We start from the raw sequence: 115343 nt of genomic DNA on the forward strand, positions 1-115343 counted from the left end.
CACTGTGTAATGATATAAAATTGCAGAAGAAAGGATATCATAGATTCCTTTTTTATAAAAACTATCTAGCTTTGTATTCGATTGATGATAAAGAAAAGATTGTACATATATTGCATATATTTTATGCAAAAAGAGATTATGCAAAATCGGTATAAAACAAAGCCTTGAAAAAATATAGAGCGCGATAACAGCCATCTCTAAACACTGCCGGATTTTCAGGAATAACAGATGCATTTTGTACAAGCGAAAGGAATTTTATCAGCGAAAAATGGGATGAACTTATATCGCGGCTGCACGCATGGGTGTATCTATTGCGACTCGCGCAGTGAATGTTATCATATAAATCACGGCTTTGAAGATATCGAAATAAAGGAAAATGCAATAGAGCTTCTCGAAGATGCCTTGAGGCGGAAGCGTAATAAGTGCATGATCGGTACCGGTTCTATGACTGATCCGTATATGCCGCTGGAAGAAAAACTCGGTATGACGCGGAAAGCGATAGAGGCCGTCCACCGCTACGGTTTCGGTTTTACTGTGATAACAAAATCGCCGCTCATATTACGCGATCTCGAACTTTTACAGGCGATAAACACCAAAGCAAAATGCGTTGTACAAATGACGCTGACCACCTATGATGATAGCTTGTGTAAAATACTTGAGCCGAATGTTGCCGTTACCAGTGAACGGTTTACCGTGCTTAAAACACTGCGCGACGCAGGTATTCCCACCGTTGTGTGGCTTACACCTATTCTTCCGTTCATCAATGATACGGAGGAAAATCTCGAAGGTATTTTGCACTATTGTATCGAGGCAAAAGTACGCGGCATCATCTGTTTCGGCATGGGCTTAACGCTAAGAGACGGTAACCGCGAATATTTTTATAAAAAACTTGATGCAGCTTTTCCGGGCTTAAAAGAAAAATATATCCAGCGCTACGGTACCCGCTATTCCGTTATGAGTCCGCACAATACACGCCTAATGAATATCTTCCATGCGCGGTGCAAAGAAAACGGCATAGAAACCAATCCCGATGTCATATTTGCGTATTTAAGCGCTTTTGATAAAATCCTCGAAAAGACGAATCAGTTGGAATTCTTTTGATAAGTAGGGTAAATACTATGCCAGATGAAGAAAAGGTACAATATGTTCTGTACCTACCTGTCGATAGACAGTCCAATCTAACATTCGCTTAACCTGTAAACAGACTTGACCGTTTGTCGGATTTGAAAACGGTGTTAGGCGGTTTTTAACGGAATATAGCCATTATTATCGATAATCCTTTGACCTTCAGGAGAAAGAATCCAATCTATCAGTTTTTTTACATTTGTATTTTGTGTTATCCCTTCTACATAATAACGAAATGAGTAACCAATAGGACTGCCAAAGAAAGTACCTAAAAGATTTGAGTTTTTGTCAAATGGTGCCGCAATGTCAGGTTGAAGCGGATGTTAGAACGCTTCTACTTTATCAACCCGCCATGAAAATAACATTCATAAACTTCTTTTCCGCAGAACCTTATTATTTCTTTCCCTTGAAACCAATCAAAATTCCCATTTATAGAACATTTATACTCATAACTACCGTCTGCATATTTTTCCGGACCTCTAAACGGTTTTTCAAAAGGAACATTCAATAATGCTTCCTTCAAAAAATCTACATTAAAATTTTCTCCGGTCACACGTCCAATATAATTCATGCTCCAATACGGATTGTCTGCAATCCAAAGAGCTTCTTCTCCAGCAAATTTTTCCACGCCAAGATAGGTGTCATAATACATAAAATTATTTTCACGATATACTAAGTCATGTGATTTTTCTCTTGAAGAAGCCGTTTCAGATCCTTTTCCTGCATACGTTTTCCGTTTAGCTTTTATCAAAAACTCAATTAGTTTCTTGTCCATTTTATTCCTCAATCGGTGTAAAGTCGCTATTTTTAAATCAAAGTCTCTTTTTGAAAGAGTATTTTCTGCCGCAATCGGATTTTCCAAATTATTCTGAATACAATTCATAATTTCGCTCAAATCCTGTTCGGCTAGAGGAAGGTAGCGTAAAGTATATTCGCCCATCAATCAGCTTATCTTTATTTGGGAACGGATATGAGCAAAAACTTCTTCATGCGAAAGACGAGCATTTGTTGATGCCGCTTGAGTATCCGCTTCATTAAGTTGGCTTTCAATAGTATGTGTAAGGCTTTCGTACAAATCAAGACTCATCACAACCATAGAGCCATAACCATTTTTTGTAAGGAATACAGGACTTCTGTTTGCTAAAACTATATTTTCTATTTCTGAAAATTTATTACGCAGATCTGAAACAGGTCTAATTTGCATCATACGAACCTCCATTATCAGGATAATATCATAATTTTATCATAATATCTAAGGATTTGTAGAAAAACGTCAGCAATATGTCGTTCTAACATCCGCTTAACTTGCATTTGTGGCTTGTCCGCAATGTCAGGTTGAAGCGGGTGTTAGATGATTTTACATAGCACCTGCATATTTTTCTACTATCGTATTTTGTAATAATTGCGAAAAATTCACATTATTTTTTTCTGCAAGTGTATTCACCCATTTAGGAAGTGTTATATTTTTTCTTATACATTTACTTGAATATTTTTCACTATACGAATCCATATCTAAAATAAGCATATTTATAAAACTTTTATTATCAGACAGTTTTATTTTTGTAAGCTCACTTGCTTTTGGAACAGCATTTCCTTCCTCGATTTCTGTTAATATCCACCCTGATGCTGCATCTATTCCCATCTCTATCGCTTCTATGAGAGAAAAGCCACCCGAAACACAACCTTTTAAGTCGGGAAATTCTACGCTATAACTATTATCTTCTTCGCAATATGTTATAATTGCCGGATATGCTAATTTCATTTTATACCCCCTCCATTCCCTTTATTTCAATCCTGCCTGTTTTAAAATCGCTTTCACCGTCCCTATTGGTATATCGCCTTTATGATTTGGTACCGTAACTTTTCCGGATTTTACAGTATGTTTATATTGATTATGAGAACCTTTTGCTGTTACAAAATACCAACCATCCGCCTTTAGTATTTTTTCTATCTCTTTTACTGTCATTTTATATCCAATCATATTATACGCATTATGCGTATAATATCAAGTACTTGATACTTTTTGTTTTTCCAATTCTTTAATCAAATCCGCAATATATTTTTTCTGCATAGTCTTTAAATTCATACATATATATGAAAGTATTTCCATAATAGGATTTTTTATATTCAAGATTTCTGTGAACAATATTTTTGTTTCTTTTTCTGAAAGTTCATGAAAATGACCAATCCAATGTCCTCTAAAATATTTATTTTCCATATTAAATTCGTATAAACTGTATGGTTTTATCGCTGTTATTGTAAAAACTGTTTGTATGCCATTTTTTGATACTTCTATAAATTTATGATGAGGCTCAATAATTTTTATTTCTAAAATATCACTCCGCCACGAATAATGTTCATTATCAGTTATTATTTTCCAAATATTTTTTATGTTGCTACGAATTATAGTTTCAAATATTGATTTTCTCATACCTCAGCACCAATGTTGACGGCATTGCCGTCAATCCATCTAACTGCCGCTTAACCTGCATTTGCGGCTTTGCCGACGCAAAGCGTAAGGCAAAGTTAGCGCGAAAATTGCATAAAAAAGGTAATTGCGCTAGCAATTACCGCCCAAGCAACTTTCGTGACAAAACAAATGTCAGGTTGAAGCGGGTGTTATGTGATATTCATTTTATGGATGAATGATATCCAGATTTCCAAATCCAAAAATTAGTTCATTTTCTTTTATAACACAACATAACTCAAACTTTGTTATAAGACGAAATGATATTTCACCATTATTGAATATTTTCCAATTAGAACTTTTCTTATAATCTTTTTTATATTGATTATATTCTTCATTTGAAATTTTTATTGTATAGTAATAAGGTAATTGTTCAATCTTAATTGGAATTCCCTTTGGATATTGTTTTTCAATAATCTCAATAGATTTATCTTTAATTTGAATATCCGTTTCATGAGTAAAAAGCCATTTTATAAAATTTATATTTTTACAATCAGCAATATTCAATGTGTCCTGTGAATAATATTTACTATAAAAATTTGAATAATTATAACAATCATATATAATTCGCAATTCATTTAAAACATCACATCTATAGAATTTTCCAGACTTAGATTCATACATCCAATAGTTATTTTGAATTTCATATTTTTTCCCTGTCAGTAAATACTCAACTTTATATTCACCATCTATAACACAAGCTTTTTCAACATTATTTATAAAAATATATCTCGCCTTTTTAATTTTTCTATCCATCGATATTAAAGCATTATACAGGTCTTTATTTAAAATTGCTGAATCATCATGCGATTTCGGAATCAATCCTTTATACAGTTGTAGAGTGCTATTAGAATTATTTTCCAGCAAAATTAAAATCTCCATCTCTTGTTTATCATGAGCAAAGATATTTTGCAATAAAAGTAGTAATATACATAAAACACATATTCTTTTGTTTATCATGTCCCTTTCCGAATTGCTGCCCAGGGGGCAGTCCACATAACATTGTTTTAAACCGCAAACGGGCTCAGTCCCGTTTGTCGGCTTTGAAAACTGTGTTATACGTTCTTTTTTCTTATTGCTTTTAACATAATCAGACCACTTCTTCCTTTATCTGTTAAATCCCAAGAATAACCAGAAGAATCTATAAGTCCATTTGCCATAAATTGAATTTTTATTGTTTGAAGTATATCGTTTCCAATCGAAATATTGTCAATTGTTTCCTCATTACTAATTTTACTTCTGCATAATCTTAATAATGCATTCTTTGCAATTCCTTCCTCTGGATTATCTAAAACATATGGAGCAATTGATGAAAATAAATCATTCCAAGTAAAACTCATTTCTATATTTTTAGGATTACGATCTCCAACAACATAATATAAACAAGAAAAATGATAAAACTCTGTCATTGCTGCTAAATCTGGAACTTTAAAACATAAATCATTATAATTACTTGACTGCTCTAATTGTATTATTTTTTCCTTTAATCTTAAATTTTCCTCGAAAAGTTTTGATGTTTTCGTTTCATTATCACCAGGAATCCAACCTGTAAATTCATATCTCTCCTTAAAATCTGCAAGTGTTTCATGTATAGTAAGTTTTATATCATTAGTAGAATTATAAAATGAAGAAATATTATTCAAAACTTTACCTTTGAAAGCTTTTAATTTATCATTATTATCTTTTTCTATAAAAGAACTTCCATTTTCTTTCACTTTTTGCTCAAGATGTTCGGGTGTAATTACAACCGCAAAAGTCGGTTTATTAATTGATTTAGCATAATCATATTCAAGTTCTGTATAACTTTTTTGACTTTTTGATTCTATAGAACCGTAACGCCCTCCTAAAATTAAAAAGTAAATGTCAGAATCATCTATCCATCGTTTTATTGTAGTAAGTTGCGAATCATTTCCCGCAGTAAATAATTCCATTCCTGCAGGAATATTTCCAGATTTTAAAATTGCTTCGACTGCAGCTTGTCTTTCATCTTTTAAATCAATATAAGTCGATGATACAAATATTTGTAATTTCTTTTTCATTTATATATCCTTCCAGCCCAGAGGGCTGTGCGTATAACATCTTTTCGCCCCTTCCTCATAATATCATACGAACGCCCTATTTGCAATCTAAACTATCGCGGACTAAACCAATAACATCTTTCTACCATAACACCCGCCATAACACATCATCAACAGGTAGATTAGGCCTATCTTCACTAAACAAGCTAAAACGAATCACATTCGGTCGATAGGGCTTTGAACGCCGAGACCGCCGCGGTTGAGGACGTGGGTGTAAACCATAGTGGTTGAAACATCGCTGTGACCGAGAAGTTCTTGGATGGTGCGGATATCGTAACCGGATTCCAGTAGATGCGTTGCAAATGAGTGGCGGAACGTGTGACAGCCGATTGGTTTTGGAATACCCGACCGTAAAACAGCTTCGTGCAAAGTGCGTTGAATAACCGAAGGATCAATATGGTGCCGCCCTTGCTCGCCCGAAACAGGCAAAACGCGTTTTAAGATTTTTATCCTTATGTTCACGGATAAAACGGCTTATCCAATAGCTGTATGCTTCCCGCGTACGTTTGCTGTAGTGTTTTGCAGTACGACTTCATTTACCAGTGATTCTAAAGATGCAATTACTCCTTAGAAGCGGCTTTTTGTAATAGGACAATAGTAATAGAAGCCGCTTTACCCCTTCGTTATCTTCGGTAAAAGAATCATGCCACCGGTAAATACCACTAAAACAGCGATCCATGCGGAAAGGATATTCATAAAAATTCCACCGGTGATAAAACCTACTAACGAACAAGCTGCAACAAAAAGTGCATAAGGCATTTGTGTTGCAACATGCTCCAAATGCGGGCAGGCTGCTCCGGTAGAAGATAAAATCGTTGTGTCTGAAATCGGGGATGCATGGTCGCCGAATACGGCTCCGCCGAGAACGGCCGAAATACAGATAAATATGGCATTAAACGCAGCGTTTTGCGCTAATCCGGCGTTTTCCGTTAGCCCGACGGCAATCGGCATAATAATCGGAATCATAATACCGAACGTACCCCAGCTCGTACCGGTTGCAAATGCAATAACTGCTGATAGCGCAAAAACGATAGCAGGGAGTATCCATAACGGGAAGGAACTGCTCACGACCAGCTCAGAAAGATAACGCCCCAGTCCCAAACCGCCGTCTGCAGGAGATGAGCGTATAACCGTTCCGATTGACCACGCCATCGTTAAGATAATAAGGGCGGGAACCATAGATTTTATACCGTCGCGGACAGCTTCGCTTGCTTCTTTCAGATTCATAAGGCGACGCGCAAGATAGTAAATATACGTAACGACTAAAGTAAAGATAATGGCGTAAAAAAGCGCATAGGATGAATCGGTATTGATGAAAGCCTCACGGATACTCATCGATGCGGCCGCTTGCGATATGGTAGTAATTGTAGTGCCGTTTACGGCATTAATCCACGAAACGGCAGGGAAAAAGGCAATGGCGAAAACGATAAGAAGCAAAATGGGCAGTAGCATATCGATTGGTTTTGCACGGGTTGTCTGCTCCTCGGGGATATCGCCGGAAATAACACCGTAGACTTCTTCGTTCCAGAGGCGTCCGGTTGTTTTTGCTAAGTTTTCGGATCTTTTCATTGGACCGAAATCGGATTTAAAAAAGATGATGACAAGAATCATCAAGATTGTTGTCAACGCATAGAGGTTGTACGGAATAGCGCGGATAAAAAATTCAAAATCACTGATACCCAGTTTGCTGAACCCTTCGGAATTTCTCACGATGGACATAACGGTAACGACCCAGCTGGAAACAGGCGCTAAAATACATACGGGGGCCGCGGTGGAATCCAAAATATAGGCAAGTTTTGCACGCGGCACCTTATGCTGATCATTTATCGGCCTCATAACGGTTCCAACGGTTAAAGAGTTGAAATAGTCATCTATAAAAACGATTAAACCGAATATAAACGTTGCAAACTGAGAAGCCGTTCCGCTCTTTAGTTTTTTAGACATCCACAAACCAAACGCCTGCGCCGCTCCTGTTTTTGATAACATACCGACCAATGCGCCGAGCAATCCGCAGAAGAGAAAAATGCGGATATTCCAACTATCCGCTAAAGAACCGGCGAGTAAATCCGTTAGTTTCATAAGCGCCGCTGCAGGATTCCCGCCGGCAACGATCATACAACCGGATAAAATCCCCAAAAAGAGCGAAACGATAACATCTTTTGTAATGAAAGCAAGTGCGATGGTTAAAACCGGAGGTATGATCCCCCATAGTCCAAAATGATCCATAAATATTAGAAACTCCTTTTTATCAGGGTGTCGTATAAATGAAAGAAGAACATATTGTAGCATATATTCTACATCTGTGCAGTAGTGTGTGATACGGATTTTTGAAGGCTGTGGAGCGGCGAGTCTTTGGTAATATAAAAACGCTTATCATGTATTCCAAATGAGATATATGAAAATGCATTTAGCCCAAAAAAGTGTTCCCCTTTTAATGACTACCAGTTCATTTTGTGATATAGTACAGGGTATGCAAGAAATACCATTATCAGCGGATTTTGCTGTTCAAGCAAAAAAGTTTTTGCAAAAAACATCTTTCTTTTCCGGCTGGACAGACAGCGAACTGGATGAAATTATGATGCACTGTCAGGCAAACGAGTTTGAGGACGGCAGTATAATCTTTACGCCCGAAGAAAACGGCTCCAAGGTGTATCTGCTATTGAACGGCAGTGCCGAAGTCCTCTCCCCCGACAAAAAGACTGCATTGGCTGAATTTGTTGCAGGGGAATTATTCGGCGAAATTGCCTTGCTGACCGGTAAACCGCACGATGCATATGCCATAGCACGTAAACAAGCCCGTATCTTAGAATTTCCCAAAGATGGGGTTCCGCTTGAAACCCTCTTCCACGATAAACCGCGAATACTTGCACATCTTTTTCAATCATTGTTGATTTTCACATCCCAACGTACCAGAGCCGCAAATCTGCTCATCAAAGAGAATTCACCGGTTGTACGCGAGCTGCGAAATCAGGTATATAGCGACAAGCTTTCAGGTCTATTCAACCGTACCTATTTAGAGGAATCTTTTGCAGAATTTTGCAAGGAACCTTTTGCACTCATTATGATGAAACCGGATAACTTTAAGCAGATCAACGACAGCTTCGGTCATGAAGCAGGTGATACCGCACTTATCTTTATTGCCGGTCATCTAAAAAAAGCCTTTTCGGAAAACACTATTTTGGCGCGCTACGAAGGAAACGAATTCGCAGTTCTCACTCATCTGTATGCCGATAAGGAATCTGCGCGAACATTCGCAGAAAAAATCAAACATGAGTTGGAAACATTAGATCTTTCTCATCTTTTTAACGGAGAAAAAATCTTTTTAAGTATGAGTCTCGGCATTGTCCTCTTCCCCCAGCACGGGAAAATTTATACCGATGTTGTAACACGATGTTCCGGCATACCATTGGTAGGTAGACAACGCGGCGGTTCGATGATTTTATTTCCGGAGGATATATAATGCTCGAAGTAAAACAGCGGTGGCTTGAAGTTTTGCGAAAAACTTCTCTTTTTTCACGATTGACACCCAATCAAATGGCAGTGGTTCTTTCCTCCCTTTTTTATTGTGAGGTTGAAGCGGGGCAGACCCTCGTGTATGAAGGTGAAATAGGGTCGGAGCTTTTTATTATTGTTCAAGGATGTATATCGATTTCGGTAAAATCGGGAGAAGAAAATATCGAACTAGGCAGACTGCATTCCGGCGATTTTTTCGGTGAAATGTCCCTGCTTGAACAAACTGCCCGTTCAGCTTCGTGTACGGCGGTGGAAAACACCTCCTGCTTTATGCTTAAAGCGCGGGATTTTTCGCAGATTATCATCAACGATCCTGTTATTGCCGTTTCCATCCTACAACAAATGCTGTCGAGTACGGTTTCTCGCCTCTTGCGGACAAACAGCTTTTTAACGCAAGTTATTCAGTGGGGCGACGAAGCTAAAAAGCGCGCCATCACCGATCCCTTTACCGGCCTCTTTAACCGCCGTTATTTGGATGACAATATCGGAAACCTTATCCGCCGGAACACTGAAACCACCGGCGCCAGTTTTGCAATGGTGGATGTTGACCGTTTCGGCACCTTGAATAAGACCTACGGAAGTGTGTTCTGCGACAACATTTTACTTGCAATTACCGATGTGTTTAAGAAAACCTTTGACCATCAGGATACGCTGATCCGGTACGGCGGCGACGAGTTCTGTTTTATTGTCGGAGGAAATTTTGAACGAGCCGAAACGCTCTGCCGAAATGTTTGTGAGGGAGTAAACGCTATCAGATTTAACGAACATCCTGAGCTGGCTGTTTCCTGTTCAATCGGCTTAGTTCCTTGTACCCATAACGATAATGTTCCGGATATACTCAAGCACTCCGATGAAGCCTTGTACCGCGCCAAAGAGCAGGGACGGAACCGTGTGTGCACGGCCGGATAAATACAGTACTGCTTTCGTATCAATATGAAAAAACATAAGGTTTATACGGTATGATTTCACTACTAAAACTTTTCTGCATCGGAGTATTCATCGGCATTGCCAATGTTGTACCCGGAGTTTCCGGCGGTACGATTGCGGTGATTTGCAATGTCTACGATAAACTAATCATATTGAGTTCGCTTAATTTTAAACGGATAAAGGAGGCCTGGCAGGATATTCTTTGCCTCGCCTTGGGAATCGGTGCGGGAATTGTGCTGTTTGCAAAGGTAATTACGCTGCTATACCGCGCGTATCCGGCGCAGACCAGTGCCTTTTTTATCGGGATTGTGGCGGGGAGCATCCCGTTTTTGTTCCGAAAAACCCGTGCCGGTATTCCTGCTGCGGCAGTTGCAGAGAATGGCTCTCTGACATCCGGATGGTTGTATGGAACGCTATGCTGCGGGGCTGCCGGTTTTGCGTTGATGCTGGGAATGTTTTTCTTACAGCGCCGCGGTATACAGGCTGCTGCCGTTGTTACCGCCTTTTCACCGATGTTTGCAGCAAAATTAGCGGTAATGGGAGCTTTGGCTGCGGTTGCGATGTTGATTCCGGGTATTTCCGGCTCGTTTGTGTTGTTGATTCTCGGCGTGTATCCGACAGTACTGCAAGCAGTCGCAGACTTTAATATGCTATTGCTTATACCTATTGCGCTTGGCGTTGGAGCAGGGCTGGTATTCGGAGCGCGGCTGATTGCCGTATTGTTAGAACGCTTTCCTGCGCCGATGTATGCTTTTATTCTCGGTTTGGTTGCGGGTTCGATACTCTATCTCTATTCGAGTACCAGCTGCCAGCCTTTTACGATGCGGGTTATTTCCGGAACAGTATTTCTTATCGGTTATGTAACCGTCTCATTCTTTTCTAAAAGAGGGGAAGCAACGGAACGGAAGGAAGATGTCACCGATGAACAATAATCGTATATCTTTTTGAGTGGGAGGAATGTATGTTTGAATCTTTACAAGTAACACCTGAATTAGTAAACAAGGTAATCAAGCCTTTTTCTGCATTAGCGGAGCACGGTGTGTTGGTTAGTGCCGGACACGGAACGGAGCGCGGCGAATGGAATACTATGACCGCATCGTGGGCATTGATGGGACATTTATGGAACCGTCCGATGGCTGCTTTGTTTATTAGACCGCAGCGGCATACCGCGGTATTTGCCGAAGAAGAAGATTACTTGAGCGTGTCCTTTTTGGATACTGCCGATGAAAAAATGTGCGAAGCCCTTAAAATTTGCGGTACCGTGTCGGGCAGGGATGAAGATAAAGCTGCCAGTGCAGGGCTTACACCGGTATTCCACGATAATACCGTTATCGGATTTGAGGAAGCCATACTCACCGTATCATGCCGGAAACTCTATCGAAGTCAGTTCGATATGGACTTGTTTTTAGACCCGCAGGTCATTATCGACTGTTATCCCAAGAAAGATTTTCACTACGTCTATTTCTGCGAAATCCGTGATGCCTACCTTCGCCGTAAATAGAACACTGCCGAAAGCTGTTTTCTTGTATGTAACGGAACCGCCGCTTTGCGGTTCTAATTGATAACAGGGCATCTTTAAAAACTACCAAGTTTTTAGAGATGCCCGTTGATTTTAAGAAGTGTATAAGAGGTATATATGAAAAAAATAATTGCGTTGTTTTTTATGATGATGCTTGTGAGTGCCGTATTCGCACAGGAAGCGGCTGGAACTGAAACAGGCAGTCTTGAAGATGAGCTGTTCGGTGGTGATACTGAAGCGCTCGTAACACCGGAGCAGGCAAACGCCGAAACTCAAAAAGACGGTGTTTCCCTAACGGGCGATCTTAAAACCGCAACACTCGCACTTGAAAGCAATAAATTGCGTATCGGCGGCTCGTTAAACGCTGAATTAGGTCTTAAATATGTATGGGCTGATCCGTACACAAAAAAGAACGATGCAAAAAAAGCATTTTTAAATCCTGAGGTGGCACAGCTGCGGCCGACAATCGGTGCAAATCTCTTTTTTGATGCGCGACCGGTACAGGACTTAAAACTGTACGGCAAGTTCCTTTTTGAATTTCCGTTTGAAAAAAACTTGAATGGAGCCGCGTCAATCGGAAAAGAGCAGCTACCGCCTGCATTACAAGGATTGTTCCCCAACGGATTAGCAGCGCCTGTGAGCGTAAACGGTTCTCCGAATTTTAAAATTTGGGAGATGTATACCGATTTTTCGACAAAGGATATTGCGTTTTTCCGGTTCGGAAAACATACGGTTAAGTGGGGAACCGGCTATTTTTACAGCCCTGCTGATGTTATCAATATTTCGCGGATAGACCCTCAAAAACCGACCGAAGACCGGGAAGGTCCCGTTTCGCTGCGAACGCATATTGTTATTCCTAAGACGCAGTACAATATATGGTTGTATTTGCTGCCCGACACGGAAACGTTTAAGCCGCAGTATACGGCGGGAGCTGCAAAGGCAGAGTTTGTGTTCGGCGACTGGGAGTTGGGTGTCGGCGGTTGGTATCGCTATGAAAAGGCGCCGCGGTTTATTACAACCCTCTCCGGCAGTATCGCGGGAAAGGTTGCCGTTTTTGCGGAAGGAGTGTTTGCATGGGGCAGCGATTATACCTATTATAAAAATGATACCACGCTGACGCCGTATACGGTAAAAAACAAGCCGTTTTTCCAAGCGACGCTCGGCGGCTCGTATTCAAATGCAGACTCGCATACCATGCTTGCATTCCAATATTACTATAACGGCTTCGGTTATGCAAACACAAAGGCCGCCGACAATATTACGGACACTGCGGTAGCTGCACTGAAAAGCCAAAATTTTACCGATCCTTCGCTCAAAAAATACGAGAATATCGCCGCAATGGGAAATCGAGGTCAGCACTACATCGCGTTTACCGTATCTCAGAACAAGATCGGTACGGAAGATTTGACGGCAAATTTGTTCCAGCAATTCGCAATCAGCGAGCTTGAAGGGCTTACAACACTCAGCCTAAACTGGAAGATATTTAAGTTTGTGCAGATGAGTACCGGCCCGATATTCTCTTATCCGCTGAGCCCTGCATCGCACAGTAAAGGTTCCATCGGCTATAACCTCAGCTTTAAGCTTGGCGGTGGCAAGTTCTAATGGCGTCGGAGGTGTCTCAAAAGTATGGTTCATAGCGTTCTACAGCCGGACATAGGAATAATTATAGGGATAAAAATGGAGAAAAACAAGGGGAGAAAATTATGGGGAATGGATAGGTATTCAGCCAATAATACCCATGAGAGAGAGTATTACAAATTATTTTAGCGCTGCCACCTCTGCTTGAGATAATCCTGCAATTTTGCAAATGTCGGCCAGTGGATAGCCCATGGTAAGCATTGTTTTTGCCATTTCAAGGGCTTTTTGCTGAGAACCTTCTGCAAGCCCTAACGATTTACCTTGCGCAATACCTGCTTTCCATCCGTCATTCCGTGCATCTCGCTCAATAGTATTTACCAACATATACTCCCTCCTTAACTCTTCATTTGCTTTTACATCTTTTATTCGCTGCTCCAACCTTTGGATAAAGTCGTCATCGCTGACTTTTCCATTCATGTACTCTAAAAATACTTTCAGCTTTTCATTCTTCTCATGCTTCGCCGCTTTACTGTTTATAATGATCTTCGTTATTCCATCGCACAGCTCTATCCGGCTATCCTCACTACACATCGTCTTAAAGGTATAAACAGGCAAGGCTTTCTCAAGATAGTCAAACGTACAGAAGAAGAGTATAAACGTATCAGGCAGACTTTCATACGGTTTACTTTTTCCCAATAGACTGACATCAATTGCTGCTTGATAGTACCTTATACGTTTTGCAAGGTCTTTCTTATCGATAGCCTGCATCTCGATATCGTAAATATTCCCTTTATAATCCTTTGCCCATACGTCAAATCGTACACCTTTTGCCCGTCCGGCATCATCAATCGTTTTTTGCAATTCTATTTCGGTTATTGTCTCTACCTTACCCTGTAAAACTCGGTTTAAAAGCATTTTACAGATTTCAGTATCTTCCATTACACGGTAGAACATATAATCATCAGCTATGGTTAACTCGTCAAATTCTTTTTCCATAGTACATTTGCTCCTGTCATCTCACTTTTATTATAACAAAAAGACAGATGGCTGCAAGCTGTTCTATCCTGAAATAAAATGAGTGAAAAGAGATCGTTTGCACTGTGGTAATGCTATGTGGTGACTCAGCATAGCATTATTATAAGGGGTGTATACAAAAAAATGCAAGGGAAAAATAATGTAGTTACAAAGAACACGAACACCGATCGCTCCTTACACCACCTCAACGGCAGTTTTGCTGCGGAGATAGAAAATGTAGGCTTTAACCGATTTGGGTGACTGTTGTCCGCCGGGGTCTTGACCGAACCCTTCCATTTTATAAAAATTTTCTACGGCAGCTTTGTAGATTAAAAGCTGCCTTCGATGTTGTTCAGGATAGATTTTTTGGTCGGTTTTATAATCGATAATATACGCGGTATCTTCGTATTCAAAAAGCAAATCGATTTGCCCTATGACGAGCTTTCCTTCGTAGAGGGTTAAAAAGCCGTATTCGGTCTTTCTGAATGAGGCTTCTGACGCTTTTTGCCCCAGCGGAGAAGAAAGAAAAGCGGTGCACAATTTTTCCACTTCCCGGGCGTACTTTGCAGGCAGTGTACACGGGCGGTCTAAAAAGCGGGCTTCCATCGCCTTGTGCACCAAGGTTCCGAACTCGGTGGAGGAAAGCTCATCGTCGTCCTTTTCACTGGTATTGTCGCCCTGCTCGATATGTTCATTTAATTCGGTATGTTTCATAGTTTTAGATTGAGCCATCGTTTGTGAATGTTCCATATCTTGTAATTCCTGGTTTGGAAACATTGCAAGCGGTGCTTCGCTTAAATGAAGCCACTGCCGGTCTTTTTCAAATTGAGTTGCCGGTATGACGCGCGGTTCCGCAAGCGGGAAGTTTTTTTCCGCAGCCTGCCAGTATAGGGCACGGGTTTCATCAAGATTAAAGCGCTGCCGGTCTTCCGTGGTGTGCTGTACTGCCGAGGCGGGGAGCGGTAACACTTCCGTAAAATGCACGCAGCCGATATCGCCGGATAGCGCCGGTAGTAAGAGCTGAAAAAAACTTCGGTTATTTTCTTCCTTCTGAGGTTGTACAAGCTGTTGGCGGATTTCCTCCAAAGCGCGGGGCGATTCCGGTAGTTCCTCAATATCGCGGTCAGTTTCCTGCACACCGCTCATCAGCAGCCGAACCTTAGCCCGCGTAACGGCGACGTAGAGAAGCCTCTTTGTTTCGGCGAGGTGTTTGGCATTCGCTTCCTTCCGCAGTTCCTCAAAAAAGATATTGGCAGAAGGATCGTTTTTTGTTTCCAGCGGTAAATGGATAACCGGCCCTAAATCCTTGTGCAAAAAGACCATGCCTTCCTTTTTTTCAGACTTTCCCGCATTGCCGCAGTCGGGAATACAGACAATCGGGAACTCCAAGCCCTTGCTCTTATGTACCGTCATAATTTTAACCGCGTCGCCGCCGTGTTCGAGCGGAATTTCCATATCTTCAACCCGCTCTTCCGCGTGAATATACGAAATCAGCGTGTCGATAAAAGCCGAAAGACTCTGCCCCGCGGCATCCGCTTTTACCGCAAGCGCAAACAGGTAATCATATAGTTCCAGATAGCGGTGGTAGCGCGGCTCCGTAAGCAATATGTACCGGTACCCTTCGTCATACCATAGTGCGGTAATCAATTCGGCATTACTCTTTTTTTTGATAGAGCCTTGGAGCCGCTCAAAAAGAGTGCAGGCATTTAAGAAATACTGCCGGTCTTCCGCATCCAGTTCTTCGGCAGCGGAGGGAGTAAAAGGTTGGGTGGTATGCTCAAGGCTATGCAGCATCAATCGGGTAAAAGAGCGGTCGCTGAGGCGGACAAACGGCGAGCGGAGTACTTGCGCATACACGGCTCTGTCATGCGGATACACCGCTAAGCGGAGCAAGGCGCAGATATCGTTGAGCGGCGCGTCGTGGAACAATCCTTTTTGCTGTACGGAAATGTACGGGATTTTAAATGCACGGAAAAACCGCTCGTAGACTGCTTGATGCGTCGACGCGCGCAGCAGCACGGCAAAATCCGACCATGTACAGGGACGGGTAGACTGTGAAGCGTCATCGTATACAAGGTAGTGTTCGTCATGGAGCGCGGCTATTTTTTGCGCAAGCGTATACGCCTCGCATTCAATCGGTTTGAGGAAGGCGCTATCGGTGTCGGCTCCTTTCGGAAAGCGTTTTTTGTCGATAAATAAAATATCCGTCTGAGGCGCTAAATGGGGAACCGCCTCCCTGCTGAGGATGGGGATAAATTCCGCTTCAAATGCAGGCACGGTGCCGATAAGGGGCTGATTGGTTTCCGAATAAAAGACCCGCATAAATACGCTGTTAAAAAAGTTGAGCAATTCCGGTTCAGTGCGGTAATTTGTTTGCAGGTTAATCGAAGCGGAGCTGCCGCCTTGCCGTAAGTCCTGCGACAGTGTGCGGAACACCGAAACATCGGCGCCTCGAAACGCATAGATCGATTGTTTTTCGTCCCCGACAAAGAAGAGTTTATCCGGCACCAGCTCATCCGGCTTCGGTATCGATTGGTCGGTACGTGCTTCTTTTTCCGCAAGCAGGAACAAAAGGTCGCGCTGAAGGCTGTTATTATCCTGAAACTCATCGATCATAATCCGATGGGTTTGTTTTTTATAAAAGAGCCGCAAGTCGGGATCGGTGATGAGCGCGTCAACGGCAAGCTGCGCAATGTCGCCGAAATGCAGTATGCTTCTCCGCTTTTTTTCGGCAATGAACCGTTCCTGCAAAATACTGCAAAGCGCGTATATCTTTTGCATCTGTTCTTTGTGTGCATAAAAATGATACAGACTTTGCAAGCGGCCGGAGCTTTCGCTCAGTTCACCGCAGAGCGCCTTGCACGCTTTTACGTCCTCATCCTTTTTTGAACCCATCGTTTTTTTAACGCTGCAAATCGCTTTCAGCCGTTCAAGAAAAAACGGTAGCTGCGGATCGGTCAGTATAAACGGGAATTCGGGGAGTTGCACGTATGCTTCTTTTACTGCGCTGATGTAGTTATCGGTTCCTTCAAGATGAGCGGCAATATCTTCGAGAATGCGTTCGGCTTGTTTGCGATAGCCGGTAAATAATGGTTCGGCAGCGGCAAGCTGATTCTGCAAGGCCTCAGAAAAATCAATCGGGCGGGAGACCGTAACGTAATCGTTTAATATTTTGACAAAGAAGTCGTTGATAAAATCGGTAATCGGTTTATCACCGAGTAGATATTGCAGGTTTGTGTCCGCGCGGTGCTCAAGGAAAAAATCCAGCGAAAGGTTATAGGCGAGCTGTTTCGATTCGGTAAGATCGATAGTGAAATCGGGACTGATACCGAAGCGTCGGCATGCAGTTACGGCAATCTTATGACAGAATGCATCGATAGTCATAATTTGCGCCTTAAAAAAAGAATTCAAGGCAGCGCCGGCGCGGTTCCGCTGTACTGCATCATCGGTTCCCGCATACATCTTTTGCAGCTCCCGATAAATACGCCGGTGCATTTCCGCCGCCGCCTTGTCCGTAAAGGTGAGGGCAAGGATATGTTCAACCTGATAATTTTTTTCGGTAATCAGGTATACATAGCGGCTTGCCAGCACCTTCGTCTTGCCCGAACCGGCTCCCGCCGCCACAACGGCATTTTCATCCGTTTTTACCGCCAGTTTTTGATGTTCGTTTAAATCTTTACAAATATCTATCATATTTTCTGCTCACGTACTTAGGTGTCCTTTTGCTGAATTTTTTTTGTTTTTATATCATTAAAAATGTACCTCATTGTATACTGTTAATGGCAAAATGTTATGTTTTTGAGGCTAATATTCTACATAATTAGATAGCAGTTTTTTCTGTCTTGTATTCAATATTTTTACGCATTGTTTGTTTTTGTTGACTTTGATAATAACGATTTAAAAAATCTACAACAGAGTAGCCAAGTTCTTTTGCTAAATTTACAGGAACAGCATTTCCAATTTGTTTGTATTGGTTTGTCATTGAACCTGTAAATTCCCAATGGTCAGGAAATGTTTGAATACGAGCATATTCTCTTACAGTAAAGGGACGCGTTTCATTGGGGTGGCAGCGTTCTGTCTGTTTTTGAGCTGGTGCACATGTTAATGTTAAACAGGGTTCATTCCAAGAAATCCTTCGCGCCATACCTGTTTTTCCACCGCCTAAGTAGTAACTACCTTTCATGTATTCTTTTTGAATTCCTATAGGCAAATCTCTCCAGTAACCTCCGGGAGGAACTAATTCTAAAACTTTTCTTTTCTTTTCAGGATATTTTTCTCCTTCCGATTCCGGAACATCACAATCAAATAAGGATCCTTTTTTTAAGGCATCTTTTAGTGTATAGATGTGTCTACTTGGTTTTGGATAAAAAAATTCGGTTGAAATATCATTTCTTATGCCAACTAAAATCATTCGTTCTCTTTTTTGAGGAACTTTATAATAAATCGCTTTTAAAATTTGGGGGGGTAAAACTGTGTAACCCAGTTCAGTAAGAACATCCGTCATTCCTTTAATTGTTTTTCCATTGTCATGAGAAAGTAGCCCCCGAACATTTTCTCCAATACAAATTTTAGGTTGAATTTCTTTTACCGCTCGCGCCCATTCAAAAAATAGAGTTCCCCGAGTATCTTCAAAACCTAATTTTTTACCCGCATAGCTAAAGGCTTGACAAGGGAACCCTCCTGTTACCACATCTGCTTTTCCATGGTATATCGAAAAATCTATATCATGAATATCGCCTTCAATAACATTCCAATGAGGGCGGTTTTTTCGCAAAGTTTCACAAGCGGCATGATCAACTTCATTTAGCATGATATGATGCAACCCTGCTTCCTCTAGTCCAAGTGCGAGTCCTCCCGCTCCTGCAAAAAGTTCTATAGATGTATAATGCTTATTCGGAATTACTGTATTATCAGCATCTCTTACATCCGGTAAATACAATTCTAATTGTTCACAAATTTTCAGTTCTTTTTCCGTATAAAATCTATATCCGGAAATTCCATTTCTCCTAGCTTTTAGTTTTCCTGAGTTATCCCAACGCCTCAGTGTGTCTTTGGAAACAGATAGTAAATCTGCAAATTGTTTAAGGGAATATACCTCTGATTCTCTTTTCATAGTAACCATCTTATGAAACATTATGTATGGTTATTTTATCTTGTCAAGAGATAAATGCTATAAGAAACTTATGATTCGGAAAGAGCTATAATTTCTTGTGTCTGTGCTAATTGTTGTATAACTTCATCTAGTTCGTCTTTGAAGTTGCTTGCAGAAACAACAGAATCAATAGTCTTTATTAATTCAAAATAAAAATTTTCTTCGCCAGTCAAATGATACCAGAAATCTTTACCGATAAGAACCGAAATGTCATGGTCTTTTGTGAGGCTTTTATAGTGCGTACTCAATTCTTCAGGGGATCCATAAATAACTCCTACAATTAAATCATCAAATCCGATTTTTAAAGAATTTGTTCTCGCTAAATGTTTTACTTTTTTAAAATGATTTGCAATCGTTTCCACATCGTCCTTATTTATTGTATTTGGACCTGCTTTTAATTGACAATATTTATGAGAACCGTCTATTGCATCGTCAAATTCAATATCCATTCCGCTTGCCGTACTTGCAAAAGAGGAAAGTACCTCCGTTGTAAATTTTTGAATACCTGTGCCAAACGTTGTATTTATTGAAGTTCCAAGCACACGGGGATAAATTAAAGCTTTTGCAAGGCTTTCCGGTTTTCCATTACCGGTAAGAAAATGAGCCAAATAGGATGCAAGAAACGGATTCACATTAAATTTTTTAATTGAAGTTAGTTTTTGTGTGTTTACTTGGTGTTGCTCCATTATACTGGTTTTAAACCACTCTTTTGATTTTTCTAGGATCTCCGCTTTCTTATTGATATCCATAAAAGTCTCCTTCTCTGAAAAATTGAATTTATTGTATCAAAAAATCTATTTATTGTCTGTTCTAGTATGCCGTGCGGTTACTTTAAAAAACTTAAAGTCAATGGTATAATAATTCGGTTCGATCACTTCGTTGTCGAATAGGTTTAATCAATTCACTTATACCGAGCAGAAAATATGGAGGTACAACTGCTATGAAATTTATTATGGACGAAAGTATGTCAGCACTGGGAATTAAAAGCATTGTGGTTGGCATTGCAAAAAATGTAGATCCACAGGCGACGTTATCCGATGCATTTTTAAAAAAGCAAAAAGAAATGGAAGAATGGGCATTAAAGTGCGATATTGATGAAATATTTAATCATCCTGTCATTCAGGGATACACCAATATGCTGCAAAGTGTCGGGCGCAGCATCAAAAAATATATGCCGACCGTGCCGGCTCTTATCCGAAACATTCAACACCGTGGTTCTATCCCGCATATCAACAGTGTTATCGACATTTATAATGTCGAATCATTGCGTTCGCTTTTGGCAATAGGCGGGCATGATCTTGGAAAGGTAGACGGACAGATAGAATTTGCCGTCAGTAAAAAGGAAGATGTGTTCTTGCCTATCCTATCGACGGAAAAGCATGTTGCAAAGACCGATTATATGTACCGTGACCTTAAAGGAATTATGGCGTGGTTGGATGTCCGCGATGGGGAAAACTATAAATTTGATGACAAAACAAAAAACGCAATCTTTATTATTCAGGGAAATGCCAATACTTCCGTAGAAATGCGTGTAGAAGCGCTCAAACGGATTCAAAGCGATTTAGCGGAGTGTATGCCTCAGCTGGAATTTGATATACAGGTTATCGAAGGCTAATACGGCACTACTGCTACACTTTCAACGTCCGTAAGTAGTCCTTTGTTTCCGGAGAAATCCGGCGGCTCTCTATCGCTTTTTGGATGGTTTTGTTGTGGGTAAAGGGGGCAAGCGTTTGCTTTTTGATATAGGGGAGCGCGGCGTCGTACTGTTTAATTAGCGCAAAACTGAAATACCACGCAATCATCATATTGATGTAATACTCTTCCGATTTTACAGAGGCAACAAGGTCGAGCATTTCCGGTTTAAACAGCTCATCAAGATAATTGGACAACAAGAGATTGATAGCGTACCGGACGGTATAAGTACGGGGCGACCGTATCCAGAGCAAAATTTTTTGATATACCTCATTGGGATATTTTTTAAAGAGGCGCGGTGCAAAACTGTCACAGGTTGCCCAGTTGTCGATAAACGGTAAAAACCGTTCCGTTTCGGTTATGGCGGTATCAAAGTCTTTGATATTTTCGATGAGGAATGCGTGAAGATTGTTTTCTTCAAAATACCGATGCGGAAGGGTTTGCATAAAAGCGGCAGCCTGCTTAGGTTCCGTCTTAAACAGGTCTTTCGCAAATTTCCGTAAAAGAGGCGTCCGTATCCCAATCATGAGTTTCGGATCAACGGTGGGAATAAGTTTTGCATTAAAATCCCTATATGCCGTATCTTGCATCGACAAGAGCTTACTTTGAATGGTCTCGATCTGTACTCGCATCATTCTCTCCACGGCAATTGTACCGGACACTTTGCTAGATACCCCGCAGAAAACTAAAGACTATTCAAGCAGAGTTGAACCTCTTCGCGGTTCAAATGCTTGCCTAATCTTTAGTTTTCTGCGATGCCTGTTTATTTGTCCGGTACAATTACCCTCTTTTTAAAATAAACTGTGCGAAATTTTAGATAAAATTTCGCACGACAAGGAAGGCAACCGCTTAAAATGTCCCGTGCGGTTGCTCTGATTATTCTCTCCACGGCAATTGTACCGGACGCTTCCTTATAATAAGCCGCTTACCAGTGCGGGGACTGCGATAAAGTTACCGATTGCTCCACCGAGGCTGGATAAAAAGAAGATCAGCAGGATGTGCGCTATTTTGTTTTTATACCATCCCTTGATGCTCGTTACATCGGTGGTCAGGTTTTCCATGTCGGCGACCTGCGGTTTCCGCACCCATGCTTGAACAATGCCGGTAAATAAGCCGACTCCGATAAACGGGTTAAGGGTTGCGAGCGGGGCGCCTAAGAAGCCGGTGATGATGCTTAACGGATGACCAAGCGCGAGCAGTGTTCCGAGTGCGGCAAGGCTTCCGTTCCAGAGCAGCCAGCGTACCAGCAACGCGCTTGACGCTGCGACGCCGCCTTTCATAAATCCCGCTGCAATAAGCAGCACAATCAGCGCCGGGAGTATCCAGCCGGAAATTTTTGCAAAACCGCTCTTCGGTGGTACGTCTGCGATATCGCTTACATCATTCGGCGCTGTTCCGTTTTGCAGTTTTTCAAGATAGGCGGCGGTGCCTTCAAGGTGTCCTGCTCCCAGTACCGCAACGGTTTTATTTCCTGCCGCATTCCATATTTTTGTCGCCAAATAACGATCGCGCTCGTCGATGAGGGCTTCTTTTACTTGCGGCAAATATTCCGCCATTTCCGCCATCATGCTGTCCATTTCGCTTTTGTCTTTCAGCGCTTCAATTTCATCCGCGCTGAGTTTTTCGGTAGAAAAAGCGCTGCTAAGCAGCGTTGCCAAAAGCTTCGACTTACCCCACAAGTTGTTCTTTGCCCATGCTCGTTTGAGCGTGATGTGAATCGGCCGGTCGACAAGTTCCGTTTTAATCGAAAGTTCTTTTGCGGCGGTAATAGCCGCCTTCATTTCATCCCCCGGCTTAACCCCGACATCGGCGCCGATCCGTTTCTGAAAAGCAGCAAGCACGAGATTAGCAAGCAGCAAAAAACCTTTTCCGGTTTTCAGCACTTCGACAATATCGAGTTCCTGCCACCGCTTTTCATCGGTAAGCGCTTTGTATCGCTGTTCATCCAATTCTACACAAACGCAGTCGGGGTGTTCATCGTGAATACATCGCTCAACATCATCGATGCTTTCTTTTGAAATATGCGCCGTTCCAAGTAGGATGATTTCTTTATCATTTAAAGTAATGCGTTTCAATGTTTGATTCATAGACTTATCCTATTTTTTTGTAGAGGTATCAGGATTTGTAGTGAGTTCACTTATTGCAAGTCGATATTCAAAAAAGGTCGGAGTTGGGGTAGTCTTAATTTCGAGCAGGAACTTTTCGGCAAGATGACCTTTTCCTGCAAGCCGATAAAATTCGGCTAAATAGAAGAACTTGCGTAAGCGCTCCGTTTCGTCCTTTTCTTTTGTAATACGATTATTGACATCGCTATCGCCTGCAAAGTCGACAAAAAGGCGGCAAAGATAGTAATCGGTTTCGCGCTTTGTACGGTCTATCGTTTTAAGATATTTTGACATAAAGTCTTTTGCTTCCGCTTTTTTATTCAGTTTATAGCTGCATACCGTTGCGGATAACGCATAATAGGTATTCGTAGGAGCATAGCGCAGGGCATTCACAAAGGCCGCGCGAGCGCCTTCCCAATCGTTTTTTTCAAACAATAAAATCCCGAGTCCTTCATACGCATAATAATATTGCGGGTAGAGTTCGGTTACTTTTTTGTAGTGCTTTATCGCGTCTTCTTTGTTGCCGAGGTCGTCATTTAATCCTGCAAGGTAAATATGAACAAAATAGGAATCGGGGACAAGTTCGATTGCACGCTTAAAAGCCGCACGGGCTTCTTCTTTTCTCCCTATTTGTAGATTATAAGAACCGAGATCCGTCCAATGCGGAGCGGCATCGGGTTCCAATTCGGTTGCTTTTTGTATATCCGCAATAGCTTCCGCCATACGATTTGTCTCCGATTTTATCCGCGCCAATTCGGCAATTGCAAGGCTGTTCTTCGGCTGATACTTCAAGACTGTTGTGTAGCATTGCTCCGCCTCCGGCATCTTGTTATCTAAATAATAAACCTTTCCACACCAAATAAGCGCTTGAATATCATTCGGATGTTTTTGCAAAATTTTGTTGAATATCTTTCCTGCTTCTTTATAGCTTCTCTGATCGTATAAATCGACACCCTCTTCTTGTAATGCCTGTATGTTATCGGGATCGAGTTTTAATATCTTTTTTAAATATGTTCTTCGCATTTTTTTGTCGTTTTTTGCTTGAGCAACCATTGTCATGGTATACAGTACATTGAGGTCGTTGGGATATTGCTTTTCCAATGCTTTTGCCGTTGCTTCCGCATCCTTTATCCGTCCGGTTGAAATGAGTACGGCTACCTTTAAATTCCGTATGGAAAGAGAAGCTCTGTCTTCTTCGGGTAAAGTGTCAAAAAGTGCGATAGCTTCATCCCATTTTTGCTCGCTTAACAATGCACTTAATTGTTGTCCGAATATGACTCGCGGTGGAATTTCCTCCTTGGCTTCCGCCTTATTGTCGGAGCGTGCGGATTTTTCGGTCCCTTGCCGATTGGATTGTGTATGAGGCTTTGCTCCCTGTGCGCTTAAACAGAAAAGCATACCGATTATAAGGTAGATACATACGGTTTTTTTTGAAATACTTCTATACAAATGTTTCATGAAGACTCCTACGGAACGGTGATTAACTAAAACTAAAGAAACTGCTCAAAGCCTTTCGCTTTTGCATAACCCCGCTAGTCTACCCAAGTTTTCCAATCTGGTCTAGCGGTTATGTTAAACGGTTTCAACAGCAGTATATCATAAGAAAACTTTCCGTCAGCCGTGGCGGTTTTACTGTTGCAATTATTATCCCCTTTTATTAGACTAACAGCGTATGAAGCATATTGCAGGTAGAATAGTTGCATATACCGTCCTTTATTGTAGTGTTATTTTCGGTATTTTTGTTCTTCAGTTTACCAAAGGGCAAACTTTTTCTTTAACGTTAGGGTCTATGACCGTTACGGGCAGGCAGGAACGTGCCGAGTCGGGCAAAATGATTCCTCTTTTACCCCTTCATGTCGTCTCGAATGGGCTGAATTTATATATCAGTGAGCAAAATCCCGTGTATGCCGTGGACGAAGGGGATATCACTTCTGCGTTGCGCGTTTTGGCATATCAATTTTATGAGGCGGAAGCGCGATTTTCGGTACATTGTTCGGATGATGTTGTTATTTCATTTTTTTCAGAAAGACGCGGCGATGTTGACAGTCTCATGGTCGAAGCTGTACTTCCCGAAGGAATAAAAAGAATATTGCTCCCATGGAAGATTACTCAAAATGCCGGTATTGAACGTGCAGACGGTAAGATTTTTGTGCGTTCCGGTAAAAAACAGTATACGTTTACCGGCAGTTTCGGTTTTGACACGGATGGAGAGGATACGGCGGCACAGTTCGAAGAACCTCATTTGGTGCTTGCCAAGGGGCAACCGTTTGCCTCTTACAAAACCTATTTGCCGCTTGAAGAATTGGATATCACAACCATCCCATCGATGGTACAGGCTTCTGCGGAATCTTATACGGCAGCGCTTAATAGTTTTTCCTCGGCGGTTGTTCATGCAGGGACGCAGGCACTTTCGTCTAAACGGATAACGGAGAAAACGTTGATAGCATATATTGCCGAGATGGGGCAGCGCGGTAAATTTGCCGGAACGATGGAAACAGCCCCTGCTCAAACGCTTGCACGAAACGTACGGACATACCTTTCAAATCCTTTTTATGATAATGTGCAGGAAACTCATGTAGGATTGATTGCCGACGATGCAAAAAAAAGGGAACGGTACGCCGCGCTTATCACGGATAATTCGCTTGAAATTTTTGAACAAGACGGCTTAATACCGTTTTTAACCGACCGCGGCTCTAAGCGCAGCATAGAAGGTTTATTCCGGTTGATAGAGAAGATGGATGTTGCACAGCTTAATGCACGGCAGGCTGCGGGCGTGTTGGAAGTATGGCTCGATTGTACGCATTACTACCCCGAACGGAAAACGTTGTTTGAAGATTTGCTGCCAGTGTGCGAGAAAAAAATTACCGATGCTCTGTTGTTGATCGATGAAGGGTTGTACTTGAGTAATGACGGTACGTATATCGACAGCGTTGCCGCTTTAGCTTCTGCACGGATATTGATGCGATACGGAACGGAGCAGTCTTCGGTATGGCAATCCGTTGCACGAATGCTGGTAACTTCTTTATTAAGATACTCAGGTGAATCGGCCGGGTTGCCCGTAGGACTTACCGTAACCGGCAGTAAATCGACACAGTTGGTAATTACGGCCGATGACAGTGATGTGCTGGATGTCGGCACGCTCTATCCTCTGCTGAAGCCGGATAACAGTTGGTATCCCCATGCCCAGTCACTTGCTTTACAGGCGGAGGCCGGTATTTGGGCATGGACATGCGCACAGAACATCGAGGTTTTAGAAAACACTTCAAAAACCTTAGTATTACGAATCCGATTCCCGGAAGGGCAATCTCACTATCTTACCTTGCACGGTATTAGGCCTTTCTACCGGATAGAAATGTACGGCATCCCCTTTAGAAGCGATGCTCGCTTCGAGATGTATAATTCTTCGGGCTATGCGTACAATGCCGGCAGCAAAACGTTATACTTAAAGATGAGACATAAAAGCGAATACGAAACCATACGCCTTTTGCTCGGTTCGGCTCCGCAGGAGTCTGCTTCCGTGCGGCCGGCACCGCCTGCTACCGTTTCAAATACAAGCACCGGTGCCGCTCCTTCTACGGAGGCAGCATCCTCTAACCAAGCGGCGGGCACAACCGGGGTTGTTTCGGTTCCGCAACCGGAAAATCCCGCTCAACCGGAGGATGCAGAGTAAACCTGTTCCGAGACTTCCGTTTCGGAACAGGCTATCTTATGCCTTATTCCGTCCATGTATATGAAGCAACAGAGCTAAAGGCGCTTGTATTATCATCTGTTTTATTGCCGTCGGCGCTTTTTACCCAGAAATAATACGTTGTACCGGAAACAAGCTTGTGGATATCTGCATACACTTTTTTTGAATTGCTGTCCACAGAGTCAAGTTTTTTTGCCGCCGCCTTATCGTTTGTGGTTCCCCAGTATACATGATACCAAGCGCTTCCGGTGGAATTCCACGTAAGTTTTATTCCTGAATATTCTCCGGCGCCCTCTTTTGAAGCGGTAAGATTTGCCGGTACCGGTAAATCTTGGTGCGTTAACGTACAACTGACACCATTGCTGAAGTCGCTTGTCTGGTCGGTATTGTTATAACCGTCGGCGCTTTTCACCCAGAAATAATATGTACCGGAAGCCGAAAAACTCTTAGAATAACTTGTTGATGAAACCGTATCGCTTAATAATATGGCAGATGCCGTGTTATTGGTTGTCCCATAATAAACCCAGTAGTATTTTGCTCCGGTTGTAGTCCAGCTCACCGTAATCGTATTGAGCTTTTCCGGGGAAAGCTCCGCTTGTACGTTCGCCGGTACTTGAAGTGTCGTGTAGGTAAACGATAATGACGCAACATTACTAAAACTGCTCAAACTGCTTGAGGATGTCAAATCGTCGGCGGCCCTTAGCCAAAAATAGTACGTCCCTGTTGCCGATAGCGTGGTGGAATACTTTGATGAATATGCCGAACGAGTTAAAACAGTAGCTGTAGATGAATCGTTGCGTGTGTTGTAATACAGCCAGTAGGTTTCTGCGCCGGTATCTGTCCACGAAATAGTTATGCCATTAACCGTGTTACTGTCAAGTTCAGCCTTTACATCTGTCGGCGCATACACCCCTTTTGCAGTTGGTGTTCGTGTTGGATTATTAACGGGTCCGTTACATCCAATAACGACACAGAGTAATAAAATAGCGCTTATAATGGAGATGTATTTTTTTACTCTGTTATTGGCAGTTTGGATATCCGCAGGATGATTTTTTCCTGCCGGACGTTTTGTCGTATTCGGCATTTTTGCCCTCCTCTTTTGTTAAGGTGTCCCAAACGATGGAGTTGGTTCATGTTTAGAACTTTCCTTCCATAATACCCAAAGAGTCAAGAGGAAAACAAAAATGGGCTGGGGAAAACGCATCAGACATTTTTTAACAACCCCGCAGCAGAAGAGAGGCTGCTCAACCAGAGTTGAACCGTTGGTTCAAATGGTCACTGCATAAAAAAAGCCCTGCCGATATAATCGACAGGGCTTTTTCGATAGCCTTTATGGCCTCGGTGCGCTTAGCTGGAGCTATAAGAAAAATTATTTTTCCGCTAACAACATCGTTTTGGTATCAAGCTTGCAGCCGGTATCAAAGTCTGCTTTGCCACGGGCTTTTAGCGCATAGATTTTAACTGCTTCCGGTGCGGGTTCCAAATACAGGATAACATCAAGATCATTGGCATACGGTTTCAGATCAGGGTGGATAACCTTTTCGCGTACGTCTGCGGAAGCTGTATACCAAACAAACATGCCGGTCTCTTTTGCAAAAGCTTTTATTTGCTGGATTGCTTCGGGTACCGCTTTTGAAAAATCAAAATCGTCGATCATCAGTGCGGAAGGTTTGGAACCGATTTCAAATAGTGCTTTTACGGTTTTGATAATCTGGGTTGTACGTACGATATCTTGATTAAAATTAAGAACAATACGCCGTGCGATAACCTCAGATTTTAATTCGGCAGCTTTTTCAAGGTGTTTTTTCTCAGCTGTTTCGTCAAACATATTGTTATACCATGTAATGGCATAATCGGTTTGCTGACTGAACGAGATATGTACAATCGGTTTACCTTGCAGCAACTGATCCAATCCGAGCTGAACCAGCATGGAAGTTTTTCCAACGCCTCTTTTAGCCGTTACAATGCCGATTTCTCCCGGCTGTAACGCCCCTCCGAGCGCTTTTTCAAAATTACGAACAGCGCTGCGTTCGATTAAATCCTCTTTAACCATTTCCCGCCTCCTATTTTTGTTGTTCCGCTTTGCGTTTTTCTTCATACGCTTTAATTAATGCTTCCGTAACACTCTGGGGAGCTTTGCCGTACTTCGCAAATTCCATTGAGTATTCAGCTTTACCCTGCGTTGAAGAGCGCAAAATGGTTGAAAAACCGAACATTTCGCTTAACGGGACTTCCGCATCGACACGGGTAAACTGTTCATCCTCAGTGGATGCTAATATTATACCACGACGTTGGTTAATAAGTCCAAAGATATTTCCTTGGAATTCCTGCGGGCCTTCAATAGAAACCTTCATAATCGGTTCAAGCACAATCGGATTGGCTTTTTTATACGCTTCGCGGAAAGCGCCGATAGCTGCAGCTTGGAATGCCATATCGGAAGAGTCTACCGGGTGTGTTTGACCGTCGTTGATGGTAACCCGTACGCCGACAATCGGGAAGCCGATCAGCGTGCCCTTCTTAACGGCCGCTCTAAAGCCCTTATCGCAAGACGGAATAAATTCCGAAGGAATGGCGCCGCCCTTAATCTGATCGACAAACTCGTAGTCTTGCTCGGAGGTAGGTTCGATAAAGCCTGCAACACGGCCGAACTGACCGGAACCGCCCGTCTGCTTTTTATGGGTGTAGTTAAAGTCCGCACGCTGGCTGATCGCTTCGCGGTAGGCAACCTGCGGCATACCGGTTTCTACTTCGCACTTGTATTCGCGGCGCATTCGTTCAATGTATACATCCAAGTGAAGTTCGCCCATACCCTGAATAATCGTTTCGTTCGATTCGGGGTCTACATACGTGCGGAACGTGGGGTCTTCTTTGGTAAAGCGGTTCAACGCCTTGCCCATTTGGTCGGCGGATTTCTTATCTTTGGGGGTAACCGACAGCGAAATAACCGGATCCGGCACGAACATCGAGCTCATCGCGTAGTTAAGGTCTCCGCCGCAGAACGTATCGCCTGATGCGCATTCGATACCGAAGAGCGCGACGATGTCTCCCGGGCCGCCTTCGGTAATATCTTCCATTTCGGCGGAGTTCATACGGACAAGACGTCCGACCTTAAACTTTTTACGTGAACGGGTATTGTACAGTTCGCCGCCCTTTTTTAGCGTTCCCTGATAGATACGCACATACGTCAACTGACCGTATTTTCCGTCTTCCAGCTTAAAGCCGAGTGAAACAACCGGATCGTCAGGGTTGGAAGTCAATACAACCGGCTCTTCGTTTTTATCCAAATTGAGTGCCTTGTTGGTAATCTCCGTCGGATTGGGCAAGTAGTAGGTAACGGCATCGAGCAAGGGCTGGATACCTTTGTTTTTATAGGCTGAACCGAGGAACACCGGTACAAAAGCTTCTTTTAACGTACCGGCGCGTACCGCTGCACGGATCATCTCTTCCGTTTCGGCTCCTTCGAGGTATGCTTCCGCAAGCTCATCGGAGAACATGGAAGCTGCATCAATCATTTCTTCGCGGTACTTTTTTGCTTCATCCAAAAGATGAGCAGGAATTTCGGCAACACGGAGTTCGGTACCGCTGTCTCCTTCAAAATACAGCGCTTTCATCGTTACGAGGTCGATAACGCCTTCAAGTTTATCTTCAAGTCCGATCGGGAGCTGCATCATATAGGCGTTCAGGCCGAGCTTTTCGCGCAGCTGCATCCGTACCTTTAACGGGTTGGCGCCGGTTCTATCGCACTTGTTGACAAAGGCGATACGCGGGACATGGTAGCGTTTCAACTGGCGGTCAACGGTGATAGATTGAGACTGTACGCCGGCAACGGAACACAGTACCAAAATAGCGCCATCCAAAACGCGCAGGGAACGTTCAACCTCGATAGTAAAGTCGACGTGTCCGGGAGTGTCGATAACGTTAATGGTGTGATCTTTCCATTTTACCTGTGTCGATGCGGACTGAATGGTGATACCGCGCTCCCGTTCCAATTCCATATTGTCCATAACGGCGCCGACACCGTCTTTTCCGCGTACCTCATGAATGGTATGAATACGGTCGCAATAAAACAAGATACGCTCTGAAAGGGTTGTTTTTCCCGAATCGATATGCGCACTTATACCGATATTTCTCATTTTTGAAATATCACTACTCATAATTCTTCTACCTCATTTCTATAGATTTCTACGTCAAAAAACCGGCAGTTAAAAAATATCAATTTTCGTAAACTGCCTATAAGCAAGATTATAAATTATACAGGAAACGGTTTTTGATTGCAAGAGTAAAGTTTTTTAAATTCATTTTTTATTGACATATATAGAGATTGTATATACTCTTAAAAAAATTGAAGGCCTAATATGACATCTTGTGTACACGCAACCGAATGGCACGGAACACGCGCCGCTATTGTATCGAATACCAATTTGATAACGGAATATGCTATCAACTGCGATACACCGAACGGGCGCATGAAAACCTTTCATTTATTTTCAGGAGTTGATTATGCACTTACAACTTTTGAAGCGTCCTCATGTGATTACCGAAAAGAGCCGGTACCGAATATTCTGGAAATAGCCTATTGCAAATCAGGCAGGTTTGAATGCGAATATAAAAGCGGTTACTTTACCTACCTTGGAGACGATGATTGCGCGATCGGTGTTTTGGAAGCTCAAACGGAAAAGCCTTTTTTCCCGTTAGGATATTACACCGGCTGCACAATCATTATCGATGTCAAAAAGACAGGTACGGTTTTTCAGAATACTATCGAAGGCATATCCATTGATCTACCGGCATTACTGCAAAACTATTGTCCCGACAATAAATGCGCAGTTATTAAAACACCGCCAATGCTGCTCCGTATATTCAATGAATTATATGAAGCATCTCAAGATTGCCGCTTTCCCTCTGATACAACAAACGGCTACTTGCGGCTGAAAGTTTTAGAGCTGTTGTTTTTATTGCAGCACTATAAACCGCAAAAGCAGTCTGCGGCACATACCTGTTTTTCAGGAGTATATATAAAAAAGATAAAAGCGATTAAAGCTGATATTACGGAACACTGGAGCGAAAATCCGCGGTTAAAAGATTTGTCGCAAAAATACGGCATCGGTTTAACGGTAATGAAAGACTGTTTTAAAGCGGTGTACGGAAAACCGATTTATGCTTTTCAAAAAGAATACAAAATGCAAAAAGCGGCGCAGTTATTACACACGACGGAAAAATCGATTACGGAAATTGCCTCCCTAATTGGATACGAAAACCCGAATAAGTTTTCCTCCGCTTTTAAGAATACATTCGGATATTCTCCGCGGGAATACCGCCGGAATAATTTATAATTGATACTTTGTAATGGATAATTATTTTGGGCGTTCCGGTTCCCGTCGGGCTTTACGCTTATAGCTTTTTGCTGCGTTTGTATCATTTCAGCAGTGTTTCTCCTCACGTCGAAAACTGCATGTGACTTCTTCTGGCAGCAAAAAGGCTATCGCTGCAATCCCTAACGCAACGTCAAAAATGTACATCCTTGTACATTTTTGACTGCGAGTTTTGCCTTACGTCAAAACATCGCGTCTGTCTAATACCACGGACATCCTTGTCCGTTCTGAATTGACTTCCGTGTCAAAATTTGCACGCGAGTTTTTTTGCAAAGCAAAAAAATATCGCTGTTGCTTAGAACCAACGGCATCCGTGCCGCTTTTGAAAATCCTCGGCGTATCAAAACTGCCAAGGATGGCAGTGGTTTCAAACGGAATCGAGTTCGCACTGCGAACTCGCAGACAAAGAATGTACACGGATGTTCATTCTTTGTCGTGCCTGCGGGTGTTTTTTGTGCGCTCCTAGCATCTGTACCTTCTATTCCAAAAGACTAACGGAAGGTCTATCCTCAAGCCTCTCTTCTGTGCGAAATTTTGCATAAAATTTCGCACATTTTTCCATCAAAGGGGTAAACGCATCAGGCAGAATAGATAAAAATCGCGGAAAAATTGAGACTGTGAGACCATTTGAACCATCTTCAACTGTTGTACGTCCATGTACATCAGTTGAAGGCGAGTTTTGTGCGTGCACAAAACATCGCTACTGTATGGAACTACTGCCATCCATGGCAGTTCTGGTTGAATAGTCTCAATTTTTCTGCGGGGATATTAAAAAAACAGCCTGATGCGTTTGCCCTGGCCAATTTTCACGGCTTTTTGGATAGGTTTTGACTGAATGGAGTGGAAAACAGCTGTTCATTGCCGCTATAGTATTCTCTTGAGTTAGCAGATGTTAACTCAAGAGGAGGAATTAATATGGAAGTAAAAACGGATGGTTCGGCGCGGTTACGGTTAAAGGATATTATCACGCTTTCGATTTTTAATATCGCGATGCTGGTGATTATGGTTATCGTTAAGATGGTGATGACAATAGCGGCAACGCCCGCACTCGATTACCTTTTTTACGTCGGTGTGATGGCTTTTTTCTGCGCACCGCTCTACATTGTTATGTCAAACAAAACGGCGAAACACGGAACATTCCTTGTAACGGCAATTTTTTGCGGATTGATGATGGCTGCGTTCGGCTCGGCATGGTTTTCTGCAGTGATGCTTGTAGTAGGTCTCATCTGCGAGCTTTTGATGCTGGGTAATACTACCTACAAAAACCCGGTGCGGAACGGTATCGGCTATGTGGTATATTGGACGCTATACGCATGGGGTAGTTCAATTCCATTGTTCTTTTTTAAGGACTCGTACTTAAAGAGCTTAGGTGATTCATATACCGAAGAAGGTAAACAGGTATTGATTCGTTTTTACGGTTCGCTTGATATGCTGCTGCTTATCGGTTTGATTTCGGCGGCACTTGCGGCTGCAGGTTTTTGGGTCGGTATGCTGTTTTTCAAAAAACATATTCAAAAAGCAAAGTTAGCGTAAAGCCAGTGCAAAATCTCGACCCTCGAACACACCTTGCTGTTATGCTGTGTGCCACGGCTGTTTGGTTTTTCTACGAGCAGATCGGGCAAATGCATTGTCTGTGCCTGCTGGCAGGCTGTTATCTGCTGCAGGTGAAGGAAGTGCGAACGGCAGGACGTTTGTGTCTTTTCTATACTATTCTCCAAGTACTTGCCCGGATCTGTGCGCCGCATACAGCGCTGCTCTATGTGATCCTGCATACCCTTGCCCGCTCAATTCCGCTCGTGATGTTTGCTGCCGCCATTGTAAAAAGCAATCCGAGCAGGCTGATGGCAAGCTGGCAAAGCCTGCACATTCCTAAGTCCGTAACGATTATGCTCTGTATGATGATGCGCTTTTTTCCGGTACTGCGGAAAGAGATGGCATCGATTCGGGAGGGAATCAAAGCACGGGGATTGTTTCCGCATTGGCATGATTATATCCGTCATCCGGTTATTGTGTATGAAAGTTTTTTTGTTCCGTTTACCGTTCGCTGTTTAAAGCTGTCGGCAGAATTGGGTGCAACAGCGGAACTGCGCGGTTTGGATGCTCCTCAAAAACGAAGCAGCATATATGCCACTCCGCTGTCTGTCTACGACTACCTTACGGTTGGACTATACGGTACCGCAATGGTTCTCATTGCCATTGTGTAAAATACGGTTGCTATGTCTATGATTGCGTTTTGTGATGTATCGTTTTGTTATGGGAAAGCGGAGCTTGCGGTAGGGAATCGGCAGGATGCTTGCATTGAGGGAATGTCCTTCGATATACGGGACGGGGAATGCGTTGTTTTGTGCGGAAGATCAGGGGCGGGAAAAAGTACCGTGTTGAGGCTGATCAACGGTTTAGCTCCGGCATTTTACGAGGGAACGCTGCATGGTTCGGTGCTTGTTGGCGGGAGAGAACCTGCGTCTATGCCGCCTGAGCAGCGGGTGCAAACATTCGGGGTTGTGTTTCAAGACCCGCGCAGTCAGTTTTTTATGAACAGTGTGCAGGATGAAATTGCGTTTTCCGCAGAGAATATCGGACTGGAGCCGATGTACGTGAAAGAAAAGGTACGAGAAGCGGCTGCACTTCTTAACATAGAGCCGCTGTTATGCCGAACCGTTGATACCCTATCGGCAGGGCAAAAACAACGGGTAGCGATTGCTGCAGCGCTTATTTTATCGCCTCAAATCTTGATCTTGGACGAACCTGTTTCCAATTTGGATGCGGATGGTATTGAAATTCTTACCGGTCTTTTGGCGGAGATTAAAAAGCGGGGAACGACGATTATCATCAGTGAGCACCGGCTGCACACATTTTTAGGAATTGCAGATTCATTTTTGCATATCGAAAACGGCAGGGCTGCACACCGGTGGACAACAGATGAGTTTTACCGTTTGCAGGAAGGTGAGTTACGGCAGTTCGGCTTCCGGTATCCCGGTATGGCGAACTTATCTTTGCGAACAAATAACATTCATACAACGGAAGTGATAGGACAACCTGAAAGCGCCGCACTAAACGAAACACCGAAAAGAGCAGCAGTAGAAACGTCAACACCGGATCCGGTTGTAAAATTACCGGAAGCGGCAAAAATAGAGCCGGATACATCGCAAACTGCTTTATGTGTGTCGGATGTAACGTATTTATACCGAAATGTCCGATATGCGGAAGATAGCAGCGAAAAAGGCAGCAGTAAGGAAAGGGAATGCGGCATACGGAATATCAGCCTTGTTTTTCCGCAGGGGAGCGTTACTGCACTGACCGGAAAAAACGGCGCCGGTAAAACTACCCTATGCAAGGTACTGTGCGGACTCCTGCGTCAACAAAACGGTAGTATTACCCTGAACGGACAGAAGCTCTCGTGTGCACAGCGGCGGCGTATGAGTTATTTTGTGATGCAGGATGCCGATTATCAGCTGTACTCAGACAGCGTCATCAATGAGCTGTTGCTGGGGCGGAAACCGTCTCAAAGCGTAAAAGAGCGTGCGGAAGAAGCGCTTGAGCTATTCCGCTTGCAGGCGGTACGGAACCGGCATCCTGCATCGCTCTCCGGCGGAGAAAAGCAGCGGGTAGTAATTGCCGCGGCGTATTGCTCGGAAGCACAGCTCTTTGTGTTCGATGAGCCGACCAGCGGCATGGACGGCGAAGGGCTTTTGAGTATGGCACAGTGGGCTGGTATGCTTGCACAGGCGGGAAAAACCGTTGTCATTATTACACATGATGAGCTGCTGAGTGAAATGGCTTGTGATTATAGGATAAGGATGAAGGCTGCCGTAGCTATTTCTTAACGCTCGCCCGCGCAGCTTTTACGATAGATTGCTTCTCATATTAACTATTAACCGCACTTATAGTATAAAAGCTGCTTAATCTGTAACTATTGCCGCTAGATACGGTTATAGCGTATTAGGACTCTTTTAACAATCGGATGTTTTAGAGATGTTTACTCTATAAAGATTTCTATTATATAATATGCTATAATTATAATAATATGCTATAATTATAATGATAAGCGCATTCTGCGTGCGTAAAAAAGGAGGAAGTATGGTTACAGTCGATCAAATTCAAAAGGCTCTGGACGGTATTCGTCCTCATTTGCAGGCTGACGGGGGCGATGTGGAATTTGTCTCAATGTCTGATGATGGTGTCGTTTCCGTCCGATTAAAAGGGGCTTGCGGTTCTTGCCCAATGGCTTTGATGACGTTAAAGTCCGGCATCGAAGCTCAATTAAAAGAATCCTATCCCGATGTAAAAAAAGTTGTCTCCGTTTGATGTTCATGCCTCAACCGATTTGATATATTCAAGTTTTTGGGGTGTTGTGCCGATATAATAAAAGGGTGTTTATGCAATAATGCCCTTAATCAAAATTAGTATAAAAGTTGTAGCCTACCGGTACTTTCTGTAGGTTTCCGGGGAAAGCTTCCGTATTAAGCGAGAGCTTATTTGTTTTATCTTAAGGAACTTTTATGAAAAAGCTACTGCTCTGTGTTTGTCTATTTCTCTCTCTGGTCTCATTTCTATCTGCGGGTGGTAAAGTTGAAACTCGTACTGTAGATAACCCTGAAAGCTGGGATGAAGCCTTTGATCTTACTGAGAAAAAACCGGGTAAATATAATGTACTTGTTACGGCTGAAGATTCGGCTGGTAATATCGGAGAGGCCGGTCCCTTTAATATATATATTGATCCCCGCTCCGATCAGCCTGTTGTGTCTATTACCAACCCCGTCAAGAATATGAATATTACGGGAACTTTTAGTGCCTCCGGTACCTGTTTTGATGATGATGGTATTGATTATATTGAAGTAGCGTTGGATGGCAATGAACCTGTTCGTGCAAAAGGCAAACAGTTTTGGACGCAGACTTTCAATACAGCTGATTTGCAAGAAGGCGTACACCGTATTACTGCATGGGGCACCGACATTAACGGATTAAAGAGTGATGGGGTTTCGGTTGAGTTTAATTTGAACTTGCATACGCCCGAAACCTTTGTAACAAGTATGGATGACGGCGCCTTGATTTCAGGCAAGAAGGTGTTAGAAGGAATTGTGCGAGATGGAAACGGTGTAAGCAAGTTATTTTATTCGCTTGACGCCGGGCATACTTATACACCGCTTGCTCTTAAATATGATAAAAAAGCAGGCGTTTCTTCCTTTAAGCTTGACCTTGATACACGTAAAATGCCAGAGGGGCCGACCGTATGTTGGTTTAAGGCTGTGGATAAATTAGGGGCAGAGGGTATTTCCACGTTTTTATTCTTTATTGATAATACTCCCCCCGTGGTTGATTTCTTTTATCCTGCCCCCGCGGAAAGGGTTAGCAGTGTTTTTGGAATAGCAGGCTTTGCAAGCGATTCGGTAAACCTCAAGTCTTTATCGTGGCGAATGGGAAATCAGGCAGGAGATTTTGAACTGATTAAAGGAAATTCTTATTGGGTTAAAGAATTCGATGTGAGCAATTTTTCAAATAAAACCGAGACGGTCGAAATTACTGCCGAAGATGCAGCCGGCAACATTACGAAGGTAATGCGGACAATTACGATCGATAAATCGGTGGATATTCCACGCCTTACAATAGCGCAGCCTGCTGCTAATGCCGTTACCGGTAACAGTGTGTATCTTGCCGGTTCAATTGAAAGTGCCTCAGGGGTCTCTGAGATACGCTACAGGCTCGATCGAGAGGAAGAAGTAACTGTGCCTGTCAGTATGGGGGCCTTTGGTGTTCCTGTTACCAATATTGCAGGAGGGGCGCATACGATTTCGGTTTATGCCGTTACCCCCCAAGGTGTAAGAGGTAATACCGAAACGGTATCTTTCTCGGTGATAGGTACGAAGCCTGTTATCGGACTTGAGGGAACCTCTAGTGTCGTACAGCCGGTAGCACCTGACAGCCGCACTCCTGTTACAATAAATGTTAGCGCTGGGGCAGGACTTGATTCAGTTTCATATACTGTTGCAGATAATGCTGAAATTCCGGTTTCCATAAGGAAAGGGGCTGCAAATACGCTTATCCGGATTCCGATTGATGCTTCATTTACCGGCAGGGTGGTGCCCGTTGCGGTACAGGCTTCTGATATATATGGTCGGGCGGTTGCTCAAACGATTTTAATAGATTCGCAGTCGACTTCGGAAGGAGAAGCTTTTGTATGGGCGGAAGGAAATAAATCTTCTGATGGAACTTTTATTTTATCCGATAACAATACGTTAACAGCAGTGTATCGCCCTGTAGGAGGGGCGGAGATTGCTTCTGCCGAATTAGCTGGTTCTACAATACCCTGCGAACTATCGTTTTCAGGTCACATCATTGCTCTCGCAATTACTGAAGAAGGCTTGTATAAAAATGTACGGATTACTGTTACCGATACGGAAGGTCGTACCTTCACATCTTCAGGTATTAATATCCTCATGGATAAAACTGCTCCGGTAATTAAGCTGGCGCTTACCGAAGAACCGCGCTTTATAAAAGAATCGCTGGAATTAGCCGGCACAGTTTCCGATATTTCTGCATTACAGTCAATAACATACACGGTCGGCGATTCCGAGGCTCAACCGCTTTCTTCCGCTAAGTTTTCTCAGAAAATCGCTTTGGGAAATTATCCTGACGGAGTTATTGTCGTGGGTGTACATGCAGTCGATGTGCTTGGACAGAAAAGCTCTGCGTATCGGACATTCTATAAAAACTCACAGGGGCCGCAGGTGTCACTTATTCTCCCTCGTGAAGGAGATAAAGTTAACGGCTCTATTTTGATGGTTTTTAAACCGGATAACTATTCTGCGCTCGAAAAGGTCGAATATAAACCGGAAGGTTCTAATCGTCCATGGGAGCTGATAGAAATTTCCCCTCTTCCCCACAAGATTATCGGTACGGCGTCCGCACCGATTGGTAAGGGAATGGTGTTCCGATTTACAGATAAGGCAGGGAATGTCTCAACATATAACGAGTATCCTTTTGAAATAGATACTGAATCGGATAAGCCGGTTATTGAAGTACACTTACCGGAAGAAGATGCTATTGTGGTAAAAGATTTTGTTCTTTCCGGTATTATACATGATGATGACGGCGTTTCGAAAGTCTTTTATCAGATTGACAATGGCACAATAAAATCCCTTGAAGTAAAAAATACCTTTACGATTCCGTTTGCTTTAACCGATTTTACGGATAACGAACATACTATTTCGCTTTATGCCGAAGATATTTACGGTGTTAAGAGCAATGTGTTTAAGCGGAAGGTACGGGTTTCTCTTGCACCTCCCTCGGTAGCGGTTCAAACACCTGTAAGTACGTCCATAGTAAAAGATATTATTACTATCACAGGAACTGCAGCCGATAAAAACGGCGTTAAGTCAATTGAGGTGTCGCTTGATAACGGGAATACGTATTCTAAGGCGGAGGGGAGCGAAAACTGGCATTACGATTTTAATACTGCTGTGATTGCCGATGGGACTCATGTAGTATTTATAAAAGCTATAGATCAGTACGGCGAAGAATCTCGAACCTCTACCTTGGTAAACATTGATAATACAGCGCCGGTTCTCAAGTTTGAATATCCAATTCCCGGTGGAAAATACGGTAATGACCTTTTTATTTCAGGGCAGGTATATGACGAAACCGCCTTAAAAGAAGTTGCTGTCCATATAAAAGGGTTACAAGGTCAGTCGGTACCGGCAAAGTTTTCAAATACGGTGCTAGAGCCGAAGCTTATCGTCTCCAAGACTATCAATGTTGCAGATCTTCCTGAAGGATCTTATAACCTCGAAATTGTCGGTTCAGATGAGGCCGGAAATGTCACCAATATTGCCCGAAATTTTGTCATTGATCGTAGTAATGATAAAGGAAAGATCGAGCTCCTTGCTCCACTTATGGGAGAAACATTGGTAGGCGAGTTTAATATATATGGAAAGATATCCAGTACGATTTTCCCTGATTCCGCGACCTTATATATCGATGGTGCGGAACGTGGTACAGCCACTATTTCTCCGACCGGTTATTTCAATTTTAAAATAACGCCTGAAGGTATGACTGAAGGTCCACATAAAGTATCGGTTAAAGCGGAAATTGTGAAAAACAAGCCGGAAACTTCTGCCGTACATTCGATAGTTTATAAGGCTACAGGTCCATGGATTACGATTGATAATTTTGCGATGGGTGATTTTGCCGTCGAGCGGCCGTATTTGAAAGGCAGGGCGGGATACACTCTTTCCGAGGAAGAGGAGCTATTGCTCAAAGATAAATCTACGGCAGTCGGTATTCGCGAGGCAATTGCCGCAAAGAAATTAGTTGCTGTAGAGCTTAGCTTTAATAATGGTAGAACATTTATCTCTCTTGGTTCAAAAGCTAACTGGAGGTACCGGCTTGAAACCGGAGATATGGCAGAAGGTGAGCATTTCCTGCTCGTGCGTGCCCGGATGGCAAATAATGAAACTGCTGTTTGTCGTATGGTGGTAAGTATTGATAAGACTGCTCCTGTTGTTACGTTGCTTACTCCGGATGAAGGCGGGACCTATAACCAATCTTTGAGGTATGCAGGATTAGCAACCGATGATGTTTCCGTTACCAATGTTGCTTTGTCCTTACGGAAGGGCGATAAATACCTTTACGGCATACCCAAGGTCATACAAGGGTTGCATTTTGATGTTGGTTTCTGGGGTGCTACGTTGTGGAATGCAGGAGTTGGATTAAGTTTCTTCGGAAGCAATGTGAAATTACAACTTCATTATGGGCAGTTTTTGCCCTCGCAATGGAATTTATTCTATAAGGGTGAAAGCATGCGATATGGCGGACACGTCGTCAGTATGAAGATCCTAGCAAATGTATTCGAGCTACCTTTTGAATCTTTCGCGGGGCCTGATTGGTCGTGGTTATATATGACCGGTGCTTTAGGGGCAAATTTCTCGGTCTTTACAAAAACCCAAAAGGGAAAACCGCAAGTCCTTGCAGCTATGCTTGCACAGATAGAATTCCCTCGCGTTAAGCTACCAAAGAAAAAGATAAAATATTTTAGAAGTTTCGCTGTGTATACGGAGGGGCAACTTTGGTTTATCCCGACCGATGTCAGCGAAGGATCATCATCCAAGATAAAGGGTGTTCGTCCGCATATATCGGTCGGTCTTCGATTCGATGTATTCTAAAGAAAATAGGGATGTCTGGAAACTTGTCTGCTTTTTTAGGCATCCCCGCAAGTTTAAAATTAAGTCTTATGCAATAATGACTTAATTTTAAACATTGCATCTAAATCTAAGAAAACTGTCCGAAAACTGTTTTGCAGTCTGCCTTAACGGATATAATAAATCATCTCTTTGCAGAAAAAGTCGATTGTAATATATGAGAGTCTATTGTATGATAAGACCATGAAAATAAAAGAAAGACAAATGACATGGCGTACATACCTTGCCTATGGCGGCGGGGATTTGTATGGCGGCGGTTGTTTTTTTATTGTTACGACATTTTCAATGTATTATTTGGTAAACGTCATCGGGGTGCATCCCGCATTGGCTGGCTTAATTCCGGCAATCGGTAAGGTATGGGATGCGGTTTCCGACCCGATGATGGGGTATATTTCCGATAACACCCCGCGGACGAGGTTTGGCAAACGGCGCGTATGGTTTTTAGTTTCTATTCTTCCCATAGCCTTATCATTTATCCTTATTTGGTTTCCGATTACCATTGAAGGGCAAACAGGCAAGTTTATCTTTTATACCGTTGCTTATATCATCTTTTTTACGGTTTCAACCGTGTCTTATATTCCGTATGCAGCGCTCAGCGCCGAAATAACAAAAGATTTTTCTGAGCGGAATAAGCTGAACAGCACTCGACTGATGTTTTCGTTTGTTGCAACGTTGCTTGGCGGGGTGCTGGCGCAGCCTATTATTGACCATTTTAACGGAAGTGCTCAGGGGTATTTTATCATGGGATGTGTATTTGCACTCATTTTTGCACTCCCATGGATACCGCTTTATTTTGAAACATGGGAACTTCCTCAGAATGAATCCGCAGAAAAATCAACTCAATCGTTTATAAAAAATTTCTTATCGCTATTTCAAAATAGGTCATGTAGAATTCATATTGCGATGTACGTGTGTTCTTTCGGTGCGCTTGATATTTTTATGTCATTTGTACTTTTTTATATTGTCGACTATTTAAATAAGGGAAATATTTTTGTTATTGCCCAGGGGAGTCTTTTAATTGCTATGATGGTGATGTTGCCGGTGCATAGCTATTTTATCAACCGGAAAGGGCATAAGCCTGTTTACATTACAGCGCTTACCGTATTCATCCTCGCTATTTTATTGATGGGGCTTCATACTCCCACATCCAGCGGCGTGTGGCTAATATTGAACATGGTACTGATGGGAATAGGCATAGCAGCGAATAATTTAATTCCTCATCAACTGTTGCCGTTTATTTCCGATATAGACCGTGTGATGAGCGGTAAACAGCGTACGGGTACATATTCAGCGGCGATGACGCTTGCGCGGAAGCTGTTTTTAGGTTTGATTATCATGCCGACAATCGGTGTCGGGTTGAGCAAAATCGGATATAAAAATCCGGTGCCTTCAATTTTGACGCAGAGCCAATTTGCGGAAGCGGAAGCACTTTGCAAAAGTACGGCGACATCGTTTTCGAAAATAGAAAAATATTATGCTCTATATGAAGATGGCAATTTGCATTTGAAGTACGCCGGCAAAGATACGGACGGCATAATAAAAAGTATCTATAAGAAACACAAAGCCGTCGCGAGTACTGAAGTGATTTCTTTTTTTGAAAACACTGATTCTTTTACAGAGATTCCGACAAGTATATTTGATGATTTTATCCTACCGTCTTTCCATACTGCAGACTTTGCACAGGCCGATAATAAATTTCTTGTAGCGTCTTCGTACGAGAAAGAAGGTACCATGTATAAAAAAATAATTCCCATTGGTTTTTATACAAAATCCGATTTATATGATTTGAAAGTGTTATTGGATGCGATCGATTTTAAGTATTCGGGTATTGGTCAGGCGCAAAAGCCGCAGCAAAAACAGGAAACGCTCAATAAAATCAGATTGATGTTTATCGTGTTGCCTGTCTGTATGCTACTGCTTGGCATTTTGTTTGCTTCACAATTTAAAGTTACACCGGAAAATCATCAAATCATTTTAAACGAAATCAAACGCCTTGAAGCTGGCGGTAGCAAACAAGATGCCGATGAAAAGACAAAAGCTGTATGTGAGTTATTAATCGGGAAAAAGTATTGCTGAATGTCCGAATTTTCAAAATGAATATTCCGACATTCCTCAAACATGGAGTTATCAAAAGTGCTTCTATTTAGCTGCAATCTAGCAACAGGAGATACTATGCTTTCAAAACTTTTAAACCGTTCTGCAGGAATACTGCTCCATCCGACTTCCCTTCCGAGTAATGAAGGGATTGGCACACTAGGCAAAACCGCCTATAACTTTATCGATTGGCTTCACTCTGCGCACATACGACTATGGCAGGTACTGCCGCTCGGTCCGACCGGTTACGGGGATTCTCCTTATGCGGCATTTTCGAGCTTTGCCGGGAACCCGCTGTTGATCGACTTGGAAACACTTTCGGAGCAAGGATATTTGACTGCCGATGATATCAAGCTGCCGGAGTACCTTTCTACAGATGGTAATATCGACTTCGGTTCGGTAGTCTATTGGAAAATACCGCTCTTAAAAAAAGCCGCATCGGCATTTCTTAACAGGATTAAAGACGGTAGTACCGCCGACACAGAATTGAAGGACGCATTCCGGCGTTTTCAAAAGGCGAATAAACATCTTGATGACTATGCGCTTTTCATGTCGATTAAAGAAGTATACGATGCGCAGGCAGCTCAAGAAGGTGTATCCAGAAAACTGTGGAACAACTATTGGCCGAAAGCCCTTGCCTGCCGCGACATGGAGACATTAAAACGTTGGGCGCAGGAACATCGGCATGAGATTGACCGATATAAGGTCATTCAATTTTTCTTTTTTGAGCAGTGGACGCGGCTTCGACAGTATGCAAACGAAAAAGGTATTTCGATTATCGGGGATATCCCGATTTTCGTAGCACCGGATTCTTCGGACGTATGGGCGAATCAAAAACTTTTCCAGCTGGATGAAAACGGCGTACCGACAGCGGTTGCCGGAGTACCGCCCGACTATTTTAGCGCAACGGGGCAGCTGTGGGGAAACCCGCTCTATAATTGGGAGGCGATGAAGGCCGATAAATACCGCTGGTGGATTGACCGCATTGACGCATGTTTGGAACTCGTCGATTATATTCGTATCGATCACTTCCGTGGTTTTGAAGCGTATTGGGCGGTACCCTTCGGCGCTCCGACTGCGGAAAAAGGCGAATGGCTGCCCGGCCCCGATCATCATTTTTTTGAAGCGGTACAGCGCGCCCTACTCAAAAAGAACAGTGAATATGCCAAAGGTTTGCCGATTATTGCCGAAGACCTTGGGGTCATTACCCCGCAGGTGGAGCGTCTCCGCGACGACTTCCATTTGCCGGGAATGAAAATCTTACAGTTTGCTTTTAGCGCCGCAGAGGTACGGGAAGTTGGCTTTACCGATGCCTTTTTACCGCACCGGTATACGCAAAACGCTGTCGTGTACACCGGTACTCATGACAACACTACATTGCGAGCATGGCTTGATACGCTTTCGCGGGATGATTTTGAAGTACTGCTGTTCTACCTCTATGGTGAAAGACCTGCCGTAGAATTGCTCGACGAGCTGTTTTCGGCGGAGCATACTGAAGCACGGAATAGTACGTCCGAACCGACAGAGCATACCGCAGTACGGCACGGCACAGCCGATGCGGCGTCTCCTGCAGCAGATGATGGGACGGCTTTGCAAGCCGCTGCTTTTAAAGACGATCTCTGCGCCGAACTGATTAAGCAAGCGTTTTTCTCGGTAGCGGTTTTTGCCGTTATTCCGTTCCAAGACCTGTATGCGCTGGGAGCGGAAGCGCGCATGAACGAACCTTCTACCCTTGGAAAAAACTGGACATGGCGCATGCCGCGCGGTTTGCTTACCCCGGAATGTGCCGAATGGCTGAGCGATTTAGTTATCGCATCCGGGCGGTGCGGGATAAAATGGATATAGTAGAACAAAAAGGCAAAAATACATAGAACCCTTAAAATGTGTACTAATTTTTCAGACTGTGCTACGATAAGCCTCTATGCTGAAGACGTTATCCAAAAGCCTGCGGGAATATAAACGGACATCTGTTATCGCAGTGCTGCTGACAATTACGGAGGTGGTGTTTGAAATTATCATCCCCTCCTGTATGGCGTATCTCATTGATTTTGGAATTGAAGCCGGTGCAATGCAAACGGTGTTCAAGTACGGGGCGGCGCTTTTGGTCTTTGCGCTTATTCAATTACTGACGGGTGTATTTTCGTCGGTTACCGCAGCAAAGGCATCGGCGGGTTTTGCGGCAAATCTGCGGCAGGATATGTACGACAACGTGCAGACTTTTTCTTTTTCCAACATCGACAAATTTTCACCGTCTTCCATTATAACGCGGCTTACCACCGATGTAACAAACGTGCTTAACTCCTATCAGATGCTGGTAAAACTTGCCGTGCGCGCACCCGGGATGATGATCTTTGCGATGATCGCATCGTTTAGAATCAGTACGAACATTTCCCTCATCTTTCTCGGTATGATTCCGCTGCTGGGACTCGGTATCTTTCTTATCATCCGGAAGGTGCATCCGATATTCAGAACTGTTTTTAAAACCTACGATGAGCTCAACAATGTGGTGCAGGAAAACGTGCGGGGCGTGCGGGCGGTAAAATCGTTTAACCGGCAAGAGTACGAAATTGCTAAGTTTGAAAAGATTTCCGAATCGATTTACCGGGGCTTTTCAAAAGGCGAGCAGTACATCACGCTGATGATGCCGCTGATGCAGTTCTGTATTTACACCTGTATGATTTTGATTTCGTGGTTCGGGGCACGGGCGATTGTCGCAAGCGGAAACGATGCCGCGCAGGGCTTAACGACCGGCTCGCTGATGGCGCTTTTTTCGTATGCCTCTCAAATTATGATGAGCTTGATGATGTTTTCGATGGTCTTTGTGATGATCACCATTTCCCGATCTTCCGCAGACCGCATTGCAGAAATTTTGAATGAGCAGCCGGACATCACCAATCCTGAGCATCCCGTGATGGAGGTAAAAAACGGAGAGATATGCTTTACCAATGCTGATTTTATGTATACTGCGGATGCCGATAAAAAAGTGATCGACAATGCGAATCTTGTTATCCGGTCTGGAGAAACGGTGGGGATTATCGGCGGCACGGGTTCTTCCAAAACCTCCTTTGTACAGCTCATTCCCCGCTTATACGATGTTACCTCCGGTTCGGTCAGCGTGGGCGGTGTGAACGTAAAAGACTATGATGTAAAAACGCTGCGGGATGCGGTAGCAATGGTCTTGCAGAAAAATGAATTGTTCGCCGGTACGGTAAAGAGTAATTTGCAGTGGGGGAATGAACACACAAGTGATGAGGAAATTGCCGAAGCGTGCCGCCTCGCCTGCGCTGTCGAATTTGTCGAAGCAATGCCGGATGGGTATAACTCCCGTATCGAGCAGGGAGGCGCCAATGTTTCCGGCGGACAAAAACAGCGGCTCTGTATTGCGCGGGCGCTCTTAAAAAAACCTAAGATTTTAATCCTCGATGATTCAACCAGTGCGGTAGACACGAAAACGGACGCACTGATTCAAAAATCATTTAAAGACTTCCTGCCGGACACAACAAAGATCATTATTGCACAGCGGATTTCTTCCGTACAGCACGCGGATAAAATCCTCGTGTTTGACAATGGCGCAATTACTGCGGTCGGTACACATGATGAATTGCTGCATACAAGCGCCATCTATAAAGAAGTCTTTGAAACGCAACAAAAAGGAACTGATGGTATCGCTCCAACGAGAATAGGAGGTTCCGATGCATAATATGAAACCTGCTCACGGTACAAAATCGGCAACAAGCCCAATCGCAAAACCGGAAATGAAACTTTCTATGCCTGCCGTCAAACGGCTGCTTTCTTACCTTAACCCGTACAAGGCTGTCCTTGCGGTTGTTACGGTCTGTATTGTCGTAAGTGCAAGCGCAACCGCCGCCGCCTCTTTATTCCTGCAAGTATTGATTGATCAGTATATTCTGCCGCTGCTTGCGCAAAGTACTCCGGTGTTTACCGGGCTTTTACGGGCGCTCATTGTTATGGCGGCGGTGTACGGCACCGGTGTCCTCTGTTCATGGATTTACAGCCGCCTGATGATCAATGTTGCGCAGCGGACGCTCAAGCGAATCCGCGATGAGATGTTCGCAAAGATGCAGCGCTTACCGATCCGCTATTTCGATACCAATACTCACGGCGATATTATGAGCCGCTACACCAACGACACCGACACGCTCCGGCAGATGATTACCCAGTCGATGCCGCAGCTGGTTTCCTCCGTGTGTACGATTGTGACGGTATTCTTTGCGATGCTGTACCAGAGCGTGTACTTGACGGTCATCGTTGTCGCTTCCATCTTTTCTATTTTGAAAGTGATTAAGTTTGTCGCAAAAAAGAGCGGCTTCTATTTTGTCCGGCAGCAAGACACGCTCGGACAGCTCAACGGCTATGTTGAAGAGATGATAAACGGACAGAAAGTGATTAAAGTGTTCTGCCGGGAAGAAGCGGTAAAAGCTGAGTTTAAAGAAAAGAACGCCGCATGGCAGGAAAGTGCTGCAAAAGCAAATGCGTATGCAAATATCATCATGCCCTTTATGAATGCACTGGGATATTTTCAGTATGTGATTGTCGCGCTTGTCGGTGCGTGGTTTGCCATTGCAAAAATTCCCAATCCGACTATCGCCGGTATCAACACGCTGACACTCGGCACCATCGCTTCATTTTTAACGCTGTCGCGGAGCTTTACCAATCCCATTTCTCAGCTATCCAATCAGCTCAATTCGGTGATCAATGCCGTTGCAGGAGCCTCACGGATTTTTGCGCTGATGGACGAAGCTCCGGAAGAAGATGCCGGTACCGTTACGCTTGTCAACGCACGGGAAGAAGCAGGCACCTTGTCCGAAGCGGCGGAACACACGGGTGTATGGGCATGGAAGGAAACACATGACGACGGCGCGGTTTCTTTAACCCGGCTGACCGGCAAGGTGATTTTTGAACATGTCGATTTCGGTTATAGCCTTGAGAAAAACGTGCTGAAGGACATAAACCTCTTTGCGGAGCGCGGGCAAAAGGTGGCATTTGTCGGTGCGACAGGTGCGGGTAAAACAACGATTACCAATTTAATCAATCGCTTCTACGATATTAACAGCGGAACTATTACCTACGACGGCATACCGATTACCCGCATTAAGAAAGAAGACCTGCGGCGTTCGCTCGGTATCGTATTGCAAGAGGTGAATTTATTTACCGGCACTATTATGGAAAACATTCGATTCGGCAACTTGGATGCAACCGACGAACAGTGTATCGCAGCGGCAGAACTTGCCAATGCGCACAACTTTATTACGATGCTGCCCCACGGATATGACACGGTTATTGAAGGCAACAAAAACTCCCTTTCGCAAGGACAGCGGCAGCTCTTATCCATTGCCCGCGCCGCAGTCTCCGACCCGCCCGTTATGATATTGGATGAAGCAACCTCTTCAATCGACACAAGAACCGAAGCGCTTATTCAGAAAGGTATGGATAGGCTGATGGAAGGCAGAACCGTTTTCGTCATCGCCCACCGCCTTTCCACCATCATGAACTCCGACGTTATCATGGTCTTGGATCACGGCGAAATTATCGAACGCGGCACACACGAAAGCCTGTTGGAGAAGAAGGGTATGTATTATCAACTTTATACGGGAGCTTTCGAACTTGACTAGACTTTTGAAAATATGCACGCCGTCTACGGCGTTGCTGAATAAACAACAATCCTCGACGTACAACAAGTACGCCTGCGGGTGTTGTTTATTCAGCGCCTTGTATCCGGCACCACTATTTTCAAAAGGCTTACGGATAGTTTTTTCAACAGCACTGGCTATGCAAAACCGCCATGGAGGGCGGTGGTTCCAAGCAGTAGCGAGATTTAGGCTATGCATAAATCTCGTCGTTGACCAGTGTACACGGAAGTACACTGGTCAACAGGCTATTTGTCAAAGCGCTGGTTAGGGGCGGGGCATCTACTTCGTTGCTTCTGTTTAAATCAGTGGCATCCTTGCCGCTGCTGAAAATCCTCAACGTATCAGTACCGCCACGGATGGCGGTGTTTCTAAACAGCAGCAAGTTTTTCACTAGAAAAACTTGTCGTTGAAAAGTGTACACGGAAGTACGCTTTTCAACAGGCCTTCGGTTAATTTTTGCTTGCGCCTTGTATCTGTACCGTCTCTTTGCAAAAGCGCTGGTTAAGGGCGGGCATCTGCGTTGTCGCTTAACAAAAAACAGTCCTCGACGTATCTCAGAAGCGACACGGATGTCGCTGGTTCCATACAGTAACAAGTTTGCAATGCAAACTTGCAGCCCAAAAATGGGCAAGGATGTCCATTTTTGGGCGAGGATGTCCGTAGTTCTAATCAGCAGCGTGTTTGCGCTGCAAACACGTAGGTAGCAAATGTACAGGGATGTACATTCGCTACCGTGCCTGCGGGTGTTTTTTGTACGCGCCTATTTGTCAAAGCGTTGGCTATACAAAACCGCCATGGATGGCGGTGGTTCCACGCAGCAGCGAGTTTTTCGTCAGAAAAACTCGACGTTGAACAGTGTACGTCCGTGTACACTGTTCAACAGGCTATTTGTCAAAGCACTGGCTGAGAGGCAAACCGTAACAACCTACCGTCGTGCGCGCAACGAGTTACACACGGCAAGAAGTGCGACACCGACATCGGCGAACACCGCTGCCCATAATCCAATAATACCCAAGGCGCCGCCTGCCAAAAAGGCGATTTTAACAACAAATGACATAACGATATTTTGTTTGACGATTTGCCGTGTAAAGCGTGCCGACTTGATTGCCTGCGGAATGAGCTGCGGGTTATCGGTCATAAGAACGACGTCGGCGGCTTCGATTGCGGCGTCGCTGCCGATTCCGCCCATCGCGATACCCACATCTGCACGAGCGAGAGCGGGCGCATCGTTAATTCCGTCTCCGACAAACACGCAGACGGCACGGGCATTGCCTTTCTTCCGCTCGTCGCTGATTGCTTCAAAGCGGGCGACCTTTTCGTGCGGCAAAAGTTCGCTGCTGCAGCGGTCAAGCTGCAATTCGGCGGCTATTTTTTCGCCCGTACGCTTCGTATCGCCGGTCAGCATTTCAAGGTATCCGACCCCAGCGCCGCGCAGTTCCCGTATTGCCTGTGCGGATTGCGGTTTAATACTGTCGCTGCAAATAATACAGCCGGCATAACGCCCGCCGTAGGAAAGGAATACCTTTGTTCCTTCGATTTGGGCGATGGAAACAGGCTGTTTTTCCGCATCACCGAAGATGAACAGCGCGGAACCGGCCGCAAGTTCCTGTCCGTTTCGCAGCATTTTAACACCGGAACCGGCTTTTTCCGTGTATTGCCGGAGTTCGGCAGCTTCTTTTTCAAACACGGCTGTTTTCTCTTTGCCGAGCCGCCCTTGAATAGCGCCTTTTATCGCAACGGCAATCGGATGGCCGGAATGATACTCGGCGATATAGGCAAGCTCAAGCAATTCCTCCGTGCTGAATTGTTCGGCAGGAAGAATATGCTGTACCGTTAAAACACCGGCGGTCAGTGTGCCGGTTTTGTCGAATACAACGCTGTCCGTTTTGGCAAGCGAGTCGATAAAATCCGCGCCTTTTATCAATATACCCTTTTTTGCCGCGCCGCCGAGTCCGCCGAAGTAACCGAGCGGAACGGAGATAACAAAGGCGCATGGGCAAGAGATGACGAGGAATACCAATCCGCGCGAAATCCACGGAACAAAGGCGTTCCACGAAAGCGGGCTGCCGTGTACAGCTGAAAGTACAAGCGGCGGAAGGAGCGCCAGCACCACTGCACCGATCGTTACAATCGGCGTGTATACCCGCGCAAAGCTCGAAATAAGCCGCTCCGTTTTTGCCTTGCGGTCTTGCGCATGTTCCACCAACTGCAGCATTTTTGCCGCAGCGGTATTTTCCGCCGCTACGGTGGTTTTAATCACCGCAAGCCCGTCCGTATTGACGAATCCTGCCAGAACCGTACCGCCCGCTTCAATAAAACGCGGAACACTCTCTCCCGTCATCGAAGAGGTGTCAAAAGAACAAGCCCCTTCGACCAGTATCCCGTCCAGCGGAACCTTCTCTCCCGGTTTTACGAGGATCAGCGTACCGATAGGAACATCTTCCGGGGCTACAATGTCAGGGTCATCCCCTTCATGATGATGCTCGCAGCAGCACTCTTCGGCATGATTATGCGTATGTTCGTGTTCATGCTCGCAATCGCATTCTTCATGTTCGTGATGATGTTCATGGCTGTGTTCGTGTCCACACTCGCAGTTTTCCGAATGACTATGGTGATGTTCACCGTGTTCGTGCCCGCATTCACACATCTCGGCGTGAATGTGCTCATGACTGTGAATGTGCTCATCATCTTCATGTCCACAGCAATCGTGCGCATCGCCGTGCTCCGATTCGGAGTCGGCTGGATTACGGTAGAGCCGGACAAATTCGGGGCGTAAATCCATCAAGTTGGTGATGGAACGCCGAGACTGCTGAACGGCGGCGGCTTGCAGCAGCTCACCCAAGTTGTAAAACAGCATAACCGCAGCGCCTTCCGACCACTCTCCGAGTATGAATGCACCGAGTGTCGCAAAGGTCATCAAAAAGTTTTCGTCAAAAATACTCCCCTTACCGATGGTCTTCAGCAAGGTTTGAATAACTTCCAGTCCCGCAGCAAGCCACGAACCGACAAAAAGCAGTGATGAAAGTGCAATGGAGTAAGAAGCGCCGCTGAACTGAACGGTTATTTTGAAAGGTTCGGAAGCAATTTTCAATACAATCCCGGCGATAAAAAACACCGCCGCTACGCTAAACCGGATAATATCGTGTTTATCCCACAAACTGTCATGATGATGTTCATCATGATTATGCGTTTCGTGTACATGATTACATGCCATACAACTACAAGCCATCTTCTCTCCTCCTTAGGTCATGGCAACCACATTAAAAATATTTTTGAGGTTGCCTTCCTTCTGTGCGAAATTTTGCTTAAAATTTCGCACATTTTTTCAGTAAATGGGTAAACGCATCAGGTAGAGTAGATAAAACCGCGGAAAAATTGAGACTGTGAGACCATTTGAACCGCGAAGAGGTTCAACTCTGGTCGAATAGTATCAATTTTTCTGCGGGGTTGTTAAAAAACAGTCTGATGCATTTACCCTGCTCCTTCGGCTCAGCGGCCTTCCAGAATATGCTCCATGCCGACGCTGTATAAGATGCCGACATGATTGTCTTCTATAGAATAGTAGATTTGTTTTCCCACCCGCCGCGAACGCACTATTTTTGCTTGTCTGAGGATACGCAGTTGATGAGAAATTGCCGAAGCGGATATTTCAAGCACCTCCGCAATGTCGGCAACGCACAGCTCACCCGCCATTAACGCGGATACAATCTTGATACGGGTTGAATCACCGAAGTTCTTAAAAAAATCACTCAATGCGGTCATCGTGTCCTCGTCGGGGATCTTTGAGCGTGCATGAGCCACGGCATCGGGGTTAAAATATTCCGCTGCTTCGTCGCTCATCGGTTCTTCTTGGTTTTCCATTGTGCGGCCTCCTTATGTCAAGGAATTAATCTCCGGGGCAATTCCGTAACCGATGATGCCCCAAAAGTTGATTACTTGTAGGATATCCCTGCCATATTTTGCAGTTCTGCCTTCTCAAAACAGCAAGGTGATTTTTTATCTACAAATATATGAACAGATGTTCAATTGTTAGTTTGATTATATGTGTAGGTGAGGATGCTGTCAAGATCCTATCTTTTGAAAATATGTGGGTATCTCTATTTTCAAAAGATAGGAAAATATTTAAAATATTACTGATATGTTTACCTGTCTGCTGTAAAAAGGGGGAATAATGGCTGTTAAAATAGTGCTTCCGTTTTTGTATCTCGGGTTCGGTTTTCTTGTGGGAAAAGCGCCGATCGATATAAAAAAGCAGACGGCATATTTGCTTACCAGAGTAATTATTCCGCTGATCATTATTTACAATATTTCAACGTGCCGTGCCGACTTATTTGTCAGCATATTCGCTATGATTATTATGATGACGGTAATGATGTATATGAGCCGGCTTTTTAGCGCCGATGCCGTCGAACAGTTATGTTTTTTCTATTTAAATATCGGGTGGCTTTCATTGCCGATTGTTGCAACGGTATGGGGAGACAGTGCTGCGACCGCCGTGCTCTCGCTGTATATCGGCAACTCTCTTTTCGGAAATTCCATCGGCGCCGGTATGTTGATCAATAACGGCGCTGCAAAGGTCGATATAAAACGGACGCTGAAATCTCCGCCCGTGGCTGCGCTCATTATTGGCATTATCTGTATTCCTTTCGGGGATAGTATCAAACTCTATTTGCCGCCCTTATATCGAATACTTAAATTAGTCATGAGTATTTTAGGAATGGGTGTACTCGGTATGTGGCTTGCAAAGATTAAGCTTGAAATCAAGGATTTAAAACTAACGCTTAAACTGGCGATAATGCGGGCTCTTACAGTCTGCTGTCTAATGACGCTCTTTATCTTTATTGCGGGGCTGCTGCACTTGGGATTAATAACCGCCAACAAGCAGGCGTTGTATATGATCTGTATCTTGCCGCCTGCCGCCAACATTATCGTGCTTGAAACACATTACTGCCATACGGGGAAATCTGCAGGACTCACCGCGTGGGGAACACTGTTGAGTTTAGTGCTTATCCCGATATATATTGTGGTAACAAGGTTGCTGTTTTAAACCATGGCAAACGCATCAGGCGTTTTTTTTAATAGCCCCGCAGAATAATTGAGGTCGTTCAACCAGAGTTGAACCTCTTCGCGGTTCAAATGGTCTCACGGCCTCAATTATTCTGCGATTTTTATCTATTCTGCCTGATGCGTTTGCCCGTCCACCACTGAAAAAAAGTGCGAAATTTTATTTAAAATTTCGCACAGAAGGAAAGCAACCGCTTAAAATATTTCTGATACGGTTGCTCTGCGTTTTAAACGCTACCGGAGCGGTTATGCCGTTTCCCAGTTTTTGACGTATCCTTCCAGTTCGTCCAGCATTGCAAGAATGACGGCTTTATTTTTTTCAGAATACATTTCAGCCTCTTTCTCCAGCTTTTTAAAAAACGGGAGCAATGAAGTCAACTTTGCTATGGGAACCTTGGTCGGATGGTACTTTATCAACACACTTCCGGTAACGGGATTATGTTCAATCTCTTTGATGATTGATGAAAGCGCCGGAGCTTTCAGGATGGATAATGCCCGCTCGGTGATTGCGGTGTCTTTAAAGACAGGCGCCCGCAGCCGTATGCGACCGGGAAAAAAGCCGGTAATCATCGCGCGTCCTTTAACAACTTTTGCATGGATTCGATACTGACGGCAATGGTCAGCGAATTATGCAGCGTCGCCGCGAGTGCGGGTGGGATGAGACCGAACATACCGGCAAACAAGAGCAGTGAATTGCCGCCGATAATCAGCTTGTTGTTTTTATCTATCCGTGACAGCGTTTTTTGACCGAGCTTCCGCACCGTAATTAAACCGGAAAGTCCGTCGTCGGCCAGTACGATATCGGCAGTATCGCCTGCGATGGAAGAACTGTTGCCCATCGCAATGCCGACATCCGCGGCGGAAAGTGCAGGCGCGTCGTTGATTCCATCACCAATCATAATTACCTTATGTCCGGCATTTCGTGCTTCTTGCACATACCGCACCTTATCTTCCGGCAGCGTCTGCGCATGATATTCCGTGATACTGGCCTGAGCTGCAACCTTTGCAGCCGCTTGTTCGGCATCTCCGGTAATCATAACGCAATTGCGTACACCCAAGTGTTTCAGCTCGGAGATGGTTTCTGCAGTACCTTCCCGGGCGGGATCTCCAATAGTCAAAATACCGGCGAGCTGTCCGTCAACCGCCAAATAGAGTAATGAATAGCCTGATTTTTCCGCAGACTTCTGCACGCGGGCTATTGCTTTGGTGGTCGGAACTTTTTCATCTTCAAAAATAAAATGAGCGCTTCCGATACAGAGCCGTTTGCCTTCTAACGAGGACGCGATACCGTGTGCGACAATGTATTCTACCTTCGCATGACGCTCGGGATGGACAAGGTTTTGTTCTTGAGCGGCTCGTACCACGGCTCTCCCCAACGGATGCGGAAAATGTTCCTCAAGACACGCTGCGAGCCGCAATGCTTCGTCTTTTGTAAAGGAGCCGAACGGGTGCACTCCGGTTAAGACCGGTTCCGCATACGTGAGGGTTCCCGTTTTATCGAAGATAACGGTATCGGCAAGCGCCGCCGCTTCCAAATACTTTCCGCCTTTTACGGAAATGCCGTGCTCCGCCGCTTCCTTCATTGCGGAAAGAACGGCGATAGGAGCGGCCAGTTTCATCGCGCAGGAATAATCGACCATCAATGTTGCAACGGTTTTGGTGATATTCCGCGTAAATAAATAGGTTAAACCGGTCAACAGGAAATTGAAGGGCACTACTTTTTCTGCGATACGTTCCGACCGTTTTTGAGCGGCGGCTTTTAAAGATTGAGAGCGGTCGATCATCGCGATGATATTATTTACTTTTGTTTCCGAGCCGACCGTGCGTACGCGGATATACAGCTCTCCCTCTAAAAGGATGGTGCCTGCAAAGACCGTGGTTCCGCTCTTTTTTTCTACCGGCAGCGATTCACCGGTAATGCTCGCCTGATTCACGAGCCCTTCACCTTTTTCAACATTCCCGTCTGCGGGGATTTGGCTGCCGGCGCGGACAACGACGAGGTCATCTTTTTTAAGTGCGGAAGGAGGAATTGTCCGTTCTTGATCACCTTCGATAAGATGTACCGGCTCGTTTGAAACCAAAAGCGTTTGCGCCAGATTATTGTACGATTGCCGGCGGGTCAGTTCTTCAATTTCTTCCCCCATATCGAGCAATGTTGCTACAAAACGAGCAGTCTGCGCCTTACCGTCAAGAACTGCAACTGTCAGCGCCGTTGCATCGAGTAAATCCGTGCTAAAGAATTTTCCTGCAAAGATGGACTGAACCGCTTTGGCAATGCGCGGTACAATCCTTTTGTAGAGCAACAGATTGCGTATCGGCATCGGGAGAAGTGCTCGTACGGTAACGTCAAAGAGCGTGGAGGCGAGTACATCGAAGATGCTTTCAGGCATCGGGACTTTTGCAACGGAGTCAAGCAGGCTTTCATCGGACAGGTATTTATCGGAAAGGACTCGGAATAAGGCGAGCACCTCAGCTTCCGAAAGGGTCTTTACGTCGTAATAAACCAAAAAAGATGCGACTTTGGGATTAACTTGAATGTCGGTTATTCCTTCTTGCACCGCGATGAGTGTCTGCGCAAGAATAGCTTGCCGCGGCGAAATTTCAACCGCATTGTAGTGCAGTCTTATTCTGCCGGGCAGGGAGTGTTTAACGGTTACGTTCATTGATAAATTGATAAAAAGTTCTTATGCGTTTTGCGATTGGTTATATGCAGCTTCGGCCGCGATATCCTGTGCGTCCTCTTTCACCGATTCCATAAAGGCAACCGCATCCTGTTTGAGCTGCATACCTTTTTCCGTAACGGCTACACAGGCCTTGCGGAATGCCGGAGTCCGAATAAGAGCAGCTGCAGCCAATCCCGCTGCAACACCTACACCGAATGCAACCCATTTATTGGAAAACATATCCTACCTCACTTATTTCATATTTAAAATCTGCCGTCAGTTTTGCTGATAAGGCATTTTATATTTCCACGATACCAGTTTTTGTTGAAAAACACAATAAGATGCGTTTGTTCTATAATCAGAGCCGCTCCCCTATCTTTTCCGGTTAGATTTAACGTGATGCAATGCGTATTCTTGACACGTAGTAGTAATATATGATAGTATACCCTCCGTCAACTTTCCCCGGTTGTGTAATGGTAGCACCGCAGATTCTGGTTCTGCTTGTGGGGGTTCGAATCCTCCCTGGGGAATGTGCCGAAAACCTCTAAAAATAATCATTTTTAGAGGTTTTTGCTTAGTAAAGCACCCGATGCTCTGTTTTGGTCCCTTCGTCTATCGGTTAGGACATGAGATTCTCAATCTTAAAAGACGGGTTCGATTCCCGTAGGGACCGGTCTCTTCCTATCGTATTGTTGCATATCAAATTCGGTTATATATGCAAACCTCATCATTTTTTCTATAATACTTTTATGAAAAAATTTACCGGTTTACCTGTCTGTGGTGGGCTTGTTGTGGGGCGGATTGTGTGCATCCCCGAAAAAGCCGTACAAACGGCGCCTGTTTACACAATTACTGCACAAAATATTAAATCCGAACAAGAGCGGTTGCGCACTGCGGTGCAAGCTGCCCAAGAGGAGCTGAGGCAGGCGCTTATCGAATACCGGACGGCAGATGCTGACACTAAATCCCCCGAGCAGACTATTTTGGAAACCCATCAGGCAATGCTCGCTGACGAAGAGTTTATCCGTGCAATTTATGCAGAAATTGAAACTTCGCTGATGAATGCCGAATCGGTACTCAAACGGAAATTGGATGAAGTTATAGCCATGCTAACCGCCTCGGGTGACAGCTATCTGTGCGAACGGGCGGTCGATATTCAGGATGCATATGAACCGGTTTTTTCTTATTTAAATCCCCAACATAAGCAGACTCCCTCTCGGTTTGTAGGGGTATTGCCTGACTCTTTGCTTGCGGCGCGGGCGTTCAAGCCATCCGAAGCGCTCGAAATAAAAAAACTTGCACCCTGTGGAATTATTATGGAAGAAGGGGGCGCGACCAGTCATATTGCGATTATGGCACGAGCGTGGAATATTCCGACGCTGATTGCCGTTCAGGGACTTATGGATTCGGCAAAGAGCGGAATGTATGCCGTGCTGGATGCTACGAATGGGACGTTGACTTTGGAACCTAATGCGAAAACTATTGCACAAATGGAAGCCGTCGGCAGCGGCCAGATTGAAGCACCCGGAGAAGAGCAGGATTATACGCAAGTGTATACGCAAGACGGTATTCCCGTTCATTTGAGCGCAAACATCGCACTTACAGAGGAATCAGAACTGCCGTTCGTGCAGAACGCCGCCGGAATCGGGCTCTTTCGGTCTGAGTTCTTGTTTTTAGGAACTCAAGATATTCCCGATGAAGAGCATCAGTACACAGCATACCGTACCGTTTTGGAACGAATGGGCTCAAAGCCGGTGCTGATCCGCACCTTTGATGCCGGCGCCGACAAGATGCTGAAAGAGCAGGAAAATCTTTTGGAGCGAAATGCGCTGCTCGGTTGGCGAGGAATCCGGTATTGTCTAGATCGTCCCGAAATTTTTAAGCCGCAGCTGAGGGCGCTGTTACGGGCAGGTTGTGCCGGCAATCTGCATATTCTTCTTCCGATGATATCCTGTAAAAAAGAAATCACCGCGGTGCGGAATTTAATCAAAGAGATTGAGCAGGAGTGTGAACAGAATCGGATACCGTATAAGAAAGATATTCCGGTGGGCATTATGATCGAAGTTCCTTCCGCCGCAATCTCTGCCGACTTGTATGCACCGGCCGTTGACTTCTTTTCTATCGGCACCAACGATCTTATTCAATACACGATGGCAGCGGATCGGGAAAATCAAACCATTGCGCATTTAGCCGACTGTTTTCAGCCCGCAGTGCTGCGGCTTATCCGGCACGTTATCAAGGCGGAACCGCTTCTGCACCGCACCGGTGATTCGCGCGGCGGATTTGTGTCCATGTGCGGAGAGATGGCTTCTAATGCGGAGGCAATTCCGCTCTTACTTGGGATGGGCTTGCGGCGGTTCAGCATGGCAGCGCAAAAAATCCCTGAGATTGCGCAGCGGATTGAATCTATCCGGATTTCCGATGCGGAGGCTCTCTGCGAAGCTGTCAGCCGGCTGGATACCGCTGAAGAAATCCGTCGCGAAACAATGAAGCGCTTTCCGCTGTAGGGCAGCACGGTAAATAGACAGGCTTGGTAGAACCGTGAGGGTGCAGCGTATTTACAAGAGACTACTGATCGTAAACCGTCCTTCTATGGCCGACAGTTAGAGCAAGAATAACAAGTTCATTGTCTTGTATCGCACATATCAGCCGATAATCTCCTATTCTGTATCGCCACTGTCCGCTTCTATTTGCTGTGAGTCCTTTGCCATGTACGCGCGGATTTTCCGAGCCTTCAAGGTTCTTATCAATCCATGCAGCTATCATGCGTTGCGTATATTTATCCAGTTTTTTAAATTCTTTATCAAATCGGGCAGTCGTTTCAACCCTGTACATTACAAACCTAACTCTTTCTTGAGTTCAGAAAATGGACGGCTTTTTTTCCCGGTACTCACATATTCTTGATATGCCTCCGCAGCAACAGTAATATCATATTCATCTTCAATTTTTTCAAACAATGCATTCTTAAAAGCTTCTCCCAATGATACCGAATGCAGTTTTGCATAGCTATTCGCAATAGCTCTTTCTGCTTCTGTCAACCGTATTGAAAACGCCATACTATCACCTCCTCAACGTAGGATATTGTACTATATTGATTCAATTTGTCAATATTTTTGACAGTAGGTATCAGCAAGGAGGTCAATTTTTGAAAGCAAGTTTTGGACAACCTCGAACATCCTGATGGGTGCTTGAGAGAGCTGCGGTAATTTTCTATAATTGCAATCCGGTAAGTGTGTAAGGAAATATAATGAGCAAAAATCACAGGATAGATGTCGCCAGAGACGATGAGGCATTCGGTACAGATACGGCCGTGTATAGTGATACGGATGCGAACATAGAAGCTGCGGGTGCGGAATTCGACTACCGCAAAAAATATGAGAACACGCCGCTTGTGGTGATAGCAGGGCGTCCGAATGTCGGGAAATCTACCCTGTTCAATCGCTTTTTGCGGAAGCGCCGCGCCATTACCGATCCGACGCCCGGCGTAACCCGCGACCCCATCGAGGCACAGGCAATTATCAACGGGAAACCGGTACGGCTGATGGACACGGGCGGTTTTAAGCTGACCCGCAGCGGCGACGAAAAAGAAGACCAGATGGATGAGCTGGTTATAGAAAAAACGCAGGAAGCGCTCCGCCGTGCCGATAAAATTCTTCTATTATTAGAGGCCTCTGCACCCACTGCGGAAGACGAAGAGTTTATCCGCTTTCTGCGTCCCTATTGGGGTAAGCTCATCACTGCGGTGAATAAAACCGAAGGCGGGCGCGGCGAAGCGGAAGCCTATAACTACCTCAGCTTCGGCTTTCCGACACTCTTATGTATCAGTGCCGAACATGGGGATAACATCATGCCGCTTGCCGAAGAGATAACCAAGGGCTTGGACTTTTCGCGTGTATGCGAAGCGCCCGCCGATACTGCAATCCGCATTGCACTTATCGGCAAGCCCAACACCGGCAAGTCCACACTCAGCAACTACCTAACTAAGACTTCCGCATCGATTGTGTCGGAGATTGCCGGTACAACGCGCGATGTGGTGGAAGGAGAGTTTTTCTATAAAGACAGACAGTTTATTATTCAGGACACCGCCGGCATCAGGCGCAAAACAAAGGTAAAAGAGGATATCGAGTATTACTCGGTTGTCCGCGCAATGAAGAGCTTGGAACATGCCGACATTGTGTTTCACCTGATCGATGCGGAAGAAGGACTGACCGAACAGGATAAAAAGATCATCGTGCAGGCGACCAAGCGGGGACTGGGCGTTATCTTTGTGTTGAATAAATGGGATTTGGTGAAAGGCGAAAAAAAATTCCGCGATGCGGAGCAGCATATTAAAATTATGTTCGGCAAGATGGAATATGCGCCGATTGTCCCCGTTTCCGCACAGAAAGGGAGCGGCATTCCCGACCTGCTCAACACCGCGCTGGAACTATTCGATCAACTGACAAAAAAGGTAGAAACATCCGCGCTCAACCTCGCGCTCAAGGACTGGCTTGAGGCGGTGCCTCCTCCGCACGGGCAGCGTAATTCTTTTACGATCAAGTATATGGTGCAAACCTCTGCACGGCCGGTTGAGTTTTTAATCTTTGCAAATAAACCCGACCTTGTCTCGGAATCCTATCTCCGGTACATCACCAATCGGATACGGAAAGATCTCGGCTTTAGCTCAATCCCCTTTTTAGTACGGGTAAAGGGCAGCCGGGTAAAATGGGAAGACCGGGTAAAACCGTGACAGGCTTTTCCATCGGCGAAGTTGAAAAGATAACCGGTATCAAGGCGCATGTTCTCCGCTACTGGGAACAAACGCAGCCCTTTTTGCGTCCGCAAAAGGATGAGCAGGGCAGGCGGCTGTATACCGATCATCACCTCGATTTAATCTTCCGTATGAAGTATCTGATTGAGGTGCGAAAGTTTACGCTTGAAGGTGCAGGCCAGCAGCTCCTCTCCGATCTTTCCGACAAGGGCGGGAGCAGCCGGATTACGGAGCTTTCCGGTATCCGCAGCGAATTACTCGATATGTATCGACTTTTGCAAGGAAGTAAAAATGTGTTTAAGCCGATATCTGAAGATTAACAAGCAAGTCCAGGCAATGCCTTGACGAGAGATAGAAATTCGCATAAGCTATTGAAGTGGAGGTTTGTCCGTGTTGAAGCTAAAAGCTCCCTTAATCATTGCCGGTACAACATGTGTTTTATCTATGCTTATCGGACTGATAAGTGGGGTTCGATTCTTACATATTTTGGGAAGAGGGCTTATTGCCGGTGTAGGAGCCGGAAGCTTTGTGTTCTGTGCACGGATTCTTTTAAAGCGATTTATCCCCGACCTTTTTGCACCTCCTGTTTTATCGGATATCGCTGAAACGGCAGATAGCTCTTCCGGATCAAATATTAATATTACCCTTGATGACGACTTGACGGCAGTAGCTCCTGCAACAGCAGGAGGTAATATGGAAACTTCTGCAACACCGAGCGCCACAGCGGGAGCGCAGGCAGAGTCTCAAAGCTCGGAGGCGTTTTCTGATGATTCTGCTACGGGCTCTTCAGATAACGATACTATATATGAAACGCCTGTAGATTCCGATTCTTCCCCTCTTTCTTTTAGCGATAGCTCTGAAGGCGATGGTGGCTTATCGGATTTACCTAATATGGGCTCATTTATAGATGATGATTTTGATGAAAATATCGATGATAGTGTACAACCGGATAGTAGCGGCTTTTCTATGACCGGTATTCAGACCGGTGGTACTGATAGTAAAGTAATGGCTCAGGCAATTAGAACCGTTTTAGCAACTGAGGATTAGAGGGTGGATGTTGATATAGTATGGGAAATATCAGTTTAGACACGAGACCGGAAGATGAGCTTTGGCTTGAGTATAAACATACACAAGACCCACAGCTTCGTGAGTTTTTTATTATAAAATACGCACCTCTTGTAAAATACGTTGCCGGTAAGGTTGCCGTTGGTATGCCGAATAATGTTGAGTTTGATGATTTAGTCGGGTACGGCGTATTTGGTCTGCTGGATGCTATCGATAAATATGATCCCGAAAAGAATGTGAAATTTAATACTTATGCAGTGACGCGGATCCGCGGCGCTATTTTTGATGAATTACGCTCAATTGATTGGGTTCCTCGTTCGGTACGTCAGCAATCCCGTGAAATTGAGGAAGTAATAGCGGATTTGGAAGCTCGGTTAGGGCACGGTGCGACCGATTCGGAAATTGCCGAAGCACTTAGCATGAGTGTCGAAGAATTCCATCAAGTTTTATTAAAAATTTCAGGTACCAGTATCATCTCCCTTACCGATTTACGGTTTGGGGCGGATGATTCCGAACAGACGCCTGTTGTAGACAGTATTGAAGCGCCGGCTTCGCTTAATCCCGATGTCATTGTAGAACGAGAAGAAATGAAGCGAATTATCGTGGATGCAATTAACGAACTTCCCGATAGAGAAAAAAAAGTATTAATCATGTATTATTATGAGGATATGACATTACGGGAGATTGGGAAAGTATTAGAGGTAACCGAATCGAGGGTGTCTCAGATTCATACCAGTGCAAACCTAAAACTTAAAGCAAAATTGAGCAATATTCGTAAGGGTATCCGTTAGGAGCGTTGCTATGATACATTTTGAACAAATTCGGGAGCAGATGAAGGAACAGTACGAAAAGGATTCCTCCCGTTTTTTTGTTGAAGTTACAGGGCAAACCCTCGAAGAAGCAATTGACAATGCTGCCGTCGAGCTCGGTTTACGCCGCTCCCTTATCGACTATGAAATTTTACAAAAAGGGGCTTCAGGTTTTTTTGTCTTAAACCCCAAAGAATGGAAAATTCGTGCTTACGAAGCACACAAAGTGCGTAAACCTAATGTTCATGCGGAGGTCGCTGCTGGCCTCAGTACGGAAGAATTACCGGAAGAAAATATGGATAGGGACGGAGCTGCGTATGTATTCTGCGCGCCCGACGGTGTATTCCTGAAAGTTACGCCACCCATCGGTAACGGCAGAAAAGTAGCGCTTGCCGATGTCGTGGAACGAATACGCGATAGAAATGTGGCTGTCCCGCCGGATGAAATTTTAAAACCGATTGTTAAAGCCTGTGCGGATGAATATGTCAGAATAGGACATTATGAATATGTGCCCGGTAACGATGCACTGATGTCCGTTGAAATCAGCGATGACGAGATGAAAGCATATCTTTTTGTGTCTCCACCGATGCCCGGCGGCGCCGATGTGTCGGCAGATATGATTATCACCTTCTTATCAAATAATCGTGTCATTTCAGGTGTTAATGAAAAAAGAGTTAAACAATTCCAAGATAGTCCCGTATATCGTGAAAATTATTTAATCGCAGAAGGAACGCCGCCGCAAAAAGGCGCCGATGCTAAGATCCTTTTCAATTTTGAAACCGATAATACGCAGCTGCGCCTAAAAGAAAACAAGAGCGGGCAGATTAATTTTAAAGAGCTCAATCTTATTCAAAATGTCATTGAAGGGCAGCCGCTTGCCCAAAAGGTTCCTGCTGAAGAAGGGAAAAGCGGAAAAACCGTTACCGGAAAATACCTACCCGCTGCATCCGGTAAAGATATAGCTATCCCATTGGGAAAAAATACTCGATTAGCCGAGGATAATCTGACGGTTGTTGCCGAGACGAAAGGTCAAGTTTTGCTGATAAAAAACAAGATCAATGTCGAGCCGATTATGACGATCGAAGGTAATGTGTCGATCAAGACCGGGAATATCGTATTCCTTGGTACGGTATTTGTTAAGGGAAATGTTGATGACGGCTTCTCTATTAAGGCTGCGGGTAATATCGAAGTAAAAGGTACTGTCGGAAAGGCATCGTTGGATGCAGAAGGTGATATCGTCGTCAGTCAAGGTATTGCCGGGAAAGAAGGTGGGCATATCCGTGCGGGTAAGTCGATATGGTCTAAATTTATTCAGAATATCGAATTGGTAGAAGCGGGAGATATGGTTATCGTATCGGACGGTATCTTAAATTCAAAAATTATTGCTAATCATAAAGTTATTTGCCGTGGAAAGCGTGCTGATATCATCGGTAGTCAAGTAACCGCGTGCGAGGGGGTGTATGCTCGAAATCTCGGTAGCCCTGCAGGTGGTTCTGATACGGTTATCAGTGTCGGCTTCGATCCACGCAGCAAGGAGCGACTTGTCATACTAGAGAAAAATCTGCTTGCTTCCGAGAAAGCGCTTGCTGCGTTGAAGTTGGATTTAAAATCGCTTGAAGGACAAAAAAAGATTCTCAAAGAGCTCTCCGAAGAGAAAGAAGCATTGCTTAAAAAGAAAAAAGAGTTACGCTATATTAACGAAACGGAAATTAAGGAGCTGCGAAACGAAATAGAACGGATACGAGATTATCTTGCTGCGCTAAAAACGGATGGACGGGTTTCTGTTTCAGGTAATATTTATACCGGTGTTCGGATTGTTATTAAAGATATTATCGAAGATGTACGGGTTGATTGCAAGGCAACGACATTCTTTTTGCAAAACGGTCTCGTGCGGTATGGCCCTTATGAGGACTATACCAATGATGATGACGTAAAGAGGACGCCCAGTGGGTATTCAACCGATTGATCTACAGACACTTTATACTCAACTTGATAAGGTCGGAAAGCTTCAAGGAGACGCACGGCAGACGTTTGCTGCAGAATTCGAAAACAGTCAGCAAGCTAACAAAGAAGATGCCGCGCGGCGCCAGCAAACGGTACAGAAAACCGAGGCTACAGGAGCTGAAAAAACGGCGATAAATAAAGACGGTTCAAACGGTTCTTCAGGAGGGGCATTTAACAATACTCCTCAACAGCAAAAAAATGAAACGCCTCTTACAGACGAAAAATCATATTATATTCAAGATCCCTTGCTTGGAAAAAAAATCGATATTTCAGGATAATTCCTATGCTTATTGCTTCCCTCATACTGCTCTGTATTAATATTATTTTAATGATTGTTTTTTATCGAAAGACATCACATAACTTTTCGCAAAATGCATACCGCGACCGTATTCGGGAAGAAGTAAATCGGCTTATTATCGATATTGAACATGAATCGGATCATGCGGTAACGGTACTTGAAGATAAAATTCAGCAGATAGAGAAGCTCCTTGCCGACACGGACAAACATATCGCGCTTGTCGAGCAGGAGCATGAAAAATGGCGAATGCAAAAAGATTTTCTTGGCTCCCGTCGGACTTTGCAGCAAGAAGATACTGAACCGGCAGTCGATACGAAAAAAAATACCGTGATGATTTATAAAAAACCTATCGGCATCCCCGAAGCTGCGGCAAAAGTCTCGCCTCTTTTGAATCCTCGGGAACAAGTTGTCGAACTGGCACGACAAGGATTCTCGATCGACTTTATTGCCGAAAAAGTAGATCTCCCTCTTGGTGAAATTGCACTTATTCTCTCTATAGGAGGATAGGTGAGGTACGAAAATAGATCTCAAAACTATCGGGCAAAACAATTATAGGAGTGATGATGATTACCAGTGCACTTTTTTCGGATCTCTATGAGCTGACAATGGCTCAAGGTTATTTTAAACGCCAAAACAATCGGCCGTGTGTCTTTGATATGTTTTTTAGGCGCAATCCGTTTAGAGGAGGGTACGCGGTCCTTGCAGGTCTTGAGCCGTTGCTCGAAGCGATTCAAGCCTTTCACTTTGATGACTCCGATATAGCCTACCTTGCGACTCTCCATCTTTTTGATGATGACTTTCTTAGCTATCTCAAGGATTTCCGCTTTTCAGGTTCGGTATGGGCAATGGATGAAGGAAGCCTTATATTTCCCAGCGAGCCGGTACTGCGTATCGAAGCGCCGATTATCGAAGCATTGCTTCTCGAAGGGCTTATCCTCAATACTATCAACTTTCAAAGTTTGATTGCAACAAAGACCGCCCGCATCTGGCTTGCGTCGGGGAAATCCTCCATTATGGAATTCGGCTTGCGGCGTGCGCAGGGGCCGGACGGCGCGATGAGCGCTACCCGTGCGGCTATTATCGGCGGGGCGGCCGGTACCAGCAATACACTCGGCGGAAAGCTTTACGGCGTACCGGTGATGGGTACTATGGCTCACGCATGGGTGATGTCTTTCCCCACTGAAGAAGAGGCGTTTGAACAATACGCCGCCATCTATCCCGATAAGTCGGTATTCCTTATCGACACCTACAATACGCTTGGTTCCGGCATCGAGGCGGCAATAAAAGTCGGAAAAAAATTGCAAGCGCAAGGGAAAAACTTCGGCGTCAGACTCGATTCAGGGGATATGCAGTATTTAAGTACCGAAGTACGGAAACGGCTCGACGCCGCCGGTTTACCCGAAGCCAAAATCTCCATTTCCAACGAACTAACCGAAGAAATTATCGAATCGCTCATTTTGAATAAAGCCCCGATTGACTCGTGGGGTGTCGGCACTCACATGGTAACCGGCGGGCAAGAGGCTTCGTTTACCGGTGTATACAAACTTGCTGCGCGTCAATCCGATGACGGAACGTGGCTGCCGGTTATGAAGCTGTCGGATAATCCTGCAAAGATTACCAATCCGGGTATTAAGCAGGTGTGGCGGCTCTACGACAGCGACGGTTTTTTTAAAGCCGATATTATCGGTTTGTATGATGAAACGCTCGATGCCGAAGCAATGAACACCTACTATCACCCGTTGAACGATTATCAAAGCTTTTCGTTTAAAGCGGCAAAGGCGGAACAATTACTCCACCTAAAAATTACCGACGGCGTCTACACCGGTAAAAAGGAAACACTTCAAGAGCTACATCAGCGGGCAAGCCGGCAGCTGGAATGTTTACATCCGACTTCCCGCCGTCTGCTCAACCCGCACATCTACAAGGTGTCGCTTACAAAGACGCTCTTTGCAATGAAGCAGAAGCTGCTGCATTCCCTGCGCCGTGGATAAAAACCGTATCGTCTGCAACCATCTTATAAGATCAACATCTCCGACCTAGAGCGTCGGGGGTGTTGATTCTGCCTCATTTTTTTGTTATGCAAAAAAACACGCGACCGAGAATCTCGGTTCCAGTAAAGGTACAGCTTATCGGATTTCCGAAAGGAACTTCATCAAAGTAAAAATCTTCGGCGCGGTAAAAAACAAAGCTATACGGTAATAAACGATCGATGGTCCCATTGCGGTTTAATAGAGGATGCGGCAAACCGATTATGAGCGCATTACCGTGCCGGTCTACTACACCGCTAATCTTTCCCATACAAGGTAAAAACTCAACAGCTTCGTCGGTTAGCGGGTCTTGTTTGTACGGCAAAAAACCGGTTGCAGGACATTTTCGCCGCAAATCGCTTAGCATTTGCAAAAAGAGCGTATCAGTCGGCGTACCGAATGCTTCGCCGATTGCTTCCCAGCCGGTATAGGGAGAGCTGATAAGTTTTTGCAAAAATGCTATGCCGCCGGCATCTTTAACATGGACAGAATTTTGGCTATCCCACGTCATACCTCCCTTTTGCCAAAAACACCATGATAAAAACAGTGTCATAGCTCCTCGCTGTCCTACCGAATCATCTAAGCCGGCTGCGCTGTTCTTGCAAAAAGAATATCCTAGCGTATTGGAAAGAAAGACATGAAAAAATTTGATATTGCCCCCGCTGATACCATACCCAATCAAGTTTTCTGAAAGATGACTGATACCTTCATCAAGAAATATATCAGCGCGTTTTGCTTGAGTATCTCCTGCTTTAATCCGGTTATAGGTCTTTTTCGTAAACGTTACTGCATGGGTTAACTCATGTCCGATTGTCGCGGCAATCGATTTGTAAAAATACTGATCGTTCGGTATTGAAGACGGCATAGCTGCATAAATAATATCACCTTCGTTACTGGCAGGATTATAATTTTCGGAGCTCGTATCGTTATTTCGTTTAAAAAAATCGGCAGGATTAAAAAAGCCAAGCGCCCTTTTTTCATTATTTATCGTAGGAGAAAAGACAATCGTAAATTTCTGATTATGGTCAATATCCGCAGCCGTTCCCCAAATCTCAGCTACTCGGATATAAATTGTGTTTTCAAATTCCGCTATACAGGCATCAATGGCGGCGGTATCGGCTGCATATTCTTTTGGGAGCCACACCGTTATGGTATCTGAGGTATAATAGCGTTTAAAAAGTATGTTATGCGGTTGTCCCGATTGAAACGCTGTATTAACAATAAGAAAGTTTCTTTCATTTTCGTCCTGTAAAGGAGAAACAGTATTCCGTTTGAATATCCGAGGAGGAGAAACGACTTGAAGTTTTTGCATATCACCGGAACCGGTACAACGAAATAACTTTAACTCATCTTCGACATCGCTTAAGTCATCTTCGTTGTTATTTAGGCCATTTGCTTTCGCAGTGATGTTGTTATCTACGTTATTACTATAACGCGCTTTAGGCAACAGCTCTGTTATACAGGTTAGCTCCGATGCCGATCCGTCCAAGGATACGATATACGGTTTATATTGATTATTTTTTATAACACAGGTATACGGGAGATATGGCAGCAAAAATCTTGTTCCGTTTTTTTCGATATTATTTCGTTCCGTTACGGTAATCGATACGGAAACACTGGCGCCCCGGTGTACATCACGGGCAGTAATAATATGCATGCCGGCAGAAAGGCGGCAGGATATTTGAGCCCCCGTGCCAAGATTCCCATCGAGTGAAGAACTCCAAGAAACGGAAGTAATATTTTTGTCGATAGCACAGGTAGCTGGAATATCGTCATAGTAGACATTCCCAGCAATGGGAGACACAATAGTAAAATCTTTAGGTTGGATACTATTGTGCTGACAGCTTAACAATGAAACGAATAGAAATATAAAAAAGATTTTATTCGGTTTCAAATTGTAGTCCTTCCGTCCGGCGAGACGATACTGAATAATAAAAAGCTTTTTCCAAGAGAGGATCTCCTGCGATTCTTTGCGCAGTGATAATAATTCGGTATTGTTTATGCGCAGTTAAAGTATGCGCAGGAATGGTAAGCTGGGCTGCCGTTGACGAGCAGCTATACACGTTGCTGAGTGCTGTTTTAATTTCTACCGTATATACACATTCTGCGCCCAAAGGTTCCCACGCAATTTGAATTGTCTTTTGTGAAGAGATGGCCTCTCCTTTCAGTACGGATTTTCCGGACTCATCTTGAAACACGGTAATCGGTGGAGCTTTAGATAATTTATGATGCGGTACGGTGAGCGTCAGTGTATCGGTTGCAGCATTGGTATGTACTCGTATTCTAATATCTCCGTTATCCGGTAATACGGCTTGTATCCAATAATAATATTTTGCTGCATCGAATTCCAAAAAGTACGCACGATTGTTTTTGTCGATACAGATAACCGAAGCAGCTGTTACGGCATTCCCATCCTTGTTTTCTACAAAAACTTTTATCAGACTTTCTTCGTTTTTTTCGGATTGAATGATCGCTCTTACAGAAAGTTTTGCGTTTCTGTTGGTAGTTTCCGCCGTATGGAGATTTTTACAACCGCTGTTTATGGGCAATAGGGCACATAGCAATAAAAGCCAAGACGAACCTCTAGATTTTATATACATGGGAACCTCCTCAATAATTGATACTCAACGCTAAGCCGAATTGGTTGGGGGCGATGATAGGTACGGTATGAATAGACACTTCCGCTTTTGCCGGAGTCAGTGCTTCTTTAAGCGTTCTATTGTATTTTGCCGTATGCACACTTACGCTGATAATGGAAGCAAGTTTGTTTGCCAGAAAGACGCCGAATCCTGTTTGAACGATTATTTTGGAGATTTTCATTGTCTTATCAATTGATGAGAATGTGTCCGCTACTTGTTTGTCGTCTTGTCCTAATAGTAGAGCCGGTAATAAAAGAACGTACATAAGCCCCCCTCCTAAATAAATAGAGCCGGCAGTAACTATGGTGCCGACTGCAAGGCTGTCTATTACCATATGTGTTATTCCGCCGACTCTATCTTTATTGATAAAGTTACCGATACCAAAGCCGAGTAAACAATTAAATAGGAGCGGTTTCACATACCCCAGTCTGTATTGTCCTTGTATATCAAGCCGCCGTCCTTCGGGCAGCAGCAAGGCTTGCTGATTGATGAGCGCTTTGTTTTTAAAAAGTCCATCCTTAATCAGGTCATCAATCCGAATTTCTGCCATTGCCCCCTGTACTTCGGCTATTTTAGCAGGGGAAATTTCCGATAAGGTCTCTGCCCCTACCGTTGTTTCTTGGGCAACGGTATTGCTTTGAACCGCTTTATTTTCGTCTGCTTGAAGCAGCCCTTGCGGATAAGCCGTAAGAGCTATACAGAATATAGTGCATAGAAATACATCTTTTTTCATATTTTATCCTCCTTGTGTATAGGATTTATACCCGCATAGCGGAAATAGTTGCGTATTTGTCGTCAAGGTTCCTATTAAAGAAGATATAGTGATTTTTATACAAGACGTTTATACCGTTAGCCCAACCTGAAACCGTTTTATCGATGCCCAGAAGTTTTCCTGTTTTTGCATCGAATACCAATAGGCCGTTGCCGTATGTTATTATGTATATTTTTCCGTTCGCAACGATCAAAGGAGTACGATATGAACCGTATTCTAACGGCGCACTCCATAAAAATTTTAATGTTACGGCGTCGATGCACATCAGTGAATAGTCGCGTTGCCATCCTATGCGTCCTCGCGTAGACCGCACGGTAATGTAATACAGACGTTCATTATCATATCGAACTTTATGCAGTGAAACAGTTGACTCAGCAAGATTCCCTATTGAAGGAGGCGCTATTTCTCCGTCATACCGATTAAGTATTGAGCCGTCCCTTTTATCTATACGTATAAAGGAATTGGTTAACACATATAATACATCGTCCCTGATGCACAATTTACTATCGGAGTATCCCTCTATATTATCCAGCTGTTTTTCCCATTTAATCGTTTCGGTTTGCAAATCGATGGCAACGACAACCCCGTAACCGTTTGGATACTCTCGATTGCATGTCAGCAGGTACAGAATATTATCTTCGATAAGCTGGTCGGATACTAATTCGCCCCCATTCCAATGAGCATTAAGATGCATCGGAGAGGGAGGACGGATTTGTATAGCGTACCCTTGTGTATAGTCGATTGCCATTACATCAAGTTTTAACAGGTCGTTTGTACCCCAATAGAGCGCTCTACCATCCGTCATGATCGTATTGGATAGGCTACGGTTACGGGATATTTCTTCTTTTGTCGATCCTATTTGTACTAACGCCGATAATTTTCCGTCCGTATCTGAGTAACAATACAACAGCCCGCTTTCAAAGCGCATAATATAAAGAGTATCTCCGATTTTTACAATGTTTGAAGAGTTTTTGCCGTCACCGATATATATCTTATTCCCTGTCCATTCATCGATTCCCGTTTCCATATCGCGTTTTACCAGATACATTGTTTCCATATCTTCACGTTCTAGCAGATACAGGTACCGCCCTTCAGTGTATGGATTGCTTGTGTCCCATACCTTTTCCAAACAGAGCTTCCAAGCATAACTGGGAGTATAGCGAGGATATTTCTTTTCTACACCCATAAATAGAAGATCGCAAGAACTGCTCAGAATTAATAATATTATAGTCGTTGCAGAAAAAATGCTTATTCCGGTACTGTGCTTACCAAAAAGAAAAGTTTTGCGTTTCATGTTAGTTTTCTCCTTTAAACACTGCGGCAGCAAAGGCTGCCGCAAATCCCCTATACCCGTATTGCGCACAGGGTCGCGCGGTTGGTTTTAAAGTTCTTGTTAAAAAAGATGAAGTAATCTTTATACAGCACATTTGCCTCGTTCCCCCATGCGATGATACTTTTATCCACACCTAACAACTTCCCTGTCTTTGCATCGAATACCCGCAACCCGTCTATATGGGTTACAATATACGCTTTCCCATCCTTTACTACCGGATACGTACTGCTTGTTCCGCTTACCGGATGGAACCCCCACAGGAATTTAAGCGTTTTTGCATCAATGCAAACAAGTGAATAAATAAATTTTTCCGGTATACCTGTTTGTGAATGTGCATCACTTGAACAGATAGTGGTATAATAAAGACGCTCGTCATCATACCAAATACCGCATAAAGACGGTGAAGGGGTTGTAGCCGGATGTTCCGTAGAATTTTCTTCGCTATCGTAGCGGGTTAAAATGTCTCCGGTATGCTTATTTACGCGTAAAAGAGAACTATTGATAACATACAGAATATCATCTCGTACCAGTAGCGTATTAAGCGTTGTTCCGGCAACACCAGATAACGTTTTCTCCCATTTTACCATTTCACTTTGTAAATCAATTGCTACTAGTGTACTGTAGCCGTCAGGATAGTCGCGATTAAGGGTATTAAAATAGAGTACACCATTGTCGATAATCGGTGCTGCCCAAAAAATACATTGGCGCCAATCAGCTTTGGTATATAGACTACGTGGAACACGGATTTGTATTGCCCCGTTTTGTGTGTAATCGATTGTATCTAAATCAAGTTTTAAAAGATGTGCGCTAATGCTCCCGGGGTCTCCCGCACTTCCCCAATATAGTGCAGTTCCATCCGTTACAATTTTTTCAAGCTTACATCTATTGTGAAGCGCTTCCTGTTCCGTCGTTCCTACCTGTATCCGCGCTAATCGTGTACCGTCAATATCTGAATAACAATAAATAATACCATTTTTGCGCATAAAATAGAGCTTATTATCGGCTTTTACGATATTTGACGAGTACCATTGATGTCCATCAAATATTTGATCTGCCTTCCATACATAAGCGCCGGTTTCCATATCTATTTTTATCAGCTGTACTCCATCCTCTTTTTCTCTTTCAATATTCTGAAGAAGGTATAAATAGTTGTCTGCAGTGTATGCTTGAGAATGAATTTGCATTCCATCCAGTTTTAGCTGCCAAGCATAATTGGGGGTATAAGCAGGTTCTTTTCCGTCATCCTTCTGCTTAGTGTTATTGAACAGCAAATCGCAGGAAGAACATGCGGTAAGCAATAAGGCTGATAAGATAAAAAGTGAGTATTTCTTCATAAGTGTGCTCCCTTTGAACTGTTGCGGCAGCAAAGGCTGCCGCAATAAAAGCCTTACCGGATTTCTTTCCCTTGTTCAATCATTCCTTTGATCTTGTCATGTACTGGTTTTGGCGGCATACCGGTACCGTTATAATTAAAAATTTCCGCATGATTGTAGTTAAAGGTTTCATAACCCCTCGTTTGGTCTCCTACAATTTTCCCGTGTACACTCTTCGGGATATACTGGCTTTCCTTTGCAACAAGGCCGTCGTGTTCGGATGAGCCGAGCAGGTTATTTACGCGGCTGTCGAAGTTCCAGCAATATTCACGCGCCTTGACACAGGCTGCCGCATAGCGGGGACTTCCCGTAAATAAGCCGACAATCCCCACGCATTTTACAATATGAATACCTTCCGCAGCGGCAAAAAATCCTCCTGTTACGTTCAGCACTGTACGTATACCTTTTTCTGTACTTCCGGCTATACTCAATACATTGTTTTTTGTACCGGCGATATAGCCTATCGGAATGTTTTCAGGTAGTTTAGACGTATGCTTATATCCAATGTATGTGCTATACACAGGACTATACTGCCAACGCAACGCCCAATACTTCCATCCCCAGCGGTTTGTTACCCTTTCCCATCCCAAGTGCCGGGTCGTGCCGGTTTGTACCTGATAGGAATACGGTTTTGATTCTATAACATTTTGCTTTATAAAATCGCTTTGCGGTATCATATCCCGAATTTCGCAGTACTCATTTAAGGTGGTTTGTTCTGCTGCCGCTGTTGTTGCTTGTAATGCCGGCTTTACCCATTGGCTTAGTCCAGGGTGCTTATCTAATATGAAATTAATGAGCCACCACCCCAATTTATTGAACTCTCGTTCATCAAAACCGGCAAAATATTTACCACAACCATTGATATTTCTGGAAAACAAAATAACCGTAATTATCATCTACAAGTAAAGGAATCGTTTCCAAAAGCCTGATGGTTTTTATTGATGTGTTCGGAGTTGAGCCTAGTGAATATGTCCTGAGTACTGCATCCCGTTCCGGTTCTGTACTGTTAAAATAAATTGTTGTTAATGCATCTTTATACTCATCATTATACATGGTGCCATTTAAAATACTCTTATAATCAGCAGCATTAATCCTTAATTTTAATTTCGATTTTATGATCATAAAAAAACTGCGAGGATTTGAATTATATCGCAAATCCATGTATGCTGCTTTTCCATTTTTGATAGTAATTTTTTTCCCGTCTTTGAAAACTATTGGATAAATATTCTCAGATTCAGAAAAATTATCAATATCTTGAAAGTAGGTTCCGGGAACAAACTTTGAAGATACATAACCGATTTTTCCCTCAGCGTAAAGTTTACTAATATCTTGAAAACTTTTGTTCAAAATGGGATTGCTTTCTTCAATTGGCTGAATATCATTAATGGAACATTTATTAAAGACAGATTTTGTTTTCTCAGAAATAAATTCAACAGTTAACGGACTTTCTGTCATGTTCAGAACATAAAACTCTGCCGTATGTTCACTCATATCCGTTACTTGTATGCATGAACTAAAGGGAAAACATAAAACAACAACTAAAACCAATGCACGTATAAAATCTTTTATTTTCATTTATAACCTCTCTTTTCTAAAATATTCCAACGCTCAGCTTTACCCTGCTCAACGGTTCATAAAGCTGCGATGTCCCGTCCACTGAATTTTTGCAGGACGCTGCTACAAGCAGAGCCGACAGAATAAAAAGATACAATACTTTTCTTTGCATAATCACTCCTTTGCATCCGTACGTGCAGTTTACAAACTGCGGTTTGAACAAGTTCTTGTTCATAACATAAACACTCGCCGTCCCAAAACCGAACCGACGCGTATTCCGCTTCTCTATACTCAAGCGTAAAGGAGCTTTTCTCTGCCGTCAAGTCGATATTCTGCAAAGAACCGGAGTTCTTAAAAAAAGAACTTTCGGTTCTCTTTTTTCGGGGTTGTTTAAAAAACGGTCTGACCTGTTTGTCTTGATGACCTTATTGAATTAATTCATGCTGCTGTATAAAAATGAGAAAGGCATGATAATTCGCAACGTTCAGCGCTTTGTAAATTTCGGTCATTTCTTTTTTTATCACCGATTCCGAAATACAAAGTTTGTCGCCGATTTGTCTGAAGGTAATACCCTCCGCCGCTAAGCAGAGGCATTGGTGCTGCCGATCGGTTAACCGGAGCGAAGATACGTGGATGGGAGTTTTTCGTGTATAATAGTGTTTTAAATCATCTGCAAACAGGACAAACAGGGCAGCTGCCATAAAAAAACCAAGCCCAATGTGCAGCAAGGAAAGCATAAAAGCGGTGCTCCCATGCCGAAACCACTGGGTAATCAAAACAGCTGCAAAGCTGCCGCCTAACACACTAATCTTATATTGGATATATGTTTTAAAGAAATTCGCTTTTAATAGAATGAGTAATCCTGCCAGATATAAAGAAAGTCCGAGCAAATTGCCGCCATGATAAATATTGACCAATCCTGCAATCAAACACGGAAACGTATACAGGATGATGAAGCGGGGTTTGATTGCGATATAACCGAGCATAACCGCACATAAAATATTGGATAATCTGATCAGCCTATCTGACGGAAGAACGGAAATATACTGCAATACAATGACGGCAACGGTAACGGGTAGCATGATAAGAGCCACAAGCCGGGATTTTTTTATGAGAGTTTGGGTATAGATAAAATGCCGTATTTCTTCTATAGGTTGTTTGGTGCGCATAGAAGCATTCCTCTTGCCGATCGGTATTCCATATAGCATACCGGTTAAAACCGGAACCGTAAAGTCCTTGCCGATGGTTTTTATCAATGCCAATACCGCGGGATGAATTGCTTGCGGACAACCCGGAAATAACCGGTACCCGGACAATCCGCAAGCTGATTCGTGCGAGGGGATTGATTCCTGCCGTTTTTCTACCGCCACGGATGGCAGTTGTGCCTCTCTTTTAATCGTGTATTTCGAAGCGGAAACCGAGCGGTAAATGGTCGGAATACCCTTCGCCGGTCAGTACATTGTATCTGACCGGTTTACCGTCTTCAATCAGCGGCGGTTCATACAATACAAAAAACAGCAGCGGTTCGATATAAGCCTGTCCCGTATCCGAAGCGTTTTCTGAAACCTCATAATCGCTCGTACCACTCTCGTAGAAAATATGATCGATTTTCTCCCACGAATTTTTAAAGTAATAGCTGCCGTTCGGCTGTACGCCCGCTTCGTTCTCTGTTCTATAGCTCGATACGTTCCAACACACCGGAAAATCAGACAGCTGATTAAATTCTTCCAATGTCTGATTAAAGTCTCCGCATACGACAAAGGGGATATCCGGATTTCTTTCTCTGTGTTCTTGAATTTTTTTTATCAACTGAGCTTCTTGTTGAGCGCGGACGACTGCACTGTCGGAACCACCGGTTTTTGATTTCCAATGCACGGCAAAAACGGTTAATAACTGCGGCTTATCTTTGCTCCCCGTATTCAATACCACCTCAATTAGCGGACGCAGCGACACCTTTTTTTCGGTATGCAGGCGATGTACAAAATAGCGTTCAACAGGATACTTACTCAAAATCACCGTAGTAAAGGCGCCTTTATCCGAATGCGGCGGGCATACTGCATAGGGATAATTTTCTCCATTCGGTAGTTGTTTACAGAAGTCCTCAATCACGCGGTTACTTTCAACCTCCTGCAAGACCACGATATCAGGCAACCGGTCTTTTTTCCCTGTCAGCTTTTCTCCTGCTGCAAATATGGTGCCTTTAAGCCGTTCGAGGCGGGCTTTGTACTTCTGAGCTGTCCATCGGGATTTACTCCCTTTGTATTCTTTAAACTCGGTACCGTCCTCTACGGCGTCAAAGAATGTCTGCGTGTTATACGTAACGAGTGTAACAGGCTCATTAAACTGCCTATCCGTAAGGGGAGTACACCGCGTGCATTGTAGAAAGAAAACGCCCACGGCAATGCAGGCAAAGAACGGAAATAACAATCGTTTAAGTTTCATGGCTTAACCTCCGCCTCTTATATAGAGCACGAGACGCAAAATGGCTATAAAATCAGGCTTGAAAAAACATATTTCATGTATTAAAATACGAAAATCAGTTCCAATAAAAAGTACTTTGGACACGTCACAGAAGCAATAGTTATAAATTGCAATAGAGAACCTCTAAAAACTTCAGTTTTGGGAGGTTCTCCTTAGATTTAAGTTGCGATGTTTTAATTTAAGTCATTATGATATAAAGACTTAAATTAAAACTCGTCGGGCATCTCTAAAAATCTAACCGAGTTTTTAGAGATGCCCAATAGAATCTTCTATAAAAAATTTTATAAAAGAGGGAAAAGTATTGAGAGGAGTAATAGTATGATAACTAATCTTGTGTATTCCGTATTGGTGCTTGTTCTTGCGGGGAGCATTGCAGCATTGCTGTATGCCTTTGCAAAAACGCGCTGGATTAACCGGCAGCCGGTAGAAAACGATGACTTACGGCGCATCAGCGGGTATATCTCGGAAGGAGCAATGGCTTTTTTGAACCGCGAATATAAGGCATTGGTGCCTTTTATTGCAGCGGTTGCTTTGTTTTTGGCTGCCGGGAATAAAGGCGAGCTTAAAATGGAAGCGCTTACTTTCGTATTGGGCGCAGCAGTATCCCTGTTGGCAGGATTTATCGGCATGAAGGTTGCAACTGCGGCAAATGCGCGCACGGCGCAGGCGGCAAAAAACGGCGGTCTTACCCCGGCATTAAAGGTTGCATTCTCCGGCGGCAGCGTCATGGGTATGAGCGTTGTCGGTCTTGCGCTATTCGGATTTTTTATTGTAATGCTTATAGGAACCCTGACTTACGGAACGGATATCAAGACTTTTTATAATATAACGTTACCGCTTGGAACCGCCTTTTCGCTTGGCGCTTCCTCAGTCGCGCTTTTCTCTCGTGTCGGCGGCGGTATCTTTACCAAAGCGGCGGACGTCGGTGCAGACTTGGTCGGTAAGGTAGAAAAAAACATTCCCGAAGACGACCCGCGCAACCCTGCCACTATTGCGGATAACGTCGGTGATAACGTCGGCGACGTTGCAGGTATGGGGGCAGACCTCTTTGAATCCTTTGTCGGTTCGCTGATTGGAGCGATGATTCTCGGTTTAACCGTCGTCGCTTCCGATTCCCTTAAATTAAAGCTTATGGTATTGCCGCTTTTGATTGCGGTTTTGGGTATTGTTGCATCCTTAGTCGGAACGATATTTGTACGTGCAAAACCGGGAAGCGATCCCCAAAAAGCGTTGAACGCCGGTACCTTCGGCGCGGCAATCCTGGCAACTGTTTTCTTGTTTATCGTATTGAAGTTCTTTATCGGCGAAGAAACCTTTAATGGAACCGCCGGTATGTACCATATCTTCGGTGCAACGATTACCGGTCTCGCCTCCGGCGTTCTTATCGGGCTTTTAACCGAGTACTATACCGGTACGGGCAAGAAGCCGGTTGTTTCGATTATGAATTCATGCGAAACAGGCGCCGCAACAACGATTATTACCGGTCTCGGCGTCGGTATGCGCAGTGCATTCCCGACCATCGTATTGATCGGAGCGGCAATCTGGGGCAGCTTCAGCTTGGCAGGCCTCTACGGTGTCGGTATTGCGGCAGTCGGTATGCTGGTTACGCTCGGCATCCAGCTTGCCGTCGATGCTTACGGCCCCATCGCGGATAACGCAGGCGGCCTTGCTCAGATGGCGGAGTTCCCGGGCGAAGTACGTGAAATTACCGACAGCCTCGACGCCGTCGGAAACACTACCGCTGCAATCGGGAAGGGTTTTGCTATTGGTTCCGCAGCATTAACCGCTATCATCCTTTTTACCTCATTTAAAGAACATACCGGCGTCGATATTGTCGATATTACGAATATTCCCGTTCTGACCGGTATCCTGCTGGGCGTTGCGGTGCCGTTCCTCTTCTCCGCTATGGCGATGTCCGCAGTCGGTAAAGCCGCGTACAAGATGATAGAAGAAGTGCGCAGTCAGTTTAAAAATAAGCCCGGCATTTTGAACCACACCGAAAAGCCGGACTATAAGCGCTGCGTAGACATCAGTACGCAGGCCGCTATCCGCGAAATGGTTATCCCCGGCCTTGTTGCCATTATCACACCGATTTTAGTCGGCTTTGTCGGCGGCCCGGCGATGCTTATCGGGCTATTAACCGGCGTTACCGGCTCCGGCGTTGTGCTCGCCATCTTTATGGCAAATTCGGGCGGCGCATGGGATAACGCAAAGAAGATGATTGAATCGGGCAGCGGCGCAGGCAAAGGCTCCGAAGCGCACAAGGCCGCCGTTGTCGGCGATACGGTTGGCGATCCCTTCAAAGATACCGCCGGTCCTTCGATCAATATTTTGATAAAGCTGATGTCGATGGTCTCATTGGTTATCGCACCGATGCTGAAAACGTTCTGGGGCTTATAAAAGAAGACCTCTGTATAGAACTTGCGGTAATACGCTCCGATGGGTGTAAACCGCAGGGCAAAAAAAAGCCGGTTTATGGTTGTCCATAGACCGGCTTTTTTATAATTTGTTGAATCTTCTTCTCGTTATCGGTTTTTTTTCTGTACTTCTTCCGCTTTTCGGGAAATTTTATTCCAAACACCGGAAACACCCATTGCTTTTTTTACGATTTTAAGGGTTTGTGCGGCTTCCGCCCGCATCTTCATCGTACCGTTGTAGATAATTTCGTCGATGAAGCCTCGCTTGGATGCATACATCGCACGCCGTTCTCTAATAGGTTCAAGGAAAGTATTGATGGCGGCGGCGAGTTTATCCTTTACTTCGACATCGCCAACCTTTCCCTTCCGGTAGCGTTCTTTTAAATCTTCAATTTCCGCTTTGTTCGGATTAAAGGCATCATGGTAGATGAACACCGGATTCCCTTCAACGGTGCCCGGAATATCGGCGCTGGTTCGGTTGGGATCGGTGTACATACTGCGTACCTTTTTTATCACTGTTTTTTCATCATCGCAGAGAAATATCGCATTGCCGAGGCTCTTCGACATCTTAGCCTGTCCGTCCGTACCAACAAGCGAGCCGCAATCGCTTACCATAACCTCCGGCAACGGAAACACATCACCGTACATATAGTTAAAGCGTTTTGCGATTTCCCGCGTCAATTCGACATGGCTTTCGTTGTCCTTGCCGACCGGCACCAGATTTGCACGGGGCAGCAATATATCGGCAGCTTGCAGCACCGGATAGCCGAGGAGCCCGAGCGGTAATTCGGAAAGATGCGCCGCTTTCGCCATATCTTTTATAGAAGGGATACGCTGTAAACGCGGCACGGTAACGAGGTCGGAAAAGAACAGGTTCAATTCGCATACTTCCGGTACCGCCGATTGCAGATAAATAACCGATTTTTCAGGATCGATTCCGCAAGCTAAATAATCCAGAGCCATTTGCCGCACATTATCGGCAAGTTCATCGATATATTGTTTATCAGGCTTTGTCGTCAGTGTATGTAAGTCTGCAATGATAAAAAAGCATTCAAATTCGTCTTGGAGCCGTACGCGATTTCTAATCGAGCCGACATAATGTCCCAGATGAAGGTTCCCTGTAGGACGATCACCCGTTAAAATTCGTTTTCTTTCCATAAAGGCGATAGTACCATGTTTATATTTAGCAGTGCAAGGGTAACCGCAAAAGAATCAACGCGTTAGTACATAATCGACTTAACCAAAATGAACAGCATTACATTCCTCATAACGAGTTTTGATAAATTGACATTGGAAAATATATCGTTAAATCGAAAAAGGAAAGGATTATGATATATAGACGATTGGGTGGATGTGTAATATATGGAAGGAAAATAGCGCTCCGCTATCGAGATGCAGCAACCGGCAAAGTGTATATTTTGTTCAGTTGCCGCATTTCGAACAATTGTTATGGGAACCCCTAAAAGCTAACCCTGTTTTTAGAGATGCCTTTATCTTCTTTTGCCGAATAAGCGGAGGAGGGCTAAGAAGATATTAACAAAGTCAAGATACAGCTCTAATGCGCCGATAATCGCAACCTTCTTAAAATCTTCATTATCCTGTGCATAGCGGGCGGCTTGTGTAATCTTTTGGGTATCATAAGCGGTTAATCCGGTAAATACACCGACCGTTACAAAAGAAATCAGCCAATCGAGCGATGAAGAACGCATAAATATATTAACAAGCGATGCAATTACCAGTCCGATAACGGCCATCATTAGATACTTTCCCGCCGATTGCAGACTACCCTTTGTCGTAGCACCGTAAATACTCATTGCACCGAACATCAGCGCTGTTATTACGAAAATACGGACAACAGAAGTACTGGTATATGCAAAGAGTACCGCCGAAAGCGTCAATCCGTTAACAATCGAGTAGATAACAAAAGAAGCGGCCGCAGCCGGAAAGCTCATCCTTCTGATACCTGCTGACAGGATAATGACCAGTGCAAATTCTGCGATAATCAACCCTAAGAAGGTAAAACGGTTCCCAAAAATAAAATAGAGGAGTGTTTCGCTGTTGAATACCGCAAAGGCTGCAATCCCGCTGATTGCTAAAGCTGCAACCATCCATCCATATACAGCGGTGATAAACCGCTGAGAGATTTTTTCATTTGCTTGCTGCAATGAAATGTTGTCAGGTGATGTGTTCATGTTCTTAATATACAAATGAATATCTAATATGTCAATCAATCGGGTGTTGACAGGAGGCGGGTAAATCCGTATATTCGATGCGACTAAGCCTGGGGATGTTCCGGTTTCGACTAGGAAGTAGAGGCTTGAGTTGCAGGTGGAGAGCCGTACTCCTAAAAAGCGGCAAACTTTATAACTGCCAACAATGACAGTTCCGACTACGCATTAGCTGCGTAATCGCGGAACCTACCGAGTGTTGCTTCCGAGCGAGGTAGAGTTCCGACGCTATTCGGAGCTTGCTTTTTACCGGATGCGGACGGTAAAAAGGACACTTCCCGCAATACGGATTCGACGCTTTCGGCGCTGACACCGGGTCCCGACAATCACCTCGCGCCGATAAACCTGTAGACGCTCCTGTGTCTCTTTTTAGGACGGGGGTTCAATTCCCCCCATCTCCAACGTTTCTATTGATACATAATTAAATACGGGCGCGGGTTGAGTAAAAATACTTCTTCCGGCTTCATAATCGGAACGTCATAACCGGCGCCTGCAACCATCGGTTTTAAAAAGAGCTTAAACGACTTTAACGGAATATTTTTTGCGACTGCGTTATATGCATACGTTTCTTTTTTTAACTTCGGTGAGCCGAAACCGTCGGAACAATGGATGAGCTGCACCCGCTCGTAATTGCTTTTTACCAAGTGCCGCTGTTGAATCATTTTTGCATTAAACTGGTGAATAACCAACATACGCCTGCCGCCGATACCGTGCTCAATCATATAATTCTGGATAATTTGCTGCGCTTCGTTGATCTCCTCCGCTGTAACGGAACCGATTTCCTTCATCGGTTTTGTGGTGCGCCATTCGGGGTCAAGCGCGAGATGGACATTCGGATATTTTAAGAACGGGAGTAATTTTTTCGTTGCCTCGGCTACAGAGTACTTGCCGATTTGATGGTCGAGGAACACATACCACCCCCGCGCTGCCGCAAAGGCAATGTACTGCTCTACAATATCGGTAGAGAGTATGCCGATTTCACCGGCAGGCCAGCAGGTGCCGTAAATGATATAAAATGCGGGGATAATTTTTCGATTGCCGTTTGCAACATCGTAGAGTTTAACGAATTCGTTCATAATCGGCTCAATCTCTGTAAGCGAATATTGACCGAGTATACCCATTGTGCGGGCATTCGGTTTTCCGTATAGCGCAAAAATATCGCTATTGAGCAATACCGATTGCAAGCCCTGTTCCGCTCGCTCTTTGTTTTTTAAAATATCCTGATACTCAATAGGACCAGCCAGACCGCCCGTTTCCATAACGCTAATTTCCGGTTTATTGAGAAAAAGAGCACGGGGAAAGACCGGTTTCCATTCAATCTGTCCCTGCGGAACGGCTGCATTCCTTTCAGGATTGACGGAATCATAGGCAAATGCGCCGGTGGTATAAAACACGGCGGTACAAAGAAGTAGGACGATTTTTTTCGGCAAAGATACTACCATAGCTTTCATAGTATCGGCAATAACTGAAAAAGCTATAGGTATGAAACACCCGCAGATTCTGCATGGAATCCTCGCCGTCCTTGGCAGTTCTGACACGTTGAGGGTTTTTCAGTAGCGGCATGGATACCATTGTTCGGGAATGTACATCCTTGCACATTCCCGAACAGCACTTTTGAAAATAGACGGTATAGATACGAGGCGCGAGCACAAATTAACCGCAGGCACGGTAAAAAATATACATCCTTGTATATTTTTTACCTGCGTGTTTGCAGGGCAAACACGCTACTGACTAAAACCACCACCATCCGTGGTGGAGATGACACGTTGAGGATTTTTCAGTAGCGGCACGGATGCCGCTGGTTCTATCAGAAGCGATGTTTCAGCGATGCTGAAACTCGCTGTCAAAAGTGTACAAGGATGTACACTTTTGACAAGGCAACGAAGTAGATATGCCGTATATTTTCAAAAGAAAAGGACGGCCTGATCAACAGCATCAAACCGTCCTTATTTCGGGTGTATAAGAAACGGCGTCTGGATGTTGATACCGCCGTTTAATGTCCCCTTCTTTTTTCATTATCGGCGGTGGCTTTAAAATATTGAGAAATATTTTTATTTTTATGGAAATATGCGAAAGGATATTGGTGCATTTTTAAAAAATATCTACTTGTCGGCTTTTAAATATGTCATGTGCTTGTAACGCCATCAGACGAATCCTTTTGTAGATATTTTCCGCAGCGGCAATGGGCTGCAAATCGCTGTCTTTGCCGGTTTCGTCATTAAAAAAGAGCACGGCAACCAAATCTTTCGCAAAACCGTTCTTTATGTTCTCGTCTATTTTGTTGAGTTGTGCAATTAAGGCAGCCTGTTCACGGGTACCGCTTCCGTTGCCGGAATTTCCGCTTTCACGTTTGCCTGCTTTGTTGTATTCCGCTAATCGGCGGCACAATGCCTCGGCTTTTTCGGCTTGGGCTGCGAGACCGGCGGCACTCTCGGTCATTGCCTTGACCGAAGCGGCTAACTGCCGCTTCCGCGCGTCGCATCCGTCTAAAAATGCTTGGGAATACACGTTTTTTATAAGAGTTTCCAACCGTTCATCGATGGCGGCGCGCGGGAGGCCGCCGGTCATGCCCGCAAAATATTCCGCAGTACAGGCAGGCATTCCGGGAATAAACACTCCGTGCGGCATAAGATTGAAGGTTTTAACCTCCGGATATTTGGCAAGCGTGCTTTCAAACCACCACGCATAGAGCAGCATCCGGCGGTCGGTCAGCACCGTACCTCCGGCATAATCCTGATGCAGCGAAGGAAATGCCGAATATAAGCTGTTAAAGTTCGCCTGCTCTGCGGAAGCAACACGGGTAGAGCGGGTATGGACGGCTTCTTCAAAGGTGCTGCCTGCAAAGTGGGTTTGCTTACCGGGATAGGCTAAATCCAACCCCGCCATGATAACGGGCTTGGCGCCGATATACCGCGCAAAATCCCACGCAGTTGTTGCAACCGAACCTCCGGCGGCGAGTACACAGTCATCATCGCCGTTTTGCTTTTCGCCTTTGCTTTCAAGATAACGGGCAAAGGGTACCGAAGATTCGGAGAGGAATACTGCGCGGTAACGCTGCCGGAGTACCGCCGGAAAAACTGCTGCCTCGCTGATTAAAATAGACTTGCTTGTGTCCAATCCGGCGGTATGCAGGTAGTTCCAATATTGCGGATCAAAGCTGAGGATAAAATCCGGTGTAATGCCTGTCTGCAGACATGCCCGCAGCGCCGTATCCACTGCAATAATCAGAAAATCTTTGCCGTTTTTTTTTATCTGCTCAAGATGAGCGGTTAAACTCGGCCCGCCGGCAAGGACAACGGCTGCCGTATCGGGGAAAGCATTTTTAAAACAGCCGATCTTTGCCGCCGTGCAAAGCATATCGAGGTTCTTTACCGTATTTTTTAACCACAGTGTACCGAAGCGTTCCAGTGTTTTGGCATTGATGCTGTTTTTCATTTTATTCCGCTCAAGCAGCGTAAAAAAAGTCCCGTACCACGGCTTATACGCTTCGGCAGAAACGGGCGCTTTAAACAGTATCTTGTTATTCCATCCTGTTGAGGCGAGAAACGAGGCGGCTTCTTCCGGTTGTGTGCCGATCAGAAGGCTTAAACGCCGGTGCCGAAAAAAGGAAGCAAGCGGGCGGGCAGCCAAGCAGCACAGAAAAATATCTTGATCCGCTTCGATGATCACCGCTTCGGCAGCGGGAAACCGTTCGATATACTGCGACGCAAGATAGCCTAAGCCAAGCCCCGTAAAGATACAGCGGCTCTGCGCCTCTGCGGTTTGAAAAAATTCGGAATCGAGGATACGGCAGGCTTCTTCTTGAGGGTTATATTTGGAATGCACAAAGCTGCCGTTTACCGCCAGCGTCGGCGTATGTTCCATACCCTTTGCTTTTGCTTGTACTAATCGATATGCGGGCGGTACGGCTTGTAAACACTGGAGAGCTGTTTCCTGCCGATTGAGCCCGAGCCTTGCCGCCTGTTCGGGAAAGCGGGCGGTAAAGCTGTTACAATTTTGGAGGAATACCTCGGTATTGATGGTAAAGGGTACGCCGGCAGAAGCTGTTCCGGCACCGATGGACGCACCGTTGTTACCGGTGGAAGCCGAGCCGACAGAAGCTGCGCCGATAAAAGCTGCGCCGTTATTCGAGGGTGAGTTCAATGATCATTCCTTTTACAACCGGCGTTCCCGCCGCCGGACTCTGGGCAGTTACATAGCCGTCTCCGGTCAGCTTAACCGTAATATCGGTTCTGCCTAATAAATCGAGCAGCAACCGCTTGGGGGTGCCGATCAAATCAGGCATCGTGTCGCCGACGGTTACGGGTGTTTGGCGGTGCGATTGAATAATGCCGGTATGGGTTACATTCGGAGCATTTGCCCGCCCCATTCCACGATAATCGATAATTACATTTGCAGCTTCCGAGATAGCCGGCGCGGCGACCAGTGAACCGTATGTTTCTCCGACCGGACGGATAACTGCCATATACAAAATAATCTGCGGGTCATCGACGGGAAAAATACCGATACAGCTGCTGAGGTAATCGGTAGAACTATAGCCGCGCCCATCCGCTTGCGCCATCTGCGCCGTACCGGTCTTAACGGAAATCGGTACGCCTTTAATCGAAGCACGAAAGCCGGTGCCGTCATCAGCGGCGGTCTGCATATAACCAAGTACCGTTTTTGCCGTTTGTGCCGAAATAACCTGTTCAAGCGGTTTCGGTTTATGCCGGTAGACAGGCTTACCTGCCGAATCCAGAATTTCGGATAAAAGACTGAGTTTTAAGGTTTTACCTTTATTAGTAAATGCCGTTGCGGCTTGTACGATTTGCAGGGATGTAACGCCGATTTCCTGCCCTATCGCAATGGTATGCTTGGTACGGGCTGACCATGACGATACCGGCGCAAAAATACCCGCCGCTTCTCCGGGCAGCTCAAGACCGGTCTTTTTCCCGAACCCGAATGCCCGCAGCTTTTCGGCAAAAGCCGCGGCATCTGTTTTATCGGCAATCTGCGCCATCCCGTCGTTACAAGAAAATCTGATAATGTCGCGCGGCGTTACTTGGCCGTGTACCCGCAAACAACGGATCACATTTTGGTCTTTTTTTTCATTGGCTCGACGAGGTTTAAACGCAAATTGTGCATCGCAGGTGTAGACATCGGAATCCTTCGTCGTGCCGAGTTCTAAGAAAGATGCTATCGAAAAAATCTTAAAAACGGATCCCGGCTCATAAATAAAATAGGCGGGGCGGTCAAACCGTTCTTCTTTTTTACTGGATGTAAAATGAGCTAAATCGACCGACGGTTCGTTTATATACGCAAGGATTTCGCCCGTCTTTGCATCTGCTGCCAAAAAAATGACTGCCTCCGCCTTTGAGCTCTTCATTGTCCGTTCGGCTATCTGTTGCAGCATATATTGAATGGAAGCATCGATTGTTAAGGCAACCGTATAACCGTTTTTGTCCGCACCGGCAGTACCTTCAGGCGGGGAAAGGATATTTTGCATAGAGTATTCAATACCTGCCAATCCCTTACCGTCATCACCAAGATAGCCGATCAACGTTGATGCGAGCTCATTTTCGGGATAGATACGGTTTGCTACCGCTTCAAGCCGTAATCCTTTTAGTCCATATTCCCGTATTGCATCTTTTAAAATATCTTTTTCATTTTCACTCAATTTCTTTTTTAAATACAAAAAATTTGATTTGGAATCTTGAATTTTATCAAGCAGCTCGGATTCCGATATTTCGAGAATCGGTGAAAGGATATTGACAAGTTGGTTAATATCCCCAATCAGTGTTTTATTTGCCGATAGGTTATACAACGTTGTGGCTGCCGCTAAGATTTTTCCGTTCCGATCTAAAATTGAGCCCCGTTCGCGGGTCGTCTTAACGGTACGTACTTCCGGTTCCGCCCCAAGCATTGCCCGCGCATATTTTGCAGCGATTAAGCCGGTAAAGATGAGCAACAAGCCGATAAAAAAGATAATGCGTTTTTTAGAAATAAAATGATTTAGTTCCATAGTAACCGACCGCAGATACTATCAACCGAGACAAATCCGTAATCGCGGGAGTCGCGGGACTGGGTTGCATTATCGCCGAGTGCTAAAATAAAACCGGTAGGAACATATTGTTCGGCTTGCGGTAAAAAACCTCCCAGATTTCTAAATTGGACGCGGTTAAGCGCAACAGTTCTATTATCGTCTAATATAAGCGAACCATAACTTTCCGCCGATTTTTGCGGAGCCGAAATAAAATGCAGTTCCGTATTTTCTATTTTTACGCAGCGTTTTACCACAAACCGCCCGTCTATATGATAGAGGACGGTATCCCCGGTTTGCGGCATTCCCCAGCGGCAAAGATACCGGTTTGCAGCAGGAAGCTGAATTCCATACGCCAATTTCCATATAACAACAAACTGCCCATCGGAAAGGGTGGGTTCCATCGAATGCCCCGAAATCCGCCTTATATCTAAAACATAGCTTTTTAAAAAGAGCAGGCCGCCTATTAGCACAAGGAAGCCCAGGAGTTTTCTTTTCACCGGCTAAAGATAGCAAAAAAACAAGATTTTTTCCAGCGTGAAGCAACCGCGATGCTCCATTCCTCCTTCAGGCTAAAACGAACTATTTTTATTTTGACAGCGGTATTATGGTGTGGTATGCTTTTAGAATATATGATGATGGAACGAAATAAATGGCTTTTAGTTATTGAAATAAGGAGTGCTGTATGAGAAAAATATACATAATATGTATAGCCGTAATAACGATGAGTCTAACATCATGTCTTCCTAGTGCTTGGCTTTACATACTTAATGCAACTGATGGCCATATTTTAGTGGAAGTAAAAACTATCTATCAGGTATCAAGTGATAAATTCTATGATGTTAAAGTTCAATATGATGGGATGATGTCTTTTAAAAAAGACGAAGAAACTAGTTCTACTTTTAGTCTTTCTGTAGCATTGGCTCCGATAGTCATTAAACCTTCAGAGTTTGCCAGCTTAGCTTGTAAAATCGGTAGTTTGGATATTCTGCCTAGTATGGGCTTTGGTATTTCTATTTCACGAGATGAAGATGGTAAAGAATTTATAGATATGGATAAAATTATCAATGCATTAGATACGGTGTTTATTGAAATGAATGTGTATAAAATTGTGCCGAATGAGGATGGAAAGGAATTGTTATATACCAAAAAAGATATTTTGAATGAGAAAAATATATACTTTACCGTATTCAATTTGAAGAAAGAAATTGACATTGATCAAAAATATAAAAAATTTTTTAAAAGAGGTTTCCTTAGTAATTCTAGTTATATAGTTATAAGGGAAAAAACCGAAGAAGAAAAAAATGAAAACTAGTTATTGTAGTGTACAGTTTACCCGGTCTATCAGGTATCAAATGATAGCCTATGAGATTATAAAGAGCTCGTTATAAAACTTTACCCTCACTTCCCCCAGAACGAGTTACGGCCGTATGTGAGGAAGTAAACAGAACTAGGGACGGTACTTCCCCGGACAGCGATTGAAGCAGAAATCCTTTTTGCCGCGCGTATAATGCAAGTGCGGTTTTTGAAGCGCTTAAGCGGAAAAACACCGCTTAAACAAAACAGCAGCGGCGAAAAGATTGGAGCGGAAAGCGCGGTGCTGCATTTTGTTTTCTTTATTGTAATAGTAAACAAAATGCAGCAGTCCGCCAAAGAAGGATGCTTATTAAAAAGAAGCACTGTGCCGGAGGTTTTTCCGCTTACGGCAGGGATTGCCGGAAGCGGAAAAACGATGCCTTTTGAAAAGAGACATGCCGGATGCGAGGAGCGAGAAAAAATTAACCGCAGGCGTATCTATGATACGTTGAGGATTAATTTTTTTGAAGCGACGAAGCAGACGGCGTGTCTCTTTTCAAAAGGGGACGGGAATATGACACGTAAGGCCAGCACCACGAACCTCCCCGGCGCTCGCGGTAACGCCTACCCGAAAGCCGAGCTAGACTACAGTCTTGATTACGAATACGACCCTGCCTACGCCCACCGGCTTGTACACGCAGGGAATCGCTACTACCGCTATGATGCGAACGGCAACATAACGGCAGAAAAAGACGGCCCATTTACCGAGGACGATGAGTTTGTCTTTACATACAACTACGACCCTGACACCGACGTCTACGGCACCGACTACGGCTTCGGCCTTGACGCGCCGAAGGAGACGGAAGAAAGTCATCCGGAGAACCTATTTGCGTACCGGCGTAACTATACCTGGAACGAAAAGAATCTATTAACAAAATCGAGCGACCGCAGCTACACCGTGCACTACCGCTACGGTGAGGACGGCCAGCGCGCCTTAAAGTACACCGAAGAAGGGAGAAGCGAAACGCTCTACTTCAACAACTTCTACACAATACACATCCCCGTGCAGGATAAGAATAACCCGCAGGGACTACGCGTACATAAGCATATCTTTGTAGGGAACAGCCGTCTTGTTACCGCGATGACCCACACCGACAACAACGGAGATAACGCAGAGCAGCGGGAAAAGCGGTACTACTACCACAGTGACCACTTAGGAAGCGCGCAGTTTGTAACCGACTGGAGAGGCAGACAGTACGAGCACATCGAGTACACGCCCTACGGAGAACTGTGGATAGAGGAAGTAGCCTCTGGGTTAGATAAGCTCCCGTTTAGATTTACCGGCAAAGAGATGGATGAAGAGACGGGACTCTACTACTACGGCGCACGCTACCTTGACCCGAAGTATAGTAGATGGTTGAGTGGGGATCCGGCGCTGGGTGACTACATACCGAAAGCGCCGATAGATGATGAGGCGAAGAAGCACAACGAGAACTTACCCGGTATGGGTGGGGTGTTTAATGTGGTGAACCTGCACCTGTACCACTACGCGGGGAATAATCCGGTGAAGTATGAAGATCCTGATGGGGCTTTTATTTTAATGGTTGGGCTATCTAATACGGCTGGTGGTGGATTAGGGGTATCAAATAATAGCGGTTTTTTTGTTTCACTTCCTTTAAACGGAAAAGATGCTTCTATTGGTACATACACTATAAGTCAAACAGGGGCGTATATAGGATTAGGAGCTTCTAGTGGAATTGAACTTACGCTGGCACCGTTTGCTGACGAATTTAGTGATATAGAAGGATTTTCATTAGTTAGTGGTGCTAGTGTTAGCCTTTCTGGCCTCATAGGTGTCGGAGGAGAAATTGGATATAATCCTACAGCAAATAGTTTATCTGAGAAAATTCAAAGTATTACTATTGCTGGATCAATTACTGCTAATGTTCCAGGTGGTTCTCCTGGTGAAGTACATACATGGACGGCCTATACGGTAAAAGTCTCTGAACTAAATATAACTAAAACTCTTAAAGAAATAAAACAGATCACTAACGATATTGAGAAGTTTTTGAAAAATAACGATACTGATGGGTTGATGAATTATCTTAAAGAGAATGAATTAATATTTCAAGGGATGTGAGTATGGAAAGTATAAAGATTATAGAGGCTATTATAATTGCAGCATTTATTTTTCCGGCACTTTCTGTATTAATCATAATCCTTCTTGTGATTTTTACGCATATTTATTTTCATCGATCAAATCTTGCTTCTTCATTTTACGAACAAGCAACAAGAGAAAAAATATTTTTTTTTAAAAATGCCGTATATAATTCTGGATTAATTTCATCGTCGTGGGATAGATTTAGATTCATAGTAAAATGGTGTTTGAATGAAGACTATATAAAAGAAGATTCTATTCAAGCGAAACAAATAAAGAAGTGTGTTTTTATATTAAATATGGTACAATTGCTTTGTTTTCCTTTATCTTTATTGTGGGTTTTACTGTGTTTGATTACAGTAGCAATTACAATTTTCCTCATTTAGATAGGAGAGAAAAATAGTCAAATAATGAACGATCTATCGGGTTTGAATTTAAAAAAATTGAGGAGTAATAAAAGAAATATATGAAGAAAGTAGGAATATGTATTATTATATTAACTATAATATTTGTAATTATTGCTAATATGGATAAATATTATGCCAGTGAAAACTTGGTTTTTGATACTACAGATATTATTAATGATAATTATTATTTAACTGTTAAAGAAAATATGGAAAATATTCAGGTATCTGCTTTACAGTGGTATTATACTAATATTGTAGTTACTATTTTATTGGTGTTATGGATTCTGACAGGACTGCTATTTTTATATGTAATGACACGCTATGTATTGCCTTATTTGTGGTATAAAAAGTATGATCATATTTTTGATGGGTCTTAATTTTGTATGTATGCGTTATACTAAGAAAATAATTTCAGGCTATGAAAACGACATTTTGCTTTTATCCACAGCTTAACTACCCTCTCCCCTGGACAGCGATTGAAGCAGAAATCCTTTTTGCTGCGCGTATAATACAAGCGCGGTTTTTGAAGCGATTAAGCGGAAAAACACCGCGGGAACAAAACAGCAGCGGCAAAAAGATTGGAGCGGAAAGCGCGGTGCTGCATTTTGTTTTCTTTATTGTAATGGTAAACAAAATGCAGCAGTCCGCCAAAAAAGCAAGAAACAAAAACAACAAAAACTCTTTACCGGAGGTTTTTCCGCTTACGGCAATCCTTGCCGGAAGCGGAAAAACGATGCCTTTTGAAAAGAGGCGGAGCAGATACAAGGAGACAGCCGAAAATAAAGCGGAGGCGTATCGGGTATACGGTGAGCATTTATTTTCGGCGTGCGACGCCGTAGATGCCCGCATATTTTCAAAAGGGGACGGGGAGACCATTACCTACACCTACGATAAAGGCGGACAGCTAAAGGGGGTGAGCGGCGTAAAGAACACGGTAAAGGGAACGGAAACCTATTCTTACATTGACACGATTGTTTATGATGAGCACGGGCAAAGAGTCTACATCAAATACGGAAATGGTGTAGAAACCAAATACCGCTATGATGACAAGCGGCGATGGCTGAAAGACATTGAAACGAGAAATAAACAAACCGACGAAGTATTCCAGAAGATAAGCTATAGGTTCGACAAGGTAGGCAACGTCTTAGGGTATAGCAATGACGCAAGTGTCTACGAGACGAGCCAGAGCTACACCTACGACAGTTTATACCAGCTTATCGGAGTGGAGGGGACAAGCAACCAATACAAGGCGATAAAGAGCTTTGGAAGTACGCCGGTACATGTTGCAAAGTACAAGCAAGACTTTGCCTTTGACGGCATCGGGAATATGACACGTAAGGCCAGCACCACGAACCTCCCCGGCGCCCGCGGTAACGCCTACCCGAAAGCAGAGCTTGACTACGACCTCACCTACGAGTACGACCCGGCCTACGCACACCGGCTTGTGCATGCCGGAAACCGCTACTACCGCTATGACGCGAACGGCAACATAACGGCGGAAAAAGACGGCCCGTTTACCGAGGACGATGAGTTTATTTTTACATACAACTACGACCCGGACACCGACGTCTACGGCACCGACTACGGCTTCGGCCTTGACGCGCCGAAGGAGACGGAAGAGACGCATCCTGAAAACCTATTCGCGTACCGCAGGAACTACACGTGGAACGAGAAGAATCAGTTAACTAAATCGAGCGACCGCAGCTACACGGTACACTATCGCTACGGTGAGGACGGACAGCGCGCCTTAAAGTACACAGAGGAAGGACGAAGCGAAACCTTATACTTCAATAACTTCTACACGATACATATCCCCGTGCAGGACAAGAATAACCCGCAGGGCTTACGCGTTCATAAGCACATCTTTGTAGGCAATAGCCGTTTAGTTACCGCGATGACCCACACCGATAACAACGGCGATAACGCAGAACAGCGGGAGAAGCGCTACTACTACCACTCAGACCACTTAGGCAGCGCGCAATTCGTAACCGACTGGAAAGGCAGACAGTACGAGCACATCGAGTACACACCCTACGGGGAACTGTGGATAGAGGAAGTAGCAGCAGGACTGGACAAGCTGCCCTTCCGGTTTACCGGTAAGGAGATGGATGAAGAAACCGGCTTATACTATTACGGCGCGCGCTACTTAGACCCGAAGTATAGTAGGTGGCTGAGTGGCGACCCGGCGCTGGGTGATTATATACCATCTGCCGGTGCAGATTCATCAGAGCTTGCAGGAATGGGGGGCGTATATAATACGGTCAATTTGCATCTCTATCATTATGCAGGAAACAATCCGATTAAGTACATTGACCCAACAGGGCGTGATGATCTGTATTACGATGTAAATGGGCAATATTTGAATACTGTAGCTAGTGAGACAAATGATGTTTATTTACGTCAAGGAAGTGATGATAATATTACTAATACAAGAATTAGTACAAGGGAAGAATTTAATAAGGTAACAGCGGCAGTATTCGGGGAAACCAGTGGAAATGTTGCAGAATCAAACGCAATTGCAGATGTAATAATGAATAGAGCCACCTCAACAGGACGGACTATTAGTGATATTGTTGAGAATACAGCAATTTATGGATATAATGAGAATTCTCGTACAACAACAGATAACGGAGTTGCATCGAATACTAATACGATTCTAAATACTGCACGTGCAGCTGCTATTCATGGATATACAGGGACTGATACTAGTAGTGGTGCATATTTTTGGGAAGGCACAACTTTTTTAGATCCTCAATCAAAACATTATGATCCTACTAATTGGTTTGTTAGAATGGGATGGGGGACAACAGTTGGAACAACAAGTAATGTAATCTCATATCTCGTAACCACAACAATTGGGGGAACTACATTTATGCGAAATAATCCCCAATATCGGAGAGTAGATTATCCATGAATAAAGTTATTTTTCTTTCAATATTGTTTTATATTTTTTCTTTTTCTTTGAACGCTCAAAATAGCGCAATCTTAGATAAAATGAAATTATACAAAAGACCTCAATATCAACAGTTAAAATATTCTGTTGAAGGAGAACGGATTGTGATAGACAGCTGTTATGGAAAAATCTCTATAAGTAAATATAAAGAAGGGTTAGACCAAAATATTGATATAATAAAAACAAAACAAATAGAACAAAAAAAATTAAAATATATTATTGATACAAGATATATAGAAAATATTTATTTAATCACTATTGATTTAGACCGTGAACCTGAAATATTATTAGTCTCTTATCTATATGGAAGTTCTGGACTGTCTGCAAATATGACATTTGGTCTTCTTGTTAATATGCACAATGCAAGCATTCAATATTTAAGTACATGGGGGAATGTAGCATCTAATTTTTATGATGTTGATAATTCAAGAGATTTTGAATTTTTATGCATGGATTTAGAAATGCTAAATGGAGAATATGTATTGATTCCAAATATTTTTAAATTAGATAATCAGAATTTCTATTCAATAAATCTATCAAAACAAGAGAAAGAAATAAATATTATCCCATTACTAAAATCGGATAAAATATGTATGGTCAATCCTATTGATGATGGTATAGTATTACTTGATATTCCTGATATTATGGACGAGCAAAAATTTAAAAAAGACTGTAGTGAGTATTTCAATGAAAATTAAATAAATTTTGATATAACTATGATATTCCTAAGCGGATAGAAGAAATAGAGTATTTTTTAAAAAACTGCTAAAACTTCATACTCACTTCCCCCAGAACGAGTTACGGCCGTATGTGGGAAGCCATATCAAATCTGTACGTCCTTGTACAGATTTGATATCATGTTTTGCTGATGGCAAAACATGATACTGTTTAGAACTACCTCCATCCGTGGCGGTAGTGAAAGGAAAAATATTTTTTAAGGTGAAAACAAATTGTTTTTATTCACAGCTTAATTATTCCCTCCCCCGGACAGCGATTGAAGCAGAAATCCTTTTTGCCGCGCATATAATGCAAGTGCGGTTTTTGGAGCGCTTAAGCGGAAAAACACCGCTTAAAGAAAGCAGCAGCGGCAAAAAGATTGAAGCGGAAAGCGCGGTGCTGCATTTTGTTTTCTTTGTGATAATAATAAACAAAATGCAGCAGTCCGCCAAAAGAAAGGTATTATTAAAAAGAAACACTGTGCCGGAGGTTTTTCCGCTTACGATAGGAAGCGGAAAAACGATGCCTTTTGAAAAGAGGCGGAGCAGATACAAGGAGATAGCCGAAAATAAAGCGGAGGCGTATCAGGTATACGGTGAGCATTTATTTTCGGCGTGCGACGCCGTAGATGCCCGCATATTTTCAAAAGGTGGAGCAAGCGGGCTATATAGTGAAAGTGAGGTGAGCTTACGCCTCTTTGACGTAGACGGGGATGGGTTAGCCGACCGCGTCTTTAACATCGGAGGAGCTGATAAGCTTTATGTACAGCGGAACAAGTTAGGGAAAGTAGGCTTATTAAAAACGATAAAGCTACCGACCGGAGGCAGCTATGAGATAGAGTACCAAAGAGTAGGGAACACGCGGGAGCTGCCGCAGAGTAAGTATGTGTTAAGCGGCGTCACAATGAACTCAGGGCTGCAGAGTAAGAGTGGAAACATACAATCGTACCGCACAACTTATAGCTACAAAGACGGATATTATGACCGCAAAGCAAAAGAGTTCTACGGGTTTAAGACAGTACGCGCAGTAACGGGAACGGGGAAGACGACCGAGACGGAGTATTACATTGATGCCTATTACCGCAAAGGGATGGTCAAAAAAGAGACGGTAAGCCATAACGGTGCCGTTTATTCGATAAAAGAGTATGAAACGGATGTCGCTCCTCATGCACGGATAAAGAAAGAATGGAACACCATACGGGAAGGATACCGGTCGATACAAACGGAAAGCGCATACAAATACGACCGGTACGGCAATGTTACGAGCTTAGAAGACAAGGGAGATGTTACCAATCCCAACGATGACATCGTTGCTCGCATACGGTATTGGGACAGCGGCGATGAGCGGCGCTACTTTAAAGCACACCCGGAGCGCATCGAAGTGCTGGACGGCAAGAGCGGCAGGCTATTGCGGAAGCGAGAAGGACGCTATGATAGCCAAACGGGCGCGATAACGGAAGTAAAACAATACACCGCAAATAACACACTCCTTACCTATACGATAGACTGGGATGAAAGCGGGAACATCAAGACCCTGATAAGCCCCACCGGAAAGAAGGTGCGCTACCGGTATCAAGACGGGATATACCCGGTTAAGATAACGGAAGAAGGAAGTAAAGGGGGAGTGCCGTACGAAAGCACGCTCCTTTGGGATAGCGCCTTAGGAGTGAAACTGGAAGAAACCGATAGTGCGGGTAACACCATGAAGTACCGCTACGACGGTTTCGGACGTGTTATTGAAGTGCAGAGTCCCTATGATGATACGGCAGGTACTCCCTACGCAAAGTACGAGTACCATACCCCTTCATCTTCTTTCTGGTACACGGTAACGGCAAATAAGCTTACCACCGAAGCGGCCGACACGGCCATTATGAAAACGATAGTCATGCATGACGGCTTAGGAAGAGCTTTGTACACCGCAAAAGAAGGAGAAGTGTACCGAGAAGGAACAGCCGGAGAAACGAATGTCGGGTGGAATATTTCAGGGGCGACCTACTACGATGAGGCAGGCAGAAAGATAAAAGAAGGAATGCCGTTCTTCTATGGCGGCGATTTACCGAATGAACTTGCCAACAAAGCCGCCTACGCAAGCGTCGAACAGTTCTATGAGCTGAACGACTTTACCAAGCTCCGCAACGAAACGGTATACACCTACGACGGCATAGACCGAGTAATAAAAACATTGTTGCCGGACGGAAGCGAACAGAAAAACGAGTACGCAATAGAAAACAGCCTACAGGTAACAACCGCAACCGACCCGCTTGAGAATAAGAGCGTTACAAAGAAAGACGCGCGCGGAAACATCCGCGAAGTGGAACGAAGGGACAAGGCAAACAACATCCTCACCAAAGGCCGGTACGAATATTCGGTATTGGGAGAGATGCTTCGGGCATACGACGCAAATGAAAACATTGTCTCGGTAACGTATGACCTACTCGGCCGAAGGGTTGCCCTAGAAAGTAAAGACACCGGAAGAAAAGAATGGCGCTATGATAGTAAAGGCCTCCTTGAAGCAGAGACGGATTCACTGCTGCGCAGTAAGTTAAGCGAGATACAGTACGTCTATGACGGCTTTGACCGGCTCGTAAAAATAGACTACCCGTTCAGCACCGACGTTGAATACACCTACGGCCAAGCAGGGCAAGCGGGAGCCGGAGAGATAGTCCATAAGAAGGATGAATCAGGCGACATACACTACGAGTACGGGAAGTTAAGCGAAGTCGTAAAAGAGACGCGGACGATTAAGCGTTACGAAACGTTAAGCGAACCTGAAACGGCGAGCTTTACCTACTGCTCCGACTACTTAGGCCGTATGCAGACGATGAAATATCCTGACGGGGAGACCATTACTTACACCTACGACAAAGGCGGACAGCTAAAGGGGGTGAGCGGCGTAAAGAACACGGTAAAAGGAACTGAAACCTATTCCTATATCGACACGATTGTCTATGACGAACACGGACAGAGAGTCTACATCAAGTACGGAAACGGCGTAGAGACAAAGTATCGCTACGACGATAAGCGCCGGTGGTTAAAAGACATAGAAACAAAGAACAGACAAACGGATGAGGTATTCCAAAAGATAAGCTACCGCTTTGATAAAGTCGGGAACGTCTTAGGCTATAGCAATGACGCGAGTGTGTACGAGACGAGCCAGAGCTACACCTACGATAACCTCTACCAGCTTATCGGAGTGGAGGGAACCAGCAACCAATACAAAGCAATAAAGAGCTTTGGAAGTACGCCGGTACATGTCGCAAAGTATAAGCAAGACTTCGCCTTCGATGGTATCGGGAACATGACACGTAAGGCCAGCACCACGAACCTCCCCGGCGCCCGCGGTAACGCCTACCCGAAAGCAGAGCTTGACTACGACCTCACCTACGAGTACGACCCTGCCTACGCACACCGGCTTGTGCATGCAGGGAATCGCTACTACCGCTATGACGCAAACGGCAACATCACGGCAGAAAAAGACGGACCCTTTACCGACGACGAAGAGTTTGTCTTTACATACAACTACGACCCCGACACCGACGTCTACGGCACCGACTACGGCTTCGGCCTTGACGCGCCGAAAGAGACGGAAGAGAGTCATCCGGAGAACCTATTCGCGTACCGGCGTAACTACACGTGGAACGAGAAGAACCTCCTCACCAAATCGAGCGACCGCAGCTACACCGTGCACTACCGCTACGGTGAGGATGGTCAGCGCGCCTTAAAGTATACGGAAGAAGGGAGAAGCGAAACCTTATACTTTAATAACTTCTACACAATACACATCCCCGTGCAGGATAAGAATAACCCGCAGGGCTTGAGAGTACACAAACACATCTTTGTGGGGAACTCACGCCTTGTTACCGCGATGACGCACACCGATAACAACGGCGATAACGCAGAACAGCGAGAGAAGCGCTACTACTACCACTCAGACCACTTAGGCAGCGCGCAATTCGTAACCGACTGGAGAGGGAAGCAGTATGAGCATATCGAGTACACGCCATACGGAGAGCTCTGGATAGAGGAAGTCGCGGCTGGGTTAGACAAGTTACCGTTCCGGTTCACCGGTAAGGAGATGGATGAAGAGACGGGGCTGTACTACTACGGCGCGCGCTACCTTGACCCGAAGTACAGTAGGTGGCTGAGTGGCGACCCTGCATTAAGTGACTACATACCGAAAGCCCCGATAGACGACGAGTCGAAGAAGCACAACGAGAACTTACCCGGCATGGGCGGGGTGTTTAATGTGGTGAATCTACACCTGTACCATTACGCGGGGAATAATCCCATTAAATACGAAGATCCGGATGGGAGATGTATAAATTTTGTAATCGGTGCTGCTGTAGGTTTTTTTACTTCTGTTGCATCAGAGGTTGGTTTAAGAATGGCATCTGGGCAGTCTTTTGGTGATGCCTTGAACAATACATTCTCAGATAAAACTTCCCGGGCGGTCATCGCCACATCTACAGCAATAGGTGCGTTGACTGCTGGTGTTTCTGGAGCAATTGTTACAAATGCAGCAAAAACTGCAACTATTCAAATAGCAAAAAGAGGTGCTGTTTCGGCGTCAAAAATTATTGCATCAAATGTTGCAAAAACAGTCGCTATAAATACAGTTTCTGGTGCAGTTGATGCTGGATTAAAAGATGTTGCTTCAAAAGCGATTAAAGGTAAAAAACAATCAATTTCTGAAACACTACAGACTATGGGAAAAGGTGCCGCTTATGCATTTGTGGCTAGTGGACTTACACAAGCTGCTATTGGAAGTTGTTCAACAAGTACGAGTAGGGTTCCCAATTTATTAACAGGGACTGTTGAAGATTTTGAAATTCAACAACCAAAATGGGCTGGAGCTGCTGGTGTGGTTGGAGAATCTGTAATTCCTACTGCTATAGATATGTATTATTCGCTTACCCAAAAGTCAGAGTTGAGGTAGATTATGCGTCCTGTTCGTAAATTTTTTATCACATTGCTGATTTACTTTGGTTCTGTATTTTTGGCTGTTGCAGTAAGTCTTTTTATTAATAGTTATTTTCCATGGCTTGATAAATATGAGATTGTTTTAGGACTCGAATTAACTATTATTTGGAGTATTTTTGTTTCTATATTTATGATACTTGTTAAGATGGATTGATTATTTTGCGTGAAATAGATCGTAAAAAGATGAAGCATACAATGCGATGTCTAAAAAATGCTCTCTTTCCCGCAGAACGAGTTACGGCCGTATGTGGGAAGCAAACAGAAATAGGGACGGTAGTGTTTCGGACAGCGATTGAAGCAGAAATCCTTTTTGCCGCGCGTATAATCCAAGTGCGGTTTTTGGAGCTGTTAAGCGGAAAAACACCGCTGGAACAAAACAGCAGCGGTAAAAAGATTGGAGCGGAAAGCGCGGTGCCGATACTTGTGTACTTTTACATAATCATAATAGTACACAAGTATCGGCAGTCCGCCAAAGAAAGCGGTTTATTAAAAAGCAAGACTATGCCGGAGGTTTTTCCGCTTACGATAGGAAGCGGAAAAACGATGCCTTTTGAAAAGAGACATGCCGGATGCGAGGAGCGAGAAAAAATTAACCGCAGGCGTATCTATGATACGTTGAGGATTAATTTTTTTGAAGCGACGAAGCAGACGGCGTGTATATTTTCAAAAGGGAATGGGGACGGCTCACTTGATTACCAACAGGCGGGCGTGGCGAAGCTAAATATCGGAGATGGGTTTACAGCGGCAGGAGCGTGGCATGCAGAAAGCATATCGAAAGGAAGCGTTAATAGTGGCGGCGGGAACTTCGGCTTAGGGTTGAATATCGGCGCCTCGCTTGTTTACGGGGGAGGAAACATCGGCGTTAATGTGAACATCAGTCAAACAGCCACCGATTTCCTTATCACCGACATCAACGGAGACGGGCTTCCCGACCTATTAACGGTAAAGGGTGGTAACTATACCGTCAAAGTGAACCGCGGCTCAGGCTTCGGCGGGGAAGAAAAGACCATTGCGATACGCACCCTCGAAGGTGGGGAGTATGAAGATTATTATAGCAAGGCGCTGAGCCGGCTCGTTGGGACATCGGAGCGTATCCAAATTCCCTATCGGCCGGGCAGTATGAAAAAAGAGCTCGATACGGAAAAAATAAACAAGCTATTAAAGACGCCTGACGCACTGGAGTTTAACACGAGCCGGAGCGTGGGCGTGTCCGGAAGTCTTTCAGGACAGGTGGGGTTTCCGGTATGGGCAGGGATTAATATCATTTGTAACTTTTCAGGTGGAGCGAGCGGAACCTATAGCGAAAGTGAGGTGAGCTTACGCCTCTTTGACGTAGACGGGGATGGGTTAGCCGATCGCGTCTTTAACATCGGAGGAGCTGATAAGCTTTATGTACAGCGGAACAAGTTAGGGAAAGTAGGACTATTAAAAACGATACACCTTCCGACCGGAGGCAGCTATGAGATAGAGTACCAAAGAGTAGGGAATACGCGGGAATTACCGCAGAGTAAGTATGTGTTAAGCGGCGTCACAATGAACTCGGGGCTGCAGAGTAAGAGCGGAAACATACAATCGTACCGCACAACCTATAGCTATAAAGACGGCTACTATGACCGCAAAGCAAAAGAGTTCTACGGGTTTAAGACAGTACGCGCGGTAACGGGAACAGGCAAGGTAACGGAGAGTGAATACTACATCGATGCCTATTACCGCAAAGGGATGGTAAAAAAAGAGACGGTAAGCTATAACGGCGCTGTTTATTCGATAAAAGAGTATGAAACGGATGAAGTCCCTCATGCACGGGTAAAGCGAGAGTGGAACACGATACGGGAAGGATACCGGTCGATACAAACGGAAAGCGATTATCGCTATGATCGGTACGGCAATGTTACGAGCTTAGAAGATAAGGGAGACGTTACGAATCCCAACGACGATATTATTGCCCGCATACGGTATTGGGATAGCGGCGATGAGCGGCGCTACTTTAAAGCACACCCGGAGCGCATCGAAGTGCTGGATGGTAAGAGCGGACGGCTATTGCGGAAGCGAGAAGGACGCTATGATAGCCAAACGGGCGCGATAACGGAAGTAAAGCAGTACACGGGCAATAACACACTCCTTACCTACACGATAGAGTGGGATGAAAGCGGGAATATCAAAACGCTCACGAGCCCCACCGGCAAGAAGGTACGTTACCGCTACCAAGACGGGATATACCCGGTTAAAATAACGGAAGAAGGAAGTACAGGCGGAGCGCCGTACGAAAGCACACTCCTTTGGGACAGCGCCTTAGGGGTAAAACTGGAAGAAACCGACAGCGCGGGTAACACCATGAAGTACCGCTACGACGGATTCGGCCGCGTTATTGAAGTACAAAGTCCCTATGATGATACGGCAGGTACTCCCTACGCAAAGTACGAGTACCATACCCCTTCATCTTCTTTCTGGTACACGGTAACGGCAAATAAGCTTACCACCGAAGCGGCCGACACTGCCGTGATGAAAACGATAGTCATGCATGACGGCTTAGGCCGCGCCCTCTACACGGCAAAAGAAGGGGAAGTGTACCGAGAAGGAACCGCCGGAGAAACGAATGTCGGCTGGAATATTTCTGGGGCAACACACTACGATGAAGCGGGAAGAAAGATAAAAGAAGGAATGCCCTTCTTCTATGGCGGCGATTTACCGGCTGAGCTTGCAAGTAAAGCTTCTTACGCAAGCGTCGAGCAGTTCTATGAAACAAACGACTTTATGAAGCTTAGGAACGAGACGAGCTACACCTATGACGGAATCGACCGAGTAATTAACACCCTATTACCCGACGGAAGCGAGCAGAAAAATGAGTACGCGATAGAAGATAATCTACAGATAACGATCGCAACCGACCCGTTAGAGAATAAGAGCGTTACGAAGAAAGACGCGCGTGGAAACATCTGCGAAGTAGAACGCCTCGATAAAAACGGCACACGCTTAACCAAAGGCAGATATGAATACTCGGTATTGGGTGAAATGCTGCGAAGTTACGACGCCAATGAAAACATTGTCTCGGTAACATACGACCTACTCGGCCGAAGGGTTGCCTTAGAAAGCAAAGACTCAGGCCGGAAAGAATGGCGCTATGATAGTAAAGGCCTCCTTGAAGCGGAATCGGACTCACTGCTGCGCAGTAAGTTAAGCGAGATACAGTACCACTACGACGGCTTTGACCGGCTTGTAAAAATAGACTACCCATTCAGTGAAGACGTAATGTATGAATACGGAGTACCCGGCCAAGCCGGAGCCGGAGAGATAGTCCATAAAAAAGATGAATCAGGCGAAATAAGCTACAAGTACGGGAAGTTAAGCGAAGTCGTAGAAGAGACACGGACAATACAGCGCTACGAGGTACTCAGTAAGCCGGAAACGGCGACCTTCACCTATTGCTCGGACTACCTCGGCCGTATGCAGACCATGCACTACCCCGACGGGGAAACTATTACCTACACCTACGACAAAGGCGGACAGCTCAAAGGGGTGAGCGGCGTAAAGAACACAATAAAAGGAACGGAAAACTATAGTTACATTGACACGATTGTCTATGACGAACACGGGCAGCGCGTGTATATCAAATACGGAAACGGCGTAGAGACCCGCTACCGCTACGACGACAAGCGCCGGTGGTTAAAAGACATCGAGACGAGAAATAAACAAACCGATGAGGTATTCCAAAAGATAAGCTACCGCTTCGATAAAGTCGGGAATGTCCTCGGTTACAGCAACGACGCGAGTGTCTACGAGACGAGCCAGAGTTACACCTACGACAGCCTCTATCAGCTCATCGGAGTGGAGGGAACCAGCAACCAGTACAAGGCGATAAAAAGCTTTGGAAGTACGCCGGTACATGTTGCAAAGTATAAGCAAGACTTTGCCTTTGACAGCATCGGGAATATGACACGTAAGGCCAGCACCACGAACCTCCCCGGTGCCCGCGGTAACGCCTACCCGAACGCAGAGCTTGACTACGACCTCACCTACGAGTACGACCCGGCCTACGCACACCGGCTTGTGCATGCCGGAAACCGCTACTACCGCTATGACGCGAACGGCAACATAACGGCGGAAAAAGACGGCCCGTTTACCGAGGACGATGAGTTTATTTTTACATACAACTACGACCCGGACACCGACGTCTACGGCACCGACTACGGCTTCGGCCTTGACGCCCCAAAGGAGACGGAAGAGACGCATCCTGAGAACCTATTCGCGTACCGGCGTAACTACACATGGAATGAGAAGAACCTCCTCACTAAATCGAGCGATCGAACCTACACCGTACACTACCGCTACGGTGAGGATGGCCAGCGCGCCTTAAAGTACACCGAAGAAGGGAGAAGGGAAACGCTCTACTTCAATAACTTCTACACGATACACATCCCCGTGCAGGACAAAAATAACCCGCAAGGCTTACGCGTGCACAAGCACATCTTTGTCGGTAACTCACGGCTTGTTACCGCGATGACGCATACCGATAACAACGGGGATAACGCAGAACAGCGAGAGAAGCGGTACTACTACCACTCAGACCACTTAGGCAGCGCACAATTCGTAACCGACTGGAGAGGCAGACAATACGAGCATATCGAGTACACGCCCTACGGGGAGCTCTGGATAGAGGAAGTAGCTGCGGGCTTAGACAAGCTGCCGTTCAGGTTTACCGGCAAAGAGATGGATGAAGAAACCGGGCTGTATTACTACGGAGCGCGCTACCTTGACCCGAAGTATAGTAGATGGCTGAGTGGAGACCCTGCGTTAAGCGACTACATACCCAAAGCCCCAATAGATGATGAGGCAAAGAAACATAACGAGAACTTACCCGGCATGGGCGGGGTATACAACATAGTCAATATGCACCTGTACCACTACGCGGGCAATAATCCGGTGAAGTATATGGATCCGGATGGGAATGAGATGGATGCTGCAAGTATTCAGTATAGTTCTGAAAAAATATTACAAGGACTGTCTGCAGTATTTACTACAGATTTAGGTGTCCCTGAAGCAAGTGATTTTATTCCACAAAAATGGATTGGTTATATAGCTAGTTTTGCTGCTATAGGTTCAATATATTTGATCAGCACTTCAATAACCGACTCTCGTGTAAAAGATGATGCTACTACGTTAACAGAGAATGGATCGAAAAATTTAACACCTATTTACCGCTTGGGGTCCGGGAACGGTACAAATTTAACGCCAAGGACACCTCAGGACATCACAGGGTTGTCTTATACTACTATGAAACCTACGACAGGACCGTATACTGCAACAACAATGGAAGCTGTAAATTCTTCTGGTTTATTAGTAGCTGTCCGTGATAGAGGATATCATGTATCTGTTTTCCCTGTTGATATGTCTACTATGCCAAGTTGGCAAGCTTCAAGAGAGCATGCCAATGAGTATCCACATCCATATACATTATATTTGCAGAGTATTTCAGTAAAAGTTAGAGGAAAGATTGATAATGAATAATTTTAATAACTTGAGTTGGAATAAATCAAGAGCTGAACAAGAAAAAACTATGGAGTTTTTAATAGCTAATGATAATTGGGATATTCAACATTGTATTCAAAATGCATCGAAAGATATTTGGGAGAATTTAGTGTATGTATTATCTAAGAAAAAGAATATGATTAAAGAACAGGCATTGCAGGGATTGTTGTTTTTATTTAAAGATTTATCATGGCCCGGAGCTAGTATGGCTTTTGATATTATTAAGCAGATACCAAAAGATAAGGTGTTAATAGATTTAGAAATAGCATTATCCGATGCATTTGAAGAAAACGACGGAATATGGGTTGCTAATTTAAAGCAAGTTATTTCATATTTTAGATTCACAAAAAAAGACTTTAAAAAAATTAATTTATCGAAAGTTTTACAAATATCCGAGTGGTAATATTGTTTTGCTGACAGCAAAACATGATACTGTTTAGAACCACCGCCATCCATGGCGGTATCGAAGGGAAAAATATTTTTTAAAGTGAAAACAAAATTTTGTTTTTATTTACAGCCTAACTATCCTCACCCCCGGACAGCGATTGAAGCGGAAATCCTTTTTACCGCACGTATAAAGCATCTGCGGTTTTTGAAGCGGCCGAGCGGAAAAACACCGCGGGGACAAAGCAGAAGCGGCGAAAAGATTGGAGCGGAAAGCGCGGTGCCGATACTTGTGTACTTTTATATTGTAATAATAGTACACAAGTATCGGCAGTCCGCCAAAGAAAGCTGTTCATTAAAAAGAAACACTATGCCGGAGGTTTTTCCGCTTACGATAGGAAGCGGAAAAACGAGGCCTTTTGAAAAGAGACATGCCGGATGCGAGGAGCGAGAAAAAATTAACCGCAGGCGTATCTATGATACGTTGAGGATTAATTTTTTTGAAGCGACGAAGCAGACGGCGTGTATATTTTCAAAAGGGGATGGGAACATGACACGTAAGGTAAGCACCACGAACCTCCCCGGCGCCCGCGGTAACGCCTACCCGAAAGCAGAGCTTGACTACGACCTCACCTACGAGTACGACCCGGCCTACGCCCACCGTTTAATTCATGCAGGAAACCGCTACTACCGCTATGACGCAAACGGCAACATAACGGCAGAAAAAGACGGCCCGTTTACCGAGGACGATGAGTTTATTTTTACATACAGCTATGACCCCGACACCGACGTCTACGGCACCGACTACGGCTTCGGCCTTGACGCGCCGAAGGAGACGGAAGAGACGCATCCTGAGAACCTATTCGCGTACCGCCGTAACTACACGTGGAACGAGAAGAACTTACTCACCAAATCGAGCGACCGCAGCTACACCGTACACTACCGCTACGGTGAGGACGGGCAGAGAGCACTCAAGTACACCGAGGAAGGACGAAGCGAGACTTTATACTTTAATAACTTCTACACAATACACATCCCCGTGCAGGACAAGAATAACCCGCAAGGCTTGCGAGTGCATAAGCACATCTTTGTGGGTAACTCACGGCTTGTTACCGCGATGACGCACACCGATAACAACGGAGATAATGCCGAGCAGCGGGAGAAGCGGTACTACTATCATTCAGACCACTTAGGCAGCGCACAGTTCGTAACCGACTGGAGAGGGAAGCAGTATGAACATATCGAGTACACCCCCTACGGAGAATTATGGATAGAGGAAGTAGCCGCAGGGTTAGACAAGCTGCCCTTCCGGTTCACCGGTAAGGAGATGGATGAGGAAACAGGACTGTACTACTACGGCGCGCGGTACCTTGACCCGAAGTATAGTAGGTGGTTGAGTGGAGATCCGGCGCTGGGCGAGTACATACCCAAAGCGCCGGTGGACGACGAGGCTAAGAAGCATAATGAAAAACTGCCCGGCATGGGTGGGGTATACAACATAGTCAATATGCACCTGTACCACTACGCGGGGAATAATCCGGTAAAGTATACGGATCCTACAGGAATGTGGATAGATAATGGAGATGGAACATATACTGCAGAAAAGGGTGATACCCTTTGGGATAAATACGGAGCTGATTGGAAGGAGAAGTCAGGATTTACAAGAGATCCACGGACTTTACAAGTCGGTGAAACTGTAGGAGAGAAAAATATTCCTACATATAGCGATGCATCAGCAGAAATGAAACAACAAATTCCACAGGGTAATGCTCAAGACTCAAATCAGAATGTAGTTGCTTCAAAAAAATCTAATGATGTAGCTTTCTCTTATGGTTTTGGAGGAAAATTAGCTTTGGTTCTTGGGTTAGGAGCGGAGAGTGGCTTTATCGGTGATACATCAGGAAATTTGTATTGGTATCTTTCAGGATCTGTTGGTTGTGGAATACAGACACCATCAACAACAAAAACAGATTTATCAACATTACAGTATTTAAAAAGCGCTAAAGGTTTCTCAGGAGGGGTTTCTTTAGATCCAACACAGGTTGGAAAATCACCTTCGCTTACAGCGGATATATGTTTGGGTGTTACTGGAACCTATGATTTAAATAATCAAAAATCTTCGGGTTTGCCGAATTCATGGGGGTTTGGAAGTGTTGGTGGTGGTGTTTGGAAAACAGGAACTATCGTGGTGCCGATTTATAAAAAAGAGAGATGATAAATATGTTTAATTTTTGTAAGCAAAATATAATCTATATAGCTATTTTGTTAATTGTTTTAGAATTAGTTTCTTGTATTATTAATCCGATTGGTTTTGAATGTCTTTTTGGATTTTTAATATCCTTAATTTTTGCTAGTTTAACCTTTTTTTTAAATTGTATAGTTTTTAAGAAAGGTTATATAAGCGATAAGGATATATTAGTTTTATTAGGGATCGGGACGATAGGTATTGTTTTTTGTGTAATAAGTTTTATAAAAAAGGATAGCAGTTATACATTTTTATCATTATTAGCCAATGTTGTATTTATTACGGAATTTATTCTTATAAAGATTTTTGATATAAAACTTTATTCATGAAATTTGGCAAGAAACAAGATTGAAATATGTGATGAGTATTAAAAAAGATATTTTAAGCTAAGCACTCTTTTCCCACAGAACGAGTTACGGCCGTCTGTGGGAAAACGAGGCCTTTTGAAAAGAGACATGCCGGATGCGAGGAGCGAAGAAAAATTAACCGCAGGCGTATCTATGATACGTTGAGGATTAATTTTTTTGAAGCGACGAAGCAGACGGCGTGTATATTTTCAAAAGGGGAGGAGACGGGCTATAATTACTACGGCGCACGCTATCTTGACCCGAAGTATTCGAGATGGCTATCAGGTGATCCGGCGTTAAGCGACTACATACCCAAAGCCCCGATAGATGACGAGGCGAAAAAGCACAATGAGAACTTACCGGGCATGGGTGGGGTATACAACATAGTCAATATGCACCTGTACCACTACGCGTGGAATAATCCGATTAAATACGAAGATCCGGATGGGAAAGCAAATAAACCTATTCTTAATTTACATACGCCAAAATCTAAGGACTCTGCTTATTCCAATGATTTTAAAATACCTGAGAATACATTTATCGTAGCAGCGCATGGAAGTGTTCACGGTGTGTATGATCATAGAGGTAATGAATCCCATCGAGTAAAACCAGAAGAGCTTGCAGCTATGATAAAATCACACCCCGGATATAAAAAGGGGATGACTGTTATGCTTTTAGTGTGTAATGTAGGATTACCCGATCCTGATGGAATCATATCCGCACAGCAAATTGCTGATGCAATGGGAGAAGGCGAGAGAGTGCGTGCTCCTGAAGGATTTGTAAATATGTATCAATATCCTTTTGGAAGAAAAAAAAGGACAAATAGGCTATTTTGTACAAAAAAAAGGAGAACCAATAGATACATTAAATACAGAATTAAAAGAATTTATAGGTAAACCTAAAAAAGAGGAGGTTAAAGAATGACAAAGAGCGCAGCTGTGTGTATGTATTTATTGATGATACTATGCAGTATTTTTTGTGAAACCGATGATGATACTGTAGACATGAATAACATAAAAATAATTTCGCAAGTAGAAAGATTCTATTTATCTCCCGATATGTTAGAGCAGTTAACAAAAGAAGGACTAGCAGGAAATATAAACAGTGGAGGAAAAGTATTTGATTACTATGCACTTTCAGTATTTGATTTGCCCAATGAATTGAACTGGGCGGAAATTTTAGCCGAAAATGATTCACCTGCTGGAATGTGGAATATTGCCGTTAATCTTGAATTGCATAGATTGAAAAAAGATAAGATACGAAGTCTGTACTGGCTTTTTCTTGCGGCAAAAAATAAAGAAGAATATGCCTTGAATGAAATTGTTCGAGAGCATTTATCTATTGAAAGTCCATATCCTCTTTTAGATACAGCTTTTTACAAAGAAGCAAACGATAAGATATCCGATTATGAAATAGAAGTTTTAACTGATTATGCCTTGCGAGGAGGAAAGAAAGAAGCCTATAAACTTTATGAGTATTATTGGGATTATAAACATGACAAGCAAGAGGCAGTTTATTGGTTACGGATAGGGGCACAAAATAAAAATGAACAGTGTCAATATGAATACGGGAAATATCTCCTTGCTAAAGGTAATGAGAATGACAAGATAAGGGGTCTTTTTTGGATAAAAAAGGCAGCTAAAAACGGATACGAAGAAGCAGAAAAAATAGTAGGAAAATTAAAAGAAAATGAAGAGTAATTGCTTTTATCCACAGCTTAACTACCCCATCCCCCGGACAGCGATTGAAGCGGAAATCCTCTATCAAGCGTTGTACGTCCAGAGAACAACGCTTGAACACAAGTTTGACGAAATGTCAAACTTGTGTACTGACGGGTATTACACCTGATGGAGACGTTATTGTAAACGATGGTGATGGCAACGCCTTAAATTTAGGTCATTATACTGACTGGTTAAACTAACATTTGAGGAAAAAGATAATGAAAGGCAAAGTAGCAATATCTATACAGATGTTTCATCCGATATTTACGACTGATAAAATAAAAAAATATTTTGATATGACACCGGATATTGAATATTGTGTCAATACCCCTTGGATATTACCAAATGGTAAAATAATAAATGCACTACATAAAAGATCCTATTTATGTTATGATATATTACCTTTTCAAGAGAGAGATTTAGAAGATGCTATTGATTATGTTAATGAATATTTTGAAAAAAAAATAAAAACTAAAAAATTTTTAAAACTTTTTATACAGACAGGAGGAACTATAAACTATTATATTGGACTAGGTATTAATAATTATTATGCTTTTGAATTGTGTCCTGAAATATTGCGAAGATGCAAGGCTTTAAATATTACTCTTGGAATTGAAATTTATAATGATGTAAAAAGTTGATTCTGATACCATGCTTTGGATGGAAACATGTGCTTATATTTAGGAGCAACAACTACATATCAGTACTAAGAGCGGGGAAAAATTATTGTCGAAATATTGGCAGTCATTCAAGAAAACGATCTATTAAGTAAAATAAAAACAATATAAACCTATTGCTAAAATTATGAAAACAAAATTTTGTTTTTATTCACAGCTTAATTATTCTCACCCCCGGACAGCGATTGCAGCAAAAATCCTTTTTGCCGCGCGTATAATGCAAGTGCGGTTTTTGGAGCTGGTAAGCGGAAAAACGCCGCGGAAACAAAGCAGCAGCGGCAAAAAGATTGAAGCGGAAAGCGCGGTGCCGATACTTGTGTACTTTTATATAATCATAATAGTACACAAGTATCGGCAGTCCGCCAAAGAAAGCTGCTTATTAAAAAGAAACACTGTGCCGGAGATTTTTCCGCTTACGGCAGGGATTGCCGGAAGCGGAAAAACGAAGCCTTTTGAAAAGAGGCATGCTGGATGCGAGGAGCGAGAAAAAATTAACCGCAGGCGTATCTATGATACATTGAGGATTAATTTTTTTGAAGCGACGAAGGAGACGGAAGAGACGCATCCGGAGAACCTATTTGCGTACCGGCGTAACTATACCTGGAACGAAAAGAATCTATTAACAAAATCGAGCGACCGCAGCTACACCGTGCACTACCGCTACGGTGAGGACGGCCAGCGCGCCTTAAAGTACACCGAAGAAGGGAGAAGCGAAACGCTCTACTTCAACAACTTCTACACAATACACATCCCCGTGCAGGATAAGAACAACCCGCAAGGTTTGAGAGTCCACAAGCATATCTTTGTCGGTAACTCACGCCTTGTTACGGCAATGACGCACACCGATAATAACGGAGACAATGCCGAGCAGCGGGAAAAGCGGTACTACTACCACTCAGACCACTTAGGAAGCGCGCAGTTCGTAACCGACTGGAGAGGCAAGCAGTACGAGCATATCGAGTACACGCCATACGGGGAACTCTGGATAGAGGAAGTAGCTGCTGGCTTAGATAAGCTGCCGTTTAGGTTTACCGGCAAGGAGATGGACGAAGAGACGGGCTTATACTACTACGGCGCGCGCTACCTTGACCCAAAGTATTCGAGATGGTTGAGTGGAGATCCGGCGTTGGGAGAGTATATACCAGCTGCAGGAGCAGACACGTCAAAACTTGCAGGAATGGGGGGGCGTATATAATACCGTCAATTTGCATCTCTATCATTATGCAGGGAATAACCCTTTACGATACACCGATCCTACGGGTGCTTTTGATTGGGATACAAATACGATTCAAGCAGGAGACACTTTAAGTCAGATTGCAAATGATTGTAATACCCGATATGGAACAAATTATTCAGCAGATGATTTGAAAGATTTGAATTCTGATACAATAAGTGACAAAGACAAAATCTATGCAGGCAATTATTTAAATCTTGGTGAAGCTGAAGGCGTCCAAAAAAGAGATGCTGATTATGCCAGTAGATCGACGGCTCAATATTCAAATGAGCAAGATACGCCATCGCCCCTAGTAAATTCAAATCCTGGTAGTAAAGGTTATTCACGAGGTGCTAATATTGCCATTGGATTAGGTGAAATTTTATTGGGGATTGGTTTTTATGTTGGTTCGACTATAACGGCAGTAGGCATTGACGTTACTACAGAAGGAGCTGGTAGTTATTATGCAGGAATGGCTATTCTAGAAGGATATGCAACAGGCTCTTTGTTATTTGCATATGGAATAACTCGTTTGGCAGGAAGTAATAATCAAAAATTTAAGGATGATATAGTTGGTACCTTTGTTCTTCCTGAAGTTGATGTTGCCAATAGTATGAATGATTATTCAAAAAGGAGAAATAAATAATATGCATGATGGAGGAGTTATAATATTAATTATAGTTGGATTAATTACATCTTTACAGTTTGTTGTACGTTTTATAATTGACCCATTCGTAAAGAATAAAAACGGAGGAAAAAATAAATATAGTAAAATAAAAATTTTATTAAGCGTTTTTTATTGTATATTTTTCTTGGTTTTATTATTTCTAGATATACAAGGCTTCTTTGAATATAAATAGAATTAGGGACGGTAATATTTCGGATAGCGATTTAATCAGAAATCCACTTTCCAGTGTTGTACGTTCTGAGTACAACGCTTGAAGGCGAGTTTGACAAAATGTCAAACCCGTGTACTGACAGGATGTCAGAAAAATAAGAACGTCCACGGATGTGCGCTTTTGTATGTTTCCATCCGTGGAAGATCGTAAAGTTGCGCGGTTTCTGGAGTGAACGACCGGAAGCGGAAAAACGAGGCCTTTTGAAAAGAGACATGCTGGATGTGAGGAGCGAGAAAAAATTAACCGCAGGCGTATCTATGATACGTTGAGGATTAATTTTTTTGAAGCGACGAAGCAGACGGCGTGTATATTTTCAAAAGGAGAGGAGACGGGCGTTAATTACTACGGCGCGCGTTACCTTGACCCGAAGTATAGTAGATGGCTGAGTGGAGACCCGGCACTAAGCGACTACATACCCAAAGCCCCGATAGACGATGAGGCAAAGAAGCACAATGAGAACTTACCCGGCATGGGTGGGGTATACAACATAGTCAATATGCACCTGACCACTACGCGGGGAATAATCCGGTGAAGTATACTGACCCGGATGGGAAGAGTGAAGAGCTCGGTAGTGGTGCAAGTAATCATCTCTTGGTGAGGAGAACTGATGATGGTAAGCATGTTATTGTAGATGGAGGAACTCAATATAACTATGTTGAACAAGCTCTTATAAACTATATCAATACAGAAGACGAAAAATATCTTAATCAAGTACCTGAAACTTCTGATCCGTTAGCAGTTGCTGGAATATCGGCTTTTATAGCAGATTACCTTGATAATAATGATACCAGTAACTCTATAGGAAGTAAAAGCGAAACAATTTTTGTAATTGCAATGGCAATTGCTGGTTCATCGGGCGGAAATAAGGATAAAAGGGGGGGGGTATTGGTAGTACGGGGCGCACTATTGCGAATAATTTGAAAGAAAAACTCGCAATGGAGCAAGCGCAGTCTAGTCCTGAATTAGGTCAACAATTAAATGTGAAGATGGACGATAAAAAAAATGGCTGGTTTGCTAGTGACGGTTGGATTAAAATGGCTCAAAATGTAAATGGTATTGAAATACATTATATTCATAATACCAAAACAGGAATTTATACAGATTTTAAATTTGAATAGGAAATAAACATGAAAATAGATGAATTTCTTCAAAGTGTACA

89 protein-coding genes, 2 tRNA genes, 1 other RNA gene and 5 pseudogenes (2 of these 97 running past the window's edge) are annotated in these 115343 nt (G+C 44.1%); 54 read left to right on the plus strand and 43 right to left on the minus strand.

Annotated features, from left to right (window positions below; all coding sequences use genetic code 11):
- On the plus strand, positions 1 to 155 hold the 3' end of the coding sequence (locus ABH09_RS00500; RefSeq protein ID WP_253714789.1) for a type II toxin-antitoxin system RelE/ParE family toxin. Its footprint begins 160 nt before the window's first position; the window shows 155 of its 315 coding nt (coding positions 161-315); its start codon lies off the left edge, out of view; it ends in the stop codon at positions 153 to 155.
- A gap of 73 nt (positions 156 to 228) precedes the next feature.
- Entirely contained in the window at positions 229 to 1101 is an 873-nt protein-coding gene (locus ABH09_RS00505; RefSeq protein WP_253714790.1) for an SPL family radical SAM protein, read from the plus strand.
- Between the two features lie 358 nt (positions 1102 to 1459).
- Here the strand turns inward: ABH09_RS00505 and ABH09_RS00510 are convergent, their stop codons facing one another.
- The 10 genes and pseudogenes from ABH09_RS00510 to ABH09_RS00550 all read right to left on the minus strand — a co-directional run bounded on the left by ABH09_RS00510 (position 1460) and on the right by ABH09_RS00550 (position 7896).
- A complete protein-coding gene (locus ABH09_RS00510; protein WP_253715797.1) occupies positions 1460 to 2065 on the minus strand; it encodes a DUF5680 domain-containing protein in 606 nt (201 codons plus the stop codon).
- Between the two features lie 3 nt (positions 2066 to 2068).
- On the minus strand, positions 2069 to 2332 hold the full coding sequence (locus tag ABH09_RS00515) for a type II toxin-antitoxin system Phd/YefM family antitoxin (RefSeq protein WP_253714791.1): 264 nt from the start codon (positions 2330 to 2332) through the stop codon (positions 2069 to 2071).
- A gap of 150 nt (positions 2333 to 2482) precedes the next feature.
- Positions 2483 to 2887, minus strand: a complete 405-nt coding sequence (locus ABH09_RS00520; RefSeq protein WP_253714792.1) for a type II toxin-antitoxin system HicB family antitoxin — start codon at positions 2885 to 2887, stop codon at positions 2483 to 2485.
- 21 nt (positions 2888 to 2908) lie between these two features.
- A complete protein-coding gene (locus ABH09_RS00525; protein WP_002672316.1) occupies positions 2909 to 3091 on the minus strand; it encodes a type II toxin-antitoxin system HicA family toxin in 183 nt (60 codons plus the stop codon).
- Between the two features lie 39 nt (positions 3092 to 3130).
- A complete protein-coding gene (locus tag ABH09_RS00530; protein WP_253714793.1) occupies positions 3131 to 3556 on the minus strand; it encodes a hypothetical protein in 426 nt (141 codons plus the stop codon).
- A 204-nt stretch (positions 3557 to 3760) separates the two neighbouring features.
- On the minus strand, positions 3761 to 4552 hold the full coding sequence (locus tag ABH09_RS00535) for a hypothetical protein (RefSeq protein ID WP_253714794.1): 792 nt from the start codon (positions 4550 to 4552) through the stop codon (positions 3761 to 3763).
- A 95-nt stretch (positions 4553 to 4647) separates the two neighbouring features.
- Positions 4648 to 5631 (minus strand): DUF4062 domain-containing protein, encoded by a 984-nt coding sequence (locus tag ABH09_RS00540; protein ID WP_253714795.1) that lies wholly within the window; start codon positions 5629 to 5631, stop codon positions 4648 to 4650.
- Between the two features lie 195 nt (positions 5632 to 5826).
- Positions 5827 to 6090: pseudogene (locus ABH09_RS00545) on the minus strand (tyrosine-type recombinase/integrase); the annotation flags it as partial.
- Positions 6062 to 6157, minus strand: a pseudogene (locus ABH09_RS12950) (hypothetical protein); the annotation flags it as partial. The pseudogenes ABH09_RS12950 and ABH09_RS00545, both read right to left, overlap by 29 nt.
- A gap of 125 nt (positions 6158 to 6282) precedes the next feature.
- Entirely contained in the window at positions 6283 to 7896 is a 1614-nt protein-coding gene (locus ABH09_RS00550) for a Na+/H+ antiporter NhaC family protein (protein ID WP_253714796.1), read from the minus strand.
- 169 nt (positions 7897 to 8065) lie between these two features.
- On the opposite strand from ABH09_RS00550, the gene ABH09_RS00555 reads away from it, so the two are divergent.
- From ABH09_RS00555 to ABH09_RS00575, 5 genes are all read left to right on the plus strand, one after another.
- Entirely contained in the window at positions 8066 to 9130 is a 1065-nt protein-coding gene (locus ABH09_RS00555; RefSeq protein ID WP_253714797.1) for a GGDEF domain-containing protein, read from the plus strand.
- A complete protein-coding gene (locus tag ABH09_RS00560) occupies positions 9130 to 10092 on the plus strand; it encodes a GGDEF domain-containing protein (RefSeq protein WP_253714798.1) in 963 nt (320 codons plus the stop codon). The genes ABH09_RS00555 and ABH09_RS00560 overlap by 1 nt, the downstream gene beginning before the upstream one ends.
- 50 nt (positions 10093 to 10142) lie before the next feature.
- Positions 10143 to 11042 carry a DUF368 domain-containing protein gene (locus ABH09_RS00565; RefSeq protein ID WP_253714799.1) on the plus strand — a complete coding sequence of 300 codons (900 nt, stop codon included), beginning with the start codon at positions 10143 to 10145 and terminating at the stop codon, positions 11040 to 11042.
- Positions 11043 to 11071: 29 nt separating this feature from the next.
- Positions 11072 to 11611 carry a flavin reductase gene (locus ABH09_RS00570; protein ID WP_253714800.1) on the plus strand — a complete coding sequence of 180 codons (540 nt, stop codon included), beginning with the start codon at positions 11072 to 11074 and terminating at the stop codon, positions 11609 to 11611.
- A gap of 135 nt (positions 11612 to 11746) precedes the next feature.
- On the plus strand, positions 11747 to 13231 hold the full coding sequence (locus ABH09_RS00575) for a hypothetical protein (RefSeq protein ID WP_253714801.1): 1485 nt from the start codon (positions 11747 to 11749) through the stop codon (positions 13229 to 13231).
- A 156-nt stretch (positions 13232 to 13387) separates the two neighbouring features.
- Here the strand turns inward: ABH09_RS00575 and ABH09_RS00580 are convergent, their stop codons facing one another.
- The 4 genes from ABH09_RS00580 to ABH09_RS00595 form a co-directional block, all read right to left on the minus strand.
- Positions 13388 to 14203 carry an Rpn family recombination-promoting nuclease/putative transposase gene (locus ABH09_RS00580; protein WP_253714802.1) on the minus strand — a complete coding sequence of 272 codons (816 nt, stop codon included), beginning with the start codon at positions 14201 to 14203 and terminating at the stop codon, positions 13388 to 13390.
- Between the two features lie 213 nt (positions 14204 to 14416).
- Positions 14417 to 17914, minus strand: a complete 3498-nt coding sequence (locus ABH09_RS00585; RefSeq protein WP_253714803.1) for a UvrD-helicase domain-containing protein — start codon at positions 17912 to 17914, stop codon at positions 14417 to 14419.
- A gap of 127 nt (positions 17915 to 18041) precedes the next feature.
- Complete coding sequence (gene dcm, locus ABH09_RS00590; protein ID WP_253714804.1) at positions 18042 to 19334, minus strand: DNA (cytosine-5-)-methyltransferase; 1293 nt, start codon at positions 19332 to 19334, stop codon at positions 18042 to 18044.
- A gap of 68 nt (positions 19335 to 19402) precedes the next feature.
- Positions 19403 to 20122: a PmeII family type II restriction endonuclease gene (locus tag ABH09_RS00595; protein WP_253714805.1), complete on the minus strand. Its 720-nt coding sequence runs from the start codon at positions 20120 to 20122 to the stop codon at positions 19403 to 19405.
- Between the two features lie 191 nt (positions 20123 to 20313).
- Between ABH09_RS00595 and ABH09_RS00600 the strand changes: the two genes are divergently transcribed.
- Entirely contained in the window at positions 20314 to 20988 is a 675-nt protein-coding gene (locus tag ABH09_RS00600; protein ID WP_253714806.1) for a B3/B4 domain-containing protein, read from the plus strand.
- A 13-nt stretch (positions 20989 to 21001) separates the two neighbouring features.
- On the opposite strand, the gene ABH09_RS00605 is transcribed toward ABH09_RS00600, so the two are convergent.
- The 3 genes from ABH09_RS00605 to ABH09_RS00615 all read right to left on the minus strand — a co-directional run bounded on the left by ABH09_RS00605 (position 21002) and on the right by ABH09_RS00615 (position 24628).
- A complete protein-coding gene (locus ABH09_RS00605) occupies positions 21002 to 21697 on the minus strand; it encodes a DNA alkylation repair protein (RefSeq protein ID WP_253715798.1) in 696 nt (231 codons plus the stop codon).
- A 279-nt stretch (positions 21698 to 21976) separates the two neighbouring features.
- A complete protein-coding gene (locus ABH09_RS00610) occupies positions 21977 to 23152 on the minus strand; it encodes a TraB/GumN family protein (RefSeq protein WP_253714807.1) in 1176 nt (391 codons plus the stop codon).
- A 9-nt stretch (positions 23153 to 23161) separates the two neighbouring features.
- Positions 23162 to 24628, minus strand: coding sequence for a tetratricopeptide repeat protein (locus ABH09_RS00615; protein ID WP_253714808.1), 1467 nt, complete (start codon positions 24626 to 24628; stop codon positions 23162 to 23164).
- Positions 24629 to 24842: 214 nt separating this feature from the next.
- On the opposite strand from ABH09_RS00615, the gene ABH09_RS00620 reads away from it, so the two are divergent.
- Complete coding sequence (locus ABH09_RS00620) at positions 24843 to 26840, plus strand: hypothetical protein (RefSeq protein ID WP_253714809.1); 1998 nt, start codon at positions 24843 to 24845, stop codon at positions 26838 to 26840.
- A gap of 43 nt (positions 26841 to 26883) precedes the next feature.
- Here ABH09_RS00620 and ABH09_RS00625 read toward each other — a convergent pair whose 3' ends face one another.
- The 3 genes from ABH09_RS00625 to fusA all read right to left on the minus strand — a co-directional run bounded on the left by ABH09_RS00625 (position 26884) and on the right by fusA (position 31012).
- A complete protein-coding gene (locus ABH09_RS00625) occupies positions 26884 to 27942 on the minus strand; it encodes a hypothetical protein (RefSeq protein WP_253714810.1) in 1059 nt (352 codons plus the stop codon).
- Between the two features lie 285 nt (positions 27943 to 28227).
- Positions 28228 to 28911: a hypothetical protein gene (locus ABH09_RS00630; RefSeq protein WP_162662010.1), complete on the minus strand. Its 684-nt coding sequence runs from the start codon at positions 28909 to 28911 to the stop codon at positions 28228 to 28230.
- A 10-nt stretch (positions 28912 to 28921) separates the two neighbouring features.
- Positions 28922 to 31012 carry an elongation factor G gene (gene fusA, locus ABH09_RS00635; RefSeq protein ID WP_162662011.1) on the minus strand — a complete coding sequence of 697 codons (2091 nt, stop codon included), beginning with the start codon at positions 31010 to 31012 and terminating at the stop codon, positions 28922 to 28924.
- A gap of 201 nt (positions 31013 to 31213) precedes the next feature.
- On the opposite strand from fusA, the gene ABH09_RS00640 reads away from it, so the two are divergent.
- The 10 genes from ABH09_RS00640 to ABH09_RS00685 all read left to right on the plus strand — a co-directional run bounded on the left by ABH09_RS00640 (position 31214) and on the right by ABH09_RS00685 (position 49151).
- A complete protein-coding gene (locus tag ABH09_RS00640; protein ID WP_253714811.1) occupies positions 31214 to 32191 on the plus strand; it encodes a helix-turn-helix domain-containing protein in 978 nt (325 codons plus the stop codon).
- Between the two features lie 954 nt (positions 32192 to 33145).
- Positions 33146 to 33763, plus strand: coding sequence for an MptD family putative ECF transporter S component (locus ABH09_RS00645; protein WP_253714812.1), 618 nt, complete (start codon positions 33146 to 33148; stop codon positions 33761 to 33763).
- A gap of 5 nt (positions 33764 to 33768) precedes the next feature.
- The gene (locus ABH09_RS00650) at positions 33769 to 34434 is read left to right on the plus strand and encodes an energy-coupling factor transporter transmembrane component T family protein (RefSeq protein ID WP_371922118.1); all 666 of its coding nucleotides are present in this window, start codon (positions 33769 to 33771) and stop codon (positions 34432 to 34434) included.
- Between the two features lie 12 nt (positions 34435 to 34446).
- Positions 34447 to 36054: an ABC transporter ATP-binding protein gene (locus ABH09_RS00655; RefSeq protein ID WP_253714813.1), complete on the plus strand. Its 1608-nt coding sequence runs from the start codon at positions 34447 to 34449 to the stop codon at positions 36052 to 36054.
- 253 nt (positions 36055 to 36307) lie between these two features.
- Entirely contained in the window at positions 36308 to 36535 is a 228-nt protein-coding gene (locus ABH09_RS00660; RefSeq protein ID WP_162662015.1) for a NifU family protein, read from the plus strand.
- A gap of 194 nt (positions 36536 to 36729) precedes the next feature.
- Positions 36730 to 41388, plus strand: a complete 4659-nt coding sequence (locus tag ABH09_RS00665) for an Ig-like domain-containing protein (protein ID WP_253714814.1) — start codon at positions 36730 to 36732, stop codon at positions 41386 to 41388.
- Between the two features lie 240 nt (positions 41389 to 41628).
- Entirely contained in the window at positions 41629 to 43500 is a 1872-nt protein-coding gene (locus ABH09_RS00670) for an MFS transporter (protein WP_371922165.1), read from the plus strand.
- 96 nt (positions 43501 to 43596) lie between these two features.
- Positions 43597 to 45363, plus strand: a complete 1767-nt coding sequence (malQ, locus tag ABH09_RS00675) for a 4-alpha-glucanotransferase (RefSeq protein WP_253714816.1) — start codon at positions 43597 to 43599, stop codon at positions 45361 to 45363.
- Between the two features lie 76 nt (positions 45364 to 45439).
- Positions 45440 to 47218 carry an ABC transporter ATP-binding protein gene (locus ABH09_RS00680; protein WP_253714817.1) on the plus strand — a complete coding sequence of 593 codons (1779 nt, stop codon included), beginning with the start codon at positions 45440 to 45442 and terminating at the stop codon, positions 47216 to 47218.
- Entirely contained in the window at positions 47211 to 49151 is a 1941-nt protein-coding gene (locus ABH09_RS00685; protein WP_253714818.1) for an ABC transporter ATP-binding protein, read from the plus strand. The genes ABH09_RS00680 and ABH09_RS00685 overlap by 8 nt, the downstream gene beginning before the upstream one ends.
- A gap of 943 nt (positions 49152 to 50094) precedes the next feature.
- Here ABH09_RS00685 and ABH09_RS00690 read toward each other — a convergent pair.
- Together ABH09_RS00690 and ABH09_RS00695 are read right to left on the minus strand one after the other, a co-directional pair.
- A complete protein-coding gene (locus tag ABH09_RS00690) occupies positions 50095 to 52398 on the minus strand; it encodes a heavy metal translocating P-type ATPase (protein ID WP_253714819.1) in 2304 nt (767 codons plus the stop codon).
- A 260-nt stretch (positions 52399 to 52658) separates the two neighbouring features.
- Positions 52659 to 53030 (minus strand): ArsR/SmtB family transcription factor, encoded by a 372-nt coding sequence (locus tag ABH09_RS00695; protein WP_016522542.1) that lies wholly within the window; start codon positions 53028 to 53030, stop codon positions 52659 to 52661.
- A 310-nt stretch (positions 53031 to 53340) separates the two neighbouring features.
- On the opposite strand from ABH09_RS00695, the gene ABH09_RS00700 reads away from it, so the two are divergent.
- A complete protein-coding gene (locus tag ABH09_RS00700; protein ID WP_253714820.1) occupies positions 53341 to 54216 on the plus strand; it encodes an AEC family transporter in 876 nt (291 codons plus the stop codon).
- A gap of 263 nt (positions 54217 to 54479) precedes the next feature.
- Here ABH09_RS00700 and ABH09_RS00705 read toward each other — a convergent pair whose 3' ends face one another.
- Genes ABH09_RS00705 through ABH09_RS00715 form a run of 3 tightly spaced genes read right to left on the minus strand, consistent with a single transcriptional unit; the run spans position 54480 to position 57136 of the window.
- Entirely contained in the window at positions 54480 to 54803 is a 324-nt protein-coding gene (locus ABH09_RS00705; RefSeq protein ID WP_253714821.1) for an HMA2 domain-containing protein, read from the minus strand.
- Complete coding sequence (locus tag ABH09_RS00710) at positions 54800 to 56896, minus strand: heavy metal translocating P-type ATPase (protein WP_253714822.1); 2097 nt, start codon at positions 56894 to 56896, stop codon at positions 54800 to 54802. The genes ABH09_RS00705 and ABH09_RS00710 overlap by 4 nt, the downstream gene beginning before the upstream one ends.
- A 21-nt stretch (positions 56897 to 56917) precedes the next feature.
- Positions 56918 to 57136 (minus strand): hypothetical protein, encoded by a 219-nt coding sequence (locus ABH09_RS00715; RefSeq protein WP_162662024.1) that lies wholly within the window; start codon positions 57134 to 57136, stop codon positions 56918 to 56920.
- A 219-nt stretch (positions 57137 to 57355) separates the two neighbouring features.
- Here ABH09_RS00715 and ABH09_RS00720 point away from each other — a divergent pair.
- The 3 genes from ABH09_RS00720 to ptsP all read left to right on the plus strand — a co-directional run bounded on the left by ABH09_RS00720 (position 57356) and on the right by ptsP (position 59403).
- Positions 57356 to 57426, plus strand: a tRNA-Gln gene (locus ABH09_RS00720).
- 71 nt (positions 57427 to 57497) lie between these two features.
- Positions 57498 to 57569 (plus strand) — tRNA-Glu (locus ABH09_RS00725).
- Positions 57570 to 57645: 76 nt separating this feature from the next.
- Positions 57646 to 59403, plus strand: a complete 1758-nt coding sequence (ptsP, locus tag ABH09_RS00730; protein WP_253714823.1) for a phosphoenolpyruvate--protein phosphotransferase — start codon at positions 57646 to 57648, stop codon at positions 59401 to 59403.
- A gap of 61 nt (positions 59404 to 59464) precedes the next feature.
- On the opposite strand, the gene ABH09_RS00735 is transcribed toward ptsP, so the two are convergent.
- Both ABH09_RS00735 and relB read right to left on the minus strand, forming a co-directional pair.
- Complete coding sequence (locus ABH09_RS00735; RefSeq protein ID WP_162662026.1) at positions 59465 to 59731, minus strand: type II toxin-antitoxin system RelE family toxin; 267 nt, start codon at positions 59729 to 59731, stop codon at positions 59465 to 59467.
- Positions 59731 to 59952, minus strand: coding sequence for a type II toxin-antitoxin system RelB family antitoxin (gene relB, locus ABH09_RS00740; protein WP_162662027.1), 222 nt, complete (start codon positions 59950 to 59952; stop codon positions 59731 to 59733). The genes ABH09_RS00735 and relB overlap by 1 nt, the downstream gene beginning before the upstream one ends.
- Positions 59953 to 60143: 191 nt before the next feature.
- Here relB and der point away from each other — a divergent pair, with 191 nt between their 5' ends.
- The 8 genes from der (at position 60144) to ABH09_RS00780 (ending at position 67813) form a co-directional block, all read left to right on the plus strand.
- Complete coding sequence (gene der / locus ABH09_RS00745; RefSeq protein ID WP_253714824.1) at positions 60144 to 61625, plus strand: ribosome biogenesis GTPase Der; 1482 nt, start codon at positions 60144 to 60146, stop codon at positions 61623 to 61625.
- A complete protein-coding gene (locus ABH09_RS00750; RefSeq protein ID WP_253714825.1) occupies positions 61601 to 61966 on the plus strand; it encodes a MerR family transcriptional regulator in 366 nt (121 codons plus the stop codon). Before der ends, ABH09_RS00750 begins: the two co-directional genes overlap by 25 nt.
- Positions 61967 to 62036: 70 nt before the next feature.
- Positions 62037 to 62693, plus strand: coding sequence for a hypothetical protein (locus ABH09_RS00755; protein WP_162662029.1), 657 nt, complete (start codon positions 62037 to 62039; stop codon positions 62691 to 62693).
- Between the two features lie 20 nt (positions 62694 to 62713).
- The gene (gene whiG / locus ABH09_RS00760; RefSeq protein WP_253714826.1) at positions 62714 to 63502 is read left to right on the plus strand and encodes an RNA polymerase sigma factor WhiG; all 789 of its coding nucleotides are present in this window, start codon (positions 62714 to 62716) and stop codon (positions 63500 to 63502) included.
- Positions 63503 to 63512: 10 nt separating this feature from the next.
- On the plus strand, positions 63513 to 65486 hold the full coding sequence (locus ABH09_RS00765; protein WP_253714827.1) for a FapA family protein: 1974 nt from the start codon (positions 63513 to 63515) through the stop codon (positions 65484 to 65486).
- On the plus strand, positions 65467 to 65802 hold the full coding sequence (locus ABH09_RS00770) for a hypothetical protein (protein WP_044015000.1): 336 nt from the start codon (positions 65467 to 65469) through the stop codon (positions 65800 to 65802). Before ABH09_RS00765 ends, ABH09_RS00770 begins: the two co-directional genes overlap by 20 nt.
- A 5-nt stretch (positions 65803 to 65807) precedes the next feature.
- Positions 65808 to 66329 carry a hypothetical protein gene (locus ABH09_RS00775; RefSeq protein WP_253714828.1) on the plus strand — a complete coding sequence of 174 codons (522 nt, stop codon included), beginning with the start codon at positions 65808 to 65810 and terminating at the stop codon, positions 66327 to 66329.
- 56 nt (positions 66330 to 66385) lie between these two features.
- Positions 66386 to 67813: a nicotinate phosphoribosyltransferase gene (locus ABH09_RS00780; RefSeq protein WP_253715800.1), complete on the plus strand. Its 1428-nt coding sequence runs from the start codon at positions 66386 to 66388 to the stop codon at positions 67811 to 67813.
- A 73-nt stretch (positions 67814 to 67886) separates the two neighbouring features.
- Here the strand turns inward: ABH09_RS00780 and ABH09_RS00785 are convergent, their stop codons facing one another.
- The 10 genes from ABH09_RS00785 to ABH09_RS00825 all read right to left on the minus strand — a co-directional run bounded on the left by ABH09_RS00785 (position 67887) and on the right by ABH09_RS00825 (position 77962).
- The gene (locus ABH09_RS00785; RefSeq protein WP_253714829.1) at positions 67887 to 69743 is read right to left on the minus strand and encodes a hypothetical protein; all 1857 of its coding nucleotides are present in this window, start codon (positions 69741 to 69743) and stop codon (positions 67887 to 67889) included.
- Entirely contained in the window at positions 69730 to 70449 is a 720-nt protein-coding gene (locus ABH09_RS00790) for a hypothetical protein (RefSeq protein WP_253714830.1), read from the minus strand. The genes ABH09_RS00785 and ABH09_RS00790 overlap by 14 nt, the downstream gene beginning before the upstream one ends.
- 10 nt (positions 70450 to 70459) lie before the next feature.
- Complete coding sequence (locus ABH09_RS00795) at positions 70460 to 71221, minus strand: hypothetical protein (protein WP_253714831.1); 762 nt, start codon at positions 71219 to 71221, stop codon at positions 70460 to 70462.
- Positions 71222 to 71246: 25 nt separating this feature from the next.
- Positions 71247 to 72554: a PQQ-binding-like beta-propeller repeat protein gene (locus ABH09_RS00800; RefSeq protein ID WP_253714832.1), complete on the minus strand. Its 1308-nt coding sequence runs from the start codon at positions 72552 to 72554 to the stop codon at positions 71247 to 71249.
- A gap of 50 nt (positions 72555 to 72604) precedes the next feature.
- Positions 72605 to 73927, minus strand: coding sequence for a PQQ-binding-like beta-propeller repeat protein (locus ABH09_RS00805; protein WP_253714833.1), 1323 nt, complete (start codon positions 73925 to 73927; stop codon positions 72605 to 72607).
- Positions 73928 to 73980: 53 nt separating this feature from the next.
- Entirely contained in the window at positions 73981 to 74862 is an 882-nt protein-coding gene (locus ABH09_RS00810) for a hypothetical protein (protein WP_253714834.1), read from the minus strand.
- Positions 74813 to 75541: a hypothetical protein gene (locus ABH09_RS00815; RefSeq protein ID WP_253714835.1), complete on the minus strand. Its 729-nt coding sequence runs from the start codon at positions 75539 to 75541 to the stop codon at positions 74813 to 74815. The genes ABH09_RS00810 and ABH09_RS00815 overlap by 50 nt, the downstream gene beginning before the upstream one ends.
- A 16-nt stretch (positions 75542 to 75557) precedes the next feature.
- Positions 75558 to 75692 (minus strand): hypothetical protein, encoded by a 135-nt coding sequence (locus ABH09_RS12860; RefSeq protein WP_256481807.1) that lies wholly within the window; start codon positions 75690 to 75692, stop codon positions 75558 to 75560.
- A 253-nt stretch (positions 75693 to 75945) separates the two neighbouring features.
- Complete coding sequence (locus ABH09_RS00820) at positions 75946 to 76890, minus strand: helix-turn-helix transcriptional regulator (protein WP_253714836.1); 945 nt, start codon at positions 76888 to 76890, stop codon at positions 75946 to 75948.
- Positions 76891 to 76912: 22 nt separating this feature from the next.
- The gene (locus tag ABH09_RS00825) at positions 76913 to 77962 is read right to left on the minus strand and encodes an endonuclease/exonuclease/phosphatase family protein (RefSeq protein ID WP_253714837.1); all 1050 of its coding nucleotides are present in this window, start codon (positions 77960 to 77962) and stop codon (positions 76913 to 76915) included.
- A gap of 357 nt (positions 77963 to 78319) precedes the next feature.
- Between ABH09_RS00825 and ABH09_RS00830 the strand changes: the two genes are divergently transcribed.
- A complete protein-coding gene (locus ABH09_RS00830; protein ID WP_162662038.1) occupies positions 78320 to 80401 on the plus strand; it encodes a sodium-translocating pyrophosphatase in 2082 nt (693 codons plus the stop codon).
- Between the two features lie 125 nt (positions 80402 to 80526).
- Here the strand turns inward: ABH09_RS00830 and trpS are convergent, their stop codons facing one another.
- Positions 80527 to 81576: a tryptophan--tRNA ligase gene (gene trpS, locus ABH09_RS00835; protein WP_162662039.1), complete on the minus strand. Its 1050-nt coding sequence runs from the start codon at positions 81574 to 81576 to the stop codon at positions 80527 to 80529.
- A gap of 332 nt (positions 81577 to 81908) precedes the next feature.
- On the minus strand, positions 81909 to 82610 hold the full coding sequence (locus ABH09_RS00840) for a Bax inhibitor-1/YccA family protein (protein WP_253714838.1): 702 nt from the start codon (positions 82608 to 82610) through the stop codon (positions 81909 to 81911).
- A gap of 91 nt (positions 82611 to 82701) precedes the next feature.
- Between ABH09_RS00840 and ssrA the strand changes: the two genes are divergently transcribed.
- Positions 82702 to 83050: a transfer-messenger RNA gene (gene ssrA, locus ABH09_RS00845) on the plus strand.
- 3 nt (positions 83051 to 83053) lie between these two features.
- On the opposite strand, the gene ABH09_RS00850 is transcribed toward ssrA, so the two are convergent.
- The 4 genes from ABH09_RS00850 to lepB form a co-directional block, all read right to left on the minus strand.
- Positions 83054 to 84097 carry a hypothetical protein gene (locus ABH09_RS00850; protein ID WP_162662041.1) on the minus strand — a complete coding sequence of 348 codons (1044 nt, stop codon included), beginning with the start codon at positions 84095 to 84097 and terminating at the stop codon, positions 83054 to 83056.
- 640 nt (positions 84098 to 84737) lie between these two features.
- Positions 84738 to 86789 (minus strand): motility associated factor glycosyltransferase family protein, encoded by a 2052-nt coding sequence (locus ABH09_RS00855; RefSeq protein WP_253714839.1) that lies wholly within the window; start codon positions 86787 to 86789, stop codon positions 84738 to 84740.
- Positions 86770 to 88647, minus strand: coding sequence for a penicillin-binding protein (locus ABH09_RS00860; protein WP_253714840.1), 1878 nt, complete (start codon positions 88645 to 88647; stop codon positions 86770 to 86772). Before ABH09_RS00860 ends, ABH09_RS00855 begins: the two co-directional genes overlap by 20 nt.
- On the minus strand, positions 88638 to 89165 hold the full coding sequence (gene lepB, locus ABH09_RS00865) for a signal peptidase I (protein ID WP_253714841.1): 528 nt from the start codon (positions 89163 to 89165) through the stop codon (positions 88638 to 88640). Before lepB ends, ABH09_RS00860 begins: the two co-directional genes overlap by 10 nt.
- Before the next feature lie 185 nt (positions 89166 to 89350).
- On the opposite strand from lepB, the gene ABH09_RS00870 reads away from it, so the two are divergent.
- From ABH09_RS00870 to ABH09_RS00960, 21 genes and pseudogenes are all read left to right on the plus strand, one after another.
- Positions 89351 to 89980, plus strand: coding sequence for a hypothetical protein (locus ABH09_RS00870; protein WP_253714842.1), 630 nt, complete (start codon positions 89351 to 89353; stop codon positions 89978 to 89980).
- A gap of 195 nt (positions 89981 to 90175) precedes the next feature.
- Entirely contained in the window at positions 90176 to 92101 is a 1926-nt protein-coding gene (locus ABH09_RS00875; RefSeq protein ID WP_253714843.1) for an RHS repeat domain-containing protein, read from the plus strand.
- 2 nt (positions 92102 to 92103) lie between these two features.
- Complete coding sequence (locus ABH09_RS00880; protein WP_162662062.1) at positions 92104 to 92505, plus strand: hypothetical protein; 402 nt, start codon at positions 92104 to 92106, stop codon at positions 92503 to 92505.
- Between the two features lie 80 nt (positions 92506 to 92585).
- Complete coding sequence (locus tag ABH09_RS00885) at positions 92586 to 92903, plus strand: hypothetical protein (protein ID WP_162662063.1); 318 nt, start codon at positions 92586 to 92588, stop codon at positions 92901 to 92903.
- A 41-nt stretch (positions 92904 to 92944) separates the two neighbouring features.
- A complete protein-coding gene (locus ABH09_RS00890; protein WP_253714844.1) occupies positions 92945 to 95440 on the plus strand; it encodes an RHS repeat-associated core domain-containing protein in 2496 nt (831 codons plus the stop codon).
- Complete coding sequence (locus tag ABH09_RS00895) at positions 95437 to 96177, plus strand: hypothetical protein (RefSeq protein WP_253714845.1); 741 nt, start codon at positions 95437 to 95439, stop codon at positions 96175 to 96177. The genes ABH09_RS00890 and ABH09_RS00895 overlap by 4 nt, the downstream gene beginning before the upstream one ends.
- A 241-nt stretch (positions 96178 to 96418) precedes the next feature.
- Complete coding sequence (locus tag ABH09_RS00900) at positions 96419 to 101131, plus strand: toxin TcdB middle/N-terminal domain-containing protein (protein WP_253714846.1); 4713 nt, start codon at positions 96419 to 96421, stop codon at positions 101129 to 101131.
- A gap of 239 nt (positions 101132 to 101370) precedes the next feature.
- Positions 101371 to 106677 carry a toxin TcdB middle/N-terminal domain-containing protein gene (locus ABH09_RS00905; RefSeq protein ID WP_253714847.1) on the plus strand — a complete coding sequence of 1769 codons (5307 nt, stop codon included), beginning with the start codon at positions 101371 to 101373 and terminating at the stop codon, positions 106675 to 106677.
- On the plus strand, positions 106670 to 107101 hold the full coding sequence (locus ABH09_RS00910; RefSeq protein ID WP_253714848.1) for a hypothetical protein: 432 nt from the start codon (positions 106670 to 106672) through the stop codon (positions 107099 to 107101). The genes ABH09_RS00905 and ABH09_RS00910 overlap by 8 nt, the downstream gene beginning before the upstream one ends.
- A gap of 84 nt (positions 107102 to 107185) precedes the next feature.
- Positions 107186 to 109297: an RHS repeat domain-containing protein gene (locus ABH09_RS00915; RefSeq protein WP_253714849.1), complete on the plus strand. Its 2112-nt coding sequence runs from the start codon at positions 107186 to 107188 to the stop codon at positions 109295 to 109297.
- 595 nt (positions 109298 to 109892) lie between these two features.
- Positions 109893 to 110126, plus strand: a pseudogene (locus ABH09_RS12955) (RHS repeat-associated core domain-containing protein); the annotation flags it as partial.
- A gap of 468 nt (positions 110127 to 110594) precedes the next feature.
- Positions 110595 to 111374 carry an SEL1-like repeat protein gene (locus ABH09_RS00925; RefSeq protein WP_253714851.1) on the plus strand — a complete coding sequence of 260 codons (780 nt, stop codon included), beginning with the start codon at positions 110595 to 110597 and terminating at the stop codon, positions 111372 to 111374.
- Positions 111364 to 111522 carry a hypothetical protein gene (locus tag ABH09_RS00930; protein ID WP_253714852.1) on the plus strand — a complete coding sequence of 53 codons (159 nt, stop codon included), beginning with the start codon at positions 111364 to 111366 and terminating at the stop codon, positions 111520 to 111522. The genes ABH09_RS00925 and ABH09_RS00930 overlap by 11 nt, the downstream gene beginning before the upstream one ends.
- 91 nt (positions 111523 to 111613) lie before the next feature.
- Entirely contained in the window at positions 111614 to 112036 is a 423-nt protein-coding gene (locus tag ABH09_RS00935) for a hypothetical protein (protein WP_253714853.1), read from the plus strand.
- Between the two features lie 571 nt (positions 112037 to 112607).
- A pseudogene (locus ABH09_RS00940) lies at positions 112608 to 113335 on the plus strand (RHS repeat-associated core domain-containing protein); the annotation flags it as partial.
- A gap of 50 nt (positions 113336 to 113385) precedes the next feature.
- The gene (locus ABH09_RS12960; protein WP_371922134.1) at positions 113386 to 113931 is read left to right on the plus strand and encodes a hypothetical protein; all 546 of its coding nucleotides are present in this window, start codon (positions 113386 to 113388) and stop codon (positions 113929 to 113931) included.
- A gap of 1 nt (position 113932) precedes the next feature.
- Positions 113933 to 114145 carry a hypothetical protein gene (locus ABH09_RS00945; protein ID WP_253714854.1) on the plus strand — a complete coding sequence of 71 codons (213 nt, stop codon included), beginning with the start codon at positions 113933 to 113935 and terminating at the stop codon, positions 114143 to 114145.
- A gap of 361 nt (positions 114146 to 114506) precedes the next feature.
- A pseudogene (locus ABH09_RS12965) lies at positions 114507 to 114739 on the plus strand (RHS repeat-associated core domain-containing protein); the annotation flags it as partial.
- Positions 114713 to 115105 (plus strand): hypothetical protein, encoded by a 393-nt coding sequence (locus tag ABH09_RS00950; protein WP_253714855.1) that lies wholly within the window; start codon positions 114713 to 114715, stop codon positions 115103 to 115105. The pseudogene ABH09_RS12965 and the gene ABH09_RS00950, both read left to right, overlap by 27 nt.
- On the plus strand, positions 115102 to 115302 hold the full coding sequence (locus tag ABH09_RS00955) for a hypothetical protein (RefSeq protein ID WP_253714856.1): 201 nt from the start codon (positions 115102 to 115104) through the stop codon (positions 115300 to 115302). The genes ABH09_RS00950 and ABH09_RS00955 overlap by 4 nt, the downstream gene beginning before the upstream one ends.
- Positions 115303 to 115311: 9 nt before the next feature.
- A protein-coding gene (locus ABH09_RS00960) for a hypothetical protein (RefSeq protein WP_253714857.1) crosses the window boundary here: on the plus strand, positions 115312 to 115343 show its start. Its footprint extends 313 nt past the window's final position; 32 of the gene's 345 nt are visible here — the first part of the coding sequence; the start codon lies at positions 115312 to 115314; its stop codon lies off the right edge, out of view.

It is taken from the genome of Treponema sp. OMZ 803 (assembly GCF_024181165.1).
In the GTDB taxonomy this organism is placed as follows: domain Bacteria; phylum Spirochaetota; class Spirochaetia; order Treponematales; family Treponemataceae; genus Treponema.

Bases quoted from the DNA above. Each gene is read 5' to 3' on its own strand.
- ABH09_RS00505 (WP_253714790.1), top strand. From the start codon at position 229: ATGCATTTTGTACAAGCGAAAGGAATTTTATCAGCGAAAAATGGGATG.
- ABH09_RS00510 (WP_253715797.1), bottom strand. From the start codon at position 2,065: ATGGGCGAATATACTTTACGCTACCTTCCTCTAGCCGAACAGGATTTG.
- ABH09_RS00515 (WP_253714791.1), bottom strand. From the start codon at position 2,332: ATGATGCAAATTAGACCTGTTTCAGATCTGCGTAATAAATTTTCAGAA.
- ABH09_RS00520 (WP_253714792.1), bottom strand. From the start codon at position 2,887: ATGAAATTAGCATATCCGGCAATTATAACATATTGCGAAGAAGATAAT.
- ABH09_RS00525 (WP_002672316.1), bottom strand. From the start codon at position 3,091: ATGACAGTAAAAGAGATAGAAAAAATACTAAAGGCGGATGGTTGGTAT.
- ABH09_RS00530 (WP_253714793.1), bottom strand. From the start codon at position 3,556: ATGAGAAAATCAATATTTGAAACTATAATTCGTAGCAACATAAAAAAT.
- ABH09_RS00535 (WP_253714794.1), bottom strand. From the start codon at position 4,552: ATGATAAACAAAAGAATATGTGTTTTATGTATATTACTACTTTTATTG.
- ABH09_RS00540 (WP_253714795.1), bottom strand. From the start codon at position 5,631: ATGAAAAAGAAATTACAAATATTTGTATCATCGACTTATATTGATTTA.
- ABH09_RS00550 (WP_253714796.1), bottom strand. From the start codon at position 7,896: ATGGATCATTTTGGACTATGGGGGATCATACCTCCGGTTTTAACCATC.
- ABH09_RS00555 (WP_253714797.1), top strand. From the start codon at position 8,066: ATGAAAATGCATTTAGCCCAAAAAAGTGTTCCCCTTTTAATGACTACC.
- ABH09_RS00560 (WP_253714798.1), top strand. From the start codon at position 9,130: ATGCTCGAAGTAAAACAGCGGTGGCTTGAAGTTTTGCGAAAAACTTCT.
- ABH09_RS00565 (WP_253714799.1), top strand. From the start codon at position 10,143: ATGATTTCACTACTAAAACTTTTCTGCATCGGAGTATTCATCGGCATT.
- ABH09_RS00570 (WP_253714800.1), top strand. From the start codon at position 11,072: ATGTTTGAATCTTTACAAGTAACACCTGAATTAGTAAACAAGGTAATC.
- ABH09_RS00575 (WP_253714801.1), top strand. From the start codon at position 11,747: ATGAAAAAAATAATTGCGTTGTTTTTTATGATGATGCTTGTGAGTGCC.
- ABH09_RS00580 (WP_253714802.1), bottom strand. From the start codon at position 14,203: ATGGAAAAAGAATTTGACGAGTTAACCATAGCTGATGATTATATGTTC.
- ABH09_RS00585 (WP_253714803.1), bottom strand. From the start codon at position 17,914: ATGATAGATATTTGTAAAGATTTAAACGAACATCAAAAACTGGCGGTA.
- dcm (WP_253714804.1), bottom strand. From the start codon at position 19,334: ATGAAAAGAGAATCAGAGGTATATTCCCTTAAACAATTTGCAGATTTA.
- ABH09_RS00595 (WP_253714805.1), bottom strand. From the start codon at position 20,122: ATGGATATCAATAAGAAAGCGGAGATCCTAGAAAAATCAAAAGAGTGG.
- ABH09_RS00600 (WP_253714806.1), top strand. From the start codon at position 20,314: ATGAAATTTATTATGGACGAAAGTATGTCAGCACTGGGAATTAAAAGC.
- ABH09_RS00605 (WP_253715798.1), bottom strand. From the start codon at position 21,697: ATGCGAGTACAGATCGAGACCATTCAAAGTAAGCTCTTGTCGATGCAA.
- ABH09_RS00610 (WP_253714807.1), bottom strand. From the start codon at position 23,152: ATGAATCAAACATTGAAACGCATTACTTTAAATGATAAAGAAATCATC.
- ABH09_RS00615 (WP_253714808.1), bottom strand. From the start codon at position 24,628: ATGAAACATTTGTATAGAAGTATTTCAAAAAAAACCGTATGTATCTAC.
- ABH09_RS00620 (WP_253714809.1), top strand. From the start codon at position 24,843: ATGAAGCATATTGCAGGTAGAATAGTTGCATATACCGTCCTTTATTGT.
- ABH09_RS00625 (WP_253714810.1), bottom strand. From the start codon at position 27,942: ATGCCGAATACGACAAAACGTCCGGCAGGAAAAAATCATCCTGCGGAT.
- ABH09_RS00630 (WP_162662010.1), bottom strand. From the start codon at position 28,911: ATGGTTAAAGAGGATTTAATCGAACGCAGCGCTGTTCGTAATTTTGAA.
- fusA (WP_162662011.1), bottom strand. From the start codon at position 31,012: ATGAGTAGTGATATTTCAAAAATGAGAAATATCGGTATAAGTGCGCAT.
- ABH09_RS00640 (WP_253714811.1), top strand. From the start codon at position 31,214: ATGACATCTTGTGTACACGCAACCGAATGGCACGGAACACGCGCCGCT.
- ABH09_RS00645 (WP_253714812.1), top strand. From the start codon at position 33,146: ATGGAAGTAAAAACGGATGGTTCGGCGCGGTTACGGTTAAAGGATATT.
- ABH09_RS00655 (WP_253714813.1), top strand. From the start codon at position 34,447: ATGTCTATGATTGCGTTTTGTGATGTATCGTTTTGTTATGGGAAAGCG.
- ABH09_RS00660 (WP_162662015.1), top strand. From the start codon at position 36,308: ATGGTTACAGTCGATCAAATTCAAAAGGCTCTGGACGGTATTCGTCCT.
- ABH09_RS00665 (WP_253714814.1), top strand. From the start codon at position 36,730: ATGAAAAAGCTACTGCTCTGTGTTTGTCTATTTCTCTCTCTGGTCTCA.
- ABH09_RS00670 (WP_371922165.1), top strand. From the start codon at position 41,629: ATGACATGGCGTACATACCTTGCCTATGGCGGCGGGGATTTGTATGGC.
- malQ (WP_253714816.1), top strand. From the start codon at position 43,597: ATGCTTTCAAAACTTTTAAACCGTTCTGCAGGAATACTGCTCCATCCG.
- ABH09_RS00680 (WP_253714817.1), top strand. From the start codon at position 45,440: ATGCTGAAGACGTTATCCAAAAGCCTGCGGGAATATAAACGGACATCT.
- ABH09_RS00685 (WP_253714818.1), top strand. From the start codon at position 47,211: ATGCATAATATGAAACCTGCTCACGGTACAAAATCGGCAACAAGCCCA.
- ABH09_RS00690 (WP_253714819.1), bottom strand. From the start codon at position 52,398: ATGGCTTGTAGTTGTATGGCATGTAATCATGTACACGAAACGCATAAT.
- ABH09_RS00695 (WP_016522542.1), bottom strand. From the start codon at position 53,030: ATGGAAAACCAAGAAGAACCGATGAGCGACGAAGCAGCGGAATATTTT.
- ABH09_RS00700 (WP_253714820.1), top strand. From the start codon at position 53,341: ATGGCTGTTAAAATAGTGCTTCCGTTTTTGTATCTCGGGTTCGGTTTT.
- ABH09_RS00705 (WP_253714821.1), bottom strand. From the start codon at position 54,803: ATGATTACCGGCTTTTTTCCCGGTCGCATACGGCTGCGGGCGCCTGTC.
- ABH09_RS00710 (WP_253714822.1), bottom strand. From the start codon at position 56,896: ATGAACGTAACCGTTAAACACTCCCTGCCCGGCAGAATAAGACTGCAC.
- ABH09_RS00715 (WP_162662024.1), bottom strand. From the start codon at position 57,136: ATGTTTTCCAATAAATGGGTTGCATTCGGTGTAGGTGTTGCAGCGGGA.
- ptsP (WP_253714823.1), top strand. From the start codon at position 57,646: ATGAAAAAATTTACCGGTTTACCTGTCTGTGGTGGGCTTGTTGTGGGG.
- ABH09_RS00735 (WP_162662026.1), bottom strand. From the start codon at position 59,731: ATGTACAGGGTTGAAACGACTGCCCGATTTGATAAAGAATTTAAAAAA.
- relB (WP_162662027.1), bottom strand. From the start codon at position 59,952: ATGGCGTTTTCAATACGGTTGACAGAAGCAGAAAGAGCTATTGCGAAT.
- der (WP_253714824.1), top strand. From the start codon at position 60,144: ATGAGCAAAAATCACAGGATAGATGTCGCCAGAGACGATGAGGCATTC.
- ABH09_RS00750 (WP_253714825.1), top strand. From the start codon at position 61,601: ATGGGAAGACCGGGTAAAACCGTGACAGGCTTTTCCATCGGCGAAGTT.
- whiG (WP_253714826.1), top strand. From the start codon at position 62,714: ATGGGAAATATCAGTTTAGACACGAGACCGGAAGATGAGCTTTGGCTT.
- ABH09_RS00765 (WP_253714827.1), top strand. From the start codon at position 63,513: ATGATACATTTTGAACAAATTCGGGAGCAGATGAAGGAACAGTACGAA.
- ABH09_RS00775 (WP_253714828.1), top strand. From the start codon at position 65,808: ATGCTTATTGCTTCCCTCATACTGCTCTGTATTAATATTATTTTAATG.
- ABH09_RS00780 (WP_253715800.1), top strand. From the start codon at position 66,386: ATGATTACCAGTGCACTTTTTTCGGATCTCTATGAGCTGACAATGGCT.
- ABH09_RS00790 (WP_253714830.1), bottom strand. From the start codon at position 70,449: ATGTATATAAAATCTAGAGGTTCGTCTTGGCTTTTATTGCTATGTGCC.
- ABH09_RS00795 (WP_253714831.1), bottom strand. From the start codon at position 71,221: ATGAAAAAAGATGTATTTCTATGCACTATATTCTGTATAGCTCTTACG.
- ABH09_RS00800 (WP_253714832.1), bottom strand. From the start codon at position 72,554: ATGAAACGCAAAACTTTTCTTTTTGGTAAGCACAGTACCGGAATAAGC.
- ABH09_RS00805 (WP_253714833.1), bottom strand. From the start codon at position 73,927: ATGAAGAAATACTCACTTTTTATCTTATCAGCCTTATTGCTTACCGCA.
- ABH09_RS00810 (WP_253714834.1), bottom strand. From the start codon at position 74,862: ATGATAATTACGGTTATTTTGTTTTCCAGAAATATCAATGGTTGTGGT.
- ABH09_RS00815 (WP_253714835.1), bottom strand. From the start codon at position 75,541: ATGAAAATAAAAGATTTTATACGTGCATTGGTTTTAGTTGTTGTTTTA.
- ABH09_RS12860 (WP_256481807.1), bottom strand. From the start codon at position 75,692: ATGCAAAGAAAAGTATTGTATCTTTTTATTCTGTCGGCTCTGCTTGTA.
- ABH09_RS00825 (WP_253714837.1), bottom strand. From the start codon at position 77,962: ATGAAACTTAAACGATTGTTATTTCCGTTCTTTGCCTGCATTGCCGTG.
- ABH09_RS00830 (WP_162662038.1), top strand. From the start codon at position 78,320: ATGATAACTAATCTTGTGTATTCCGTATTGGTGCTTGTTCTTGCGGGG.
- trpS (WP_162662039.1), bottom strand. From the start codon at position 81,576: ATGGAAAGAAAACGAATTTTAACGGGTGATCGTCCTACAGGGAACCTT.
- ABH09_RS00840 (WP_253714838.1), bottom strand. From the start codon at position 82,610: ATGAACACATCACCTGACAACATTTCATTGCAGCAAGCAAATGAAAAA.
- ABH09_RS00850 (WP_162662041.1), bottom strand. From the start codon at position 84,097: ATGAAAGCTATGGTAGTATCTTTGCCGAAAAAAATCGTCCTACTTCTT.
- ABH09_RS00860 (WP_253714840.1), bottom strand. From the start codon at position 88,647: ATGGAACTAAATCATTTTATTTCTAAAAAACGCATTATCTTTTTTATC.
- ABH09_RS00870 (WP_253714842.1), top strand. From the start codon at position 89,351: ATGAGAAAAATATACATAATATGTATAGCCGTAATAACGATGAGTCTA.
- ABH09_RS00875 (WP_253714843.1), top strand. From the start codon at position 90,176: ATGCAAGTGCGGTTTTTGAAGCGCTTAAGCGGAAAAACACCGCTTAAA.
- ABH09_RS00880 (WP_162662062.1), top strand. From the start codon at position 92,104: ATGGAAAGTATAAAGATTATAGAGGCTATTATAATTGCAGCATTTATT.
- ABH09_RS00885 (WP_162662063.1), top strand. From the start codon at position 92,586: ATGAAGAAAGTAGGAATATGTATTATTATATTAACTATAATATTTGTA.
- ABH09_RS00890 (WP_253714844.1), top strand. From the start codon at position 92,945: ATGAAAACGACATTTTGCTTTTATCCACAGCTTAACTACCCTCTCCCC.
- ABH09_RS00895 (WP_253714845.1), top strand. From the start codon at position 95,437: ATGAATAAAGTTATTTTTCTTTCAATATTGTTTTATATTTTTTCTTTT.
- ABH09_RS00905 (WP_253714847.1), top strand. From the start codon at position 101,371: ATGCGATGTCTAAAAAATGCTCTCTTTCCCGCAGAACGAGTTACGGCC.
- ABH09_RS00910 (WP_253714848.1), top strand. From the start codon at position 106,670: ATGAATAATTTTAATAACTTGAGTTGGAATAAATCAAGAGCTGAACAA.
- ABH09_RS00925 (WP_253714851.1), top strand. From the start codon at position 110,595: ATGACAAAGAGCGCAGCTGTGTGTATGTATTTATTGATGATACTATGC.
- ABH09_RS00930 (WP_253714852.1), top strand. From the start codon at position 111,364: ATGAAGAGTAATTGCTTTTATCCACAGCTTAACTACCCCATCCCCCGG.
- ABH09_RS00935 (WP_253714853.1), top strand. From the start codon at position 111,614: ATGAAAGGCAAAGTAGCAATATCTATACAGATGTTTCATCCGATATTT.
- ABH09_RS00945 (WP_253714854.1), top strand. From the start codon at position 113,933: ATGCATGATGGAGGAGTTATAATATTAATTATAGTTGGATTAATTACA.